Annotated in this window: 80 protein-coding genes and 2 pseudogenes (2 of these 82 running past the window's edge); 41 read left to right on the plus strand and 41 right to left on the minus strand. The window is 65.7% G+C overall.

Features of this window, described 5'->3' with window-relative positions:
* Together EO174_RS05480 and EO174_RS05485 are read right to left on the minus strand one after the other, a co-directional pair.
* Positions 1–126 carry the beginning of a YbaN family protein gene (locus tag EO174_RS05480; protein WP_104583749.1) on the minus strand. The gene continues 273 nt to the left of window position 1, outside the view, so the window shows 126 of its 399 coding nt (coding positions 1–126); it begins with the start codon at positions 124–126; the stop codon falls past the left edge of the window.
* Between the two features lie 109 nt (positions 127–235).
* Positions 236–2,350 (minus strand): S9 family peptidase, encoded by a 2,115-nt coding sequence (locus EO174_RS05485; protein WP_164740094.1) that lies wholly within the window; start codon positions 2,348–2,350, stop codon positions 236–238.
* A 150-nt stretch (positions 2,351–2,500) separates the two neighbouring features.
* Between EO174_RS05485 and EO174_RS05495 the strand changes: the two genes are divergently transcribed.
* On the plus strand, positions 2,501–3,685 hold the full coding sequence (locus tag EO174_RS05495) for a pyridoxal phosphate-dependent aminotransferase (RefSeq protein ID WP_126942893.1): 1,185 nt from the start codon (positions 2,501–2,503) through the stop codon (positions 3,683–3,685).
* 351 nt (positions 3,686–4,036) lie between these two features.
* On the opposite strand, the gene EO174_RS05500 is transcribed toward EO174_RS05495, so the two are convergent.
* On the minus strand, positions 4,037–6,130 hold the full coding sequence (locus tag EO174_RS05500) for a prolyl oligopeptidase family serine peptidase (protein ID WP_104649244.1): 2,094 nt from the start codon (positions 6,128–6,130) through the stop codon (positions 4,037–4,039).
* Positions 6,131–6,197: 67 nt separating this feature from the next.
* Positions 6,198–6,509 carry a hypothetical protein gene (locus EO174_RS05505; protein WP_126942896.1) on the minus strand — a complete coding sequence of 104 codons (312 nt, stop codon included), beginning with the start codon at positions 6,507–6,509 and terminating at the stop codon, positions 6,198–6,200.
* Positions 6,510–6,818: 309 nt separating this feature from the next.
* Between EO174_RS05505 and EO174_RS05510 the strand changes: the two genes are divergently transcribed.
* Complete coding sequence (locus tag EO174_RS05510) at positions 6,819–7,388, plus strand: lipocalin family protein (RefSeq protein ID WP_104596512.1); 570 nt, start codon at positions 6,819–6,821, stop codon at positions 7,386–7,388.
* A 24-nt stretch (positions 7,389–7,412) separates the two neighbouring features.
* Here EO174_RS05510 and EO174_RS05515 read toward each other — a convergent pair whose 3' ends face one another.
* A complete protein-coding gene (locus EO174_RS05515; protein WP_024940221.1) occupies positions 7,413–8,378 on the minus strand; it encodes a YafY family protein in 966 nt (321 codons plus the stop codon).
* 296 nt (positions 8,379–8,674) lie between these two features.
* Between EO174_RS05515 and EO174_RS05520 the strand changes: the two genes are divergently transcribed.
* Positions 8,675–9,475 carry a DUF481 domain-containing protein gene (locus EO174_RS05520; RefSeq protein WP_126942899.1) on the plus strand — a complete coding sequence of 267 codons (801 nt, stop codon included), beginning with the start codon at positions 8,675–8,677 and terminating at the stop codon, positions 9,473–9,475.
* Positions 9,476–9,983: 508 nt separating this feature from the next.
* Here EO174_RS05520 and hemC read toward each other — a convergent pair.
* The 8 genes from hemC to EO174_RS05565 form a co-directional block, all read right to left on the minus strand.
* Positions 9,984–10,898, minus strand: coding sequence for a hydroxymethylbilane synthase (gene hemC / locus EO174_RS05525; protein ID WP_104583745.1), 915 nt, complete (start codon positions 10,896–10,898; stop codon positions 9,984–9,986).
* 113 nt (positions 10,899–11,011) lie between these two features.
* The gene (locus EO174_RS05530; RefSeq protein ID WP_164740095.1) at positions 11,012–11,740 is read right to left on the minus strand and encodes a LytTR family DNA-binding domain-containing protein; all 729 of its coding nucleotides are present in this window, start codon (positions 11,738–11,740) and stop codon (positions 11,012–11,014) included.
* Between the two features lie 32 nt (positions 11,741–11,772).
* Entirely contained in the window at positions 11,773–12,825 is a 1,053-nt protein-coding gene (locus EO174_RS05535) for a sensor histidine kinase (protein WP_104583743.1), read from the minus strand.
* Between the two features lie 4 nt (positions 12,826–12,829).
* Entirely contained in the window at positions 12,830–13,498 is a 669-nt protein-coding gene (locus EO174_RS05540) for an alpha/beta hydrolase (RefSeq protein ID WP_119130566.1), read from the minus strand.
* Between the two features lie 170 nt (positions 13,499–13,668).
* Positions 13,669–15,606, minus strand: a complete 1,938-nt coding sequence (gene mdoH, locus EO174_RS05545; protein ID WP_126942905.1) for a glucans biosynthesis glucosyltransferase MdoH — start codon at positions 15,604–15,606, stop codon at positions 13,669–13,671.
* Between the two features lie 1,316 nt (positions 15,607–16,922).
* Positions 16,923–18,551: a M28 family metallopeptidase gene (locus tag EO174_RS05555; RefSeq protein WP_126943213.1), complete on the minus strand. Its 1,629-nt coding sequence runs from the start codon at positions 18,549–18,551 to the stop codon at positions 16,923–16,925.
* A 295-nt stretch (positions 18,552–18,846) separates the two neighbouring features.
* Complete coding sequence (locus EO174_RS05560) at positions 18,847–19,827, minus strand: GGDEF domain-containing protein (RefSeq protein WP_164740096.1); 981 nt, start codon at positions 19,825–19,827, stop codon at positions 18,847–18,849.
* Between the two features lie 229 nt (positions 19,828–20,056).
* A complete protein-coding gene (locus tag EO174_RS05565) occupies positions 20,057–21,544 on the minus strand; it encodes a SulP family inorganic anion transporter (RefSeq protein WP_119129544.1) in 1,488 nt (495 codons plus the stop codon).
* A gap of 211 nt (positions 21,545–21,755) precedes the next feature.
* On the opposite strand from EO174_RS05565, the gene EO174_RS05570 reads away from it, so the two are divergent.
* Both EO174_RS05570 and EO174_RS05575 read left to right on the plus strand, forming a co-directional pair.
* A complete protein-coding gene (locus EO174_RS05570) occupies positions 21,756–23,204 on the plus strand; it encodes a glycoside hydrolase family 5 protein (RefSeq protein WP_126942908.1) in 1,449 nt (482 codons plus the stop codon).
* A 238-nt stretch (positions 23,205–23,442) separates the two neighbouring features.
* Complete coding sequence (locus tag EO174_RS05575) at positions 23,443–25,575, plus strand: methyl-accepting chemotaxis protein (RefSeq protein ID WP_206515046.1); 2,133 nt, start codon at positions 23,443–23,445, stop codon at positions 25,573–25,575.
* 716 nt (positions 25,576–26,291) lie between these two features.
* On the opposite strand, the pseudogene EO174_RS05585 reads toward EO174_RS05575, so the two are convergent.
* Positions 26,292–29,024, minus strand: a pseudogene (locus EO174_RS05585) (PAS domain S-box protein).
* 383 nt (positions 29,025–29,407) lie between these two features.
* On the opposite strand from EO174_RS05585, the gene EO174_RS05590 reads away from it, so the two are divergent.
* On the plus strand, positions 29,408–32,287 hold the full coding sequence (locus EO174_RS05590; RefSeq protein ID WP_126942913.1) for a pitrilysin family protein: 2,880 nt from the start codon (positions 29,408–29,410) through the stop codon (positions 32,285–32,287).
* Positions 32,288–32,601: 314 nt separating this feature from the next.
* Positions 32,602–33,549: a GAF domain-containing protein gene (locus EO174_RS05595; RefSeq protein ID WP_126942916.1), complete on the plus strand. Its 948-nt coding sequence runs from the start codon at positions 32,602–32,604 to the stop codon at positions 33,547–33,549.
* 937 nt (positions 33,550–34,486) lie between these two features.
* Here the strand turns inward: EO174_RS05595 and EO174_RS05605 are convergent.
* Both EO174_RS05605 and EO174_RS05610 read right to left on the minus strand, forming a co-directional pair.
* A complete protein-coding gene (locus EO174_RS05605) occupies positions 34,487–35,497 on the minus strand; it encodes a hypothetical protein (RefSeq protein ID WP_164740097.1) in 1,011 nt (336 codons plus the stop codon).
* A 275-nt stretch (positions 35,498–35,772) separates the two neighbouring features.
* Positions 35,773–36,525, minus strand: coding sequence for a DNA-formamidopyrimidine glycosylase family protein (locus EO174_RS05610; RefSeq protein WP_104649252.1), 753 nt, complete (start codon positions 36,523–36,525; stop codon positions 35,773–35,775).
* A gap of 107 nt (positions 36,526–36,632) precedes the next feature.
* Here EO174_RS05610 and EO174_RS05615 point away from each other — a divergent pair, with 107 nt between their 5' ends.
* Positions 36,633–37,415, plus strand: a complete 783-nt coding sequence (locus EO174_RS05615; protein ID WP_126942919.1) for a DUF72 domain-containing protein — start codon at positions 36,633–36,635, stop codon at positions 37,413–37,415.
* A 467-nt stretch (positions 37,416–37,882) separates the two neighbouring features.
* Positions 37,883–39,556: an alpha,alpha-trehalase TreA gene (treA, locus tag EO174_RS05625; protein ID WP_126942922.1), complete on the plus strand. Its 1,674-nt coding sequence runs from the start codon at positions 37,883–37,885 to the stop codon at positions 39,554–39,556.
* Between the two features lie 147 nt (positions 39,557–39,703).
* On the opposite strand, the gene EO174_RS05630 is transcribed toward treA, so the two are convergent.
* Together EO174_RS05630 and EO174_RS05635 are read right to left on the minus strand one after the other, a co-directional pair.
* On the minus strand, positions 39,704–40,663 hold the full coding sequence (locus EO174_RS05630) for an arabinan endo-1,5-alpha-L-arabinosidase (RefSeq protein WP_126942925.1): 960 nt from the start codon (positions 40,661–40,663) through the stop codon (positions 39,704–39,706).
* Between the two features lie 91 nt (positions 40,664–40,754).
* On the minus strand, positions 40,755–40,967 hold the full coding sequence (locus EO174_RS05635; protein WP_126942928.1) for a hypothetical protein: 213 nt from the start codon (positions 40,965–40,967) through the stop codon (positions 40,755–40,757).
* A 230-nt stretch (positions 40,968–41,197) separates the two neighbouring features.
* On the opposite strand from EO174_RS05635, the gene EO174_RS05640 reads away from it, so the two are divergent.
* Positions 41,198–41,893, plus strand: coding sequence for an AIM24 family protein (locus tag EO174_RS05640; protein ID WP_126942931.1), 696 nt, complete (start codon positions 41,198–41,200; stop codon positions 41,891–41,893).
* A 716-nt stretch (positions 41,894–42,609) separates the two neighbouring features.
* Here EO174_RS05640 and EO174_RS05645 read toward each other — a convergent pair.
* The 3 genes from EO174_RS05645 to EO174_RS05655 form a co-directional block, all read right to left on the minus strand.
* Positions 42,610–43,521, minus strand: a complete 912-nt coding sequence (locus EO174_RS05645) for a CorA family divalent cation transporter (RefSeq protein ID WP_119130553.1) — start codon at positions 43,519–43,521, stop codon at positions 42,610–42,612.
* A gap of 186 nt (positions 43,522–43,707) precedes the next feature.
* The gene (gene cycA, locus EO174_RS05650; protein WP_126942934.1) at positions 43,708–45,084 is read right to left on the minus strand and encodes a D-serine/D-alanine/glycine transporter; all 1,377 of its coding nucleotides are present in this window, start codon (positions 45,082–45,084) and stop codon (positions 43,708–43,710) included.
* Between the two features lie 332 nt (positions 45,085–45,416).
* Positions 45,417–45,632 (minus strand): hypothetical protein, encoded by a 216-nt coding sequence (locus EO174_RS05655; RefSeq protein WP_104649258.1) that lies wholly within the window; start codon positions 45,630–45,632, stop codon positions 45,417–45,419.
* A 364-nt stretch (positions 45,633–45,996) separates the two neighbouring features.
* Here EO174_RS05655 and EO174_RS05660 point away from each other — a divergent pair, with 364 nt between their 5' ends.
* Entirely contained in the window at positions 45,997–46,797 is an 801-nt protein-coding gene (locus EO174_RS05660) for a transporter substrate-binding domain-containing protein (protein ID WP_126942937.1), read from the plus strand.
* A gap of 114 nt (positions 46,798–46,911) precedes the next feature.
* On the opposite strand, the gene EO174_RS05665 is transcribed toward EO174_RS05660, so the two are convergent.
* A complete protein-coding gene (locus EO174_RS05665) occupies positions 46,912–47,787 on the minus strand; it encodes a DMT family transporter (protein ID WP_046345616.1) in 876 nt (291 codons plus the stop codon).
* A gap of 314 nt (positions 47,788–48,101) precedes the next feature.
* On the opposite strand from EO174_RS05665, the gene EO174_RS05670 reads away from it, so the two are divergent.
* The gene (locus EO174_RS05670) at positions 48,102–48,953 is read left to right on the plus strand and encodes an SAM-dependent methyltransferase (protein WP_126942940.1); all 852 of its coding nucleotides are present in this window, start codon (positions 48,102–48,104) and stop codon (positions 48,951–48,953) included.
* A 200-nt stretch (positions 48,954–49,153) separates the two neighbouring features.
* Complete coding sequence (locus EO174_RS05675) at positions 49,154–49,708, plus strand: hypothetical protein (protein WP_206515042.1); 555 nt, start codon at positions 49,154–49,156, stop codon at positions 49,706–49,708.
* Between the two features lie 169 nt (positions 49,709–49,877).
* Here the strand turns inward: EO174_RS05675 and EO174_RS05680 are convergent, their stop codons facing one another.
* Positions 49,878–50,090 carry a hypothetical protein gene (locus tag EO174_RS05680; protein WP_126942943.1) on the minus strand — a complete coding sequence of 71 codons (213 nt, stop codon included), beginning with the start codon at positions 50,088–50,090 and terminating at the stop codon, positions 49,878–49,880.
* A gap of 271 nt (positions 50,091–50,361) precedes the next feature.
* Positions 50,362–52,236 carry a diguanylate cyclase gene (locus EO174_RS05685; RefSeq protein ID WP_115675953.1) on the minus strand — a complete coding sequence of 625 codons (1,875 nt, stop codon included), beginning with the start codon at positions 52,234–52,236 and terminating at the stop codon, positions 50,362–50,364.
* A 431-nt stretch (positions 52,237–52,667) separates the two neighbouring features.
* On the opposite strand from EO174_RS05685, the gene EO174_RS05690 reads away from it, so the two are divergent.
* Positions 52,668–53,759 (plus strand): DUF1615 domain-containing protein, encoded by a 1,092-nt coding sequence (locus EO174_RS05690; RefSeq protein ID WP_126942946.1) that lies wholly within the window; start codon positions 52,668–52,670, stop codon positions 53,757–53,759.
* Positions 53,760–53,919: 160 nt separating this feature from the next.
* Positions 53,920–56,244, plus strand: coding sequence for a S9 family peptidase (locus EO174_RS05695; protein ID WP_164740098.1), 2,325 nt, complete (start codon positions 53,920–53,922; stop codon positions 56,242–56,244).
* Between the two features lie 315 nt (positions 56,245–56,559).
* Here EO174_RS05695 and EO174_RS05700 read toward each other — a convergent pair whose 3' ends face one another.
* A complete protein-coding gene (locus tag EO174_RS05700) occupies positions 56,560–58,491 on the minus strand; it encodes a S9 family peptidase (RefSeq protein WP_126943228.1) in 1,932 nt (643 codons plus the stop codon).
* A 193-nt stretch (positions 58,492–58,684) separates the two neighbouring features.
* Positions 58,685–59,020 carry a DUF3817 domain-containing protein gene (locus EO174_RS05705; protein ID WP_164740099.1) on the minus strand — a complete coding sequence of 112 codons (336 nt, stop codon included), beginning with the start codon at positions 59,018–59,020 and terminating at the stop codon, positions 58,685–58,687.
* Positions 59,021–59,170: 150 nt separating this feature from the next.
* On the opposite strand from EO174_RS05705, the gene EO174_RS05710 reads away from it, so the two are divergent.
* The 4 genes from EO174_RS05710 to EO174_RS05725 all read left to right on the plus strand — a co-directional run bounded on the left by EO174_RS05710 (position 59,171) and on the right by EO174_RS05725 (position 62,803).
* The gene (locus EO174_RS05710) at positions 59,171–59,794 is read left to right on the plus strand and encodes a YiiX/YebB-like N1pC/P60 family cysteine hydrolase (protein WP_126942951.1); all 624 of its coding nucleotides are present in this window, start codon (positions 59,171–59,173) and stop codon (positions 59,792–59,794) included.
* A gap of 231 nt (positions 59,795–60,025) precedes the next feature.
* A complete protein-coding gene (locus EO174_RS05715) occupies positions 60,026–61,009 on the plus strand; it encodes an alpha/beta hydrolase-fold protein (RefSeq protein WP_164740100.1) in 984 nt (327 codons plus the stop codon).
* Between the two features lie 107 nt (positions 61,010–61,116).
* Entirely contained in the window at positions 61,117–62,046 is a 930-nt protein-coding gene (locus tag EO174_RS05720) for a CPBP family intramembrane glutamic endopeptidase (RefSeq protein WP_126942954.1), read from the plus strand.
* A 295-nt stretch (positions 62,047–62,341) separates the two neighbouring features.
* Positions 62,342–62,803 (plus strand): DUF4126 family protein, encoded by a 462-nt coding sequence (locus EO174_RS05725; RefSeq protein WP_164738995.1) that lies wholly within the window; start codon positions 62,342–62,344, stop codon positions 62,801–62,803.
* 143 nt (positions 62,804–62,946) lie between these two features.
* Here EO174_RS05725 and EO174_RS05730 read toward each other — a convergent pair whose 3' ends face one another.
* The 3 genes and pseudogenes from EO174_RS05730 to EO174_RS05740 all read right to left on the minus strand — a co-directional run bounded on the left by EO174_RS05730 (position 62,947) and on the right by EO174_RS05740 (position 65,363).
* Positions 62,947–63,342: a VOC family protein gene (locus tag EO174_RS05730; protein WP_104649268.1), complete on the minus strand. Its 396-nt coding sequence runs from the start codon at positions 63,340–63,342 to the stop codon at positions 62,947–62,949.
* Between the two features lie 91 nt (positions 63,343–63,433).
* The gene (locus EO174_RS05735) at positions 63,434–64,408 is read right to left on the minus strand and encodes a glutathione S-transferase family protein (RefSeq protein WP_126942957.1); all 975 of its coding nucleotides are present in this window, start codon (positions 64,406–64,408) and stop codon (positions 63,434–63,436) included.
* Positions 64,409–64,582: 174 nt separating this feature from the next.
* Positions 64,583–65,363, minus strand: a pseudogene (locus EO174_RS05740) (SPFH domain-containing protein).
* 429 nt (positions 65,364–65,792) lie between these two features.
* Between EO174_RS05740 and EO174_RS05745 the strand changes: the two are divergent.
* The 3 genes from EO174_RS05745 to EO174_RS05755 all read left to right on the plus strand — a co-directional run bounded on the left by EO174_RS05745 (position 65,793) and on the right by EO174_RS05755 (position 69,510).
* Positions 65,793–67,379 (plus strand): SDR family oxidoreductase, encoded by a 1,587-nt coding sequence (locus tag EO174_RS05745; RefSeq protein WP_126942960.1) that lies wholly within the window; start codon positions 65,793–65,795, stop codon positions 67,377–67,379.
* 192 nt (positions 67,380–67,571) lie between these two features.
* The gene (locus EO174_RS05750) at positions 67,572–68,597 is read left to right on the plus strand and encodes an alpha/beta hydrolase (RefSeq protein WP_126942963.1); all 1,026 of its coding nucleotides are present in this window, start codon (positions 67,572–67,574) and stop codon (positions 68,595–68,597) included.
* 286 nt (positions 68,598–68,883) lie between these two features.
* Positions 68,884–69,510: a GntR family transcriptional regulator gene (locus EO174_RS05755; protein WP_206515043.1), complete on the plus strand. Its 627-nt coding sequence runs from the start codon at positions 68,884–68,886 to the stop codon at positions 69,508–69,510.
* Positions 69,511–69,553: 43 nt separating this feature from the next.
* On the opposite strand, the gene EO174_RS22875 is transcribed toward EO174_RS05755, so the two are convergent.
* Positions 69,554–69,796: a hypothetical protein gene (locus EO174_RS22875; RefSeq protein WP_164740101.1), complete on the minus strand. Its 243-nt coding sequence runs from the start codon at positions 69,794–69,796 to the stop codon at positions 69,554–69,556.
* A 110-nt stretch (positions 69,797–69,906) separates the two neighbouring features.
* On the opposite strand from EO174_RS22875, the gene EO174_RS05765 reads away from it, so the two are divergent.
* The 4 genes from EO174_RS05765 (at position 69,907) to EO174_RS05780 (ending at position 72,760) form a co-directional block, all read left to right on the plus strand.
* Positions 69,907–70,047, plus strand: coding sequence for a lasso peptide xanthomonin 1 (locus EO174_RS05765; protein ID WP_016903879.1), 141 nt, complete (start codon positions 69,907–69,909; stop codon positions 70,045–70,047).
* A 48-nt stretch (positions 70,048–70,095) separates the two neighbouring features.
* Positions 70,096–70,242: a benenodin family lasso peptide gene (locus EO174_RS05770; protein WP_104573314.1), complete on the plus strand. Its 147-nt coding sequence runs from the start codon at positions 70,096–70,098 to the stop codon at positions 70,240–70,242.
* 110 nt (positions 70,243–70,352) lie between these two features.
* Complete coding sequence (locus EO174_RS05775) at positions 70,353–71,027, plus strand: lasso peptide biosynthesis B2 protein (RefSeq protein WP_126942966.1); 675 nt, start codon at positions 70,353–70,355, stop codon at positions 71,025–71,027.
* Positions 71,027–72,760: a lasso peptide isopeptide bond-forming cyclase gene (locus tag EO174_RS05780; protein ID WP_126942969.1), complete on the plus strand. Its 1,734-nt coding sequence runs from the start codon at positions 71,027–71,029 to the stop codon at positions 72,758–72,760. The genes EO174_RS05775 and EO174_RS05780 overlap by 1 nt, the downstream gene beginning before the upstream one ends.
* 70 nt (positions 72,761–72,830) lie before the next feature.
* Here the strand turns inward: EO174_RS05780 and EO174_RS05785 are convergent, their stop codons facing one another.
* The 9 genes from EO174_RS05785 to EO174_RS05825 all read right to left on the minus strand — a co-directional run bounded on the left by EO174_RS05785 (position 72,831) and on the right by EO174_RS05825 (position 83,993).
* Positions 72,831–74,912, minus strand: a complete 2,082-nt coding sequence (locus EO174_RS05785) for an Atxe2 family lasso peptide isopeptidase (protein ID WP_241239971.1) — start codon at positions 74,910–74,912, stop codon at positions 72,831–72,833.
* Positions 74,913–74,980: 68 nt separating this feature from the next.
* Positions 74,981–77,428: a TonB-dependent receptor gene (locus EO174_RS05790; RefSeq protein WP_126942975.1), complete on the minus strand. Its 2,448-nt coding sequence runs from the start codon at positions 77,426–77,428 to the stop codon at positions 74,981–74,983.
* A gap of 674 nt (positions 77,429–78,102) precedes the next feature.
* Positions 78,103–78,426 (minus strand): DUF4880 domain-containing protein, encoded by a 324-nt coding sequence (locus EO174_RS05795; RefSeq protein WP_126942978.1) that lies wholly within the window; start codon positions 78,424–78,426, stop codon positions 78,103–78,105.
* A gap of 94 nt (positions 78,427–78,520) precedes the next feature.
* Positions 78,521–79,093 carry an RNA polymerase sigma factor gene (locus tag EO174_RS05800; protein WP_241239972.1) on the minus strand — a complete coding sequence of 191 codons (573 nt, stop codon included), beginning with the start codon at positions 79,091–79,093 and terminating at the stop codon, positions 78,521–78,523.
* Positions 79,094–79,793: 700 nt separating this feature from the next.
* Positions 79,794–80,309, minus strand: coding sequence for a hypothetical protein (locus EO174_RS05805; RefSeq protein ID WP_126942984.1), 516 nt, complete (start codon positions 80,307–80,309; stop codon positions 79,794–79,796).
* 172 nt (positions 80,310–80,481) lie between these two features.
* A complete protein-coding gene (locus EO174_RS23125) occupies positions 80,482–82,188 on the minus strand; it encodes an XVIPCD domain-containing protein (protein WP_164740102.1) in 1,707 nt (568 codons plus the stop codon).
* Between the two features lie 29 nt (positions 82,189–82,217).
* On the minus strand, positions 82,218–83,030 hold the full coding sequence (locus EO174_RS05815; protein ID WP_126942987.1) for a hypothetical protein: 813 nt from the start codon (positions 83,028–83,030) through the stop codon (positions 82,218–82,220).
* Positions 83,031–83,235: 205 nt separating this feature from the next.
* Positions 83,236–83,652, minus strand: a complete 417-nt coding sequence (locus tag EO174_RS05820; RefSeq protein ID WP_039531112.1) for a SymE family type I addiction module toxin — start codon at positions 83,650–83,652, stop codon at positions 83,236–83,238.
* Positions 83,649–83,993 (minus strand): hypothetical protein, encoded by a 345-nt coding sequence (locus EO174_RS05825; RefSeq protein ID WP_241239973.1) that lies wholly within the window; start codon positions 83,991–83,993, stop codon positions 83,649–83,651. The genes EO174_RS05820 and EO174_RS05825 overlap by 4 nt, the downstream gene beginning before the upstream one ends.
* 654 nt (positions 83,994–84,647) lie before the next feature.
* Here EO174_RS05825 and EO174_RS05835 point away from each other — a divergent pair.
* Positions 84,648–88,451: a hypothetical protein gene (locus EO174_RS05835; RefSeq protein WP_126943001.1), complete on the plus strand. Its 3,804-nt coding sequence runs from the start codon at positions 84,648–84,650 to the stop codon at positions 88,449–88,451.
* A 325-nt stretch (positions 88,452–88,776) separates the two neighbouring features.
* Here the strand turns inward: EO174_RS05835 and EO174_RS05840 are convergent, their stop codons facing one another.
* Positions 88,777–91,929 carry a TonB-dependent receptor gene (locus tag EO174_RS05840; RefSeq protein ID WP_206515047.1) on the minus strand — a complete coding sequence of 1,051 codons (3,153 nt, stop codon included), beginning with the start codon at positions 91,927–91,929 and terminating at the stop codon, positions 88,777–88,779.
* Between the two features lie 647 nt (positions 91,930–92,576).
* Here EO174_RS05840 and EO174_RS05850 point away from each other — a divergent pair.
* From EO174_RS05850 to EO174_RS05900, 11 genes are all read left to right on the plus strand, one after another.
* Positions 92,577–93,317, plus strand: coding sequence for a flagellar motor protein (locus EO174_RS05850; RefSeq protein WP_026064871.1), 741 nt, complete (start codon positions 92,577–92,579; stop codon positions 93,315–93,317).
* Between the two features lie 7 nt (positions 93,318–93,324).
* A complete protein-coding gene (motD, locus tag EO174_RS05855; protein ID WP_104585116.1) occupies positions 93,325–94,299 on the plus strand; it encodes a flagellar motor protein MotD in 975 nt (324 codons plus the stop codon).
* 1 nt (position 94,300) lies between these two features.
* The gene (locus EO174_RS05860; RefSeq protein ID WP_016904758.1) at positions 94,301–95,083 is read left to right on the plus strand and encodes a ParA family protein; all 783 of its coding nucleotides are present in this window, start codon (positions 94,301–94,303) and stop codon (positions 95,081–95,083) included.
* On the plus strand, positions 95,080–96,414 hold the full coding sequence (locus EO174_RS05865; RefSeq protein ID WP_126943004.1) for a chemotaxis protein CheW: 1,335 nt from the start codon (positions 95,080–95,082) through the stop codon (positions 96,412–96,414). The genes EO174_RS05860 and EO174_RS05865 overlap by 4 nt, the downstream gene beginning before the upstream one ends.
* A 103-nt stretch (positions 96,415–96,517) precedes the next feature.
* Positions 96,518–96,826 (plus strand): STAS domain-containing protein, encoded by a 309-nt coding sequence (locus tag EO174_RS05870; RefSeq protein WP_026064926.1) that lies wholly within the window; start codon positions 96,518–96,520, stop codon positions 96,824–96,826.
* Positions 96,823–97,188 (plus strand): response regulator, encoded by a 366-nt coding sequence (locus EO174_RS05875; protein ID WP_002806565.1) that lies wholly within the window; start codon positions 96,823–96,825, stop codon positions 97,186–97,188. The genes EO174_RS05870 and EO174_RS05875 overlap by 4 nt, the downstream gene beginning before the upstream one ends.
* A gap of 32 nt (positions 97,189–97,220) precedes the next feature.
* Positions 97,221–99,224 carry a chemotaxis protein CheA gene (locus EO174_RS05880; RefSeq protein WP_126943007.1) on the plus strand — a complete coding sequence of 668 codons (2,004 nt, stop codon included), beginning with the start codon at positions 97,221–97,223 and terminating at the stop codon, positions 99,222–99,224.
* 454 nt (positions 99,225–99,678) lie between these two features.
* Positions 99,679–100,206, plus strand: a complete 528-nt coding sequence (locus tag EO174_RS05885) for a hypothetical protein (protein ID WP_047125429.1) — start codon at positions 99,679–99,681, stop codon at positions 100,204–100,206.
* Between the two features lie 354 nt (positions 100,207–100,560).
* The gene (locus EO174_RS05890) at positions 100,561–102,738 is read left to right on the plus strand and encodes a methyl-accepting chemotaxis protein (RefSeq protein WP_126943010.1); all 2,178 of its coding nucleotides are present in this window, start codon (positions 100,561–100,563) and stop codon (positions 102,736–102,738) included.
* Between the two features lie 51 nt (positions 102,739–102,789).
* On the plus strand, positions 102,790–105,579 hold the full coding sequence (locus tag EO174_RS05895) for a methyl-accepting chemotaxis protein (protein ID WP_164740105.1): 2,790 nt from the start codon (positions 102,790–102,792) through the stop codon (positions 105,577–105,579).
* Between the two features lie 211 nt (positions 105,580–105,790).
* A complete protein-coding gene (locus EO174_RS05900) occupies positions 105,791–108,046 on the plus strand; it encodes a methyl-accepting chemotaxis protein (protein WP_126943013.1) in 2,256 nt (751 codons plus the stop codon).
* A 210-nt stretch (positions 108,047–108,256) separates the two neighbouring features.
* On the opposite strand, the gene EO174_RS05905 is transcribed toward EO174_RS05900, so the two are convergent.
* Complete coding sequence (locus EO174_RS05905) at positions 108,257–108,442, minus strand: hypothetical protein (RefSeq protein WP_126943016.1); 186 nt, start codon at positions 108,440–108,442, stop codon at positions 108,257–108,259.
* Here EO174_RS05905 and EO174_RS05910 point away from each other — a divergent pair.
* The 3 genes from EO174_RS05910 to EO174_RS05920 form a co-directional block, all read left to right on the plus strand.
* Complete coding sequence (locus tag EO174_RS05910) at positions 108,441–110,693, plus strand: methyl-accepting chemotaxis protein (RefSeq protein ID WP_126943019.1); 2,253 nt, start codon at positions 108,441–108,443, stop codon at positions 110,691–110,693. The genes EO174_RS05905 and EO174_RS05910 overlap by 2 nt on opposite strands.
* A 107-nt stretch (positions 110,694–110,800) precedes the next feature.
* Positions 110,801–113,275 carry a methyl-accepting chemotaxis protein gene (locus EO174_RS05915; RefSeq protein ID WP_126943022.1) on the plus strand — a complete coding sequence of 825 codons (2,475 nt, stop codon included), beginning with the start codon at positions 110,801–110,803 and terminating at the stop codon, positions 113,273–113,275.
* Between the two features lie 704 nt (positions 113,276–113,979).
* Positions 113,980–115,343 carry the 5' portion of a methyl-accepting chemotaxis protein gene (locus tag EO174_RS05920; RefSeq protein WP_126943025.1) on the plus strand. 895 nt of this gene lie beyond the right edge of the window, so 1,364 of the gene's 2,259 nt are visible here — the first part of the coding sequence; it begins with the start codon at positions 113,980–113,982; the stop codon falls past the right edge of the window.

A 115,343-nucleotide genomic window follows, 5' to 3' on the forward strand; every position in this document is an offset into this window, starting at 1 on the left:
CCAGGCGGAAATCAGGATGAACACGGTCGTCGGCAGGCCGGGCACGAAGATACCGACGATGCCGGTCGCCAGGCTGGCGTAGGCCAGCAACCACCAGGCCCAGCGGAATCGAGTCGGTCGCGTCATGGGTAAATGATACGGCCAGCCGGCGTTGAGGTGGCCTGGCGTCGGCATTGAACCCAACCACCTGCTCTTACCAATCCCCAATCCCGACTCCCCGATCCCCGCCCCGCAGCTACCTGACCCCAAGCTGCTCCAGCACAAATGCATACGACTCGGCGAGTTCGCGGTAGCGGCGGAAACGGCCGGACTTGCCGCCATGGCCCGCTTCCATGTTGGTGCGGAAGACGATCGGCTGGGTGCCGGTGTTGTCGTCGCGCAGCTTGGCCACCCACTTGGCGGGCTCCCAGTACTGCACCTGCGAATCCCACAGGCCGGTGCCGACGAACAGGGCCGGATAGGCCTGCCTGGTCACGTTGTCGTACGGGGAGTAGGACAGCATGTAGTCGTAATAGGCCTTCTTTTCCGGGTTGCCCCATTCGTCGTATTCGTTGGTGGTCAGCGGGATGCTGGCATCGAGCATGGTGGTGACCACGTCGACGAACGGTACCTGCGCAACCATCACGCGGTAGTCCTGCGGGGCCATGTTGGCCACCGCGCCCATCAGCAACCCACCGGCGCTGCCGCCGGAGGCGGCGACGCGATCCTTGGCGGCGTAGCCCTGTGCCACCAGGCCACGGGTGACGTCGATGAAGTCGGTGAAGGTGTTCTTCTTGTGCAGCAGCTTGCCGTCGTCGTACCACTGGCGGCCCATTTCCTGGCCGCCGCGGATGTGCGCGATGGCGTACACCACGCCACGGTCCAGCAGGCTGATCGCCGGCAGGTTGAATGCAGGGTCCATCGACATGCCGTAGCTGCCGTAGGCGTACTGGAACAACGCGGCACTGCCGTCCTTCTTGAAGCCCTGCTTGTACACCAGCGACACCGGCACCTTGACGCCGTCGCGCGCGGTCACCCAGACGCGCTCGGTGACGTACTTGCCAGCGTCATAACCGATCACCGGCTGCTGCTTGAGCAACTTGCGCTCGCCGGTCTGCGTATTGAGTTCGTACGTCGTGGCCGGCGTGGTCAGCGAGGTGTAGCTGTAACGCAACCATGCGGTGTCCGGCTCGGAATTGATCGCCAGGCCCATCGAATATGCAGGCTCATCGGCCTTGACGTACTCCTGGCTGCCGTCGCGCTTGAGCAGGCGCACGCGTTCCAGGCCGCCGGAGCGCTCCTCGACCGCGGTGAAGCCATCGAACAGCTCGAAATTCTCGATATAGACCTTGTCATCGTGCGCCACCCAGTCGGTCCACTGCTTGCGCGTGGTCGCGTCGGTGGGTGCGGTCACCAGCTTGAAATTCTTGGCACCATCGGCATTGGTGCGGATCACCCAGCGGCCGTCGAAATGCTCGGGGTGATATTCGACATCGCGCTGGCGCTTGGCCAGCAGCGTGAACCGCTCCGGATTGTCGGCCGGCGCGTAACGCGTCTCCGACGACACCGTGCTTTCAACGCCGATGGTGATGTACTTGTCGTCGCGGGTACGGCCGATGCCCATGTAGAAACTGTCGTCCTTCTCCTCGTAGACCAGCACGTCGTCCTTGGCGGGCGTGCCCAGCACGTGTTTCTTCACGCGCACGGTGAGCAGCGTTTCCGGATCGTTTTCGACATAGAACAGGGTCTTGTTGTCGTCGGCCCAGACCACGTTGGGCGACACGCCTTCCACCGTGTCCGGATAGATCTCGCCGGTGTCCAGGTTCTTGAAGCGGATCGTGTACTGGCGGCGGCCCACCGCATCGTCGGCCCAGGCCAGGATGCGATTGTCCTGGCTGACCTCCGCATCGCCGACGCTGAAGTACCCCTTGCCCTGCGCCATCTGGTTGACGTCGAGCAGGATCTGTTCCGGCGCCTCCATGCTGCCCTTGCGACGCGCCTGGATCGGATAGTCCTTGCCGGCCTCGAAGCGCGTGTAATACCAGTAGCCACGCTCGCGATACGGCACGCTGGCGTCGTCCTGCTTGATGCGCCCGACGATCTCGGTATACAGCGTGTCTTCCAGCGGCTTGAGCGGCGCCATCACCGTGTCGGTGTAGGCGTTCTCGGCATTGAGATAGGCCAGCATCGCCTTGTCCTCACGCTTGTCGTCGCGCAACCAGTAATAGTCGTCATCACGGGTGGCACCGAACGGGGCCTTGACCACATGCGGACGCTTGGCCACGTCCGGCGGCGATGGCAGAGCTGCGAGGGCGGAAGGAACAGATGTGGTCATCAGGCTGGCGATCAGAAAAGAGAGGACAGGCTTCATCAGATTGGGGTCCGTTGGATGAACGCAATGCCATCCCAGCGCCCGAGTGTAGAAGAGACCGGCGCGCAGCGTCATGTGCCAGGGGGGCCGGTAGCGCGCTTTCCCGTGCAGTAACAAATCCCGCGCCGCCGCTGGTCTACCATCATGGCGATGGATACCACGCCTCCGCACTTCTCCGGTTACAGCCGCCGTAGCCAGGACATCGCCCCGTTTCATGTGATGGCGCTGCTGGCGCGCGCCAATGCGCTGGAACAGGCCGGCCACGATGTGATCCACCTGGAAATCGGCGAGCCGGATTTCACCACCGCCGCACCGATCGTCGCGGCCGGACAGGCCGCACTGGCGGCGGGACACACCCGCTACACCGCCGCACGCGGCCTGCCCGCGCTGCGTGCCGCCATCGCCGGCTTCTATGCGCAGCGTTATGGCTGTGATCTCGACCCGGAACGGATCCTGGTCACGCCGGGCGGCTCCGGTGCATTGCTTCTGGCCAGCAGCCTGCTGGTCGACCCGGACAAACACTGGCTGCTCGCCGACCCCGGCTATCCGTGCAACCGGCACTTCCTGCGCCTGGTCGAAGGCGCCGCGCAATTGGTGCCGGTCGGCGCAGACACCGATTACCAACTGACGCCTGGCCTGGTCGAGGCCTGCTGGAACGCCGGCAGCGTCGGCGCACTGGTCGCCTCGCCCGCAAACCCCACCGGCAGCGTGCTGTCGCGCGCGCAACTGGCCGGCCTGTCGCAAGCGCTGCATGCACGTGGCGGGCATCTGGTGGTGGACGAGATCTACCACGGCCTGACCTATGGCATGGACGCGCATAGCGTGCTGGAAGTGGACGACAGCGCCTTCGTGCTGAACAGTTTCTCCAAGTACTTCGGCATGACCGGCTGGCGCCTGGGCTGGTTGATCGCCCCTCCGGCGGCGGTGCCCGAGCTGGAAAAACTCGCGCAGAACCTCTACATCAGCGCCTCCACCATCGCCCAGCACGCCGCGCTTGCCTGCTTCACGCCCGAGAGCATCGCCATCTTCGAAGCCCGCCGCGCCGAGTTCCGGCAACGCCGCGACTATCTGCTGCCGGCGCTACGCCAGCTCGGCTTCAACATCGCCGTCGAACCGCAGGGCGCGTTCTACCTCTACGCCGACATCAGCGCATTTTCTGACGATGCCCAGGCCTTCTGCGCGCATTTCCTGGAAACCGAGCATGTCGCCTTCACCCCCGGCATCGACTTCGGCGTCCACCGCGCCAACCAGCACGTGCGCATCGCCTACACGCAAAGCCTGCCGCGGCTGGAACAGGCGGTGGAGCGCATCGCGCGTGGGTTACAAGGCCTTTGATCAGACGGCCGGCAGTGCGCACGGCTCCTCTCTCCGGGTAGCGCCTGGCCCTAGCCGCAGGTTCACTGCGCCGATGGAAACAGCCGTGACTGCTGCTGGCCGCTGTTTTTGCACTGCTGTTTGCGGGCAGGCCTCGCGCTGAAGCGAGGCCTGCACCGCAGCCGCGCCTGGCAGTACGTGCGCCCCGTCCCGGCGTCGCCGGTTGCGTGCGCATGTACCCTCATCCGCCCTTCGGGCACCTTCTCCCGGCGGAGAAGGAAAAAAAAGCCCTGGCCATTTGGCCCAGGGCTTCTTCAAGGCACCGCATGAGCAACGCAATCGCGTTACCGACTGCGTTCGATCAACGCCTGATCAATCGGCCAGTCGCTCCCACAGGAAGCTGTAGGCCAGCGCCGCCATGTGCGCTGCCTGCGCGTTGTTGGCCGCGCCGCCGTGGCCGCCTTCGATGTTTTCGTAGTAGGTCACGTCCTTGCCGGCCTCGATCATCTTGGCGGCCATCTTGCGCGCGTGGCCCGGATGCACGCGGTCGTCGCGGGTGGAGGTGAGGAAGATCACCGGCGGATAGGTCTTCTTCGGATCGAACAGGTGATACGGCGAGAAGGTCTGGATGAATTTCCAGTCGTCGGTGTCCGGGTTGCCGTATTCGGCCATCCACGAGGCACCGGCCAGCAGATGGCTGTAGCGCTTCATGTCCAGCAGCGGCACCTGCACCACCACCGCGCCAAACAGCTCCGGATACTGGGTCAGCATGTTGCCGGTCATCAGGCCGCCATTGCTGCCGCCCTGCACGCCCAGGTGCCTGGTGGAGGTGATCTTGCGCGTGACCAGATCCTTTGCCACCGCGGCCATGTCTTCATAGGCCTTGTGGCGGTTCTGCTTGAGCGCGGCCTGGTGCCAGCGCGGACCGTATTCGCCACCGCCGCGGATGTTGGCCACCACGTAGACGCCGCCCTTTTCCAGCCAGGCGCGGCCCAGTCCGCCGGAGTAATTCGGCGTCATCGAAATCTCGAAACCGCCGTAGCCGTACAGCAGGGTCGGCGCGCTGCCATCGAGCGTCAACGCCTTGGGCCGCACCAGGAAATACGGCACGCGGGTGCCGTCCTTGCTGGTGGCGAAGTGCTGCTCGATGCTGTCCTTGCCGGCATCGAAGAACGCCGGCATGGACTTGAGCGGCTGCGGCGCGCTGCCCACCTCCACCCACGACAAGGTGGTCGGGGTCAGGTAGTCGGTGACGGTCAACCACAGCGCGTCGCTGTCGTCGCTGTCCACCGCGCCGACATCGACGGTACCGAATGCCGGCGCACCGACGAAGGCGCTCTTCTTCCAGCCATCCTGCGTGGGCGTGATCACGCTCAGGCGGTTCTTGACGTCTTCCAGCACGTTCAATACCAGGTGCGACTTCGTCCACGCCGTGCCAGCCAGCGACGTGCTGTCGGTGGGCTCGAACAGCACATCGAAGCTGCGCTTGCCGGCCATGAAGTCGTCAAACCGCGTCGCCAGCAACGAGCCGGCCTTGTAGGTCTTGCCGCCCACGGTCCACGGGTCGCGCAGCTCCAGGGTCAGCCATTGCCGCTTGACCGACTTGCTGGCCGAGTTGGGTGCGTCCACCTTGACCAGCTTGCCGTCGGCACCCTTGAGGTACAGCTCCTCGTTGTAGAAGGCCAGCGTGCGGCTGACGAAATCACGCTCGAAGCCGGGCGTGTCGTCATGCATCGCGGCGATGTACATGTCGGTGGGCTTGCCCTCGTACACCACCGTGGCGGCGCTGAGCGGGGTGCCGCGCTTCCATTGCTTGGCGATGCGTGGATAGCCGGAGCTGGTCATGCTGCCGGCACCGAAATCGGTGAACACGTAGACGGTGTCCTGGTCGATCCAGCCCAGCCCGCCCTTGGATTCGGGACGGAAGAAGCCGTCCTTGACCCACTGCTTGCCGGCCAGGTCGAACTCGCGGGTGACATCGGCATCGGCGCCGCCGCGCGACAGCGCGATCAGGCAGCGCTGGTAATCCGGGCGCAGGCAGTCGGCGCCGTGCCAGACCCAGTTCTCGCCTTCGGCCTTGTTGAGCGCATCCAGGTCCAGCACCGTTTCCCACTTGGGCGCCGGCTTGCGGTATTCGTCCAGCGTGGTGCGCCGCCACAGGCCGCGCTCGTGCTGCTTGTCCTTCCAGAAGTTGTAGTAGTACTCGCCGATCTTCTGCACGCCCGGGATCTTGGCATCCGAATCCAGCACCTCGCGGATGCTGGTTTCCATCTGCTTGAAGGCCGGCGTGGCGGCCAGGCGCGCCTCGGTCTTGGCGTTCTGGGCCTTGACCCAGTCCAGCGACTTGGCACCGGAGACATCTTCCAGCCAGGCGTAGGGATCGTTGGACACGGCGGTTTCCTCTGCAGAGACGGCGCCAGCGGTGATCAGACCGGCAACCAGGCAGATCGAGGCGAGTTTGGACATGAATGTTTCCGGGAGAACGAACGCCGGGAACGTAGCATAGCCCTCCGCCGCCCGACCCTGCCGAAGGTCAGGCCGCGCGCACCTGTGTCGCCGCATGCGACGTGCTGCGTCGGCGTTGCGCCTGCGGCCCGCGCCGACGTGGCGCGCCGCGTCGCGCACCGGGCCGCGCCAGGGTCGGCAGCGCGAACCGATGCAGGCTCCACCAGGCCAGCATCGGCATGCCGACCAGCCACAGCGGCAGCCAGCCGATCCATTCGCTGTGGCCGCGCGCGGCCGGCCATACCAGCACCAGGGCCAGGCCGGCCAGGGCGATCTGCCGGACCGGGCGCAGCACGCGCGGGTCGGGACGTTCGGAACGACGGGAAGGACGAATCGACATGGCGGCACTCCGTGGCAGGAAGGATCGGAACAGGCCGGCAGGATTGCCTGCGCCCATCTCACCGGCTGCGACCTGGCCGCGAAACCAGCAAAAGCTCCGGTACCAAGGCGCTCCGGCACGGCAGCGGCAGCGCTCCAGGAGACGCGACCAGCAACGCCAGGCCGCCAACGGCACCCTCTTCCGTACCCAGACCCAGTCCCCCGGCTGCCGCGTCTGAGACAGCCGCGTGCGCCAGACCCGACCGTTGACGCGAACTTGCCCCCTGCATGCGGTAGTGTGCTGCTCCAACTGCCCCTTTGTGATGTTGCGATGCGCCTGACCGTTACGATCGCCCTCGCTTTTCTGTTCGTCCTCGGCCTGCCCGTGGCATCCGCCAAGGACACGCCTGCCAGCGAGCCGGCAGTCGATCTGTCCAAGATCATGGGCACCTGGTACGTGATTGCGCGTATGCCCAATCCGGTGGAGCGTGGCCACGTCACCAGCCGCGACGAGTACACCCTGGTCGAAGACGGCAAGGTGGCGGTGCGCTATCTGTACCGCGAGGGCTTCGGCGAGCCGGAAAAGGAGGTCAACGCGCGCGCCTCGGTGGACGCCGAGAGCGGCAACCGTGATTGGCGGGTGTGGTTCTACAAGGTCATTCCGGCCAAGCAGCGCATCCTGGAAATCGCACCGGACGGCTCATGGATGCTGATTTCCTACCCCGGCCGCGACCTGGCCTGGATCTTCGCGCGCAAGCCGGATATGAGCCGCGACCAGTACCGCAAGCTGGTCGACAAGATGCGCGACGACTATTCCATCTACACCGACAAGCTCAAGCGCGTGCCGCAGTTGCGCGAGCAGGTGGATCGCCTGGGTTTTGAAGTGCCGAACAAGCGCTGAAGCACGCTCAGTCGTGAAGCACGCTCAGTCGTAATTGCTCAATGCCAGCGACAGCAGCGCCTTGGCCTGCTCGCGCAGCGAGACCGGCTCGACGATCTCCGCATCCGAGCCGTAATGCAGCACGTCCATCAGCAGCTCGCGCGAGTTGCTGTAGGGCACCTTGAGCTCATAACGGCCATCGGCCAGAAAGCGGCCCTGCTGCTTGGAGTGCCAATGCTCGTCGGCAACCCAGCGCGCGGCCTTGGCACTGAACACGATGGTGGCCCAGCCCTTGGGCGCGCCGGAAAAGATGCCGTAGCTGGCCGCCAGCTGCTCGTCCAGCTCGCTGTCGGGCACATCGCGCGGCACGCTCTCGAGCAGCCGCGCGTGATTGATGCGGTCCACCGCAAAGCTGCGCACGCCATCGCGGCCGTGGTCCCAGGCGTCCAGGTACCAGTTGTCGCGGTAGTGGGTGATGCGCTGCGGAGACACGGTGCGCTTGGTCGATTCGTCGGTGGAACGGGCGCGATAGTCGAAGCTCAGCTGCTTGCGCTCCAGTACACCCGAGGCGACGGTGCGGAAGCTGGCCTCGTCCAGCTTGCGGCCGCGGTGCGGAATCACCCGCACCCGGTCCACCGGCCACTGCGACACACCGGCCTGGGCGGCCAGCAGTCCTTCGATGCGTTGCTGCAGCGGCGCCAGCATCGAGGACAACACCCCGCCGCCGGTGCGCGCCAGCAATTGCTGGGACGCCAGCAGCGCGTGCAGCTCCTCCGAACTCAGCCACAGGCCAGGCAGCTCGAAGCGATCGCTTTCGCCAGAGAGATAACGGAATCCCGATTCGCCGTCGCCTTCCACCGGCGCCATCAGCGCATCGCGCAGAAACGCAAGATCGCGGTACACGGTTGCGCGGGAACAGCTCAGCTCATCCTGCAGCCGCGCCACCGTGACCGGGTAGCGTGCCGACTTGAGCAAGCGATGCAGGGAATTGATGCGTTCGTAGCGGTCCATGCGTCGATTATGTCCGAGTCTTTGCGTGGCGGGGTGAGCGTCGCTGTCTATCGGCAATCATGCCCGCATCGACGCCGCCGCGGCGGTGCCCCCGTGGCCGGCGCGTTCGCCTGTGCTGCGCGCGGGCCGGATCTGCCTGCGAGGTGCGCGACCGGGCCAGTCGCTGCCGTTTCGGAGCCGGCGCCCCAACCTCTTCTGAAGCGTAGCGTTCACTCGCTCATGACGCAGCCGCTCAGTCCGTTATCATGAAATCGCTTCCACCCTTCTTCGCCCCTGTCCTCCAAAGCGAGCCGCCCATGTCCCGCCGTGCCCCGTTGTCTGCCATGCTGCCACTGTTGTTGATCACGCCCACCGTCTGGGCCCAGGCAGTCGCACCGGCACCGGCGGACCCCGCTGCCGCCGTGATGCCGTCGCCGTGGAGCGGGAGCAGTGGCGAGCTCGGCTACGCCGCCGCCCATGGCAACAGCACCACCGACAGCCTCAACGGCCGGGTCCGCTTGCGCTACACCGACGGCGACTGGATCCACAGCCTGGATGCCACCGCACTGCGCTCCAGCTCCGAGTACACCAATACCAACGACGACGGCAGCACCTCGCGCGAACGCCAGACCACGGCCGAGCGTTACACCGGCAGCGCCGGCAGCGCGCTGCAGCTGGGCGAACACCGCCAGCTCACCGCCACCGGCCGTTACGAACACGACGACTTCGCCACCTACGACCGCCTGGCCACCTTCGGTATCGGTTACGGCACGCGCCTGATCGATGCCGAGCGCTTCTATCTGGATGCACAGATCGGCCCGGGTATCCGGCGCGCGCACAACAGCGACGAAGACCGCAACGAGACCGGCCTGATCGGGCGCGGGCTGTTCGACCTCAAGTACACCGTCACCGACAACACCGACCTGATCAACACGCTGCTGGTGGAATCGGGCGAATACAACACCTACGCGCAGAACGATTTCGGCGTGCAGGTCAGCATGAACTCGCACTTCGCGCTCAAGGCCGCCTGGCAGATGCGCCACAACAGCGAGGTCAGCGACGGCGACAAGAAGACCGACACGCTGACCACCGTGAACCTGGTCTACACGTTCAAATAAGCAACCGCGCCCTGTAGGAGCGGACCTGGCCGCGAGGAGCCTTCCCGGTAAAGCCTCTCGCGGCCGGGGCCGCTCCTACGAAGAGCCGCCCCTACGAAGAGCGGTGACTTTGGCGGACAGGCCGCGACGCGGCGGTCGATCGCCCCACGTTCGAATACGCAGCCGCGCCCTGTAGGAGAGGACCTGGCCGCGAAGGGCTTTCCCGGTAGAGCCTCTCGCGGCCGGGGCCGCTCCTACGAAGAGCCGCTCCTACGAAGAGCGGTGCCTTTGGCGGACAGGCCGCGACGCGGCGGTCGATCGCCCCACGTTCGAATCCGCAACCGCTCCTGTAGGAGCGGACCTGGCCGCGAAGGGCTTTCCCGGTAGAGCCCCTCGCGGCCGGGGCCGCTCCTACGAGAGCGGGCGTTGCGTGAGGCGGTATTGCCTGCTTGGCGGCGAGGGCTGGACTTGCACCTGCCGCCATCTCGATGCCGACTGCGTTACAGGTACAGGTGACGCGGCGGCGTGTTTACAGCTCGGCCAGCAGCTGCGCGGCGCCCTTGTCGAACAGGCCTTGTGCGACCAGGCGGCCCAGTGCCTCGGTGTCGTCGGCGCTGCCGTGCGCCTCGGCGTGGATCAGGCGTCCGTCGCTGGCGCTGCCGACCATGCCCTGCAGGAACAGGCCCTGCCCCTCCCAACGCGCGAACGCCGCCACCGGTACGTGGCAGCTGCCGTGCAGCGCGCGATTCATTGCCCGCTCCGCTTCCACGCAGGCGCGCGTGCGGCCGGCATCCAGCACCGCCAGCAGGCCGTGGATGCGCGCATCGTCACCACGGCATTCCACCGCCACCGCGCCCTGGGCCGGCGCCGGCAACCAGTCGGGGACGTCCAGGCGCGCGGTGATGCGTGCATCCAGGCCCAGCCGCTGCAGGCCGGCGCAGGCCAGCACGATGGCGTCGTAACCGCCGTTGTCGAGCTTGGCCAGGCGGGTGTTGACGTTGCCACGCAGGTCGATCAATTCCAGATCCGGGCGCGCGGCGCGCAACTGCGCCTGACGCCGCAGGGAGGACGTACCCACGCGCGCGCCCAGCGGCAGCGCCTGCAAGCTGGCGTAGAGGTTGGACACCAGCGCATCGGCCGCATCGCCGCGCTCCATGATCGCCGGCAGCACGAAGGGCGCGTCCAGCTCCATCGGCACGTCCTTGAGCGAATGCACCGCGCAATCGGCCTCGCCGCGCAGCATCGCCAGCTCCAGCTCCTTCAGGAACAGGCCCTTGCCGCCGATCGCGGCCAGCGAGCGGTCCAGCACTTCATCGCCACGGGTGCTCATCGGCACCAGCGCGACCTCCAGCCCCGGGTGGTGCTGGCGCAGCGCAGTGGCGACGTGTTCGCTCTGCCAAAGGGCGAGCGGGCTCTTACGGGTAGCGATGCGGAGCGTGGTCATCGGGCCATTATCACGGACCGGGCGCGGAACTCCTACCTGGGCCGCACGCCGGCGCCCGCAACACCGCGCCGCCGACCGGCCAATGCACCCGGCCACACCCGGCATGCCGCGCGCTAGCGCAACTGCTCGCGCAGGCTGGCCACGCAGCGGCGGCTCACTTCCAGGGGGTGCGGCACGTTGCGCAGCACCGCATGCACCTGGCCATCGCCGCTGCGGCGCAGCTCCACCAGTTCGTCGCGCGCGACCAGGCAGTTGCGGTGGATGCGTACCAGGCGATCGGCAAACTCGTCTTCCAGCGATTTGAGCGACTCTTCGATCAGGTCCTCGCCACGGCTGTGGTGGACGATGACGTATTTTTCCTCGGCCTGCAGGTAGCGGATATCGCCGATGGCGATCAGCCGCAGGCTGCCGCGCAGGCGTGCGCACAGGTGTGTGCGCGGCGGCGGCGCGGCGCTGGGCGCGCGCCCGGCCAGAAAGGTGGCCACCTTTTCCAGCGCGGCGGCCAGGCGTTCGGGGCGCACCGGTTTCATCAGGTAATCCAGCGCGGCGGCATCGAAGGCCGACAGCGCATGCTGGTCGTAGGCGGTGCAGAACACCACCGCCGGCTGCGGCTGGTTCTGGCGCAGCAGGCGCGCGGTTTCCAGGCCGTCGACGCCGGGCATGGCGATGTCCAGCAGCACCAGATCCGGATGCAGGTGATGGCACTGCTGCAGCACCTGCTGGCCGTTTTCGGCCTCGCCGATCACCTCGACGTGCGGATGTTCACCCAGCAGCATGCGCAGGCGCTCGCGCGCCAGTGGCTCGTCATCGGCGATCAGCACCCGCACTTGCGTGGCCGTCATGGACATCCCCCTTCGCTGCAGCGACTCCCCCGTCACGGCAGCGGCAATGTGATCTCACACGCATAGTAGCCCTCGGCCCAGCTGGCCGCCATCCGTGCCCCGGCACCGAACTGGAATGCCAGCCGGTGCGAGATGCTGGCCTGGGCGTGGCCGGCACCGGCCACCAGCGGCAACTGGGTGCCCGGCTGCGGGGCGGGATTGACGATACGGATCTGCAACTGGTTGTCGCGCTGGCGCAGTGACAGGTACAGCGTGCCGCCCTCGGGCATGCGCGAAACGCCATGCAGCACGGCGTTCTCCACCAGCGGCTGCAGCACCAGGCGCGGCATCGGCAGCTCCCATGGCAACGGCTCCTGCCGATGCCAGCGCACCTGCAGGCGCTCGCCCAGGCGCAGTGATTCGATCGCCAGATAGCGCTCGGCCAGTTCGCATTCGGCGCGCAAGCTGGACACGCCTTCGCCGGCACCGAGCGCGGCACGGAACAGGTCCGACAGATCCAGCACCGCCTGCTCGGCCACCACCGGGTCGCGGCGCAACAGGCTGGCGATGAGATTCATGCTGTTGAACAGGAAATGCGGGCGGATGCGCGCCTGCAAGGCATCGGCCTGGGCACGCGCATTGGCCTGCACCTGTGCTTCCCAACGGTCGCTGACGTAGAAGTAGCGCAGCGCCAGCGCGGTGATCAGCACCACGGTCGCCGCACTGCCCAGGGTGAAGCGCCAGAAGCCGACCAGGGGGCCAAGCGGGGCCTGGTCGAGCGCCGCATACAGGGCATGCACGATGCCGGCACCGAGCATGGCCACCACCGCAGCGATCGACAGCGCGGCCAGCGCGCCCACGCGTGGCGGCAGCCGCGACAATGAAGGCCGCAGCACGCACAGCAGCACGCTGACCGCCAGCGCCAGCCACAGCGCCAGGCCGCTGGCCGAGACAAAACGCGACACGGTGATAGTGCGCGCCGCACCGGCGTCGGGCACCAGGGTCACCACCAGCACCACCAGTTCGGCCAGGCCCAGCATGGCGCCCAACCGTGGCAGCCGGCACAGGTCCGGCATCCAGGCGATCTGGGGCGCGTGCTGGGCCATGGCCTCAGGCGGCGGTGAAGCGCGCCTGCATCCAGTTGCGCAAGGCCTCGATCTCTTCCAGGCAGACCTGGTGGCCCATCGGGTAGGTGTGCCAGTCCAGTTCGAACCCGAGCGTGCGCAGGGTCTGCATGCTGGCCTGGCCGGCGCCGAACGGCACCACCGGATCGGCCGTGCCGTGGGCCATGAACACCGGTTGGCGGGCGGCAGCCGGCTGCAGCTGGCTGGCGGCCGCCGCCGGGTCTGGCAGGTAGGTGGACAGGGCGATCAACCCGGCCAGCGGCACGCGGCGCTGCAGCCCGACCGCCAGGGTCACCGCGCCGCCTTGCGAGAACCCGGCCAGCAACAGGCGCTCGGGGGCAATGCCGCGGGATTGCTCGTGGGCGATCAACGCCTCGACCTGGGCCACCGATTCGGCGATGCCGGCCTTGTCGGCACGCGTGGCGAAATCCATGCCGACGATGTCGTACCAGCCGCGCATGCGCACGCCGTTGTTGATGGTGATCGGGCGGACCGGCGCATGCGGAAACACGAAGCGCAGCGCCGGCCACTGCGGGCGCACCAGCTCCGGGACCATCGGGGCGAAGTCGCTGCCATCGGCGCCCAGGCCGTGCAGCCACAGCACGGTCCATTGCGGGTTCGGTCCGGTCTCGCGTTCGATCACTTCCAGCATCATCCAGCTCCGCTTGCGGGCTGGGCATTATGCCTTGCACCATCGGCCGGGCCGCTCACGGAGCGGCCAAGCGACATGCGCGTGACCCGGGTCGCCACTGTCGCGGCCTGCCTGGCAGGACAGGCGGGTAGCTCACGCTGCGCATGGCCATACCGCCATGCGCCTGGCAGCGCTCAGATCAGCGACGGCTCCAGCGCGGCGGCGCGGCGCAGCTCGGCCGCTCGCACCAGCACCTTGGGCGGATCGAGCTCTTCGGGAATGCAGAAGATGCCGGCGCGGCGCAGGCCCAGGCCGGTGCGACGCAACGAGGTCAACGCCACCACCGGGATCGACACCACCATGCCCACGATCACCGGCGCCATCCAGGCCGCCAGCGACGGCGACACCGTATAGGCCACCGCCCCCATGAACAGGCCGAACACGGTCAGCCCGCCGTAGCTGCGCAACAGCGCCGGCCACGACAGCTTGCCGTCGTCGCGCACCTGCGCGTCCCACCCCGAATCCTTGCCGGCCAGCACTTCGAACACGCCGCGCGACTGCAGGTACATCACCACCGGCGCCATCAGGGCCGCCAGTACGGTTTCCAGCAGGATGCTCAGCAGCGCGCGGATCGCGCCGCCGCAGGCACGCAGCTCGCGCGGGTTGAGCAGCAATGCGATGTAGCCGAGCAACTTGGGCGCCAACAGCACGAACATGGTGCAGACAAAGATCCAGATCGCATTGCCCTGGCTGCTGCCATGCCAGTAGCGGGCAGGCGAGAACGGCAGGTCGCCGGCCAGGTCGATGCCGCCACCGGCCAGCGGAATGCCGATGCCGATCAGCATCAGCAGGCCCCACATCGGCGCGGTGAAGTAATGCCCGATGCCGATCAGCATGTGCATGCGGCTGATCCAGTGCAGGCCCTTGGCGCCGACCACCTTGGCATGCTGCAGGTTGCCCTGGCACCAGCGGCGGTCGCGGATCAACAGGTCGGTCAGCGTGGGCGGGCCTTCTTCGTAGCTGCCCTGCAGGTAGGGCACCATGTGCATGGCCCAGCCGCCGCGCCGCATCAGCGCCGCTTCGACGAAATCGTGGCTGAGCACATGGCCGCCGAACGGCTTGCGCCCGCGCAGCGACGGCAGGCCGGCGTGGTCGGCAAAGGCCTGGGTGCGGATGATGGCGTTGTGGCCCCAGTAATTGCTCTCGGCACCGTGCCACCAGGCCACGCCGAAGGCGATGATCGGCCCGTACACGCGCCCGCCGAACTGCTGCATGCGGGCAAACAGGGTCTGCCCGTTGACCACCGCCGGCAGGGTCTGGATCAGGCCCACGTCCGGATTGTTTTCCATGCCGGCGACCAGCCGCACGATGGTGTCGCCGGTCATCACGCTGTCCGCGTCCAGGATCAGCATCTGCGGGTAGTTGCCGCCGAAACGGCGCACCCAGTCGGCGACATTGCCGGCCTTGCGCGCGGCATTGTCGGCGCGGCGGCGGTAGAAGATGCGCCCGTGTCCGCCGACGCGATCGCACAGCTCGTTGTAGACCATTTCCTCGGCAGCGCCGATGTGTTCGCGGGTGGTGTCGCTGAGCACGAAGAAGTCGAAATGCTCCAGCTGGCCGGTCTCGGCCACCGATTCGTAGATCGCCTGCAGGCCGGCGAGCAGCCGGCGCGGGTCTTCGTTATAGGTCGGCATCAGCAACGCGGTGCGCGTGTGCAAGGTCGGCAGCGGAGCGTCCGGGTCGATGCCGAGCTTGCGTCCGGCGCGCGCCACCACGGTGACGAAGCCGGCCACCGCGCTGGCGAAGGACATCGCGATCCAGGCAAACAGCAGCACGAACAGGCCGAGCAGGCAGCCTTCCAGCACGCTCAGGCCATCGGGCCACAGCACGCTCAGCATCACCCAGACCGCCACCGCAGTGGTGGCGACGGTGCCGCCAATCAGATAGAAACGCCGCAGGCCGATGCCGACCGGCGCGGTGCGCTGATGCGGCACCTGCAGGCGACCTTCGCGCAGGGATTGCTCGGGCATGGCCAGCGGCGCTTCCGGTGGCAGCGTGGGCTGACCGGCGTCGAGGGCGGAAACGGGGGGAAGATCGGTTGGTGCGGGGGAAAGAGTCACTGTGCCGTCCATCAAGGCTGCCCGCCGCACGATCGCGGCAGTGTGGGCTGAAGCGGAAGATCCCTACCCGCTACGCGTGGCGCCGTCGTCGCATGCACCCTGGTCCGGGCAGGCCCGGCGGTGCGCGACCACGTCGCAGAATTAGCAGCTCTAAGACCACTCCGATGCACAAGCTCTCCTGGCTGCGACGATGACGCCGCGGCTCATCTTAAAGAATCGACCGTTAAAGGAAACGAAGGCCGCGCTGCAGTCTTCGCCCCACCTGACGAGGACCGCGCGGCAGACTACGCCGCAGCGACCGAACGCTACCCCAACAGATTGCAGTCTGGCACGCGTGCCGTCACGGGCGTCAAACCACGCTGTCGTGTCAGACAAATGCAATAGATGTGCCAGGAGGCGCAATCGGTTGTAGCGACAGCCTGCCGGCGCTGGCGCTCGCGGCGATGACGCTGACCGGATTGCGACGGCAGGCGCGCACCATGGGATCCCGAAATCAGCGTTATAGGCCCCGCGCCGACCTTGGTTTTGGTCAGGGACGATGCGTTCCGCACCCTGTAACCGCTTCAAGACAACCGGGATTCTCGCGTCGGTGCTGCATCTAGATGCAGTCAGAAAGCCAGGTCAAACGCCTGGCGCGTCGAGGGCGCGGCGCCCTCACCGCTCGCGGGACACGCCGTGAACCCATCCCTGGGGGCTCGGTGGCGGCCTCCATGCCGCCACACGGTCCCGCAAACGGCGAGGACACCGCACCAGGCAGTTGGTCGGCTGTTTTCTTGAAAGCGTGTTGCTCGACATGCGGTGAGCAGACGAGACATTTGCAGGTTGCGTGTTGGAAGCCTGTCTGCCGCTCGGCTTGCACGGGGCACTGATCGGACGCAACGTGATTCGAACAACGCACGCCATGCCCTGCTTGCACCACGCACACCGCCATCTCGACTGGTCCTTGCCCGCCCACCGTCGCTGGACCTTGAGCGGCATGGATGCCGCGCCAGAGCCTACACGGACGTACTTGCGGCGTGTCCTGCGATGGTGGGCGGGCAAGGGCCCTGCAGCCAACCCGCGGCTCCGCCGCTCTGGCGCCCTCGCAGCACGCCGATGCGCTGGCATTGGCTTGAGAGCCGGGCCTCTCATCAACCGCTCTGCAAACGACGCATGCGTGGCACCGAGCCTGCCTGGACAACCGCAGGCTCACCGCCTTGAAGCAACTGACAAGATCCCCGAGCATCGGGCACGTGGCTTGAGCCGGATGGCGGCATGCACACGGGGCACATGCCGCATCGGGCAACAGCGACGCCGCTGACGGAAGCGCCGTCGCCGCATCAGTCGTCCTACTTGCGCGCCGCCTCGCTGGCATCGCGGGTGGCGCGGAACTCCGAATCGTTGCTCCAGTTCGGCCACTGGCGCGAATCGGCCAGCTGCTGGCCCAGCGCGTACAGCACGCCCAGGTCACGCGCGGCACCGGCGAAGGTCCAGTCCGGCTTCCACTCATCGCCCTGCTGGTGATAGCGCTTGGCGGTGTAGTCGTCGGAGGCGGCCTTGCCTGCGGCCACGCCGCCCACTTCCCAATCCTGCCCGGCCGCATACGACAGCGCCGGCACGCCACGCTTGGCAAAGGAGAAATGATCCGAGCGGAAGAAGTACCCTGCCTGCGGCTTGGGATCGGGCGTGTAGCGCAGCTTCCACTGGCCGGCGGCGGTCTTGAGCTGATCGAGCAACTGGAGTTTTGCGGTGCCGTAGATGCCGAAATCGCGCGACGGCACGAACGGGCTCATACCGTCCATGTTGATCACCGCCACCGTGGTGTCCAGCGGGTACAGCGGCTTGGAGGCGTAGAACTCCGAGCCCAGCAGGCCCTTTTCTTCGGCGGTGACAGCCAGGAACACCACCGAGCGCTGCGGCTTGGGGCCGGCGGCAAAGCCGCGCGCCAGTTCCAGCAGTGCGGCCGTGCCGCTGGCGTTGTCCAGCGCGCCGTTGAAGATGGTGTCGCCGCGTGCGTCCGGCTTGCCCACGCCGATGTGGTCCCAATGCGCGCTGTAGATCAGCGTTTCATCCGGATGCGTGCTGCCATCCAGCCGCGCCACCACGTTGTGCGAGGTGATCACATCGGATTTGACCTGGTAGCTTGCGCTCAGCCCCTGGCCCTTGAGTTCCACCGGCTTGAAGCCGCGCGTCTGCGCCTGCTTCTTCAAGGCATCGAAATCCAGCCCGGCCTGCTTGAACAGGTCGGCGGCCATGTCGCGCTGGATCCAGCCTTCCAGGGTGGGATGCGCGGCGCGCGGGTTGTCGCGCACCACATCGAACATGGTGTTGGTGTTGGAGCTGGCCACCGTGTCCCAGCCGTAGGAGGCGGGCGCGGTTTCGTGCACCACCAGCACGCCGAGCGCGCCCTGGCGTGCGCCTTCTTCGTACTTGTAGGTCCAGCGGCCGTAGTAGGTCATGCCGGCGCCGTCGAAGGCGCCCTTGCCGGTTTCGAAATCCGGGTCGTTGATCAGCACCACCGCGATCTTGCCTTTCAGGTCCACGCCCTTGAAGTCGTCCCAGTCGCGCTCCGGCGCCTTGACGCCGTAGCCGACGAACACCAGCGGTGCGTTGGCGATGTCGACCTTGGACGAGCCGTCCAGCGCGGCGCGGATGGCGATCTGCTTGCCCTGGGTCAGCGCCTGCGGCTTGCCGGCATGCTGCAGGGCGATGGTCGGGGTGCCGACGATATCGGCGCGGCGCAGCGGCACCGCCTGGGTCCAGGCGCGCTTGCCGTCGCGCAGATCGCCGCCCGGTTGCAGGCCGGCAGCGGCGAACTGCTTGCTCAGGTAGGCGATGGTCTTTTCTTCGCCGGCAGTGGCCGGGCCGCGGCCTTCGTAGGCATCGGAGGCCAGCTCCTTGACGTCGCGCGAGATGCGCGCGCCATCGAAGGTCGGCGTGGCCGCCATCAGTGCGGTCGAGACCGCCATCGCCAACATTCCCATTGCAACGCGTTTGGTAACAACTCGCTTCACTGCAGCACCCAGGTAGTGTCCGAACAGCCCTGGAGTGTAGCCACTGCGGCGTTCGATCGGGTGTGCACAGCGGACACCGATACGCGCGGCGACGTGCAGTGGCAGCGACGCAGCACTGATCGACATGGCCATGCGACGATGCTGCCACCGACGCACGGCCTGCGCTGTGCGGGCGTGTCATGGCGCCGGGTGGCGTCCAGCCGCCGCATGCCGCGGCGGCCAACACTGCAGCGCTACCGCCGGCGAACGCCGATGCGTCTCAGAACAGGTCGACGCTGCCGACCTGCTGGGCAACCTGGCGCATCTGCCCGCTGGCCACCAGTTCGGCGTAGACCTCGGCGCGGTTGCGGCCATGCTGCTTTGCCCAGTACAGCGCCTTGTCGGCCTCGTCGAGCAACTGGCTGATCAGCCGGCCGTCGGTCAGCTCGACGATGCCGGCGCTGAGCGTGACCTTGCCGACCTGCGGAAATACATGCTCGGCCACCGCCACGCGGAAGCGCTCGAACAACGCCACCGCCGTGTCGCGATCCACTCCGCGCAACACGATCACGAACTCTTCGCCACCGAAGCGGAACAGCAGGTCGTCCTGACGGAAGCAGCGCTGCATCAACTGGGCCACCAGCAGCAGCACCTCGTCGCCATACAGATGGCCGAAGCCGTCGTTGACGCGCTTGAAGTGGTCGATATCCACGATCCCCAGCCACACGCCTTCGCTGGCCGCTGCATCCGCGCCACCGGAGAACAGGCGCAGGATCACATCGTCGAAGGTCTTGCGATTGCGCAGGCCGGTCAACGCATCGCGCTGGGCATCGTCGAGCAGGCTGCGGTAATTCTGGAAGAAACGTGCGAAGCCCTGCAGCATCACCTGCTCGGCGGCGCCGGGTGCGCGCGTGCCGCCCACGCGCAGGCAGGTGCGGATCCCGCGTGCTTCCATCATCGGATACACCAGCAACGCGCGGCCGTCCTGCTGCAACTGCACCACATCGCCCGGCCCGTGCATGTCGGCCAACTGCGTGCGCAGGTGCGCGTCGTGGATGTCGGCCACCGTCAGCGACAGCCGGCCATCCTCGCGCAGCCGCGTCTCGGCCATGGTGCGGCCATCCGGGGCGATGCGCAGCAACGACAGCTCCTCGGACGCGCAGACCTCGCGCATGGTGCGCAACAGGCTCAGATCGAGCAGATCGGCGTCGCGGATGGCGGTCAGGTCCACCATGCGCTCCAGCAACGGTGCCGTGGTCATTGCCGCACCATCCCGCGGGCGGACGCAGGCCCGCAGCGCCGGTCACGGCACGCGGGCACACCTCTCGGACTGGAACGCACTGGCATCACGGCGGGTTACCGGCAATCTCGATGCCGGTTCATCGGCGCTGCGCGCGCGAACTTGAGTCTGCCCGCCGGCCACCGCCGCGCACGGCCAGCCGGCGTACACGGATGTGCAGGCGCGCGACAGGCCTGCATCCCTGCGCCGCTTAGGGCAATGCGGACTCCAGCGCATCGTCGCCCAGCGCGTGCGCCTGCATCAGCCGCCGGCTGCCGGCATTCAGGCCTTTGACCTGGACCTCCAGCCCATGGTGGCGCAGCCGCTGTACCACCTTGTCCAGCGCCGCCACCGCGGTGATGTCCCAGAAATGCGCGCGGCTGACATCGATCACCACCGCACGACCAGGCACCTGGCGCGCGTCGAAGGCGTCGATGAACACGTCGGCCGAGGCGAAGAACACCTGCCCGCGCACGTGGTAGGTGCGCACGCCATCGTCGCCGTCGCTGTGCGTGATCTGCAGCAGCCCGGCCACCTTGAAGGTGAAGAACACACCGCTCAGCACCACACCCACCGCCACGCCGGCGGCCAGGTTGCGGGTGGCCAGGGTCACCGCCACGGTGGCCAGCATCACCACGCTGGAGGTGCGCGGATGGGTGACCACGGTGCGCAGCGAACGCCAGTCGAAGGTCTCGGCCGAGACCATCACCATGATCGCCACCAAGGCGATCACCGGTACCTGCGAGACCCATGGCTTGAGCAGCACCATCAGGATCAGCAGGAACACGCCGGCGAACAGGGTCGAAAGACGGCCGCGCCCGCCGTACTTCACGTTGCCCACGGTCTGCCCGATCATGCCGCAGCCGGCGATGCCGCCGAACAGACTGGCAGCGGTGTTGGCCAGGCCCAGCCCGGTGCACTCGCGGTTCTTGTTGCTCGGAGTGTCGGTGAGTTCGTCCACCACGCGTGCGGTCATCAGCGATTCGAGCAGCCCCACCATCGCGATGGCCAGCGCCGGCAAGGCGATGATGCGCAAGGTCTCCAGCGTCAGCGGCACCGCCGGCCATTGCAGGAATGGCAGCGCGTCGGGCAGCTTGCCCAGGTCGGCCACCGTCTCCAGCGGCAGATGCAGGGCCGAGCCCAGCAGCGTCAGCACCAGGATGCACAGCAACGGCGACGGAATCGCCGACACGCCCGGCAGCGGCAGCCGTGGCAGGCCGTAGATGATGAGCAGGCCCAACGCCAACATGCCCCAGGTGGCCAGGTTGGCGTGCTGCAGATGTGGCAGCTGCGCTGCAAAGATCAGCACCGCCAACGCATTGACGAAGCCGGTGCGCACCGAGCTGCTGACAAAGCGCATCAGCACGCCCAGCCGCAACAGGCCGAACAGGATCTGCACCGCACCGGCCAGCAGCCCGGCCGCCAGCAGATAGGGCAAGCCGTGTGCGGCCACCAGCGGTGCGGCCACCAGGGCCACCGACCCGGCCGCGGCGGAAATCATCGCCGGGCGTCCGCCAAAAAACGCGATGACGATCCCGATCACGAACGACGCGAACAGCCCCACCTGCGGGTCGACACCGGCCACGAACGCAAAGGCGATCACTTCGGGAATCAGCGCAAAGGTGGCGACCGCACCGGCCATCAGTTCGCGCGCAGGCGAGGCGCGCCATTGCGCCAGTTCGGCACGCAGGAAAGACATTGGAAGACACTCCGGGGACAGAAAGGACAGCCTGCGGACAGGCCACAACGGCGATAGTGTGCGCGAAAGCGAACCGGCCCGCAGCCGGCGTGTGATCGGTGCGGCAATGCGCCTTTCTGTGGGCCGGATCACGCCAAACGGCGCAGCCGCGGACCAAGATGCCCCCCTCACCGGGTTCGGGTGTCGAGCCGGGTTCGCTAGGGAGACCACCATGTCCATCTTCAGGACTGCACGTACGCTCGCACTGGCCACGGCGCTGGCGCTCGCCGCCGCACCGGCCTTCAGCTACTCCATCAGCAACAACAAGATCGTCGACGACAGCGGCAAGGTGGTCCAGCTCAAGGGCGTCAACGTGTTCGGCTTCGAGACCGGCAACCATGTCATGCATGGCCTGTGGGCACGCAACTGGAAGGACATGATCAACCAGATGCAGGGCCTGGGCTTCAACGCCGTGCGTCTGCCGTTCTGCCCGGCCACCCTGCGCAGCAGCACGATGCCGACCAGCATCGATTACAGCCTCAATGCCGATCTGCAGGGCCTGAGCTCGCTGCAGATCCTGGACAAGGTGATCAACGAATTCAACGCACGCGGCATGTACGTGTTGCTGGATCACCACACCCCCGACTGCGCTGCCATCTCCGAGCTCTGGTACACCGGCTCGTATTCCGAAGCGCAGTGGCTGGACGATCTGCGCTTTGTCGCCAACCGCTACAAGAACGTGCCCAGCGTGATCGGCCTGGACCTGAAGAACGAGCCGCACGGTGCCGCGACCTGGGGCACCGGCAACGCGGCCACCGACTGGAACAAGGCCGCCGAGCGCGGTTCGGCCGCGGTATTGGCGGTGGCGCCCAAATGGATCATCGCGGTGGAAGGCATCACCGACAATCCGGTCTGCTCGACCAATGGCGGCATCTTCTGGGGCGGCAATCTGCAGCCGCTGGCCTGCACCCCGTTGAACATTCCGGCCAACCGGCTGCTGCTGGCACCGCATGTGTACGGGCCGGACGTGTACGCGCAGGCGTACTTCAACGACAGCACGTTCCCCAACAACATGCCTGCGATCTGGGACCGTCACTTCGGCCAGTTCGCTGGCACGTATGCGCTGCTGCTAGGCGAATTCGGCGGCAAGTACGGCGAAGGCGATGCACGCGACAAGGTCTGGCAGGACGCGCTGGTGCAGTACCTGCGCAGCAAGGGCATCAACGAAGGCTTCTACTGGTCGTGGAATCCCAACAGCGGCGACACCGGCGGCATCCTGCGCGACGACTGGACCAGCGTGCGCGAAGACAAGATGGCGCTGCTGCGGACGCTGTGGGGCACGCTGAGCAGCACCACGCCGACGCCCGCACCTACTCCCACTCCGACTCCGACCCCCACGCCAACACCGACACCGACGCCGACACCCAGCGGCAGCTTCAGCACCAAGGTGAGCGTGGACAGCCAGTGGAACGGCGGCTACTGCAATCGCGTGCAGGTCACCAATACCGGCACCGCCAGCGGCACCTGGGCGATCTCGCTGCCGGTCACCGGCACCGTCAACAATGCCTGGAACGTCACCTGGTCGCAGAGCGGCAGCACGCTCAAGGCCAGCGGCGTGGACTTCAACCGCACCCTGGCGGCCGGTGCGACGGCCGAGTTCGGCTTCTGCGCGGCAGGCTGATGCAATAAGGCGGGCACGCAGTGCGTGTCCGCCGCTGCTTGCACGCTGCCGACAGTCTGCAAGTCACCAATGTCGCGTCACCCATCGATCGCTGGATCGATGCCCATGACCTTGTAGCAGCTGTCGCAAGCGAACGCTGCCGCAATTAGCATTCAACCCGCATGTGAATCAGCCGCTATCCATGACATAGCGCCCTGCGCGCGTTCTGGATCTCGTTGCCATGCCTGTCGTGTCCCTGTTGCGTCGTCACGTTGCCAATCTCCCGCTCACCCGCAAGTTCGTCCTGCTGTGCAGCTTGTTGACGGTGGGCGTCATCCTGCTGGCAGTGGCCGCGGCACGCCTGCAGTATCTGGACCTGATCGAGGCGCGCAAGCTCAGCGTCAAGACCGAGGTGGAGATGGGCCTGACCGTGATGCAGCACTATGCCGACAAGGCCAAGGCCGGCGAACTGACGGTCGAACAGGCCAAGGAAGCTGCGCGCACCACGCTGGCGGACATGCGTACCAACGACGGCGTGGACTACTTCTTCATCGTCGACCCGCAGATGCGCATCCTGATGCATCCCAAGCGCGCTGTCGGCACCGACATGAGCGACTACAAGAGCGATGCCGGGCAGTACGTCTATCGTGACATCAAGACCGCGATCGAGCGCGGCGACGGCTTCAGTTACTACGATGCGCCCAAGCCGGGCAAGCAGGAACAGCTGCCCAAGATCAGCTATGCCAAGACCTTTCCGGCCTGGAACTGGGTGCTGGTGATGGGCGTGTACGCCGAGGACATCCAGGTGCAGGCCTGGGGCTTCACCCGCACCCTGACCTTGATCGGCGGCGCCCTGGTGGCCATGGTGATCGGCCTGTGCTGGTTGATCGCCTCGGCGATGGCCGCACCGCTGCGCGCAGCATCGCGCACCGCCGAGGCGATTGCCTCGGGCCACTTCGACAACGCCATCCAGGTTGAATCGCGCGACGAGACCGGCCAGCTGATGCACAGCATGCAGCAGATGCAGACCCAGTTGCAGCGCTTCAACGGCGAGATGCAGACCATGATCCGGCTGCAGCAGGGCGAGAACATCGCGCACCGCATTCCGGAGGATTTCCCCGGTGATTACGGCACCCTGGCGCACGGCGTGAACACGGTGGTATTCGAGCATCTGGATGCCATCAACGAGGCGATGGACCTGATGGGCGAGTATGGCCGTGGCGATCTGCGCCGCGACATGCGCCGCCTGCCCGGCCAGCGCGCGGCGCTGCATGAGGCGCTGGATACGGTGAAGGGCAATCTGTCGGCGATCAACAGCGACATCGCACGCCTGGCCGATGCGGCCGCGCGCGGCGACTTCTCCGCACGCGGCGAGCAGGCACGCTACCAGTTCGCGTTCGCCGAGATGGTGCAGGCCTTGAACCGGCTGATGCAGCAGGCCGATGCAGGCCTGGACGATGTCGGCCGCATCATGGCCGCGATTGCCGATGGCGACCTGTCGCAGCGGGTGGAATCGCATTACGAGGGCGCATTCGGCCGCCTGGCCAATGCGGCCAACCGCACCGCGATCCAGCTGACCACCATCGTGCAGGGCATCCAGCACTCGGCCGAGATGATCAACACCGCCGCCGGCGAGATCGCCAGCGGCAATGCCGACCTGTCCACGCGTACCGAGCATCAGGCCGCGAACCTGGAAGAAACCGCCGCGTCGATGGAAGAACTCACCTCCACCGTGCGCCAGAACGCCGACAACGCGCGCCAGGCCAATCAGCTGGTCAAGGGCACCGGCGAGGTGGCCGAGAGCGGTGGGCGCGTGGTGCAGGAAGTGGTCACCACCATGCAGGCGATCACGCAATCGTCGGCGCGCATCTCCGACATCATAGGGGTGATCGACGGCATCGCGTTCCAGACCAATATCCTGGCCCTGAATGCGGCGGTGGAAGCGGCACGCGCTGGTGAGCAGGGCCGCGGATTTGCGGTGGTGGCCACCGAAGTGCGCGCACTGGCGCAGCGTTCGGCCGGCGCCGCCAAGGAGATCAAGCAGCTGATCTCCGATTCGGTGGAAAAAGTGGCGCAGGGCTCGGACCTGGTGCAGCAGGCCGGCAGCACGATGACCGAGGTGGTCAGCTCGGTGAAGCGGGTGACCGACATCATGGCCGAGATCACCGCCGCCAGCACCGAGCAAAGCGCCGGCATCGAGCAGGTCAGCACCACGGTGATGCAGCTGGATGAAATGACCCAGCAGAACGCGGCGCTGGTGGAAGAAGCCACCGCCGCGGCACGTAGCATGGAAGATCAGGCGGCGGATCTGACGCGCGCCGTGGCAGTGTTCCGCCTGGTGCCGCAACAGGCTGCGCTGCCGCAACGGCGCTCGGTCGTGCAGGCGGCTTGATCGATGGGGTGATCGCCCGCGTTTTTGCGCGGCGGGAAGAAACGGCAGGCACGCCACTGGTGCGCCTGCCTGGGAGCAGCGGATCGGGGGCGGCGGATCGGGGGGCGCGGTGATCCGGACAACGCACGCCCCTGTCCTGCTCGTAACCATGCGCACCGACCCTTCTGACGGGTCCTTGCCTGCCCACGGTCGCGGGAGCTTACGCGGCATGGATGCCGCCTAGGAGCTGACAGGGACGTACTTGCAGCGTGTCCCCGCGATGGTGGGCGGGCAAGGGACCTGCAGCCAGGCCGCAGATCAGCCGCTGTGCAATCGACGCTTCCATACGGTTATCGCCTCTAAACACGACAGGGATCTAGAGCTTCAACGCCGCGGACAGTGACCATCGATCGATGCGATTGCATTGCCAGCGCCACATCGATCCGTGCAACGCGCACTTCTGACTGACGCGACTTTATGGGCAGGGCATGCCCTCATCCGCCCTTCGGGCACCTTCTCCCAGAGGGAGAAGGGAGTGTTCGTGGTTGATGCAGCTTTGCGGGTGGGCAGTGCCCTCATCCGCCCTGCGGGCACTGTCTCCCGGAGGGAGAAGGGAGTGTTCGTGGTTGATGCAGCTTTGCGGGTCGACCGTGCCCTCATCCGCCCTGCGGGCACTGTCTCCCGGAGGGAGAAGGGAGTGTTCGTGGTTGATGCAGCTTTGCGAGTCGGCCGTGCCCTCATCCGCTCTTCGGGCACCTTCTCTCAGGGGGAGAAGGGAGTGGTGCTGGATGCGTTGCGTCAGCGCGAGGCGTCGCGTCCGGTGGGGTGGTGGCGTTGCCGCAGCGGGCGCGTTTGGCGGCGTACATCGCTTCGTCTGCCGCATGCATCAGGCTGGCAGCGTCGGCGTGTTGGCCGCGTTGCCAGGCGACGCCGATGCTTGGGTGGATCGGCAGATGCTGCTCCCCGAACACGGCGCCCGCTGCGGCCGCGGTGCGAATCCGTTCTGCCATTGCGGCGCATTCGGTCTGCGGATCCTGCAGGTCGTCCAGCAACACCACGAACTCGTCGCCGGCCAGGCGTGCCACCAGATAGCGGCTGCCTGCGGCCTGCTGCAGGCAGCGGCCGAAGGCGACCAGCACCGCGTCGCCGGCACGGTGGCCATGGACGTCGTTGATGCGTTTGAAGCCGTCCAGGTCCAGGAACATCACCGCGACCGCGCACTGCTGCTGTTGCGCCTGGGTCACCGCGACCTGCAGCGCCTCGGACCAGGCGTGGCGATTCGGCAGGCCGGTCAGGGCATCGCGGGTGGCGCGTTCGTGCATCAGCCGGTGCAGGGACTTGTGCGCAGTGACATCGTGCGCCATCAGGAAGAATCCCTGTGCCTGCGTCGCCGTGCCCTGCACTTCCGGCACCAGGGTGATTTCCACATCGCGCGGTGTCGCACCGCCACGCAGGACGTGTTCGAAGCTGGCCCGTTGCCCGGTGCTCACCTGCGCCAGCGCAGCGCGCGCGTCCGCACCGAGGTCCTCGCCCAGCACCTGGGTGATCGTGGAGCCGACCAGGCTGGCCGGCTCCACGCCGAGCCAGTCGCGATGCGCCTGGTTGGCGAACAGGCAGCGCTGGGCGGCATCGTAGTGCCCCACCAGGGTGGGCGTGGCATCGCTGATCGCACGCAGCCGCGCTTCGCTTTCGGCCAGGCGTTCGGCGGCGACATGGCGTTCGGTGACGTCCTGGATCTGCGAGACGAAATGCACCGGCGCGCCGCTGCTGTCGCGCACCAGCGACACCGACAGCTGCGCCCAGATCAGCGCGCCCTGCTGGCTGATGTAGCGCTTGGCCAGGCTGTAGTTGTCGCGTTTGCCGTCGATCAGCTCTTCCACCAGGCGCAGGTCCACATCCAGGTCGTCCGGATGCGTAATGGTCTGGAAGGTGGTGCGCAACAACTGCTCGCGCGGATATCCCAGGATGCTGCACAGTGACGGGTTGACGTCGCGCCAGGCGCCGTCCAGCGAGACGATCGCCATGCCCTGCGGGGCGGTTTCGAACGCCCCCCTGAAGTGTTCCGCCGCCAGCTGCGCGGCGGCCTGCGCCTGCAGCTCGGCGGTGACGTCGATGGCCATGGCCAGGTAGCCGGACACCCCCTGCTGCGCGTCGTGGATGATGTTGAAGCACAGCCGTACGCGCCGCAGTCCGCCGTCTTTTCGCACCAGGGTCCAGATTTCTTCTTCCAGCTGATCGCCGGCGGCGGCGGCGGCCAGCTTGAGGTAGGACGGCGGCGACAACGCCAGCGTGGCCATGTGCCGCTCCAGCTCGGCCGGCAGATGGAACTGCGCCGGGCAGCTGCCCACCACCTCGTCCGCCGCGTAGCCCAGCAGGCGCTCGGCACCGGGATTGAACAATTCGATGCGCCCGTTCGGATCGAACGCGATGATCGCCACATCCTGCGAAGCGTCCACCAGCGACTGCAGGCGTGCGCGCTCGCCCGCCAACGCAGCCGAGGCATCGCGCAGTTGGGTGATGTCATGCATCACGCACACCGCACCCAGGGCAACGCCCTGGTCGCTGACCACCGGATCGGCATTGCACAGCACGCTGCGTGCCGGCTGGCCGGTGGAGCGGATCACCATCTCGGCATTGCGCACGTGCTCGCCGGCCCAGGCGCGTACCAGCGGAATGGCCTCGGTGGGCAGCAGCGCACTGCCGTCGGCAGTGTAGAGGTCGAAGTGCTGCGCCCATTGCGATGGCGGCAACAGGCGCGGATCGGTGCCGTGCCATTGCCGCGCGGCGTGGTTGAACTCATGCAGCAGCCCGTCGCTGTCGCAGGACACCACGCCATCGGGCATGGCTTCCAGCAGGCGGCTCAGGGTCTGCCGCTGCGCTTGCGCGGCCAGCCGGTCGCGGCGCGCCTCCAGTTGGCTGACCGCCTGACGCGCCAGACGGATCAGGCCTTGCTTCTGGCTCTCGTCGAGCAGGCGCGACTGGGTGCTGAGCGTACACAGGGTGCCGTAGGCATAACCTTCGCGACCGATCAGCGGCACGCCCACATACGAACGTACCCCTGGCGCGGCGGTGACCAGCGGGTTGCGCGCAAAACGCGCATCGGCCACGGCATCGGGCACTTCCAGCAGCTCGGTCCCCATCACCGTATAGGAACAGAACGACATGGCGCGCGGGGTGCCTTCCAGATCGGTGCCGCAGCGTGCCTTGAACCACTGGCGGTCGGCGTCCAGCAGCGACACCAGCGCCATCGGGGCGCCGGTGATGTGTGCAGCCAGCCAGGCGATATCGTCGAACTCGGCCTCCGGCTCTGTGTCCAGCACCCCCAACCGACGTACCGCCTCCACGCGCAAGGCGTCGTCGGCGGGAACGGGCACGGGCGGCAACAGGACGGTCATGGCGTGGTCGGCAGGTCAGGTCTGGGCAAGGTAGGTCGCCCCAGGTAACGGCGAAGCGACGGGCAACTTGAGCATGTGCGGCCGGGCCTGCTTGATGGCTGGTCAGCGCGCGGTCGCCGTGCCCGCCGGCCGATCCGCTGGCATCTGAATGTCGCAAGGCTTCGCTGCTCGGCCCGGTGCACTTGCCGTGCCTGCGCAATCGACCGCACCCGGCGGGGGAGCGAATGACCCAGGCCACCTGCACCCGCCTTGCCGTCAGGCCCGGTGAGGGATCGGGGGCCGCTCCGGCACGCCCGTAAGTGCCCGGTCCGACCGCCGTGCCCTGGCCGACGCCCGAGCCGGCCTCGCTCACCTGCCGCCCTGCCGGCACCCGCACATGCCCCCCCTGCCGGACAGCATTTGCGACGCCGCCAGCCAGCCACTACCCTCGGCCGATTGTCTTGCCCCTGGAGTGTCACATGCTGCGTCCGCTGTCCCTGTTGATCGCCGGTCTGCTCGGCGCCGCTGCCGGTCCCGTTGCCCCCGCCGTCGCGGCCGCCCCGGCCAGCCTGTCCAAGCCTGCGGCCAGCAGTGCCATCCCCGAGATCGGCTACACCCGCTTCACCCTGCCCAACGGCCTGACCGTGGTGGTGCACGAAGACCACAAGGCGCCGGTGGTGGCGGTGAGCATCTGGTACCACATCGGTTCCGGTGACGAGCCGGCCGGCAAGACCGGCTTTGCGCACCTGTTCGAGCACCTGATGTTCTCCGGCTCGGAAAACAACAAGGGCAGCTTCTTTGCGCCGCTGGAAAAGGTCGGCACCACCGACATGAACGGCACCACCTGGTTCGACCGCACCAACTACTTCGAGACCGTGCCGACCACTGCGCTGGACACCGCGCTGTGGCTGGAATCGGACCGCATGGGCCACCTGCTTGGCGCGATCGGCCAGGAAGAACTCGACACCCAGCGCGGCGTGGTGCAGAACGAGAAGCGCCAGGGCGAGAACCGCCCCTACGGCCGCGTGGACCAGAACATCCTGTCCAACCTGTTCCCGGCCAACCATCCGTACCAGCACGACACCATCGGCTCGATGGAAGACCTGGACGCGGCCTCGCTGGCCGACGTCAAACAGTGGTTCAACGACAACTATGGCGCCGCCAACACCACCCTGGTGCTGGCCGGCGACATCACCGTGGCGCAGGCACGCGCCAAGGCGCTGCAGTACTTCGGCGACATTCCGTCCGGCAAGCCGGTGGCACGCCAGCAGCCGTGGGTGACCCCGCTGGCCGCGCAGAAGCGTGGCGTGCAGCACGACCACGTCTCGCAGCCGCGCATCTATCGCACCTGGGTGGCGCCGCAACTGGGCAGCGATGCGGCGATCCAGCTGGATCTGGCCACCACCGTGCTCGGCGGCGGCAAGACCTCGCGGCTGTATCAGCGCCTGGTCTATCAGGACAATCTGGTCGATGACGTGTCGGCGGCGATCCAGCCGTTCGCGCTGTCCAGCCAGGTGCAGATCCAGGCCGACGTGAAGGACGGCGTGGACCCGGCCAAGGTGGAGGCGATCATCGACGAGGAACTCAGGAAGTTCATCGCCCAGGGCCCGACCGCCGACGAACTGCAGCGCGCGCAGGTGGCCTACCGCGCCGGCTTCGTGCGCGGGCTGGAAAAGGTCGGCGGCTTCGGTGGCAAGGCGGTGATCCTGGCCGAGGGCCAGGTCTATCGCGGCGACCCGGGCGCCTACAAGCAGGATCTGCAGCGCGGCCAGGCCGCCACCGTGGACAGCGTCAAGCAGACCGCCGCCACCTGGTTCGGCAAGGGCGACTACCTGCTCACAGTGCTGCCGGCCGGCAAGGGCTTCGACCCCGCCGCCGAAGACAAGGCGGTGGTCGCCCGTGGCGCCGAACCCGGCAAGCCGGCGCCCAAGCTGCCGGCCGCCGGCAAGTACAACGTCACCGCCTCCACGCTGGACCGCAGCAAGGGCGTGCCGCAGACCAGCCAGTTCCCCGACCTGAGCTTCCCGCAATTGCAGCGCGGCAAGTTGAAGAACGGCATCGAGGTGATCCTGGCCGAGCGCCACACCATCCCGGTCACCCAGGTGGAGCTGCTGTTCGATGCCGGTTATGCGGCCGACCAGGGCAACAAGCTCGGTACCGCCAGCTTCAGCGCCGCGCTGATGAACGAGAGCACCGCGGCGCTGGATTCGGTGGAAGTGGCGCAGCGTCGCCAGCGCCTGGGCGCGATCACCGCGGTCGGCTGCGACCTGGACAGCTGCAGCGCCTCGCTGGATGCGCTCAACGACCAGCTGCAGCCGTCGCTGCAATTGTTCGCCGACATCGTGCGCAACCCGGCCTTCAAGGCTGCCGACATCGAGCGCATCCGCGGCCAATGGCTGGCCGGCATTGCGCAGGAAAAGACCCAGCCCAACAGCCTGGCGTTGCGTGCGCTGCCGCCGTTGCTGTTCGGCCAGAACCACCCCTACGGCATCCCGCTCACCGGCAGCGGCACCGAGGCGGCGATCAAGAGCCTCAACGCCCAGGACCTGCAGGCCTTCCACCGCCAGTGGCTGCGTCCGGACAACCTGCGCATCCTGGTGGCCGGCGACACCACGCTGGCGCAGATCATCCCGCAGCTCGATGCCGCCTTCGGCGACTGGAAGGCGCCGGCAACGCCCCTGCCGAAGAAGAACCTGGTCAACGTCGCCGCGCAGCCCAAGCCGCGCGTGTACCTGATCAACCGGCCGGATGCGCCGCAGTCGGTGATCCTGGCCGGCCTGCTCGCACCGTCCACCAAGGCGCCGGACAACCTGGCGATCGGCGTGGCCAACGGCGCCTTCGGCGGCACCTTCACCTCGCGCCTGAACATGAACCTGCGCGAGAACAAGCGCTGGGCCTACGGCGCCGGCACCCGCATGCTGGATGCGCAGGGCCAGCGGCCGTACATGTTCTCCGCGCCGGTGCAGACCGACAAGACCGCCGAGTCGGCCAACGAGATCCTCAAGGAAGCCAGCGCGGTCATCGGCGACAAGCCGCTGACCTCCGACGAGATCGAGAAGATCAAGAACCAGCGCATCCGCGCCCTGCCCGGCAGCTTCGAAACCACCGGCGCGGTGCTGGGTGCGATCGAGGGCATCGTGCAGTTCGACCGCCCCGACGATTACGTGCAGACGCTCAAGCCGCGCCTGGAAGCGATCGACCAGCCGGCCGCGCAGGCCGCCATCAAGGAAATCATCGCCCCCAATGCGATGACCTGGGTGATCGTGGGCGACCTGAAGAAGATCGAGGCCCCGGTGCGGGCGCTCAAGCTGGGTGAGGTGCAGGTGCTGGACGTGGACGGCAAGCCGGTCAAGCGCTGAGGCTGGTCAGTCGCACACCGACGGCGCGGCCTGCGAGCCGCGCCGTGGCAAGGTGCGCGGTACGCAATGGCGTGTGTGCGTCTCAGTACCCGGCTCCTGCGCGCAAGACGCAGGCATCCCACGCGGGCTGGCAGGCTGGCCCCCGGCGCTTCAGCCCGCCGGTTCCTGCTTCCTCGCCTGCGCAGTGCGACATGGATGCGGATGCCGATCCGCCCGTGAGGTCACGCCAGGGCGCGTGGCCGATATCCACGCCGCGTTATCGGCAGCGCCGGTATCGTGGCATCTTTCTCGTTCGCGCTTGCCCGGCTTATTCGATGAAGCACATGCCCCCGGCTGACGAAGCCTCTCGCCAACAGGTCCTGGACGGCTATCGCATCGTCGACAGCCTGCCCGAGGACACCTACCAAGACATCGTGCAGGTGGCGGCCTCGCTGTGTGACACACCGATCGCCCTGATGTCGTTGGTCGACCGCGACCGCCAATGGTTCAAGGCCCAGCTCGGCCTGGGCATGCAGCAGACCGACCGCAGCCAGGCGGTGTGCGATCACGCCATCCGCAGCCCCGAGCAACTGATGGAAGTGCCCGACCTCACCCAGGACAGCCGCTTTGCGCACGTCTCGGTCGTCACCGGCGAGACCGGTGCGCGCTTCTATGCCGGCATGCCCCTGGTCACCTCCGACGGCGTTGCCTTGGGTACGGTCTGCGTGCTCGACACCGAGCCGCGCACGCTCACCGACATGCAACGCACCGGGCTGCAGGCATTGGCACGCGTCACCATGCGCCTGCTGGACGAGCGCAAGCGCGAGTTGCAGCTCGAGCGCGAAGCGATCCTGCAGCCGGTGGCACCGGTTGCCATCGCGGCGGCCGCCGACACTGGCTATTACCTGGTGATCCTGGAAGTGCAGGAACTGGCCGCGCTGGCCGAAAAACAAAGCGAGCGGCTGCTGGGCCGCGCCTTGCAACAGCTCGACCAGGCCCTGGCAGCGCAGGCACAAGCCGACGGCGACAGCGTGGACCGGGTGACCGACAGTGCAGAATTCATCGCCGTGCTGCGCGGCGCAGATGCCGAACAGAAGCTGCAGCGCCTGCGCGATATCGCCCACCAACAGCATGCCCACGGCCTGACGGTGCTGATCGGCCAGGCGCAGGCAACCCGCGGCGACGAGCCGATCGGCCAGGTGTTTTTGCGAGCGGAAGTCGCGCTGAGCGCGGAAAAGGACCGTTACCGCCAGAGCCTGGCGCAGGACGGACTCATCGCCTGATGTAGCGCGGGCGACAGTCCGGCTGCCGGCTGATCCGCCGTTTCATAGACGTGCCCTCACACCTTCCGCTGCGCGCCTCCAACCGCGCTTGCGGCGCGGGCGTTCCAAGGCACACGCGCCCTCGCCGCGAAAGCCGTGCCTTCTCGCCCCGGCGGGGGGGGTCTAGTTGCGATATCTGACGAAGACTGCCTACTTCTTCAATTACTGCCTTACTGCTTCAATTCCTGTCGGGACGCTTCCCTTCTCCCACCGGGAGAAGGTGGCGCGCAGCGCCGGATGAGGGTGCGGTTGCTACGCGCTCGTGCGGCGCGCTTGGCGTGCAAGCTTTCATAGCTCCTGGCTGTCTCCGACCACACCACCTTCCTCACTCGTCCACTTCCACTTCGCGCGGCGACCAGGTGATTGAGCGGTGTGGGTGAGTCGGGTGCAGAGCCGCGGAGCTGCGGTTTGGCTGCAGGGCCCTTGCCCGCCCACCATCGCAGGACACGCCGCAAGTACGTCCGTGTAGGCTCTTACGCGGCATCCATGCCGCGTAAGGTCCCGCGACGGTAGGCGGGCAAGGACCTGTCGGGATGGTCGGTGTGCATGGAGGAGCGGTGCCGGATGCGTCTTGTTCGATCATCGAAGCATCGGCTTCAGGTCTGATGCACACCGCACGACAGACAGCTTTTCAGATGAGCGCCGACCAACTGTCTGGTGCGGTGCCCTCGCCGGTTGCAGAGCCGTGTGGCGGCATGGATGACGCCACCGAGCCCCCCAGGGACGGGTTCACGGCGTGTCCCGCAAGCGGTGAGGGCGCCGCGCACGCGACTTACCGAGCTGTTGACTACACCCAGATACCGCGACGCCCTGACATTCAGTCGTCTTGTCAGCAGCGTTCTAAAGGTGCTGTCAGCCACCTACAGCGCAGCGCAGGCAAACGCGCTCACCGAACCACTCACCCGATCGCGCACTGCTTCAACTGGCGGTCCGCATACCACAGCGCGCGGCGGGCCAGGTCGTAGGCGCTATCGGCCTGGCGCGGCAGCATCTGCGCGGCCATCACCGGGTCGGCGCCGTTGCTCAAGGCGTGCTCGGCGCGTTCCAGGTCGCCCAGATGCGTACGCACCGGCGACAACAGGGATTTGCGCTTGGACGCATCGCAGCGCGCGCTGCGTTGTTCCAGCGCTGCCAGCGCCTCGCGGATACGGCGGCTGGCTTCGCCCTTGAGGTCGGGCGGCGTCTCGTGCGCGATCGGCGCGGCCTTGTAGGCGTCACCGGTCGCTTCGCTGCCCATCTCGGCCTGGTTGCCGGCCAACGCGGGGTTAAAGCGCACATCCGGCGGTGGCCGCGCCTTGGCCACCTGCGTCTGCGGCCCGTTGAGCATGTCGTTGAACTTCTTCATGCCGCGATTCATTTCCTGCATCGCCACATCGCCCAGCGTGCCGTCGCTCTTCCAGTCCTTGGCAAAGCGCGTGTCCTGGTACTGCACCGGATTGACCCGTTCCATCACGTTGCGCGCCTTGGCCTGCGCGCGTTCGTCGGTCATGCCCGGCGGCGCTGCACCGGGCTGCGCCATCGGGTCGACCTGCGCGTCACGCGGCATGCGCAAGCGGCCTTGCCCGGTGTAGAGCTGGGCCGCCATCGACTCGCCAGCCGGCGCATTGGCGGCCGCCACCTGCCGCTGCGGCGGCGGGGTGCGTGTCGGTGGTGGCGCAGTGCGGGCGGATGAGGCCGCGGCCGGCGCAGCGCGCGGTGTGGGGTCGCGTTGCGGCGGCGGCGTCACCGGCGCCGGCAGCGTCAATTGCGGACGCGGCACGAAATACACCTGCAAACTGTCGTCGCGTCGCACCGGGTCGCGCGGCGGCGGCATGTAGAGCAACAGACAGGCAAGAAAGAACAGGATGGCGCCCGTGCATGCGACAGCAGCGACATGCGGGACAAGCGTTTCCTTCCTGCGGGTAATCACAATGCGGGAGACCGATGAGATGGGGGATGCGTGCGCGCACCGTGAACCCGGTGCAGGATGCGCAAATCTAGCGGGCGCGGCGCCAGCGCGCGTTTGAAATTCGTTGTTTGGGCGGCAAACGCCAGCCGCCATTCACATTGGCAAGCACGACGGGTCGTTACGGCGCCTGCCAACGGCCTCAGCCACTGCCCCAACGGTATGCATCCTTCCTGCCGTGCACCGGGCGCACACCCATCGCGACCGACCACGCACGCCGGGCGCAGGACGTACCCGCCTCAGCCGTCCTCCGAGCGGTAGAGTCGTTGGCAGACCTCGCAGAAGAATGCCCGCCGCCCGGCCTTGCCCAGGTGCTTGCGATACTGCAACGGCGCGCCATCGCGCGGGCAGCTGGTTTTGGTATGCACCTGGTAATGCTTCTTCAAAACGAAGGCTTTTTTCCAGGTGTAGAAATCGAAACTGTACGCGCGCGCCTGGGTGACCAGCTCGCCAAGCTTGCGCGCCGGCAACGCGCCCACCGGGCTTTCCGGGTGCACACGGATGCGATGCAGCACTTCGTTCTTGATGATGTTGCCGACGCCGGCAAAGATGTCCTGGTCCAGCAATGCATCGGCGGCGAGCATGCCGGGCGCGGCGCGCAACTTGCGCCGTGCCTGCGCGCCATCCCAGTGCGGGTTCATGACATCGGCCGTCCAGTCGTAGACCTCATCCAGCGGGCGCTCGATGAACTGCACCGAGCAGGCGTAGAAATTCAGGCGCTGGCCCTTGGAAAATTCCAGACACAGGCGCGGCACCGCATTCGGCTTGTCTTCGTCGATGCGATAACTGCCGAACAACAGGAAGTGGATCCGCACGCTGAACTGCGCGCACTCGATCAGGAAGTGCTTGCCCCAGCTGCGTAACGCCAGCACCTTCTGCTGCCCCAGCCGCGCGATGTCCTGCTTGCTGTTGCCGGACACGCGCAGGATCTTGCGACCGACAAACGCCTCGGTCTGTTCGCGCAGGATGACAAGGGAGGGGCCTTCTGGCATGTGCCCAGTATCGAAGTCGTCGGTGAGTCGCCCGTGAGCGCGGTGCACACGCGGCGCTGACGCGCGCGCATGCATAGAGTGCTGCCCACTGGCCTTGCGCACACCCTATGCAAGCTCGTGCATCCGTCGCCCTGCCGCGCGTGCGCTGTGGCTGCGCGGGCTGGTCGATTCCGGCCGCCGACCGCGCCGCATTCGGCGATGGCACCAGCGTCTTGCAGCGCTATGCCACACGTTTTGATGCGGTGGAAATCAACTCCTCGTTCCATCGCCCGCACCGTGCCGGGACCTATGCACGCTGGGCCGACAGCGTGCCGGAGGATTTCCGCTTTTCAGTCAAGCTGCCGCGCAGCATCAGCCACGATGCACGCCTGCAGGGCACCGGCCCATTGCTGGATACATTCCTCGCCCAGGCCGGCGCGCTGGGCACGCGACTGGGCTGCCTGCTGCTGCAACTGCCGCCCAGCGCCGTCTTCGATGCGGCAGTGGCGGCCAGGTTTTTCGCAATGCTGCGGCGGCGCTGGGACGGCGGCGTGGTCTGCGAACCGCGCCATGCCAGCTGGTTCCTGCCGCAGGCACAGGCGCTGCTGGCGCGCCACCGCATCGCACGCTGCGCCGCCGACCCGGCACCGGTGCCGGACGCCGCCACACCGGGGACGACAGCCCACCCGCAGTACTGGCGCTGGCATGGCGCACCACGCATTTACTACAGCAGCTACGACGACAGTGCGCTGCAGGCACTGGCCGACGCGGTGCGCAACCCGGCGCACGACGCGGCGCATCCACAGGCAGAACGCTGGGTGATCTTCGACAACACTGCCGCCGGACTGGCGGTGCCCAACGCGCTGCAGCTGCAACGTTTGCTGCAGACCGATCGCCGGCGCCCACGCTGACGCAAGGACACTAAGGTGCGCCTGGACCACACGAAGACGGCAGGCCTGGCGTGGCCCGGCCTGCCGCCGGTGCAGCCCGGTGCGTCCACGCCGCCGCCATTCGTCGGGCGCGCCCGGCCGGCCTGACGCCCGCCATTGCCCACGTGCACCGGCTGCCGTGCACGGGCAGCGCCGCCCCGCCCGTCGCTCACTCCGCTGCGCACCCGCCGCACGCTGTGGCGCGCATCTTGCAGCAATGTCGGCAATCCGACGCGGCCTGGATGCGGCTCAAGCTGCCTCGATCCGGGCCGATAGGCCTGAATCGGCAAGGCAACCGGCGCAACCACCTGCAGTCCCGCGCCCGATCGCCTTGCTGAATCCTGTCGTCTCCGTGCGAAGTCTGTCGGCCTGCCGACCCCCTCGTCCGGCCCCGCCCGCCACTTCGGTCGTTTACCATGCCGCACGTCACTGCCCGTTCTGGAGATGCCATGAGTTCTGCCGCGCCCCCGTGCTGCACGTCGCTGCTTGGCCTGTCGCTGAGCATGTTCGTGGCGCCCTGCACGCTGACCGCCGCGCCGATGGACACTCCGGTCGTCAACGCCCCGGCGGCCACCCCGCCCACACCCGACCTGGCCTACCCGGAACTGTTCCAGGCGGTGCAGCGCGGCGAACTGTTCGACGACCAGAAGCACTTCGTCGACTTTCTGCCGCTGCGCGACCCGGCGCTGATCAACGCCGACTATCTGGCGCAGCACGATCACCCCGGCTTTGACCTGCGCAAGTTCGTGGATGCCAATTTCGAAGAGTCGCCGCCGGTGCAGACCGACGCGATCCGCCAGGACACCGCGCTGCGCGAACACATCGACGAACTGTGGCCCAAGCTGGTGCGCAGCCAGACCCACGTGCCGCCGTACAGCAGCCTGCTGGCGCTGCCATATCCGTACGTGGTGCCGGGCGGGCGTTTCCGCGAGGTGTACTACTGGGATTCCTACTTCACCATGCTCGGCCTGGTGAAGAGCGGGCAGACCGCGCTCAGCCGCCAGATGCTGGACAACTTCGCCTACCTGATCGACACCTACGGGCATATCCCCAACGGCAACCGCAGCTATTACCTGAGCCGTTCGCAGCCGCCGTTCTTCTCCTACATGGTGGAACTGCAAGCCGGCGTGGAAGGCGAAGCGGTCTACCAGCGCTACCTGCCGCAGCTGCAGAAGGAATACGCCTACTGGATGCAGGGCAGCGACGGCCTGCAGCCCGGCCAGGCCGCGCGCCATGTGGTGCGCCTGGCCGACGGCAGCCTGCTCAACCGCTACTGGGACGAGCGCGACACCCCACGCCCGGAAGCCTGGCTGCACGACACCCGCACCGCCGCCGAGGCCGGCGACCGCCCGGCCGCCGAGGTTTACCGCGACCTGCGCGCCGGTGCCGAGAGCGGCTGGGACTACACCAGCCGCTGGCTGGCCGATGGGCAGAACCTGCGCACCATCCGCACCACCGCGATCGTGCCGATCGACCTGAACAGCCTGCTGTATCACCTGGAGCGCACGCTGGCCCAGGCCTGTGCGCAGCCCGGCGCCGAATGCACGCAGGACTACGCGGCGCTGGCACTGCAACGCAAGCAGGCCATCGATGCGCATCTGTGGAACGCGGCCGGCTACTACGCCGATTACGACTGGCAGGCGCGCAAGCTCAGCGACCAGGTCACCGCTGCGGCGCTGTATCCGCTATTCACCGGCCTGGCGACCGACGCGCATGCCAAACGCACCGCCAGCACCGTGCGTGCGCGCCTGCTGCGCCCCGGTGGCCTGGCCACCACCGCAGTGAAGACCGGCCAGCAATGGGACGAGCCCAATGGCTGGGCGCCGCTGCAATGGGTGGCGGTGGACGGCCTGCGCCGTTATGGCGAAGACGCGCTGGCGCGCACCATCGGCGAGCGCTTCCTCACCCAGGTGCAGGCGCTGTTCGCGCGCGAGCACAAGCTGGTCGAAAAATACGGCCTGGAAGCCGATGCGGCCGGCGGTGGCGGTGGCGAATACGCGCTGCAGGACGGCTTCGGCTGGACCAACGGGGTCACCTTGATGCTGTTGAACCTGTATCCGGACACGGCGACCAAGCCGGCGCCTGTCAAACGCGTGCGCAAGCCCGAAGCGGCCACGCGCTGAATGTGCACCAGCGCTGCCGGGCACTGCCCGGCAGCCGCCGGCGGCCTTGCGGTTCTGGCAGTCGGCAACGCTGGCGGATCGCTGCATCAGGCATCGCCTGATCGCTGCGCCATTGCATAGCGCAGCAGCGTGTTCGATTGGTTGCTGCTACTGCACCACCGGCCATGCGCTGCCGTCATAACCAAGCCGGTTGATACCCAGGCGCGCATCGCCGCGGTCGTCGTAGTAGTGGTAGACCAGGATGTCGCCGTCGCCATCGCGGAACACCGATTGCCCGCCCGGCCCATGCATGCTGCCCAACCCGGACTGGATCACCGTGCCGCCGCCGTTGCGCATGTCCACCCCGGCGCGATCCAGATACGGCCCGGTCACCGAGCGCGCGCGCCCCACCGCAATCTTGTAGGTGCTGCTGGCGCCCTTGCAGCACGCATCGAACGACACGAACAGGTAGTACCAGCCATTGGCCTGCTGGATGAAAGGCGCCTCCACCGCGCCCGGGGACGGCCGGCTTGCCAGGCTGTAGCGCGTCGTGTTGCCGGACAGCTGCTTGCCGGTGCCGGGATCGAGCTGGATCAGCTTGATGCCCGACCAGAACGAGCCAAACGCCAGCCACCACTTGCCATTGCCATCCACCACCAGATTGCCGTCGATGGCGTTGTAGTCGTCGCTGCTCTTGGAGGTATAGACGATGCCTTGATCCTTCCACGAGCCAGGCTTGCCGGTGCTGCTGCTGGCAAGCGCAATCGCCGAGGTATTGGTGGCGAATCTTGAGGCGGTGTAATACATCAGATACTTGCCGCCATGGAAGGACACATCCGGCGCCCACAGCTGGTTGTCCGGGTTGTAGCTGCGCACCCAGCTCGGCATGCTGCTGAAGATCGCGCCCGCATTGCTGAACTTGGTCCGGTCGGTACTGGTGACCACGCCGGTGGTGGCATAGATGTAGTACCGCCCGTCGCTCAGCTTGAGCACCGACGGATCGTGCACGATGGTGTCGCCGCTCACCACACCCGGCCCCACGGCCGCGTGCGCGGGTGCGCTGTGCAAGCCAGCGGCAGCAGCGGCCAGGGCCAACAACGACGCGATCGCGCCACCACGCAGCGACATTCCAGACCAGCCCCCTTCCACTCGACTACCACCAACAACGCGCATCGCCCCACTCCTTGAACAACGTAACGACGTTTTCTGCAGGAGCAATCTAGCCCGGCAGCAATGCCACGAATCCGACGCCGATCTCAGAAGCACCGCGCAGGCCGAGCAGTTGTTTTATTTGCGACGTGCCTTCGTGCCGAACTGTGTAACGCAGCCGAGATTGCATACGCCGGAGCGTGGCGCGCACAGTGTCACTGCACCAGTGGCGTATCGGCGTTATCTCTTCATCGTCGTGCAGTGCGTCGATGACAACCCGCATCCATGACGCTGCAAAAAGCTACAGCACCTCCTCGCCATGACGCACAGATCCTGATGGATGGTCGCCAGCTTGTGGCTGTCATCGCGCGCGACGCGCTGACTGCGCGCCATGTGCGCCGCAACATCAGCGCGCCATCTGTGCAGACGCAAAGCGACTCGCACACCAGTACGCTTCGAAGACACCAGCCTGCCGCGTATCATGCGCACTCTTTCACGCATCGGGATGGACCCATGGCCGTACGCACGCTCAACGAATTTCTCGCCCATTCCAAGGAAAAGGACGTCAGCCCCGATCCGTTCGAACTGGAAAACCCGCACCTGCTGGAAGTGCGCCTCGACGGCATAGTGTGGTCCAAGGCCGGCGCCATGGTCGCGCGTACCGGCAACGTCAAGTTCACCCGCGAGGGACTGCTGGAACAGGGCCTGGGCAATCTGCTGAAGAAGGCCGTCAGCGGCGAAGGCATGCAGCTGATGAAGGCCGAAGGCCAGGGCCGGGTGTATCTGGCCGACCTCGGCAAGCTGGTGACCTTGCTGCGCTTGAATGGCGAGGCGATCTTCGTCAACGGCAACGACGTGCTGGCCTTCGAATCCGGTGTCGAACACAAGATCACGATGATGCGCAAGGTGGCCGGCATGCTGTCCGGCGGCCTGTTCAACGTGCGCCTGAGCGGCCACGGCATCGTGGCGATCACCTCGCACTACGAGCCGCTGACCCTGCCGGTCACCGCCGCCAGCGGCCCGGTGTTCACCGACCCCAATGCCACCGTGGCCTGGTCGGGCACGCTGAGCCCGGAGCTGGTGACCGACGTGTCGATCGGCACGCTGTTCGGCCGCGGCTCGGGCGAGAGCCTGCAGATGCGCTTTGCCGGCGAAGGCTGGGTGGTGGTGCAGCCATACGAAGAGGCCAGCTTCCAGGCCAAGGGCTGATCCAGCCCGCCCCGTAGCAATCAGCAAGGCGCATCGCCTGGTCACACGCTACGCAGCTAGGCAGTTTTCCAGTCACGATACAGGTGCGCAGTGACAGGCTGCGCACCCCAGCCCTTTGTAGGAGCGCACCTGGGCGCGAGAGACTTACCGGTAACGCCACGTCGCGCCCAGGTGCGCTCCTACGGGTTTCCGGTAGTTTGGCGCGCGCTGCGCAGCTACCGAATTGCACTGGCTTGGCGGTGTGTAGTGGCTAAATCGTGCACACCAGATGATGCGCTGGCGGCACGTCGTAGGAGCGCACCCGGGCGCGAGGGACTTACCGGTAACGCCATGTCGCGCCCGGGTGCGCTCCTACGGGTTTCCGGTAGTTTGGCGCGCGCTGCGCAGCTACCGAATTGCACTGGCTTGGCAGTGCGTGGTCGCGAGTCGTGCACACCAGATGATGCGCTGGCGGCACGTCGTAGGAGCGCACCCGGGCGCGAGGGCCTTACCGGTAACGCCACGTCGCGGCCGGGTGCGCTCCTACGGGTTTCCGGTAGTTTGGCGCGCGCGGCACAGCTACCGAATTGCGCTGGCTTGGCAGTGCGTGGTCGCGAGTCGTGCGCACCAGATGATGCGCTGGCGGCACGTCGTAGGAGCGCACCCGGGCGCGAGGGCCTTACTGGTAACGCCATGTCGCGCCCGGGTGCGCTCCTACGGGTTATGGCCCTGATGCGTTACACCCAGCCACGTTTGCGAAACCACGCCAGCGGAACCACCATGCTCAGCACGATCACGCCCAGCGCCCAGTAGTAGGCATCGTGCCATTTGAGCTCGGGCATGTAGGCGAAGTTCATGCCCCAGATGCCGACCAGCACCGTTGGCGGAATGCCGACCACCGACGCCACCGCCATCACCTTCATCACGTTGTTCTGGTCCATGTTGATCATGCCCAGCACGCTGTCGAGCAGGAACTCGATGCGGTCGTCCATGTGCTGCTGGAACTCGCTCAGGGTGGTCAGGTCCTTGTGCAGCAAGCCGATGCGTTTGGCCGCATCGTTGCCGAACCAGTCCGGCGCAGTGCCGTCCAGATAGGTGACCAGGCGCAGCAGTCCCTGCCCGGCATTGTGCAGCCCGCCCAGACGCCGCCCCATGCCACCGACCTGATGCAGCATGCGCTCCAGGTCCTTGGTCTTGTGCGGGTTGTCGAACACCTGGCGGGTGGTGTCGGTGACCTCGGCTTCCAGCGATTCCAGCCGGTCTGCCAGCCGCCCCACCAGCTGGTCGAAGATGCGCAGCAGCAGATCGTCGGCGCTATGGCAGGGGTCATGTTGCAGCTGCGCCGCCACTGCATCCAGCGAACCCATGTGCTGCTCGCGCAGGGTCACCAGCATGGTCGGCGACAGCGCAAAGCCCAGCGGCGCGGTCGGGCCATCGTCGTCCTGAAAGCGCGGCACGTTGAGAAACAGCACCTCGCCCTGGCGCCGCACCCGGCTGGAGAATTCGATCTCGCCGATCGCCGCGCGATCCGGCAGCGCAAACCCCACCGTGTCTGCGGCCTGCGCCAGCTCCTGCGCGCTGGCCTGGCACAGGTCGACCCAGCACCCTTGCGTGTGCTGCGTTGTGGCGATCGGGTGCGTGGTGATCATGCGATGGGCCGTGGCGATGGATGGCGGCGAGCATCCCGTTCCATCCGATCCACGTCAACGTCACGCGCACAACGCGCTTAGCTGCCAGTGGCCTTTATCTCGGCGCCGTGCAGCCACACACGCCAAGGCCCCGCAATGCGGGGCCTTGAGGATGTCTCGGTAGATGTGTTCGGCCCGTGCGAGCGCTCAGCCGCTGCGCGCCTGCTGCCGCTTCACCGCATAGCCGATCGCCAGGATCAGGAACCACACCGGGCTGGCCAGCAGCGCCTGGCGCGTATCGGCCTGCAAGGTCAGCAGCACGATGACGAAGGCGAAGAACGCCAGGCACACGTAGCACATCAACACGCCACCGGGCATCTTGAACGCCGAGGCCGCGTGCTGCTCGGGCCGCTTGCGCCGGTACGCGATGTACGCGCACAGGATCAACGACCACACGAACATGAAGAGCACCGCCGACAAGGTGGTGACCAGCGTGAACGCGGTGACCAGGTTGGGGATCAGATACACCAGCATCGCGCCCAGCAACAGGCACAGGCAGGAGAACAGCAGGCCACGTGCCGGCACCGCCGCACGCGAGAGCTTGGCAAAACCCTTGGGCGCGTGCTGCTCCTCGGCCAGGCCGTAGAGCATGCGGCTGGTGGAGAAGATGCCGCTATTGGCCGAAGAGGTGGCCGAGGTCAGCACCACGAAGTTGATCAGGCTCGCGGCCGCCGGCACCCCGGCCAGCACGAACAGCTCCACGAACGGGCTCTTGTCGGCCACCACTTGCCGCCACGGCGTCACCGCCATGATCGCGACCAGCGCCAGCACATAGAAGATCAAGATGCGCACCGGGATCGAGTTGATCGCCTTGGGCAGGTTGCGGCGCGGGTCTGCGGTTTCCGCAGCAGTGGTGCCGACCAGCTCGATGCCGACGAAGGCGAAGACCGCGATCTGGAACCCGGCAAAGAATCCGCCAATGCCCATCGGGAACATGCCGCCGTCGTTCCACAGGTTCGACAGCGAGGCCACGTTGCCCGACGGCGAATGGAAGCCCCAGGCCACCAGCCCGGCGCCGGTGATGATCAGCGCGCAGATGGCGATGATCTTGATCAGCGCAAACCAGAACTCCATCTCGCCGAACAACTTGACCGTCACCAGGTTCAGGCTCAGCAGCAACAGCACGCAGAGAATGGCGGGGATCCACGGCGCCAGGCCCGGAAACCAGAACTGCGCATAGGCGGCGATCGCAATGACATCGGCGATGGCGGTGATGATCCAGCAGAACCAGTACGTCCACCCGCAGAAGAACCCGGCCCACGGCCCGAGCAGGTCGGTGGAGAAGTCGATGAACGACTTGTACTCCAGGTTGGACAGCAGCAGTTCGCCCATCGCGCGCATCACGAAGAACAGCATCGCGCCGATGATCAGATACACGAACAGGATCGACGGGCCGGCCAGGCTGATCGTCTTGCCCGAGCCCATGAACAGCCCGGTGCCGATCGCGCCACCGATGGCGATCAGCTGCAGGTGGCGATTGGAGAGACTACGTTGCAGATGATCGGGCGCGGACGGATCGGACATGGGGCACGGCACCGGCAAGTGAACAAGCCGTCAAAAATACGAGATCGCGGCAGCGCACACCAGCGGTTTGCGTCGCCGTGCCGGGTAGGCCACAGCGCGCGCCGGCGCAGGTGGCCGGCTTGCCCCACCCTGGTGCGCCAGATATCCGCGCGTCCGACACTGCTCTCATCGAGGAATCGCAGCCCCGTCGATGCGCGCACCCCACCGCCCCGAGCGTCATCGCCATCTATCTGGCACCTGCGCATTGCAACGACCGACGCTGAAAGAATGCCGGTACCGGCCGCGCACCAGGTGACTGATCGAGCTTGGTTAGGCGCGATTACCCACCCGTATTACCCACCCGCAAGCCCACCGCCAGCTCGGCCTGGCAAGGCCTGGTCGTCATCTTCTTCCAGGTCGCCCACCTCCTCGCGCAAACCGCCTTGCTGCGGCGTCTGCTCTTCCAGCGGGATCTCGTCTTCATTGGTATCCGGGTCGGGCGTGCCGTGTGCCGACAGACCGGCATTGGCGATGGTCATCGGACGCGCAGTGCGTGGATTGAGCTGCATGGAGTGGCTCCGGTGGGTTCGAATGGAGCCCCGACAGTGCGCATCGCAGCGCTACCGCACCGTGATCCCGGGAGGGATCGTACTGACATACCGTTGACGCCGGCAGGCTGACGCGTGTCGACACGGCTCACCCACTTGGCACCTGGCGCCCGCACCTGGCACTTGCACCTGGCACTTTGCGACCAAAAGACAAAGGGCGATGTCTATCGCCAAGGCAGTCTGCGTGCCAGCGCCGCTGCGTCCTCGCCGTCCTGAACAGCAAGCGTTTGCGCATCCGCCTGAAATCGGCCTGTCCGCCTGAGCCGTACTCGACCACGCCGTGCCGACCGCGACTATCATGGCCGCACTCCTTCGAGGCCACGCCATGCGCCATCGCATCTGCCGTGTAGTGCTGCTGAGCTGCGGCATCGCGCACGCGGCCGAGCCCGAGCCTGCCTCGCGCCTGGATGCGGTGCTGCAGTCCGGCGTGCTGCGGGTCTGCACCACCGGCGACTATCGTCCTTACTCGCTGCTGCGCGCCGACGGGCAGTTCGAAGGCAGCGATATCGCCCTGGCGCAGTCGCTGGCTGGCAGCCTGGACGCGCGCGTGGAGTTCGTCCGCACCAGCTGGCCGCAACTGATGCCCGACCTGCTCGCCAATCGCTGCGACATCGCCGTCGGCGGCATTTCTGTTACCTTGCAACGGCAGCGCCAAGCCAGTTTCAGCACGGCGCTGGATGTGGACGGCAAGATTCCGCTGGTGCGCTGCGTCGACCAGGCGCGCTACCGCAGCATCGCGCAACTCAATCGACCCGAGGTGCGCGTGATCGAACCGCCCGGCGGCACCAACGAGGCCTTCGCACGTCACCAGTTGCCGCGCGCAAGCCTGCGCCTGTTCGCCGACAACACCACCATCTTCCAGGAGCTGCTGGCGCAGCGCGCGGACGTGATGATCACCGACGCCTCCGAAGCGCTCCACCAGCAGGCACGCCTGCCCGGCCTGTGCGCGATCGCACCGGAGCAGCCACTGCAATACGGTGAAAAGGCCTTCCTGCTACCGCGCAACGATCACGCCTGGAAAGCCTATGTCGATCAGTGGCTGCACCTGAGCAAGGCCAGCGGCGAGTACGCGCGCATCGTCGAAACCTGGCGTGCACCGCGCAAGGAATCCACGACGGCGCCGTGACGGGAATCGGGAATCGGGAATCGCAACAGCATCAAGCGCATCGCGACATTTCGATATAGCGCCCTCCGATTCCCCATTCCCCATTCCCGATTCCCGCGGCGCACAGCGCCGCCCTCAGACAATCTTGGTCCGCCGCCACCACCGCGAGACCTGCTCTTCGCGGATCAGCGTGAACAGCCCGGCGCCCAGAATCAGCGCGATGCCGACCGCCATCGGCCAGTCCAGGTGGTCGTGAAACAGCAGGTAGCCGAAGGCGATCGCCCACAGCATCTGGCTGTATTGCGTTGGCGCAACCACACTCACCGGCGCCATGCGCGTGGCATACATCAGGCAGATCGCCGCCAGGCCGGCAAGCAGGCCATAGCCCGCCAACAGGCCCCACTGAGACAGCGTGGGCCAGACAAAGGTCGGCAACATCATGATCCCGCCCATCACCAACGGGCCGATCACCCCGGCGCCGTACAGGGTCAGGCGTTTTTCGCTGTGGCCGGCCATGCGCAGGGTGATGACCGAGATGGCGCCGACCAGGCCGCACACGATCGCGGCCACATGCCCATGGGTGAGATGGCGAAAGCCCGGGCGCAGCACGATCAACACGCCGATGAAACCCACGATCACCGCCGACCAGCGCCGCCAGTGCACCTCTTCCTTGAGAAACACCACCGACAGCACGGTGACGAAGATCGGCATCAGGAAGATCAGCGCAAATGCCTCGGCCATCGGCAAGGTGGTGAACGCAATCACCGAGGTCAGATTGCCGATGGCGCCGGTAAGCGCACGCAACAGCCACAGGCTGGGTTGCTTGGCCATCACCAGTTCGCGCAACCGGTCGTCCGGCTTCTTCAGGAATGGCACGGCCACCAGCATCAGCAAAGCGCCGAGAAACAGCACTTCGTAGACCGGCAGCGTGCCTTCCAGCAGCTTCACGAACGCATCGCTGATCGAATAGGCCGCATAGCAGGCAAACCCCAACAACACACCCTTCAGCATTGCCGATCCTCCATTGCCGATCCTCCACGGTTGGCGCCAATCGGACACCATGTCGACGGGGCAGTGCGCAGTATGCGGCGCGGCGTGCGCCAGAGGAATCGGCGCAGGTCTCCGGGCACGGGCGCTCATGCACTGCCACCGGCACCGTCGCACACGGCCGGGCTGGCCACCGCGTTGCAGAACGGCCGCTGCGCCGCCCCGCCGGCGTGCAGGTCATGCATTGGATGCCCATGCGCGGTGGGTCGGTTACGATGCCGGTCCATCCCTTGTAATGGCGACGCGCGTCACGCGCGCCGACCCCAGACCAGCGACCCGTGCCCCACTACTCCGGCCCACTCCTCACCTGCTCCGATGCCCAGGCACTGCTTGCCGCGCGCGGCAGTGGCCTGATCCAATGGACCGGCTCGCTGGACCTGGGCCGCAGCACCGGCATCGCGCAGCTGGACGCGCAGACCTGGCAGTGGCGTGGCCGGGGTTACCCGTATCCGGGCAAGCTCAAGGAGCGCACGCTGTACTTCTGGGACGGCGACGACTTCGCCCCGATCTCGCGCTTCGGCGGCGCGTTGATCAAGCTGGTTCCCACCGAATGGGGCGCACCGACCTTCGAGATCGATGGCATCAAGATGCTGCCCTCGGCGCAGCTGTCGCCGTTCGAGGATGCGCGGCGCAAGGTGGCGCTGGTCGATCCGCGCGGCAAGGTCGTGCTGGATACCTGTGGCGGGCTGGGCTACTTCGCCGCCTGCTGCCTGGAGGCCGGGGTGGCGCAGCTGCAGTCGTTCGAGAAGAATGCCGACGTGCTGTGGCTGCGCACACTCAATCCGTGGTCGCCGGATCCGGACGATGCCGCCCACGGCGGGCGTCTGCAGCTGACCCAGGCGGATATCTCGCAGCACATCGCCACGCTGGCTGACGGTGCGTTCGACGCCATCCTGCATGACCCGCCGCGTTTCGGCATCGCCGGCGAGCTGTACTCGCAGCTGTTCTACGATCAGCTGGCGCGGGTGTTGCGGCGTGGCGGGCGCCTGTTCCATTACACCGGCGCGCCCAACCGGCTCACCAGCGGGCGCGATGTGCCCAACGAGGTAAGCAAACGCTTGAGCAAGGCCGGTTTCAGCACGCAGCTGGCGCTGGATGGCGTGCTGGCGACGCTGCCGGCGCGGCGCTGATCGCACGCGTCTTGCGGCAACTGAAACGCGCGGTCAACAGCAGCCAGCCATCCGGCGATGCTGTGCGCCAACCTGCGTTACAGCAGACACAGGCCGCGTCGAGTATCGGCCAGCCATGCGCGGAGCGCATCGCGTCTGTCACCGGCATCAGGCCTGCAAATGGATCTGCGATACTGCACTGCCCACGACAAGGACGTTGCATGCGCCTCCACCTTACGACCTGGTTGTTGACCGCGCTGGTGGTGATGACCGGCGCGCCGGCACACGCGCAGACCGCGCCGCAAACACCGTCACCGTCGCAACCCATGTCCGACGTCACCGCCCGCCATCCGGTCACCACCGCCATCCTGGCCGGGCGCACGATTCGCCTGGGCGAACACGCCGGCAAGTGCGCGCTGCTGCGCGATGATGAAGTGCTCCCGCTGGACATCGGCGCGCCGTGCTACTTCAGCATCAATCGCGAACATGGCGCCCAGGTGCATCACTTCAACGGCAGCGATATCGTGCTCGTGCAACACGCCCACCCCCGGGCGGAGCCGGGCTGGGACATCAAGCTGTACGGGCCGATCTGCGCATTCGAAGCGCAGGCCGTGCGCGAGGTGGATGGCGTGCTGGAACCGGGCAGCGTCGCCAATTCCTGGCACTGCGACCCCACCGTGGGCGCCGATCAGAAGCAGTTCGTCTACAGCTACGACACCTGGCCCAAGCGCGAGACGCGAACGCCATCGCGCAAGCAAAAGCAAACGCAGCCCTGATTGCCGCATGACGCGCAGGTGTCGATCGGCGCAGGCGGTGCCACCGCCTTGCGGCCCGTTTGCTGATCAACACCGTGTACTGACCAGCGGCTCGCCGCACGCCTGCGCAGCCGCGTCGTCGTCGACAGTGCGGCACCGCAGTTGCGCATGCCGTGGAGCACCGCGCAGGTCATCGCCGGCCGCGTCTGTGCGCCGTCCAGGCAATGTAGGCGAACCAGGCGATGACCGCCAACGGCACACTGGTCAGTAACGCATCCCAGCCGATGGCGATCCAGAACCGCTGCGGGTCTGCATCCGCATGGAAGATCCTGGTCGGCCGGCCGCGGATGACGCTGATATAGCGCCCCGTGACGATCGCCTCCAGCAACAGCCACAGCCGCATGCAACAGGCGATCGCCACGACAACGGCCCCCCCGCCGATGATCCATTCATGGATCCGGGACGCTGCGGGCGCTGGCGCAGGTGGCGGTGATTTGGGCCGCTTTTTTTTCACGCAGGCATCGGTTCGCTGGAGGCGGCGCAGTGTACGCCCATGGGTGTCGGGCGGTCGCGGGCAGAGCCTGGTGACCGCTGCCACGCACCACCGCGCGCACTGCACTCGGTGCATCAGCGAGCGCTGCGGCAGCCAGGCCGCAGGCGCCTTCATCCACGCGTCAACATACCGCCCACTGATCGCGCCCGGCGGTCTTGGCGGCGTACAGGGCAAGATCGGCCTGCCCCAGCAGCACATCCAGGCCGGTTCCTGCAGTCACGCTCACCGCGCCCATGCAGAAGCGCACCGGCTGGTCGGTGGGCAGGCCGGCGATCTCGATCGCGGCCACTGCATTACGCAGCCGCGTAAACACGGCAGGAATCTCTTCTGCGCTGCAGCCCGGCAGCACCAGCAGGAATTCCTCCCCGCCCAGCCGGCCCAGGCGGTCCTGCGTCCGCAGCGCCAGCCTGGAGGCGCAGGCAAGCGCCTTGAGCACGGCATCGCCGGCAGCATGCCCGTGCACGTCGTTGATCAGCTTGAAGTGGTCCAGGTCGATCAATGCCAGCATGCACGGCACCTGCGAGCGCACCGATTGCTCGACCTGCTGCTGCGCCTCGGCGCGAATGGCGCGGCGGTTGGGCAGGCCGGTGAGCTCGTCGCGCATCGCCAGCCGCGAGAGTTGCCGCCGATGGCACGCACCGAAGGCCAGCACCACCAACGCACCCAGCAACAACAGGCAGGCCGCACATAGGGCGATCCACAGGGCGCGTTGACCGGCTTCGCGGGCCTGCAAGGCCAGTTGCGCGGTCTCGCTGCGCCGGCGCAGCTCGGCAGTTTCGGCGCCACGGCGCGCGTCTTCGTAACGCGCCTGCAGGCGCAGCATCACGGTGTCGCGCTGGCGATCCAGGCTCTGCGCACGCAGCGTGTTGGCGCGTTGCAGTTCCTGGTATGCCTCGGCATGGCGCCCCTCCGCCGCCAGTGCCTGGGCAATGGCATCGAGCAGCTTCGCGCGCCGTCCCAGCGACAGGTGGGGGTCGTCCGCCGCCTTGGCCGCGACGATCTCCACGCCGAGGCTGCCGGACTTGAGCGCGGTCAATGCCTGCAGCAACACCGCATGGCAGGCGGCCACCCGGCCGACATTGCCCTGGCGTTGCATCAACGGCAGTGCCTCGCGCGCCATTGCCAATGCCGCGCTGGCATCGCCGGCTTCGATCAGGACCTCGCTGCCGCTGGTCAATGCCGCGGCCACGCCGGCCTGATCGCCCAGCTCGCGACTGAGCGCCAGCGCGCGCTTGAAATGCAGCAACGCCGCGTCCGGCTGCTGCGCTGCCAGCGACGTGCCGTACTCGTATTCGATCAGGCTGCGCTGAAAGCGTGCCGGCTGGCCGCGCAGGCGCTCCAGGGCGCGCTGCAGGTAGTCTTCGGCGTCGTTGTCCTCGGTCGAGCGGCCACCCACGCGGCTGGCCAGCGAGCCGAGCTGGGTCAAGGCATCCAGCTCCAGGCCCAGGCTGTGTTCGCGCACTGCGCACTGGTAGCTGGCCTGTGCGGCGTTCCAGGCCTCGTCGCTGCTGCCGGAGGCGAGCATGCTCCACATGTCGACCGCCTCGACCTCGCACAGCAGATCGTTGCGCCCCAGCGCACGCGCCTGCTGACGCAGCGCTTCCAGCCGCGCCAGCATGCCGCGGTTGGGACTCTCGCGCACATCGCTGAGCGCCTGCACGATCGCCAGCCACAGCTGCGCCTGCGCCGTGTTGCCACGCACGTTCGTCAACATCGCACGCGCCTGGGCCAGGGCCGCCTGACGGCGCTCGCTCTCTTCCAGGGAAATCAGCACGCGCGCCTGCGCCAGCAAGGCCCAGAACTGCGCGTCGGCATCGCCATCGCTGCGGGCACGCTGCAACGCGGCCTGGGCGACCTGCAGGGCGGCCCTGGGGTCGTCGATCGTGGCGGTTTCGATGCGCTTCCATGGCTGCGGCTGCGCCCACAGCGTCGCACTGCACAGCATCGCGGCCATCGCAACGACCATGCGCCGCCAGCGCGGCGTCGCGCCGCTCATCGGGCCCTCACGGCGACGACAAGCCACACCGCATGGCTGCCGTGGACGGGACATGCCGCCCGCCCCGTATCGGGTTTGCTGGTTGCTGCAGCACTAAAGCTCTCCCGTGGCTGGCTGGCTGGCGGTGGAATCGGAGCGACGTCGGCGTCTGCCTGACGCCGCGATGCAAACACACGGTCATGATGACTGGCGAGCGCGGCAGGTCATGTGATCGCCACGCATTGCGCCAGGATCGTTAGCGGCCTGCGGGCTGCGGGCTTGAATCGGCCTGCAGCTCGTGCCGGTGGCGACCGGCAACCGGCGGCCGCGCGCGTTGCGAAACGCCTGCGACCCGGCAGGCTTGCCGCAGCCGCCCTGCTGCACATCGCCGGATGCGGCCCGGCGACAGCCACGTAAACTGCCGCACCGCCCCCACCGATCCTGGAGACGCCGTGACATCCCGCCTGCCCCGCCTGCTCACGCTGCTTGCCGTCGTCTTGCTGTCGGCCTGCGCCACCCAGGCGCCGCGCGCGCCACAGCGCTCGCCGGACGCGGTCAAGGCCGACATCGCCCGGCGCCTGCCGACCACGCTGACCGATCGCGCCGGCTGGGCCGACGATGTGTACGTGGCGCTGTCCTCGCAGGGGCTGGACACCAGCGCCGAGGACATCTGCGCGGTGCTGGCGGTGACCGAGCAGGAGTCGACCTACCAGGCCAACCCGGTCGTGCCCAATCTCGGCAGGATTTCGCGCGCGGAGATCGACCGCCGTGCCGGCGCGCATCACATCCCAGGCTTCATGGTCGATGCCGCCTTGCGCATCGCCTCGCCCGATGGCCGCAGCTATGCCACGCGCATTGCCAGCGCGCGCACCGAACAGGAGCTGAGCCGCATCTTCGAAGACTTCACCGGCAGCGTGCCGCTGGGCGCGCGCCTGTTCGACGGGCTCAATCCGGTGCATACCGCCGGGCCGATGCAGGTCAGCATCGCGTTTGCCGAGCAGCACGCCGAGCGCTATCCGTATCCGCCTGGCGACTCGATCCGCCACGAGGTCTTCAGCCGTCGCGGCGGGGTGTGGTTCGGCACCCGGCACCTGCTCGGCTACCCGGCCAGTTACGACGCGCTGCTGTACCGCTTTGCCGACTTCAACGCCGGCTGGTACGCCAGCCGCAATGCCGCGTTCCAGGCAGCATTGAGCAAGGCCAGCGGGATCGCATTGACCCTGGACGGCGACCTGCTGACGCCCGGCGCCAGCCTGGATGCGCCCGGCGCCACCGAACGCGCCGCACGCGCCCTGGGCAGCCAGCTGGCGATGAGTGACCGTCAGCTCCGCCGTGCCCTGGAGGCCGGCAACTCCATCGATTTCCAGGACACCGAGCTGTATCGCCAGGTGTTCGCGCTGGCCGAGCGTAGCGCCGGCAAACCGCTGCCACGGGCGGTACTGCCCGGCATCACCCTGGACAGCCCCAAGATCACCCGCACCCTCACCACCGCCTGGTTCGCGCAGCGGGTCAACGCGCGCTGGAAGCGGTGTATGGGCAAGTAGTCGCCGGTGCCGCAGGGCGAGCGGCACCTGGGGCGCCACGCCTGGCATCTTCGTTCCACGGCAAGGCACGACGTTTGGCAGGGTCGCATGCCCCGCCCGCACACGTAGCATGCGAGGTTGCACCGCCGTTGTCGGCGCGCACCCTTTTGATGAGGTCCACATGCCCACACCGTTGCCGTTGCGCCACCTGCTCGCTGCCCTGATGACCGCCCTGCTGCCCGCGGTGGCCAGCGCGCAGGCACCGAGCGTGACCGAGGCCGACTACGCCCGTGCCGAGCGCCTGATCTACTACGCCGCGCAGCCCCTGGTCGACCATGCGGCCACGCGCGTGACCTGGCTGGATGCCACCCGTATGGTCTACGTCGACCACGATGCCAAGGGCGACCGCCTGCTGCAGCTGGACACCGCCACCGGCAAGACCGCGCCGCTGTTCAAGCCCGCGGCGCTGGCCACCGCGCTCAACACCCTGCTCAAGACCGGTGACAAGCCGCTCAAGGCCGCCACCCTGGCGCCCAAGGTCAGCCTTGGCGCCGATGGCCGCTACCGCCTCAACGTGCGCGACACCGCGGTGGTCTGCGACGCCCGTGCGCGCTGCAGCAAGCTGTATGCGAAGGACAAGCCCGAACCGGGCGTGCTGTCGCCGGACAAGCGCAGCGAAGCGTTCATCCGCAACTGGAACCTGTGGGTGCGTGATCTGGCCAGCGGCCAGGAAACCCAGCTCACCCGCGATGGCGTGGAAAACTTCGGCTACGCCACCGACAACGCCGGCTGGCAGCACAGCGACAACGCCATCGTGGCGTGGTCGCCGGACTCGCGCAAGATCGCCACCTTCCAGCAGGACCAGCGCAAGACCGGCGACATGTACCTGGTCAGCACCAAGCTTGGGCATCCGGAACTGCAGTCGTGGAAGTACCCGCTGGCCGGAGACAAGGACGTGACCACGATCGAGCGCGTGATCATCGACGTGCCCAGTGCCAGCGTGGTGCGGCTGAAGATGCCAGCGGACCAGCACCGCTCCACGCTGTGCGACGACGTCAGCTGCTCGCCGGGCCTGTGGGATGACGTGAAATGGGCGCCGGACAGCAAGACCCTGGCGTTCGCCTCGACCTCGCGCTTCCACAAGCAGGTCTGGCTGCGCATCGCCGATGCCGGCACCGGCGCCGTGCGCACCGCCTTCGACGAAACCGCCAAGACCTATTACGAAAGCGGCCAGGTCGCCGCCAACTGGGCCTACCTGCCCGGCAGCAACGAGGCAGTGTGGTTCTCCGAGCGCAGCGACTGGGGCCAGCTGTATCTCTACGACCTGGCCACCGGCAAACCCAAGCGCGCGATCACCAGCGGCGAAGGCAACGTCACCGAACTGCTGCGCGTGGACCCGGTGACGCGCACAGCATGGTTTGTCGGCGTGGGCCGCACGCCGGGCGTGGACCCGTATTACCAGCAGCTGTGGAAGGTGAGCCTGGACGGCGGCGAGCCGGTGCTGCTCACGCCCGAGGTCGCCGACCACAGCATCGCGCTGTCGCCCGATGGCAAGCGCTTCGTCGACACCTATTCCACCTCGGTCACGCCGCCGGTGAGCGTGCTGCGCGATGCCGCCGACGGGCGCACGCTCGGCACCATCGCCACCGCCGACATCAGCCGCCTCAAGGCCGCCGGCTGGGTGCCGCCGGAGCCGATCACGGTCAAGGCGCGCGATGGCAAGACCACGCTGTATGGCCTGATGTTCAAGCCGACGAACTTCGATCCCGCGCGCAAGTACCCGGTGATCGACTACGTCTACCCCGGCCCGCAGACCGGCTCGGTGCGCGGCCGCAGCTTCCTGGCCGGCCATGGCGACAACCAGTCGCTGGCCGAACTGGGCTTCATCGTGATCGCCATCGATGGCATGGGCACGCCGTGGCGCTCCAAGACCTTCCACGACACCTGGTACGCCAACATGGGCGACAACACCCTGCCCGACCAGGTGGCCGCGGTGAAGGAACTCGGCCAGCGCTACCCGTGGTTCGACACCAGCCGCGTCGGCATCTGGGGGCATTCGGGCGGCGGCAATGCGTCCACCGCCGCGATGCTGCGCTACCCGGAACTGTTCAAGGTGGCCTGGTCGGAAAGCGGCAACCACGACAACCGCGGCTACGAGGACGACTGGGCCGAGAAGTATCACGGCGAGCACATCGTCAACAAGGACGGCACCTCCAACTACGACGACCAGGCCAACGCCACCCGCGCCAGCAAGCTCAAGGGCAAGCTGATGCTGGTGCACGGCACGCTGGACGACAACGTGCCGCCGTATCTGACCTTGCTGGTCGCCGATGCGCTGATCAAGGCCAACAAGGACTTCGACATGCTGATGCTGCCCAACGCCAAACACGGCTACGGCGAGCTCACCCCCTACGTCGCCCGCCGCCGCTGGGACTACTTCGTGCAGCACCTGCTCGGCGCCACCCCGCCGGCGCAGTATCAGATGAAGCCGATGCCGGAGAAGTAGGCGACGCTGGACGCGGCATCGTCGGCCATCGACGGTGCCGCGCTATCGCGCAGTTGAACCGGGAGTGCAGAGAAAGCGGCGACGCAGCCAGCCTGCGCCGTCGTGCAGCATCGGCCCTAGCGCAACACCACGCCCCCCAAGAACCGTAGGAGCGGACCCGGCCGCGACGCCCTACCCGCAAACGCAAACGCCGCAACACAGCACCGCAAAGGAATGCAGGCGCACACGGTACAGCTGCCACATCAAACCGCATGCACCACCACCGGCACGCGAGATCATGCGCCCCCTCAGGCAACACCTGATGGAACGCCCCTCTTACTTCGCGGTCCCACCACCCAGCTGCTTGCTCAAGAACGCCAGCAAGCGCGTGTAGTACTCGCGTCGGTGCGCCTCGGTGTAGAAGCCGTGGCCCTCGTTGGGGAAGTACAGCGACTCCACCGGCACCCCCGCACCCTTCAACGCGCGTTCCATGGCCTTGGTATGTTCGATCGGCGCGCGCTCGTCCTTGCCGCCGGCCGCCAGAAACACCGGCACCTTGATCTGCTTGGCCAGCACCACCGGCGAGCGCGTGGCCAGGGTGTCACGTGCACCCAGCCAGTCGCCGGTCCAGTTCTTTGCCCAACGCGCGGAGCGCGCGGTGTCGCGGGCCATCATGTCCAGATCGTAGACGCCAACATAGCCAGCGGCGCAGCGGTACACCGCCGGCTCCTTGGCAACCCCCATCAGCGCAGCGTAACCACCGTAGCTGGCACCGTAGAGACAGATGCGCGAGGCATCGGCCACTCCCTGCGCGATAGCCCAGCGGGTGGCATCGGTGAGATCGTCCTGCATGCGCCCACCCCACTCCCTGGCGCCGGCCTGGGTGAAGGCACGTCCGTAATTGGCCGAGCCGCGGTAATTGACGCGCAGCACCGCGTAACCGGCTGCGGCCAGCAGTTGGGTGTCGTCGTCGAACTCCCATTTGTCGAAGATCCCGAACGGGCCACCATGCGGCATCACGATCAACGGCAACGGCTTGCCTGCCTCGGCGTGCAGCGGCTGGGTCAGATAGCCGTGCAACTCCAGGCCATCGCGCGCCTTGAAGCTCACCTGCCTGCTCGCCGGCACGCCATCGGGCGGAAACCACTCGCGGCGGCTGAACACCCGGTCGGCCTTCTTGCTGACCGTGTCGAACAAATAATAATCGCCGTTGTTGCGATCGCTCCACACATACACCAGCACCAGGCGACGGTCGCGGGTGGCCGAGGTGATGTAGACCGCATTGCCGTCGAAGGCTTTTTCCAGGCTGCGGTAGAGCCTTGCCGTCGGCGACTTCTCGTCGAAGAAGCGGTTGCGCACCCGGTCGCTCATGTAGGACGCACCGATCGGCGTGGTGCCATCCAGGTCGCGCAGGATCCGGTAGGGGTCGACGGTGTCGTCGTGCAACAACGGCGTGGACTTTCCGCTGGCCGGGTCCCATCCCACCAGCACATCGGTGCCGGTCGCCTGCTCCACTTGCAGGTAGGCCTGGCTGCCATCGGCCGCAAAGCCGAGCGGAAACGCACGATGCCCGCTGCTGGCGGCATCGTTGACCAACCGCCACGGCGCAGCATCGTCGTCGCGGTAATACAGCTTGCTGACGTTGGTGACATCGGCGCCGTTGGCAAAGCGGATGCGCCCCTGCTGGTCGGTCACGAAGTTCGCACGACGCACCGGCGATGTCGCCACGGTACTGCGCCGGCCGGTCAGGATATCCAGCTTGTCGATGCGGATGCTCGGGTCGCCGACGAACGGGATCGTGGACACCAGGATGTTGCGCGGATCACCGGGCAAGGTATCGAGCATGAACGTGCCAGGCTCCAGGTCCATCTTCAACTGCACGCCGTTGATCTCCGGATTGGTGCCATAGGGGCTGGCCAACAGACGGCCATTCTTGCCATCGGCGTCGATGGCATGCAGTTGCCCGATCGCCATCGGCTCGTCACGCGAGCCCAGCCGCTGCGCCATCGACACCACGATGCGGTCGTCGCTGGCCCACCAGAAATCGTCCACCACGCTGTTGGCGCCACCGGTGACTTTCGCGGTGGCCACCTTGTCCTGGCGCCGCACGATGCCCAGCACGGTGCGATCTTCCAGCGGCATGGTGAGCGCGAAATAGTCGCCCGTTGGCGAGATCTTGATCCGCTCGAACTGGTCGCTTTTGAGATAGGGCGTCAGATCCACCGGTTGCGGCGGCGTCTGCGCGCAAACCGATCCGGTGATTGCCATCGCCACCGCCAGTGCGGCAGTCGCCTTCCTCATCCAGTAATGCATTGCGACACTCCGCCTCTTCCTTGGTCCACCTATGGTGGCAAAGGCGGTAGGCGGCGTCCATCCTCTGGCGTGACGTTGGATGCGTTCACAGCGAGATGCCGCGTACCACGCACGGCCGCCTGGCAATGCCTGGCCTGCCCTGATGTGCTCAGACACCGCTCCGTATGCGCACACCCAGCAAGCCGATGCGCCGGAACCACATCTCCAGCGGCACCGTCACCAGCGGCGGCAACGCGGCCAGCAGGCTCAGGGCCCACGCCCACCACGGCCAGCGCAGCCGCAACGCGGCAAGCACGCTGACCACCACGTAAAACAGGAAGGCGCCGCCGTGCAGGCGACCGAACAGCCACACCACCGCCTCGGTGGTGTGGGTGCCGTACTTGAGCACCATGCCGACCAACAGCCCGGCCCAGGTCAGCCCTTCGAAAAAGGCGGCGGCGGCAAACAGCCGGCCGATCGGCGACAACGCAGAAGAAGCACGCATGCAACACTCCAGACGGACAGGGATTGCCGCGACGCGATGGCGGCGGCGACGCCCGCTGGCCACCGCATTCTACAGAGCGCATCGCGCACCAGCCGCCCGCCGTCGTTCCTGGCGATAATGGGCGCCCTTTGCATCACCTGCCGGCCTCCCATGCGCATCCTCCTCCTGCTCGCCGTGCTCGCACTGGCACTGCTGCCCGCAACGTCCATCGCAGTCCAGCTTCAGGACGGCGACCTGTTGTTCGTCACCGCCGCCCGCACCGGCCTGAGTGGCGCCATCGACGATGCCACCGCCAAACAGGACGCACCCAGCTTCGATCACGTGGCGCTACTCGCCCATGACGGCACGGAACAGGTGCTGCTGCATGCAGACGAACAAGGCTCGCGGCAGCAGCCCCTGCAGGCATTCGTCGAAGACGCCAATACCAGGCACCGGCAGATCCATGTGTACCGGCTGACGGAAGAACAGCGCAGCGCGATCCCCGGCGCCATCGCGCAGGCACGGCGCATGCTCGGCAAGCCTTACAACCAGACCTACGTGCAGGACGACAACAGTTATTACTGCTCGGACTTCATCGAGCGCGCCTTCCGCGCACATCACGTGTTTGCGCTGCAACCGATGAACTTCAGGAACCCGCAGACCGGTCAGGTGTCGCCGTACTGGACCGACTTCTATCGCAGCAAGGGCATGGCCGTGCCGCAGGGCCTGCCCGGCACCAATCCGAACGATATGGCCAAGTCGGCGGCATTGCGCGTGGTTGGTCGTCTGCACTGAGCACGGGTGCTCCCGGGTTCTCGATGATTCCGCGGGCGCTTGGGTTCTTCGAGCATCGAGAACCTGGCAGCGGCCCGTGTTATACGTTGCCATGCCAGTCGCGTCTTCCGGCATTGCTGGCATCGTCGATGTCGGTACGCACCCAAGGCGACAGAACCGGCACGCGCGGTCCGCCACGTATCGACAGCCAGCTCTCGTCTGCACCGCTGCAACGGCACCACGCTTCACCACATGCAGGAGGCTGTATTGAACAAGCTGTTATGGGCTGGATTGGCAGTGTTGCTACTGACTGGCTGCGGCAAGGCACCACCGCCAGCACCCACACCCATTGCCAAAGCGACACCAGCAGCCACAGAGGATACGCCCGCTCACGCGCCTGCTAGCCAGCGTGGCGGTGGGCAACCGTATGAACTGGCCGATACGCAGGTCTGGGACGTGCCCGATCCGGCGACAGGCCGCACCTACCAGGTCTTCGTCGCGCTGCCACGCGGCTATGCGGACAATCCGCAGCGTCGTTACCCGGTGTTGTATGCCACCGATGGCGACTATGCGTTCCCGCTGGTCAAGCAGATCGCGCGGCGCTTGAACGGCGAAGGGCCAGCCATCTCCGATTTCATTCTGGTCGGGCTGTCCTACGCAGTCGGCGACGAGCCCATGCCGAGCCGCAGACGCGATTACACGCCCACCCCGGAAGATGGCCCGACCGCAGCGCCGGTTGCCACCCACGGCAAGAGCGCCGACTACATCCGCTACCTGCGCGATCGCGTGCTGCCGTTCGTCGCCAACCGCTACCGGACCGACGAACAGCGGCGCCTGTATCTGGGGCACTCGTACGGCGGCCTGCTGGGCACGCAGATCCTGTTGAGCACACCGGAGATGTTCGCCGGCTACATCCTGGGCAGCCCCTCGTACTGGTATGGCGAGCACGCGATGGTGGCGCAGGAAAACAGCTTTGCCGCGTCGCATACCGACCTGCCGGCGCAGGTGTACATGTACGTCGGCGAATACGAGCAGGTGCGCCACCACCAGAATTACGACATGGTCATCGACGCACAGAAGATGGCGCAGGCGCTGCGCGCGCGACACTATCCATCGTTGCATCTCGCGCTGGAGGTTCTCGATGACGAAGACCACTTGAGCGTCGCACCGCGCGGCATCACGCACGGGCTCAAGTCCTTGTTGCGCAGCAGCTCCTCACCGGGTGACACGCGCTGATCGACCCGGCAGTGCAACAGCGCGCATTCGCCAGCCGTATCGCAGTCGTGGCAGACGCCTCGTCCCGTTCAACCACCCGCTAGCAACCACCCACAGGCCCCCAACCCATGCACGCACCAACGCCGGCGGTTTCCAATAGCGCACTGACCACACACGGCCACGCGTCCCACCGCATTGCGCTGGGCGAGCGCAACTTCCTGCAGCCCGGCCGCCTACGCTGGCTGCGGGCGATCGGCTGGGCAGTCCTGCTGCTGGCGGCGGTCGCCACGCTGGCGCCCATGGCCGGCAGGGCCGTCGGCAGCCTGCTGCCCAAGGACTCCGGGCCGCTGCAACTGATTGCCAGCCTGGTCGGTATCGCGGTGGGCTTGGCGGTCTACGTGGTGGCGGTGCGCCTGGCCGAAGGACGGCGCGCCAGCGAGCTCGCACTACGCCCGATGTTGCCGCAGCTGAGCATTGGACTGTTGATCGGCGCGGCCATGTTCGCCGCGGTCATGGGCATCATGGCGCTGTTCGGGCTGTACGACATCCAGGCGCTTGGCCCGGCGCCGGCCTGGACGGCGGTGCGCAAGGCCTTGCAGGCCGGGGTGATCGAAGAGCTGTTGTTCCGCGCCATCTTTCTGCGCCTGGTATGGCGCGCGTTCGGCCCGTGGGTGGCGTTTATCGCCTCTGCCGCGCTGTTCGGTTTCGGCCATATCGCCAACCCGCATGCAACGGCGTTTGCGGCGATTTGCATCGCACTGGAAGCAGGCATCCTGCTGGGCGCGTTCTATGCCTTGACCGGCCGCATCTGGATGTCGATCGGCGTGCATATCGCCTGGAACTTCACCCAGGGCTATCTGTTCGGCGCGGCGGTCTCCGGGACCGACATGGGCCCGGCCATTGCCCGCAGCACGGCAACGCCCGGATTTCCGCAATGGCTCACCGGCGGGGCCTTCGGCCCGGAAGCCTCGCTGCCCGGCGTGCTCATCTGCCTGGCGGTGGGTCTGTCGGTATTGTGGCTGGCGTGGCGCGCGGGCAGCTTTGCAAAGCAGCCCTGACCGGCCCTGGCGATGGCAACGCGCTGCCGCGCCCGCATGGCCAGGCAGCGCGCCGACACGGGCATGGCCTTGCCGGCTGCTGCCGCACGCCCGCACCACTACCCCGGCATGGATCGACCTGCACCTTCCCCCACGCGTCAGGCAACACCGCCCTCCCGCCAGGCAGGCACATCGCACTGGCACCGCCTTGCCATCGCGCAGACATCCGGCCTCCTAGGCTCTGGGCATCGACAACCCGACGCATGCCTGCCGGCTCCACATTGGCGCCAGGCAGCATGCTCCTGCAGAGGTGCACATGGCTTTGATCCACTCCCTCCTGATGAGCGCCGTCGCCGGCATGCGCTCGATGACCCCGCTGGCCGCAGTGGCCAACGCTGCGCGCACCGGCAAGCTCCCCGCCGACAACGGCGCGCCGGCACTGCTCGCCAATCCCCTCGCATCGGCCGGCATGCTGGCGCTGGCCGGTGGTGAGCTGGCCGGCGACAAGATGAAAACCGCTCCCGACCGCATCGTGTTGCCCGGCATGATTGCCCGCATCGCCACCGGCGTCATCGTCGGCACCGCGCTGGCACCGCGCCATCAGCGCGGCGTGGCTGCCGTGCTGGGCGCGACCACCGCAGTGGCGGCCGCCTACCTTACCTTCAACGTGCGCATGCGCGCGATCGAACGCTATGGCCAGACCAGCACCGGTGTGGTCGAGGACGCGATCACGGTGGGCGCTGCGACGCTGATCATGCGCGACGCGGCAAAGCACTAGCCCAACACCCGGTGCCTGGGTCCGTCACCTGACGCAACTGCGTGCCGCGCCGCGGCGACGGTCACCCCACCGTCGCCCTGGCGCAGCAACAGCACGATGCCCGACAGCGCTGCGGCATGTCGCCGCAGCGCAGGTATCCGGGTCTAGACGGGCCGGTAGATCGCACAGAGCTTGTTGCCATCCGGGTCGCGCACGTAGGCCAGCCAGACCGCTCCCATGCGGCTCTCACGCTCGCCCGGCGGATCCTCGATGGACACCCCGCCTGCAGCCACGGCCGCGTCGTGGAAGGCCTGCACCTGCTCTGGCGAACTGCAGGTGAAACCGACGGTGGCGCCGTTGCCGCTGGTCGCCGGTGCATCGTTGATCGGCTCGCTGACGGCGAAGGTGCTGCCGGCATGGCGATAGAACAGCCGCACATGGCCGGAGCCGGCAGTGTTGACCAGCGGCGCGGGAGCGCCGAAGACGCCGCCGAGCACCGCATCGTAGAACTGCCTGGATCGCGCAATATCGTTCGATCCCACCATCACATGATTCAGCACTGACCGCTCCTGTTGGTCACCAAGGCGCACAGCTTAGTGCACGCCATGCGGCAGTGCGCCCGAGCGCTGCGCCGTGCAGCCGCCGGTTGCATCAGCCACCACGCCCATGCGGCGCCTGCAGATCCAGCACCGGCCCCAGCGGCACGATGCCGGTGGGGTTGATCAGGTCGTGGCTCTGGTAGTAATGGCCTTTGATGTGCTGGAAATTCACCGTCTCTGCGATCCCCGGCATCTGGTACAGCTCACGCAGGTAGCCGGAGAGCTGCGGATAGTCGGCAATGCGCCGCAGGTTGCATTTGAAGTGGCCCACGTACACCGCGTCGAATCGCACCAGCGTTGTGAACAGGCGCCAGTCCGCTTCGGTGAGCTGGTCGCCGCACAGATAGCGGTGCTCGCCCAGGCGCGCCTCCAGCCAGTCCAGTGTCTCGAAGAGCGGCACCACGGCTTCTTCGTAGGCGGCCTGCGTGGTGGCAAAGCCCGCCTTGTAGACGCCGTTGTTGACGGTGTCGTAGATACGCGTATTGAGCGCATCGATCTGCTCGCGCAACGGGGCCGGATAAAAGTCACCGTCGGCCGCACCAACGGCATCGAAGGCGCTGTTGAACATGCGGATGATGTCGGCCGATTCGTTGCTCACCACCGTGTTGCGCTCGCGGTCCCACAACACCGGCACGGTCACGCGCCCGGAGTAGCGCGGATCGGCGTTGAGATACACCTCATACAATCGCTTGGCATGGTGAACCGGATCGGCGATAACGCCCGGACCAGGATCGAACGTCCAGCCCTGGTCGCGCATCAACCAGTTCACGACCGATACGTCGATCAACGACTCCAACCGCTTGAGGCGGCGAAAGATCAAGGTGCGATGCGCCCACGGGCAGGCCAGCGACACGTACAGGTGATAGCGGCCGGGAGCAGCCTGAAAGCCACCCTCCCCGTGCGGACCAGGGCTGCCATCGCGCGTCACCCAATTGCGGAACTGCGATTGCGAGCGCTCGAAACGTCCGCCGCTCTTGTTGGTGTCGTACCAACTGTCCTGCCACTTGCCGTCGACCAACAGGCCCATGCTGCATTCTCCGCTACACCAGTAGGCCGCAACCCTAGCCCAGCCGATTTGGAGAGTGCGTGAGTGGGCCTGCTGGCATGAGCAACCGCGACCAGCCATCTGCGCTGCAAGACCGGAGATCAACGACTGCAAGGCAATCGCGGCCCCTGCACCGCATGCGGCCGGCAACGCGCGCTATCTGGCAATCACCGACGTGCCGGAAGGCACCATATAGCAGGCCTGCGCCTTCTTGCAGGTATCGGCGTTGAGCTCGGCGATCTGGCTGGCCAGGTACTGCTCGGGCGTCAGACCCATGCGATTGCGGTACGCATTGTCGGCATCGGCCTTGGCCACCTGCTCCTGTTCACGCTGCCGCTCAGCCGTGGTGGCCTCGACCAGCGTCTTGACCCGCTGCTGCTGTGCAGCGGTCAGGTTCATCTGCTGCAGGACATCCGGGTTGGGACGTGCGCGGCCCAAGGTGATGTTCTGGATCTCGATCGGCAACTGCTGCTCCTTGACCAGCGCACGCACGTTCTGGGTCACCGAATCGTCGATCTGTCTGGCGGTATCGGGATCGCTCATCATCCTGGTCATGTCGTAGCGCTTGACCTGGTCGCGCACGATGGACGCATATTGGCTGGCGACATTGGTTCTTGAACCAACCCTGCCCGAACCTGGACAACAACAACGCCGGCGCGGTGATGCGATATTGAATCTGGGTGGAGAAGTCCAACAGGATATTGTCGCTGGACGAGAAATCGTCAAAAGCCACCTGCACCGTCTGTGGCGTCACATCCACATAGGTGACCGACGTGGTCAACCACGCATACGTCCGACCTGGCTCACGCACATCGTCCAGGCGAACGCCACCCTTGCCGAAGAACATCGGTTTATCCACCAACACGGCCTTCTGGCCCGGATCGGGCGAGACAACGGTACAGGCACAGAGCAAGCTGGCCAGCGCAGCGGCCAGCACGAACGTCTTCATCGATTTCCCCCTTGAGCGGTCGGGCGTCACTGCCGTTCCGGTGTGTTGCGAAGGTTACCTAAACTCCCGCGCATTGGCACCGGGGCCGCCCTCGCTCGAGGCTTCAACCACTGGCAGAACGCCAACTGCCTGCCATGACTGCGACGGTTCCCTCGCCACCTGCCGCGAGCGGCCGATCCAGCTGCGACACGACAGCGCACCCAAGTCCCGATCAAAACGTCCCTTGGCCGCCCTCCCCTCCGCCCCTCTCCATTGGCGCCAACCCATCACAATCGGCGAAAATAGCGGACGGCCGCACCACCGGCCAGCGGCGTGCCGTCCTCGTCCGCTGTACAAAGGCTCACCGTCCATTGCGCTCTCCTGTCGGCTGCCCGCCGCACTCGTCACGGCTTGCTGCCGCTCACTCCCGGATCCATCTTGAACACCAACGCCCCACTCCCGCCCGCCGACGACCTGCCCCTGACCGACCGCCTGCGCGCGGCGCTGGACCTGCTGGAGGCCATCGAGGCCGACCGCAGCGTGCTCGACACCCTGCCCGAGGCCGACCGCGTGCGCCTGCACCAGGTGGTGGCCAGGGTCTACCACCCCGAGCCCAAGGCGCGGCGGCAGCTGCTCAAGCAGCGCGAGCGCGAGCGGCACCAGGAGAAGGTGCGCAAGGCCGAGGCGCTGCTGGAGCAGCGCGGCATCCGCGCACTGCGGCGCAAACCGGTGTTCAGCACGCCGAACTTCTTCCCGCCGCATGCCGCCGGCCTGCACGATGCGCACAACGGCGAAAACGCCACTGCCGCACCGGAGCCCACGCATTCGCCGGAGCTGCGCCACTGCTACGTGTGCAAGCAGAAGTTCACCCAGCTGCATCACTTCTACGACCAGATGTGCCCGACCTGCGCCGAGCTGAACTACTTCAAGCGCACCGAAACCGCCGACCTGCGCGGACGCGTGGCGCTGCTGACCGGCGGCCGGGTCAAGATCGGCTACCAGGCCGGCCTGAAACTGCTGCGCGCCGGTGCGGAACTGATCGTGACCACGCGTTTCCCGCGCGATTCGGCCGCCCGCTATGCGCAGGAGCCGGACTTCAACGAGTGGGGCCATCGCCTGCAGGTGTTCGGCCTGGATCTGCGCCATACCCCCAGCGTGGAAGCGTTCTGCAGCCAGCTGCTGGCCACCCGCGACAGGCTGGACTTCATCATCAACAATGCCTGCCAGACCGTGCGCCGCCCGCCGCAGTTCTACGCGCACATGATGGCCGGCGAAACCGCCGCGCTGCATGAGTTGCCGGACACCGTGCGCAACCTGGTCGGCCATTACGAAGGCCTGCGCACGCCCGAACCACTGCGCGATGCCTCGGCGATGGCGCTGCCGGCGGTGCATGGCCGCGGCCTGGACGGCGCCGATGGCCTCACCCGCGCCGCCGAGCTGTCGCAGGTGGCGTTGCTGGACGACGAACTGGTTGGCCAGCAGCACTTGTTCCCGGAAGGACGGCTGGACCAGGACCTGCAACAGGTGGACCTGCGCGGGCGCAACTCCTGGCGCCTGCTGATGGACGAAGTGCCCTCGGTGGAGCTGCTGGAGACCCAGCTGGTCAACGCCATCGCGCCCTTCATCATCAATGCGCGGTTGAAGCCGCTGATGCTGCGCACGCCCGAGCGCGACAAGCACATCGTCAACGTCTCGGCGATGGAAGGGCAGTTCTACCGCAACTTCAAGACCACCCGGCATCCGCATACCAACATGGCCAAGGCCGCGTTGAACATGATGACGCGCACCTCGGCGGCCGATTACCAGAACGACGGCATCCACATGAACAGCGTCGACACCGGCTGGGTCACCGACGAGGATCCGGCCGACATCGCCGCGCTCAAGGTCCAGCAGGAACGCTTTCACCCGCCGCTGGACATCGTCGACGGCGCCGCCCGCATCGTCGACCCGATCATCCACGGCGCCAACACCGGCGAGCATGTGTGGGGGCAGTTCCTCAAGGACTATGCGCCCACCGATTGGTGAGCGCTGTCTGCAGCCGGGGCTTCGCGTGATGCCGCCAGCGGCACGAAGCACGCGCCGCTGCGATCTCGCAACAGCGATTGCAAGCGGCGTCCGCCGCAGATGTTGCGGCCATGTGCATAACGGCCGAGCTCCCTTTTCACCCCATTGACTGTGCCACCGCTAGCGTCAGGGTCAACCAACCGAGACGCACACATGACAGAGCACGGCAAGCCCAACCCGATCATCGACACCCTCTCCAACGTCATCGGCGCCATCCGTGCCGACGACGACATGCACGACCTGGCCCAGGCCCACGATGCGCTCGAACCCAAGGCCATCGAAAAGCTCACGCCGGCCGAAGCCCGGCAGCAGCCAACCATCGCCGATGCGGTCAAGAAGCTGCTGCAGGACCAGGGCAAGACCGCCGACCCCGAGGTGCTGGTACCCGGCGTCAAGCGCACCTCCCACACCCTGGAAACGCCTTCCGGCAATCTTTCTGCCTTCGTCTACACCCCGCAGGGCGGCACCGCACTGCCGGTCATCGTCTATTTCCACGGTGGTGGCTGGGTGATCGCCAATGCCGAGGTCTATGACGGCGGCGCGCGCGGGCTGGCCAAGGAAACCGGCGCCATCGTGGTCTCGGTCGACTATCGCCAGGCGCCCGAACACAAGTTCCCCGCCGCCTGGGACGACGCGCTCGCCGCCTACGAATGGGTGCTGGCAAACGCGGGCAGCATCGGCGGCAATCCGCAGCGCGTTGCCCTTGCAGGCGAAAGCGCCGGCGGCAACCTGGCCATCGCCACGGCCGTGGCCGCACGCGACAAGGGGCTGCAGGCACCGACGCATATCCTGGCGGTGTACCCGGTCGGCCAGACCGGCAGCCTGCACACCGAGTCCTACATCGAAAACGCCATCGCCAAGCCCTTGAACAAGGCCATGATCGAGTGGTTCGTGGGGCACCTGATCCGTAACGACGCGGACAAGGCAGATACGCGCCTGGACCTGGTCAACGCCAACCTGCGCGGCCTGGCACCGGTGACGATCATCAACGCCACCATCGACCCGCTGCGCAGCGACGGCGCCAAGCTGGAAGACGCCCTCAAGGAGGCCAATGTACCGGTCGAGCGCGAGGTCTACACCGGCGTGACACACGAGTTCTTCGGGTGTGCCGCAGTCGTTGCCAAGGCAAAGGCTGCGCAGGAATATGCGGGCAAGCGGCTGCGTGAGTCGTTTCGCTAAGCAAGCCACGGTGTTTGGCACGCTGGTCGTGCCACGCGACAGCAGGAACAGATAATGTTCAAACGAGGGCCGCCCTGGCAAACCAGGCGGCCCTCTTTTAGTGGCCTCAGTTTGGGCGTTATAAAAACTCTTACTGTCGGGGCAGCGTATTGGCTCGCAGCCTGACTCGTACGCGGCACGATGTGACAAGCCCGGGACCAAAAGGACTACTGCGGCAACTCCTGCCGCAGCCATTGCATGTACGATCCAGCCAGGGGAGGCGTCGCGGTCAGACAAGGAGTTCGTCATGAGTGAAATCCACTCCAAACGTGCAGTTGCCTATGCGCAGGTCAGGCGCGCACTGCAGTCCGGGCGGTATCCGCCCGGTCAGCGCATCGACCCGGCAAAGCTGGCCACCGAGTTGAAGATCAGCTCTACGCCAGTTCGCTTTGCGCTGTATCGCCTGGTCGGCGAAGGCCTGCTCATCGATCACGCACGCTATGGCTTTCAGGTGCCGCTGCTCACCGAGGTCGCGTTGCGGGACCTGTACGACTGGATGGAGCGCCTGTTGCGGATGGCCTGCGATATCGGCGTTGCATTGGTGCCGCATGCCCCTGGCGAGCCGGAATCCACCAGTGCAGCGACAGACGTGGTCAAGCAGACCTGGAAGCTCTTCGATGCCATCGCCCGTGCCACCGCACACTGGTCGCTGCACCACGCAGTCAGGCAGACCAATGACAAGTTGGCCCCGGTGCGACGTGCCAAACACGGCCTGCTCGACGGGCTCGAGGAAGAACTGGCAGAGCTCACGCTGCACTGGCAGCAGCGCGACCTTGCGGCGCTGCAAACAGCGTTGCATGCCTATCACGTACGCCGCATCCAGGCCGTGCCGCGCATCGTGGCGGTCATGCATGAGCGCAGCCGTCAGGTTTGATAGCGCGGCCACGCTGCTGCCAGTGCAGCGTGACCCTGCGGCGCTAAGTGCTGTGCTGCATGCCTACCATGCGCGTCGCATCCAGGCCGTGTCGCGGATCGTGGCGGTCATGCGTGAGCGCGGCCGTCAGGTTTGACAGCTCGGCGCTGACTGTCGCCAGCGCTACGCCTCGCAAGATCCACATTCTGTGCTGGCGCACCGCCGGCAGCGTGCGCCTGATGTGGAATGAATGGCGCGATGCGACGCCACCGGCCAGGCTTGCACGGTCATCTTCGATGGCGGTCACACAGTGCATTTAATCATGACGGTGTTACGACTTAATCATTTGAAAATCAATACACCCGTTTTCTAACGTGTCTGCGTCATGGATCCCCATGGCACAACCAGGAGACAGCGATGAACATCAATGACACCACCCACAGCGATGCATCCAGCGAGATCACGGTGCTTGGCGTTGCCAGCACCGACACCAAGGGCGGCCCGCTCGCTGGCGAAGAAATCGGCGGTTTCAATGTGCCGGGCATTTCCGAAGAGTGAACCCGAGGCGTGCCTGAGCGCACGCCTCTTCCACCAGGAGTAGAGACCATGGATACCAGCAACAACGACGCGCATACCACGACGTCTGGCCAGGATCTCATCGTACTTGGCATCGCAAGCCTGGACACGCAGGGCGGGCCATTGGCAGGCGAAGAAATGGGCGGCATCACCACGCTGGGCATCAGCCAGGACTAAGCACTGCCAACGCGCGGCAGTCGCCACTCGGCCGTACATGCCGGTGAGCCACTTCCCAGGCCACGGGGCGCACTGCAACGGTGCGCCCCTTCTCTCTCAAGGACAGCGCCATGCAACGCTACACATTGCGCGACGACCTAGCGTTCTGCCGCATTGGCGAGCGCCTGGTGTTCCTGGATATCGGTAATGACCGCTACTTCCGTCTGCCCGAGGCACTGGAGCACTCCCTGCTCACCTATCTGGCGCAAGACCCGGTGTCAGACCTGGAGATCAACGACCTTGTCGAACGGGGACTGCTGGTGGAACGGTCGCAAGCGACCGTAGGCCCGCAGCCTTCCGTCATACCTGTTGCGCGTAGCGCGATGGAAATGCCCGTGCCGGCGCGACGACCACAGCTGCTTGAAAAACTCGAGGTGCTGGCACTTGTGCTGTCCACACGCCTGGCATTGAAGCGCAACCCGCTTGGCAGGGTCCTTGGCAGCCTCTCCGCTGCAGCACAGGGTCGGGGGATGCAGCAACGCCCGCTCGCCGAACTCGAGCAACGGCTCACCGATGCGGCATCCGTCTTCCGGCGCGCACGCGTGTGGGTGCCGCTCGAGATGCGCTGCCTGCTCGATTCAGTCGCATTGGCAAGATTCCTGCGCCGGCGCCAGCTCGGCGCCCAGGTTGTCTTCGGCGTCGCACTCGATCCGTTTTCGGCCCATTGCTGGGTCCAGACAGGCGATCTGGTCTTGAACGACACGGTCGGCAACGTCCACGCGCATACCCCCATCCGGGTGGTGTGATGTACCGCTACATCGCCTTGTTCAACCATGCGCAGGCACACCGCGATGGCGACCGCGCCGCTGTCGATGCGTCGCTGCGACAGATCGGGTTACAGCTACGGCAACGCGCTGGGCACATCGACCTGTATGCATCAGACGACACGCCCGTGCTCGACCTGCCTGGTGGTGGCGCACTGATCGGCCATGTCTTTTCGCAGCGCGACAACGCCCCCTTGGTCGACGGCGCATGGCTGCATGCGTTGTCCGCAGCGCAGCGGACGCGGCACCTGATCGATGCGCACTGGGGCGAGTACCTGCTGTTGCATGCACCGCACGCGGACCCGAGCGCCATCACCGTGATGCGCGAGCCTTCCGGCGGCGTGGCATGCGTCTACGCGCTACAGCATGGCTTTATCACTTCAGACATCTCGATCGCCACGCATGCGGGTGTGTACACGCGTGAGATCAACTGGGACGCCATCGCCCATCATCTGCACTACCCGCACCTCAAGACCGAGCGCACCGGGCTTGTTGGCGTACGCGAATTGCTGCCGGGCAGCCAGCTGTGTCTGCAGCCCGACCGCAGCAGTCTCGAACACGTCTGGAACCCGTGGGATTTCGTCGCAGCCTCTCGGCGCCGGCACGACCCACTTGACGCACAGGCACAGGTGCGTCAGGCGGTGGCCTCCAGCGTCACCTGTTGGGCGCAGACCGATGCGTCCGTGCTGCTGGAGCTCTCTGGCGGCCTGGACTCTTCCATCCTCGCCGCATGCCTGAAAGACACCGCCGCGCGCGTGGCGTGCTGCAATCTGGTCACGCCGGTTCCTGGCGCCGACGAGCGGCACTATGCCCGGCAGATGAGCGATCTGTTGGGCACCGAGCTGATCGTGCGCACCCTGGGACTCGACGCTGCACCGGTCGATTTCGCACCGCCGGCACACGCGGTCGGGCCCAGCACCTGGTTTCTGCAGCATGCCTCCAATGCGCTGAAAGAAGCGATCGGCACGCAGCTGGCCATCACCAGTTTCTTTTCCGGCGGCGGTGGCGACACCGTGTTCTGCAACACCAGAACCGCCGCGCCCGCCGCAGATGCCTTCCGTGCAGGCGGCCTGCGCGCCGGCGTCAGCGCAGTCCATGCGCTTGCCGAACTGCACCAGTGCACGCTCTGGAAAGCAGGCAGGTTGACGATCAGGAAACTCCGCGCCAAGGCCGGGCCGCCGCGCACGCCAGAGCGATCGTTCCTGCCAGGCACGCAGGCTGCGGTTCCGTTGCAATCGCATCCCTGGTTCGATGCCCCACCCGACAGCCTGCCCGGCGACCGCGAACGTATCTTTGATCTGGCCGGCACCCAAGTGTTCCGCGATGGACTGGCGCGCAGTGCGTCGTGGCACCTGCGCATGCCGCTGCTGTCGCAACCGGTGGTGGAAGCCTGCCTGACGGTGCCGAGCTGGATGTGGATCGCTGGCGGCCGCAATCGCGCCGTGGCACGCGATGCGTTTGCGGATGTGCTGCCTGCACAGATCCTGCATCGCCGCAGCAAAGGCACCTTCATGAACTACTCCGGCGCGGTCTATCGTCGGGGCAGGCAGCAGATCCGCGATTATCTGCTGCAGGGTCGGCTTGCAGGCCAGGGCCTGCTGGATGCCGATGCCCTGCGCCACCATTTCGACCATACATTGGCCGACGGCGACCACAGCGTCATGCGCATCTTCGACCTGTGTGCGGTCGAGAACTGGGTCCGTCATCAGCGCTGACATTGCCTGCGCTGCGTAGATGCGTGCCGCCCGCATGCCAGCGGACCACGCGTCAGCCGCACCACGCACGCTAGTTGCCACGCGCCGGCAGTGCCGCCTTGATTGCACGCCAGCGCGCGTACTGGGCGGCCTTTTCCGGTGCAGGGTCCTGGTAATCCTGCAACCAGAAGCGGAACCAGTCGACGTTGCGCGCATACACGGCCAACTTGTGCCGGGGCTGGAACTTCTGGTGCGGCTCGTTTGCAAACACGTACAACTCGGCGCGTTCCGCACGCAGCAATGGAATCAGGTAGTCCAGCGCGTACAGATACTCCTGCTCGGAATGCTGGAACAGGATGGGCGCGCGAATCCGCTCCAGCTTGAACGCCGGCGACAGTGCCTTCCACCGCTCGGGTGTCTGCTCCGGTGCACCCAGGCCCCACATCTCGCGCAGCCCCTTGAGGAAGGGCTCGCCCTTCATGCTGCCGAACAGGTAGTACGACGGCGACACCACCGGGTTGGCCACCGAAGCCGCAGCCAGCAGGTTCGACTCGGTCGCCGTCCACAGGGTCACCGCACCGCCGAAGCTCAGCCCGCCCATGCCCACCCGCCTGCGATCGATGCCCGCCTGCGACGACAGCAAGGCCACCGCGCTTTCCACCGCCGCCAGTCCTTCGCCGTGGCGTTCCACCGCATCCATGGTGTAGCCGGGCAGCTGGTTGATGCACAGCGCTGCGATGCCCACCTGCGCCAACGCGGCCAGCGGCCACTCATCGCCCACGCCACCGCGCACGAAGCCCGGGCAGCTGTAGTAGGTGACAAACATCGGCACCTGGCCGTCGCCGTGGCCGTGTGCCGCAAAGAACTGCCCGCTGTAGTGCCGTCCGCGGGTATCGGCCCACTGCAACAGGCGCGCCGGCGTCGCGTTTGCCATGTCCACCGCCAACGCCGCATTGGGGTCGAACAGGACGCCGCGCGTGCCGCTGTCCAGCGCGATGCGTTCCAGACGTGGCGGGCGGTCGGCATCGGCCGTCACACAGACCAGTGCCGTGGCTGATGCCCCACAGTGTGCCGATGGATCGCGCCCGCCATTGATCAACCCGCCGCCCTGCACTACCAGCTGCACCTGGCCGCTGGCCGGGTCCCAGCGGTGGATGGATTGCGCAAGCCCCAAGGCAGGATCGGTGATGGTGAACAACACCTCCGCACTGCCCGGGCGCCACTGCACTGCAGTGATTGCCTTTCCCACGCAGGCCGCTGCCATACAGCGCACGGCCTTGCGCGCATGTGCACCGGGCAATACTGACAGCGCCACGTCCGGCCGGGACAGCTGCCCACTGCCGTCGCCCACGCGCGACAACACCGCTACCGCACCGCCTTGTGGCGCGCGCGCAGATTTCCACACATCGCCGACCAGGCCGCGCAGCGCGCTGACGTCGGGCTCTGCGTCAGGTCGCTGCGCATCGGCAAGCACCTGTGTGGCCCCAGTCGCCAGTTCCAGTGCCATCCACCGCGCCGGCACCCCGGCCGACAGCCCGGTACGATCGAACCACACCGAGCCGAAGCGCTGCGTGGCCAGGCGCCCGTCGACATTGCCGGAACGGAACAGGCCCTGCCCGAGCGGCACCGTCTCGTCGATCCGGATGCCCTGCGCATACTCGTCCTGCTCTGCCGACAGCACCTGCGCGCGCGTCGCACCGATGCGGTAACGCAGAACGCGCCCGTCCGCATCCAGCGCGAACTCCTGCACATCCGCCGCATCGTGCGTCACCGGCTCCGCCCCGGAACCGTCCGCCGCCGCGCGCCAGACCGCGATGACGCCATCGATCAACGCGCGGTAGTACAGCCAACGGCCATCCGGCGACCACAGCACCTTTGCAGGCAAGGACCCGCCTGCCGAATCGCGCAGCGGCACACCGCCATCGGCAATGCGTCTGGGCGCGGCATCCTGCAGGCCCTGCACATACCAGACGCTGTCGTAGGTATTGCGCTGCACCGCTGCCTGCTCGGTGCGAAAGGCCACACTGCGGCCATCCGGCGACAGCGTGGGGCTGCCGATATCCACCACCTCCAGCAAGCGCTGGGGCGATACCGTTTGGGCGTGGCACACGCACGCACCTGCCGTCATCAGCACGCCTGCAAGCAGCAGGCGCCAGGTTTCTTGATTCCTCACGCACACACTCCTCTCAGCAACGCTCAAGGGCCATGCCTGTACATCGGCGGCGGCAGGCAGCCGACGCATCACCAGCGCTTGGACACCGAAACGCTCACGAAGCGGCCGATCGCCGAATAGTTGGTGGAGTCGTACGGGGCCACGTACAGCGGCGAGGTCACCCGGTACAACGGCGGATCGCGATCGAAGGCGTTGTCCACCGATACCCCGAACTCCAGCCCCGCCCATGCATCGCGGCGTGCGCCGGTGGCGTAGCGCAACGCCATGTCGAATGTGGTGAACGATGCCGACTCCACTCCATCGGCGCAGTTGCGCACCCCGCCGCGGTAGTTGCCGAACAGCGAGGCAGTGAGCCCGCCCTGCTTCCATACCGCGCCCACGCGGCTGCTTAGCCTGGGCGGGTTGAACAGCGTGCCGGACAGATCGAACGCCGGTTGCGTGGGCAACGTCTGCTGCGTGCTGTCCAGCCAGCTCGCCGCCCCGCGCAAGGTCAGCGTGCCGCGCGCCAACGCCACCTGGTAGCTACCGCTCAGGTCCAGCCCCTCGATATCCTGCTGCGCCACGTTGGCGTACTGCGTGTAGATGATTGCCGCCACCCGGCTCGGGTCGTAGGCGACGCCGGCAAAGTTGGAGAACCGGCTGGCGAGCGCAATCACATCGGCCTGCGCCTGCGGCGTCGGCATACGGTCCACGAAGGGCGCGTAGATCGGATTGCGCAAGGCCTGGCTGGCATTTGCGATCGGCTGCAGCACGCGGTTGCTGTAGTCCACCCCGAACCAGGTCAGCTCCGCCTCCAGGCCATCCAGCGCCTCGGGGTGCCAGGCCAGCGAGACCGAGCGGGTGATGGCGCGCTCCGGCTGCAGATCCTGGTTGCCGCCATCGGCCACCAGCACCGTCGTCCCGGCGGGAAAGCCCACCCCGCCGAACGCACCCGGCTGGAACAGCCATGCCTCCTGCGCGTAATTGCGCTCGAACAGCGTCGGCGCCTTGAACGACTTGCCCCACGAGGCCTTGAGCGTTACATCGCTGCCAGGCGCATACAGCACACCGAACTTGGGCGTAGTCACCCCGCCAAAGCTGCTGTAGTCCTCCCCGCGCACCGCCGCGGTCAGCGTCAGTCGCTGCACACCGGGCACGCCCTGTGCCGGGTCCACCACTGGCAGGCTCACCTCCGCATAGGCAAAGCGCGCGCTTTCGCTGCCGTCGATCGTCTCCACGCCGTTGACGTGGTTGACATTGCGGAACGTGTTGCTGCGATACCCCACCCCGGCGGCAAGGCGCGCATCGCCTGCCGGCAATGCGAACAGCGGCCCTTCGGCACCCAGCTCGTAGCTGCGGCTGTCGTTGCAGTAGCACAGGTCGGTCACGCTCACCGCACCGCTGGCCAGCGCCGTTTCCTGGCGGTATTGATCGTGCTTGCTGTTGCCGTCGGTGGCACCCAGCGTCAGCGTCCAGTCGTTGGGCAACCACACCGCAAGGCTCGGCGACAGCAGCAGGCTGGTGGTGGTCGGCGTGACCCGGCTGTTGCGGCCACTGACAGCATAAAAGTGCAGCTGGTCGCGTTCAGTGCGTAACGCATCCAGGCGCAGCTCGGCGTTGTCGCCCAGCGCCTGGTAGGCACTCAGCAGCCCGCTGCGCAGGTCGCTGCCCGGATACAGCGTGGACGGGTCCACCAGCTGTGTGGTGTAACTGCGCTGACGGCTGTAGATCGGGTCTGCCGAGCCGTCCTGGTAGGTTGCGATCACGCCACCGCTGCGCCAGGTGGTGCCGGCGGTGACGCTGTATTGCCGCGAGGTGAGCCCGCCCTGCGTGGCCCGCCCGAAGCGCGTACCGACGTTCACTCCGTCGTAGTCGCGCTTGAGGATCACGTTGCCCACGCCACCCACCGCGTCCGACCCATAGATTGCCGACGCGCCGTCGGCCACGATCTCCAGCCGCTCCACTGCCTCCACCGGGATCGCGCTGAGGTCCACCGCCTGGGTGAATCCGCCATAGGCAAGCCGGCGCCCATTGAGCAGGGTGAGCGTGGCATCGGCGCCCAGGCCGCGCAGGTTGAGGCTCGCGCCACCGGTCATGTTCTGGTTCGCATTGCCGGCCCCGGCCAGATTGCCGCTCAGCACCCCCGGGTTCTGCCCGCCGGAGAAGTTCTGCGGCACGCTGCGGATCACCTCGCCCAGATCGCTGAAATCCTCTTCCTGGATCCGCGCCGCGCTGATCGAAATCACCGGCGACGGAACTGCACCGCCCTTGATGCGCGTGCCGGTGACTTCGATGGACTCCAACTCGGTCGCGGCGGTTTGCGCCGGCGGTGCCGCCGCAATCGCCGGCCCCGGCGAGCCGGGCCTGGGCGGCGCGTCTGCGTTCGTTGCCACGGCTGCCAGCGTTTTCTGCGCTGCTGCCTGAGCTTCCGTCGCCACCTCCGCCGTCGCCGCCTGTGCCCCCACCGCACCTGCCGCCCCGCTCGCCATGGCGAACAGGGCGATGGAAATGGCGTTGCGTAACGTACGTGTCTTCATGCTGCGTCCTTTGGCTTGCCTGGGTTGGCCCGCCGACGGCGCACTCCGGTCGGCCCGGTGCGCATCGCCAGCTGAGCAAGATCGGTCCTGCACCTGACTGCTGAAACACCGGCCCCCGCAACGAGGCGAACAGTGATCAGAATCGCTAACTGTTTGGGTTGCGAGCAATCGTCGCGCACGCAAAGTGCCTCGGCACCCATCCGGGCCCCGACACGTCAATCGCTGTGTGCGCTATTGCCCTCCCCCACCACCTGCTGCACGTTCGACGCGCTATGCACGCATCGCCATCGCCAGTGCACGCCTTGCGACGGCAACGTTGCCAGGCGCATCAACGCGCTGCGTGTCGGCTTCCACTGCAGGTACCGGCACGCGTTGCGCGGAAGCGTGTTGCTGCGCCCCATGGCCGTGCAGCGACAGCAGCGCCATCCCCGCCACTGCCAGCCTGCTGCGTGCATGATCAAAACCGACACCGCTCCCCGTTACTGCCCGTCGTGCGTGCATGTGCATCCTTCGCGTCCTGGGCGCGGCACCATCGCCATTGCGTCCCCCGACAACAAGTGATGCTGCGCAAGCGCAATGCCCTACCAGCAACGTGTGCAAGATGCAGGCAGCGCTGCAGCAAAGCGCACATTCAACGGTCCATGAAACGCGCCGTGCAGAGTGCCGAGTGCGCACTACTGCCTCAGCAGGTGATGCACCGCATAGCCGATCGCGGCAATCAGCATTGCTGCCAGCACCAGCCAGGGCCAGCGACGACGTCGACCGGAGGGTGGCATCAGCAGCTCCAGATCGCGTGCAGTGACGGCCTGCAACTCGGGATCATCCAGCACCGCCGACGCGTGTGCGTCCACCTCGAGCAGCTGCTGGTAGGCCGCATGGTGGCGCGGGTCGGCAGCCAGCCATGCCTCACGTGCGGCGCGCTCGGCCGCGTTCTCGCGCCCGTGTCGCACGAGATAGGCGGCCGCCTGCGCATGGATGCGCTCGGACTCTGCACGCATGGCTGGTGACTCCTGGCGGGCGGTCTCCCTGCGCCCTCGCGCACGATGCTACCAGCAACTTCCGGCGGCGCCAGCCAGCGGCCTTGCAGGCCGGCTACTGCGGCAACTCCCCCACGGCCGCACGACATGCCTGCAGCGCACGGCTGATGTGCTTCTCCACCATCTTGATGGAGATGCCCATTTTCGCGGCGATCTGCGGATAGGTGAGCCCGTCGAACCGACTCAGCTTGAACGCAAGCCGGCACTTTGGCGGCAGCTCGAGCAAGGTGCGCCTGAGCAGCACATCGAGCGTCTGGCGCGCCTCGGCAATCTCGTCCACGCCGGCCTCGTCGGCCCTGATCGGCGCCACCTGATCCAGCGACACGTGCTGCGCCGCCAGCCGCCGCTGACGCGAGCGCCGCAGCTCGATCACCAGATTGTGCGCAATGCGATACATCAGCAGCCGGCGGTCGCCGATGTTGGGCGCATCGCGGTACACCATCATCCGCGAGAAGGTCTCCTGCGCCAGGTCTGCAGCGGTCTCGGCATCGCGCGTACGGCGGCGCAGGTACACCAACAGCTCAGGATGCAGTGCGGCCAGCGCCTGGTCGAACTCGGCACGCAGGCGCTCCCTTTCCCCAAGCGACAGCTGGCCGCGCGCCGCAGGCGGCCCGTCACGCGAGCTCATCGTGATCGCCGCGCCTTCGGCCAAGTGCCGCTGCCCACCAACGCCCCCACGCATCTTGCGACACGACGCACCAGCGCCATGCGCGCGCAAGGGCCGTGCAGATGGATCTGAACATGAGCAGTGCAGCCAAAAGAGGGAGAATGGGTGGTGGGCACCGCACCCCGAACCGCAGCCCCACCTCTTCCTCTATGACGGCAAGCGATGCTAACCCCCTACGTTTTGCGCGCTAGTCAGCCTGGAGCATGACCACCACGCGCTCGACACTAGATCGCTGCACGCGCAGCGGAGCGCGGCATCGCCCGGTTGCCACGCTTTTTCCGCGCGCTCTATGCAAACAGCGAGGCGGCACGCTTTAGCAGTTGCAGATAACGGCTACGCCGCTTGCTACGAAGCGTGAACTAGACCAATGCGTGTGCTCACCTCACGAATGCGCATGCGTCTCTGCAATGTCGACCACTACTCAGCTTCTGTGTGCCGCCTTTTGAAACTCGACGGGCCCGTAAGCGCCCGGATACTTCTTCTTGATCAAGATGCGATCGGACGGCGTGACGCAGCTGTCCTCCCGTGAATTGACCACATACGCCTCATCCATCCTGCAGACAACCTGACTGCACCGGTTGAATCAAGTCTTGCTGACGGTGATGTAACTCACGTGCAGCTGGTCTTCGGTTAGACCAATGACAACTCGCGTCGTACCGACCTACAGCAGCCTGTAAGCCCTGGAGCCGGGCGCATCTGGGTGAGGCGGATACGGGAGGGCGTCTGACCAGGCCGCATCATCGAAAAGAACGCGGGACGGCCAGACCTCTATCACCAGAGTTGTTCGTGATCGATCTTCTTGCGCACCCCGAAGCTCGATATTACGCACGGCGATGCCTGCCAACAGACCATTGCTACCGACGCGTACAGCCATCCCATCTCGTGACTGGATGGGGCCGAGTCTTGTCGTCAGTAAAGAATCAAGCGCCGCAATATCCTTGAAGTCCGTGATGAGCAAGCGGTCGATGTCTTGCCTAAGTCGCCTCATTACATCGGGCGATTCCGGCTGCGCACTGCTTCCGGATGCTACAACAGCTTGCTGAAAGACCGGAGTGCCGGAAACAGGCGCCGCAAGAATCAGACAGACCGCCATCGACGCTAACAGGCTCACCGCGCATCCCCTACCGCATGCTGTGCCGCTCGCCGGGTCAGTCACATGCGCCGAGAAAAAGATCATGTCCCCGTCCTTCAGTCTGGATGTACGCCTACAACCGGCAACCTGATCGAAATGCATATGACCAGAACGGTGGTTAGGGCAGCGACCACTTTCGCCCTGCCAATCATGCGAGATGCCCACCACAAATCCGACTACCCGAAAGGAACATCCCAGACCACCAGACCCGTAGTCCTTACACCATCCGTTGCTGCGGAGCGATCGATTGCTCGCGCTGCTGCTCCTGCTGCTGGGAATGTTGCTGGCGCTGCGTCTCGCCCAAAGCCTGGAGCTGCGCGAGAGACTGCTCGACCGGCTGTGCAATGGCGTCGTTGGTCTTCATATACGCCATCTTGTGAGCGGGGTCGTTCAACGCGCCTTCCACCACGAAGACGTTCTCGCCCTGTCGCACGCACTTGGTGTTCTCGCTCAGTACGACATGATCGATCCGCGCCAGCCCGTTTTCCTTGGCTAGATACGCGCTGCTTGCTGCAAGGCGGGCGCTGTTGTTGTCGTACTCCCTGCCGAGGCCTTGCTCCAGGCGGCGCACGGCATCTTCGGCCTGGCGATGTAAGGGATCTTGCGATGGACTGAGCGAGCCATGCGTCGGCCCTACAGGCTGCGCTTCATGCCGCTCAGGGTGCCCGACCTCACCTCGTACACGCAATGGACTTGCATGCGGATCAACATGGAGCAGGCGTTCGTGTGAGCCATCCGAGTTAACGCGATTGATATCAGTCGTTCCGTCCTGGTGCCGCTCACGGTTCAGACTACCGCGTAAAGCATCCGACCACACACCACCAACAACTGCATGGCCCTGACCGTCACGATTCCATACGACAACATCGTTGCCAGAAGAGTAGAGGCCTGCGGTTGGACCGCTCTTTCCCTCAGCTTGTGGGCGCCCCCATGCGTGACTTGCGCCTTGATCCACTGAGTGGATAAAAGCTGGGGCTTCGCCGTTTTGCAAGAAGAGGGTTTTAACCACACCATAGTGATGAGATACATCAGCAGCGCCGTGGCCATTGCGTGCATCAGTTGGATTGATGAGTGGATCGGCCACCACGCTACCGTACGCAGTAGAGAGTGGGCTTGCTTGGTTTGCCTCACGCAACGCGTTGAAGACAGCGGTACCCTTAAGTGCATGCTCTACACCGCTTTCGATGTAGTCCGCCTGCTCGTGACCTTTGACGATCTTGTTGGGAAGCATGCCGTCGATTCTCGTCTTTACATCGTCGACACTCTGCAACGTCCCGTCGTTGATACCCTGTAGCACGCCAGGGTAGCGACCACGTCCAGCCTGGTTTTCGAGCTTCATGATCATCGTTGCCAACTTTGCTTGATCATTCAGACCTGAATCTGCATATAGATCCGTCTTGCGTAGCTGCTGCACTGCGCTGCCCAGATCTTTTGCGCCATCGCCCGTTCGCATCAGCTGCTCGACCTGAGTTCGGTCGTGCTCATGTACAAAAGCGACTCCCGCGTCAGAAGCAAGAAAGCGATCAATGTTTGATTTGACCGTCCCATCAAGTGCTCTTCCATTCTCCGCCTTGATGGCATGACCATCCCGCTGTAAGTCGTGGATGGTTTGCGTGCGCTGCTGCTCTGAAAGAGCTACGGCCGGTGTTTGTTGCCTAGCCCATCCCTGATAGGCGTCAACTAGACCAGTTGCGACATCTGGATGTTGCCCGAGATCGGTTTGTAGTGTCCCGATTGAAAATCCACTATTGCCGATGGGAGTCATCACACCATCATTGATGGACCCCGCAAATGAAAGCTGGTAGGCAACGTTTTTGCCTGCCATGCTTCCCTCTGATGCGACGCCGATCGCAAAATAAGCAAGTGTTTTGAGTTCGTTGTCACTCAGCTGCGGCCGCGCTGGTTGTCCTGTTTCTTGTGGCATTTCCTTCTCCTTGGCTGACAATCAATCAACTAACGGCTGCAAAGCGCTATGTTCGTGCGGGCAGCGTGGATGACGGTCAAATACTCATCAACGACCGCTGGCGCCATCCCTTCGGAAATCTGGTCATCCGTGCGAGCAGCATCTTGCTTGTATTTGGATAAAGCCGACAGGCAACCTGGCTTGTCTTTCAACTTGTAGAGCGTGAGCGCGTAATCGTTCCGTAGTGTGCCCTCATCGGCAAAACTCATAGTCGGAACGCAGCTCTGATAAATGGGCGCAAGCACACCCTTGGCTTCGACATATTTCTTTTTATCGTAGAAGGATTTGAAGTCGTGACGCGCCTTCTCGATCGCATCGGTGGCACAGCTTGAAGACACACGCTTATAGATTCCCTCGAAGCTGCCGTTGCTTCCGCAGTAGGCCTGGCACTGCTCTTTGGTCGAAGTGCTGATGGCTACACCATTCGCCTCCATCTTTAGAACAAGCGAGCATTGACTTGCCTCTGCACCTTCATAAACAACCGCGTGGCCGCTTTTATCCAACTGACCAGAAAGCGTACATCCGCTGTCGACATTCTCTGTGTCCAACGAGAACTTCGAAAGTTCTTGGCCCTTGGGTGCATCAATGATCAGGCGCCCCCACCCACCTTCGGTGACATAGGTGCCGATCCCAACCTGGGCAGGTCGCGGTGGATCGACATCTATGGTTGGAGTAGAAGCAGGCGTCGCAGCGGTGGCCGCCGCTTGCTGGCTACCAGGTTCCGGCTGTGCTTGACCGCACCCAGGCAGCAGAAGGACTCCGGCAAAGATTAGTGCGTAACAACTACTCCCAATGCCTTTCATGGCCGTGTACCTTTAAATGTGTCCAGGCTGGACAAGTTACATCACGCAACCAGTTCGGGCACGTTCCGGCCAATACAGTGGCCGCGGATCTCTTCGCTTCATAGGCTAGCAACGGAATACGCTGGGGAACAAAACTCACGTAGGTGAAGGGTTTTCCCGCGCCTCTGGCCAAGTCTGGTGCCAGCTCAGGCCGTCGGCCCCCAGCCTAGCGCCGCGCCCTGCTTGTCGCTACCGGCACCTCCACCGGCGGCAACACCTCCATCAGTAGCTGCCCTTCGCTGGCGGTGATGCGCAGCTTGGTGCCGATGGCAAAGCCCAGTTGTTCCAGCCATAGGCCGCTGAGGCGGACGTGGGGCACGTGCTGGTCGCCGGCGTGGTCGTGGGCGCCGGGGTAATGGGTGTAGCTGACGGTGCATTGGCGCGGGCGGCGGGCGCGGCGGGGTGCGCGTAGCGTGCCGGGGCCTTGCGGGGAGGCGTCCGGGTCGGGCGGCAGCATCGGTGGCAGCTTGGTGCGGTCGGGTTCCACAACAACCCACTGCACCCGCTTGGGCGGCGTGGGGCGCGTACGCGTGCGGGTGGGCCGTGCGCTGGCAGATGCCGTGGGTGGGCGGCGGCGTGTCATGGCACCTCCTGGTGGTGGCGGGTGATGGTTGCAGTGACGCACTGCTGCAACCCCACGGCACTACGTGCGGACCGGTAACCCGAGGTGTGCGGCAATACAGCGAGCTGGAGCCTCAGCAGATGCGCGGGATGGTCGATCGCCTGCTCAACGGCCGTGCGTGCGACGAGCCGGCGCAGCACTCCGGCCACATCCCACCGCAGGCGGTGAGCGGAGGCTGGCAACAGATCAACCGGCACAGATGCCGGCATGGATGGTGCGGTAGACATGGCAATGCCCTCCTGGAACAACCCAAGAACCGCCGCCAACGGCGACGGGATGTCGGGAGGTTCGAAACCGCTCATAGCCGGCGGGCGTATTCCCCTTGCGGGTGTTGTATTAGCCGCCCTCCCGACACAGGCATTGCGTCGGCTTGCACCTGCAGGACGCAGGCACAAAAAACCCACCGGTTTGACGGAGGTGGGTACCGCTATGAGAGGAGTTTCGACGCTCCTTGGGGCTAGATTGCAAGTACGCGGTCTCGCGTGTCAATACACGCTGGCAGGTCTCCCGCGCCTGTGTCCGCCGCTGGCGCAGTTCCATACGGGCCACGCAAGCCGAGCACCGTCGCTTGATAAGTGCACATGACCCCATCATGGTCCATTCGGGACCGTTATTTCTCGCGGATCTCAAGAAAGACGTGGCTTAAGAATTCCAAACAGGCTTTGGTCCGTTCCCGCTAGAATGATCGCCGACTTCAGACCCTGCGACTCCAGGATGGCGCGTTCAACATGGCAGATTTTTACCTAGCACGGTCACTCTTAGTTGGGGAGCAAGTGCTTACCGAGGACGCCCTCTTGAGCAATGGAGGCGTAATCCTGGTTTTAGCCGAGCCTGGCGCCGGAAAAACAGAGTTATTGAATTCGCTTTCAGAAAAACTTAGCACGGTTCGTATGCGAGCTAGCATATTTCGACACGCTACCTCTCCCGGCCCTCGATCGTCACTAGTTATTGATGCAATGGACGAAGTGACAAGGCTGAACAAGCTTGCTAGCCAGGAAATAATAGCTAAGGCTAGCCAAGTTTCAGCACAATTGACAATTTTTGCGGGAAGGTCGAGTGAGTGGGATGAAGGACTCACCGAATTTGCCGCGCAGTGTTTTGGGGTATCTCCAATTGTAGCGCGCCTACGCCCGTTCGATAGCGAGGACCAAGCTGTTCTGTTCGCGCACAGATTTCCCGCACATAGTTTCATGGATTTCCAACGACAGGTGTACAAATTTGAGCTGGCGCCTCTGTTAGGCAATCCGCAATTTTTTCAGCTCCTTGGCAGCGCGTATTCGTATGGAGAAAGCGCTTTCAGTTCCAAGCGCGAGATTTTTTATAGCTCTGTTAGGCAGCTCGCTTACGAGGGAAACTCCGACGTGAAGTGGTCTGAGCCACGTCCACCTCAGAGTGAAATTGTCGACTTGGCAGGCCGCATATTCGCCAAAATCTTGCTTTCAGGCGCATCTGGTGCTGCGCTATCCGAACGCTCAAGTGACCTTGATTTTCCATATTTGTATAGTTTAATAGAAGGCGGGGATAACGCCTTATTTTTGTTGGATACTCAGTTAGTAAAGCCAACAAGTGAATCGGATAGAATAGAGCCAGTCCACAGGATCGTCGCGGAGTATTGTGCAGCGGCTTACTTGACAGCAAAGATAGAAGACCCCGCAGATAAGCTGACTGCTGGAAGGGTTTTCGCGGTGATTGCTCCAAACTCAGTCACCCGGAGTGAGCTCCGAGGTCTGCTCGGGTGGCTCGCGGCGCTTGGAAGTGCCGACATGCAGCTGCGCGCCATTGAGATAGATCCTTACGCTGTAATGGCTAATGGGGATCCTGGGCAGCTAGAGCTAAAATCAAAAAAACACCTTATCCAATGCTTGCGCAAGCTTGCGTTGATTGATCCCTATTTTAGGCGGAGTGATTTGTGGAGAAAATTTAATGTAGGAAATTTTTTCAATGACGGGATAGCTGATGATGTGAGGGCGGCACTCAAGGAGTCGAACTCTCTTCGCACTCTCTTGCTGGAATTATTGGCTGACAGCCAGATGGCTGACGATGTTGTTGCTGAGGTTGCAGCTATTGTTGAAAATCAGTCCGAGGATTTTAGCTCGAGGATGCTTGCCCTGACGGTAATCCCGGACCATAAGTCGGTTGACCTTCTTCATGTAGCGTCTGAACTCCTTTGCGAAGCTACTCCTAGCTCCTATGAGCTCGCTGCTATAGCGGCAAAAAAAGTCGGAATTTCTGCATTTGGTATGTCGAGGCTAACTGAGTTATTAGGTGGAGCCGCCATGTTCTATCCGGATGACTATTCAAGCAAAAGAATTCGCGTGCCCAGGTATAATGTTAGTATCTTGATCAGATCGTTAGGGCGCGACGAGATAAAGCCTGCACTGGATAGTCTTGCGGGCCAAATTACCTGCAAATGTGGTGCCGGAGAAAACAAAGTGTGCACCTGCCGTAACGGCATTAGTCGAATTATTGGCTTGGTGCTGGATCAACTTTTTAATGTTGTTTTACCTGGTGAGGTCGACGCTAAAGAGCTTTATCATTGGGTAAAAGATTTGTGCTATTCAAATTATAACTCTCGGCCCGGGAAATGCGTTTCTTTTCTTCTTGAAAATCACGATTTTAGGCGTTCCGTACAGCAGCTCTATCTAGAGCGCGCTATGAGCCAAGCTGACGCATATCGCTTAGTGGGGCGCTTGTATCAGGGAACAACTCATCACGGGATACTGGTTCAACTGGGTGATATTGAGGCGCTAGTTCAATTTTCATTTGAACGCGGATTGAATTATGTATGGAAAGCTCTTCACGTGCGTCATACGGTGCACAGGCAGCCACAAGGGCCAAATGCCATCAGAGCATTGCAAAGAAGGCATAGTGGTCAATCTGGTGAATTACTGCGCCTTTGGGCATCTTGTGAAAGAGATTGGCGGCAAAGCAATCGTCAAAGTCTAAGGTGGAAAAGAAGGAGGACGAAAGCTAGTCTTTCGAGCGAAGTTGTTTCTGATGAAATTAAATATATTAGAGATAACATTGAATTGATCGAGGCAGGACGCCATTGGAGTATTCTGCGTGCAATTGCCTCGGACTACATGTACTGCGAAGTACATATTTTAAGCAATTTTGACGATTCGGAAACACCGATACGCGCGCTAAAAAATTGCTTTACGTATCTCGCGCCTCATGTGCCAGATCTTTCAGATTTCACAATTCGCTCGGGAAACGACGTTGCTTTGGTTCTAACCGCAGGATGCTTGGCTAAGTTCAGGAGTAAAGAATCCTTGGAAGATCTTCCTCCGAAAATTCTTCAAGTTGTGCGGGCCGCACTTCACTCGTTTCCGACTTATGCGGATGGCGAGCAAGCCAACTTAGTCGAAGAAATTGATGGATTGATCTTTAAGTCAGATGCCGACGTGGAGGCTTTTCTTACAAAATTTATTGTGCCTCAACTGCTTTCAATTAAGCCAGGTCATGTTCCTGTAGAGTGGTTAGAGGAAGAAAAGATTTTTTCACAAAACAACACGGCTTTTGCTTTAAAGTGGCTCAGTGATTTCCCATTTGCACGACCGGTTAGCGTTGAATCGTTGTTCAAGATGGTTGTAAATACATCGAACCATGATGAGATCTTCCCTATAATCGAAGCTCGAATTGCTGATTTGCCACCAAAAAAGTTTCCTTTTGAGGGCTTAAGTGACGCCAAAGCCTGGGAATCCAGGATGTTGTTTTGGAGAATTAGTGCATTCCTATATCGGACCCCGTCATGGAAGTCAGCTTGGCAGATTATTGCGCAGGATCACACGTCAATAGTTGCTCTGAGTCATCGACTAGGCAACTTGTATCGTGAAATTAAAGATCCGGTGGTGATGCGGGCCGAGCAGGTTCATATGATACTCGCTGATTTCATCGATAAGTGGCCTAAGGTCTATCTTCCGAATAGTTACGGCACCGGTAGCCCGATTGAGGAGGCTTCCTATCGATTTCTCACAGAGGTAATTTGGCGGATTGAAGAAGATATTCCTGAGCGGCGCATTCCTGTTCTGGACGCGATTCTTGACGATCCGAGACTCGCGGACTTCAATAGCGTTGCACTGAATATGAAAGCTACGGCTCTTAGAGAACGGGCGCACGAGGAATTTCGTGCCCCAAAGCCTGCTGAGATCAGTGGAATGTTGGATTCCAGTCGCCCGGCCTCTGTGGAGGATCTTCGCGCTTTGCTGTTGGATGAGCTTGGCGAGCTGCAATTATGGTTAAGGGGTGCGGAAACTGATCCGTTAGAGACTTATTACATAAATGGGCGTCGGGTCGACGAAAACTCTGCTAGAAATAGGATAGTTGATAGATTAGCGGGTCGTATGCAGGCGCGCGGAGTGTCCATAAATATAGAGCAGCATATGGCGGGCTCGAATAGGTGCGATATCGCTGTGATGATTACTCTAGCCGGTCAACGTCATATGTTGGTTGTTGAGGTGAAGGGTCAGTGGCACAAGGAGCTTTATACGGCGGCTGCAGAGCAGTTGAATGCTAGATATTCAGGCCATCCGGATGCTGCGAACCAAGGGATATATCTAGTTTTATGGTTCGGTCGTGGTGAGAAAGTGGCGGGCAAAAAAAACCTGGAAATACAGTCCCCAGAGCAGTTAAGAGACTCGTTGCTAGCTAAAATGCCTGAAGCCTTGCGGAGCAGGATAGATATTTTTGTCCTAGATCTCGCTCTGCCGTCGCGGTTTCCAGAGAACCGGACAAAGGTTGTCAAAACTGTGGAGAGTTAGGTGTTTATGTGCCGCAGCATACTCGGCTACCACTTTGCTTGCCGTTAACAGGCTTAAGCGGCCTGAACAAGCTCTGCTCATCTGTCACAGCTTAGAAAGGCGACCAGACGGCGGATGCACGGTCCAGCGGCGGCTCGGACTCGAGAGCTGTTGCGTCTAGACATTGAATGAAAATAATTGGTTAGCGGCGAGGTGCCGCGATCAGCAAGCCCGCCATCGTGCGCGCCAATAACGGTTCCGGGTTCACTTCCACTGCAGCCCGGCCGTCGCCAAACCATCGCGCCCACACCGCCACGCGGCAGGCATGGGCGCGACACGCCGGCGCCTAGAACTTGTAAGTCAGCCCCAGGTACGCCAGCCGGCCTGCGTATCCGCCGGTGTAGAAGCGGGCGCGGGTGTCCTCGCCCAGGTGCGCGCGGGACTCCTGCTTGGTCAGGTTCAGCACCGAGGCAGTGAGGCTGAGCGCCGGGGTGATGTTGTAGGCCGCGTTGACATCGATCTGGTAGTACGGCTCCTCAAAGACGTTCAAGCCGTTGACCAGGCCCTGCACCAGTTCACCGCGACGGTTGTACGAGGCGCGCAGCAGCAGACTGTCGGTTTCGTAGAACATGGTGAGGTTGGTCTGGTTCCTGGCGCTGCCCGGCATGGACGTCTTGCCGGCCTCGGTGCCGTCCTCCAACCGCACCGCCGCCTTGCTGGCATCGTTGTAGGTGTAGTTGAACTGCACACCGAGGCCAAACGGCAGCGTGTGCTGCGCGTACAGCTCCACACCCTGCGACACCGCGTCCTGGCCGCCGGCCTGGGTACTGTAGTTCTGCACGGTGACCGGTTGCCCGTCGACCATCATGTTGACGTCGCTGATCACGTCGACCGCGAAGTTCTCCACGTTCTTGCGGAACAGCCCCACACCTGCCACCGAACCCGGGTGGAAATACCATTCCAGCCCCAGGTCGAACTGGTTGGCCTTGTACGGCTCCAGGTTCTTGTTGCTGCCCGAGCCGTACCAGCCCTGCTCGCTGGCACCACCGGTCAGGCGCCGGTCGGCCACGTACTCGGGGCTGTAAAACTCCAGGCTGCCAGGCGCGGCGATGTCGTTGTAGCTGGGCCGCGCAATCACCTTCGACGCCGCCGCGCGCAGCAGCAGGTCTTCGGTCAGGTCGTAGGCCAGGTTGAAACTCGGCAGCACGTCGGTGTAGTTGCGGTCCAGCCCGCTGACCACGAACGACTCGGTGCGTTGCACGCTGTCGGCCAAACGCCAGTAGCCTTCGGTGCCGCAATAGGTGTCGGCCGGGGCGCCGCCGGGCATGGCGGCGCCCTGCTGGCAGGCCAGCGGATTGCCGTCGGCGCCATCGAAGAAGTAGTCGTTGTAGGCGCTCACCTTGTCGGTGGACTCGGCACGCTGGCCGGTACGCGCCACCCGCACGCCGACGTTGCCACGCAGCCGCTCGGTGTGGAAGTTGAGCTGCAGGTAGCTGGAATAGATCTCTTCGTCCACGTTGTAGACGAAGTTGTCTTCGTTGCGGGTCTGCATCGCGCCGTAGGTTTGGTTCAAGTAGCCGATGTAGCCCGGGAAGTTGATCGCCGGGAACGCGCTGGCGTTGACGCCGCCGGCCAGGTTGTCCTGCGCGAACAGCAGGCCCGGGGAGAACTGCGTGGCGATGGCATTGCAGCGCCCGTTCCAGTAGCGGTTGTCGTAGTCGCCCGGGTCGGTGCCCGGGCACACCCAGTAGTTGTTGCCGGTACTGCGGTGGATGCCGCCGTCGCGACGTTTGATGCCGAACTGCAGCGAGTCGAAGACCTCGCCGTCGAAATGCCAGGTGGTATCGATCTGCGCGTACTGCTGCTGGTTGGTGTTGCGGGTCCAGGACGAGCCGGTCGAGCCCAGGTCGACCTGCAGGATGCCGTCGCGCAGGTTCTGCATCAGCTCCGGCGAGAACGTCATGGACGGCGTGCCGGTCAGGTCCCAGGCGCTGGCGAAGTTGGCGTTGGTCCAGCTGCCGTCGGCGTTCTGCAGGCGCGGCTTGATCGGCAGGGAAAACTGCAGCTCCGGCCCGCCCTTGGCCCAGGTGCGGCCGGCCTTGAACGCCACGTCCACCTGCTCGCCACGCCATTCGCCGCCCAGGTCCACGGTCTGCGACAGCGATTTTTCGATGTTGTAGCTGCCGGTGATCTGGGGCGTGGGCACCGTGCAGTCGTCCGAGCCCCAGCCGCCCGGCGGCAGGCCGGCCGCAGCGGCCTGCGCCTCGTTGCAATAGTAGGTCTTGCCCGGGCGCAGGCTGTAGGCGGCGCCAGTGACGATCGTGCCGCTGGGATCGAACTGCAGCCGGTCGAGCAGACGCCCGCCGCGCCAGTTGCCGTCGCCGTTGTAACGGGCAATGTTCCACTCGGGAATCTTGATGGTATTGGTCTGCGAGTCCTGCGACAGGTCGAAGCGGAAGTAGTTCGCGGTCAGCGTCAGGTCGTCGGTTGGCTTGAACTGCAAGGTCAGCTGCCCACCCTTGCGCTCGCGCTCCTCGCGTTTGGCGCCCAGGCTCACCGCCGTCGGCATCATGAAACCGGTGGCGTAATCGCCGTCCTGGGTCCAGAAACCGGTCCCGCCCCACCAGTTGGCATTGAAGTCCGACGGATTACCGTTCACGTCGACCGCCGGGCCGACTTCGTCGCGCCCGTACCATTGCCAGCTCTCGGTGCTGGCATCGAGTGTACGTGCGGTGCGCTTTTGCTGCGTGTAGCCGACGAAGACACCGAAGCGGTTGTCCTTGTCGTGCCACGAATACGAACCGGAGAACTGGCCGTCGGTCTTCTTGCTGGTATCGGACCAGGTGCCCTCGGCGGACACGAAGCCCGAATGTGGCTCCAGTTCCAGCGGGCGCCGCGTCTGCAGGATCACCGTGCCGCCGATGCCGCCTTCGTCGATGCGCGCTTCCGGGGTCTTGTACAACTCTGCGCTGCCCAGCAGGTTCGACGGCAGCAGCGTGTAGTTGAACGAGCGCGTCGGGTCGCCGTTGGACTCGGCGGTGGCGATGTAGTTGCCGTTCAATTCGGTCAGCACCAGCTCCGAGGACAGGCCACGCACGCTGACGTTCTTGCCCTCGCCGCCGTCGCGGCTGATGACCACGCCGGGCACGCGCTGCAGCGCATCGGCCACGTTCTTGTCGGGGAACTTGCCCACGTCCTCGGCGGTGATCACATCGACCACGGCGTTGGCGTTGCGCTTCTGCTCCAGGCTTTTTTCGATCGCGTAGCGGTAGCCGGTCACCGTCACTGCGTCCAGGTCCGTGGCCTGCACCTCGGCCTGGCCCGTGGGCGCCGGCGTGCCGTCGGCCTGCTGGGCGGCGGCGGTGGAGGCGGCACTCGCGAACAAGGCGATGGCGATACCGGCGGACAGCGTGCTGCGGTGGCGTGCGAATGGCATGCAGTTCATTTCGATCATGCTCTCCCAAAGGTGATTGGCTTCGGCGGATTTCTGTCGATCCAGCGATCGGCCAAGAACGCTGCGCGAAGTGACACAAAAACGATCCGTCGCCATTGCGGCAACCTGCCCCCTCCTCTTGCGTCCGCTTCCACGCAGATGCGATTAGATCGTTCTAATGCCGTGGAAAGCTAAGTAGCACAGCCCACGCGGCAGCGCATTCTGCCGCGCAACAGACCAGCGGCGTTGCGAGGCATCCACAATGGGCAGCCGGCCCGCCACGCGTGCACGCGGCACGGCACAGCCGACCGCGTCGCGGCTGCAGCAGCGTGATCGCTGCAAGCAACACACCCTCGCCCGCAACCGGACGCAAGCGGTTTGCCGAAGCGCCAGCACACACCTTGTTTAAAACCGAGCTCAGCAAGAGACTGGATGGAGCTGAGGGCATCGCCCACCACACGCCGCGTGGCGGCCATCGCCAACGCGATCGCCACACCGAACATGCGCGCGCTTGTTGCCTGCGTGCACGCGCAAGGGGGGGCGGGCCTGATGCGGCATTGATGACACGCCCTGGTCGGGAGCGCATGCGCCGATGACCTGTCCCCCTGCATCGACGCAGAGTCGAAGCGGCCCATGCCGCAAAACGACAACTTTCTGGCGCTCTCGACCATCTGCTCTATCAAGTCCGCCGCGCTCGCGCCGATATCGCCTCCATGGACAGACTCAGCATCATCGGACTGGTGCTCGCGATCGTGGCGATCGTGGGCGGCAGCGTGTTGAAAGGCGCCGGCATTTCGTCGCTGTGGTCGCCGGCTGCCTTCGTGATCGTGATCGTCGGCACCGTGGCGGCAATCCTGCTGCACACCTCGCCGGCGGTTTTCCGGCGCGCCTTCAAGATCCTGCGCTGGGTGATCCAGCCGCCGGCCAGCGACCGCCCGCAGTTGCTGGCGCGCATCGTCGAGTGGAGCAACATCGCCCGCCGCCAGGGCCTGCTGGGCCTGGAAGACCAGCTCCCGCGCCAGGACGACGCGTTCCTGCGCAAGGGCCTGCAGATGCTGGTCGATGGCGTGGAGCCCGAATCCATGCGGCATATGCTCGAGATCGAAATGGACAACCAGGAGCGGCAGGACCTTGCCGCGGCCAAGGTGTTCGAAGGCATGGGCATCTACGCGCCCACGCTGGGCATCATCGGTGCGGTGCTCGGGCTGATGGCGGTGATGAAGAACCTGGCCGACCCGGCCATGCTCGGCCACGGCATCGCCGCGGCCTTCACCGCCACCATCTACGGCATCGCCTCGGCCAACCTGCTGTTCCTGCCGGTCGCCGCCAAGCTCAAGAGCGTCATCCATTGCAGCACCAACGAGCGCGAAATGGCGATCGAAGGCTTGATCGCGATCGCCCAGGGCGAGAACCCGCGTAACATCGAGTCGAAACTGGCAGGCTACTTGCATTAGTCCCGTCATGGCCCGCCGTCGCAAACACCACGAAGACCATGGCAACCACGAAGCGTGGGCGATTCCGTATGCCGATCTGATGACGCTGCTGCTGGCGTTCTTCGTGGTGATGTATGCAATCTCCTCGCTCAACGAGGGCAAGTACAAGGTCATGGCGCAAGCGCTGACCACCGCCTTCGGTGGCGCGTCCACCGCCGCCAGCCCGGTGCAGGTCGGCAGGACCCAGACCCTGGGTGCCGATTACGACCGCCCGTCGGTGATCAAGGCCGGCGCGCCGATGGCCGCGTCCAGAGGGCCGACCGACCCCACCCTGCTGCCGTCGATGGCCGCGCAGATGCGCATGCCGGTGTCGCTGCGCAACCAGGCGCAGCTGGCGCGTGCGCAGCGGCAGATGGACGCGGTGGCCCAGCAGTTGGGCAAGACGCTGGCGCCGCTGATCGACCAGAAACTCATCACCATCCGCCGCAACGATCTGTGGATCGAGGTGGAGATCAACAGCGACATCCTGTTCGGTACCGGCTCGGCGGCATTGGCCGGCAGCGCCCGCGGCACCCTGTCGGCGCTGGCCGCGGTGCTGCGCGATGCGCCCAACGGCGTGCGCGTGGAGGGCTATACCGACAACCAGCCGATCGCCACCGCACAGTTCCCCTCCAACTGGGAGCTGTCGGCCGCGCGCGCCGCCAGCGTGGTGCACCTGTTTGCCGACGACGGCATCGCCCCGCAGCGATTGGCGATGGTGGGCTATGGAGAATTCCGCGCACGTGCCGATAACAGCACTGAGGCGGGACGGAATGCGAACCGGCGTGTGGTGTTGATCATCCTCGCTGACTCGGCTGGCTCACTCGCACCCGATCCGCCATCGCAGCTGCATGCGACCGCCGCCGGGGCGCCCAAGCTTCCCAAGTCTGACGGCGGCCAAACGGCCGTCACCACCGAAAGCGGCACAAGTTCCGTTCCCGCCGTAATTCAAGGAGTGCAGTGAGATGCGTATCTGGGCAATCGCCAACCAGAAGGGCGGCGTCGGCAAGACCACCACGACGCTGGCATTGGGTCGTGGCCTGGCCGCGCTCGGCCACCGGGTATTGTTGATCGACCTCGATCCGCACTCCTCACTCACCCGCGCGTTCGGCGTGGCGATCGACCCGCCGCCGCGCGGGGTGCTGGACCTGTTCGGCACCCCGCCGAGCGACCTGGCCAGCCTGGCCCACGAAAGCGCCATCCCCGGCCTGTCCTATGTCTGCGCGCAAGCCGCATTGGCCACGCTGGAACGCCGCAGCGCCAACCAGCCCGGGCTGGGCCTGGCCCTGCAGAACGCGATGACCCGGCATGCCGGCCAGCACGACTACATCCTGCTCGACTGCCCGCCCACGCTCGGCCTGCTGATGATCAACGCGCTGGCCGCCTGCGACCGCGTGGTGGTGCCGACCCAGGCCGAGCCGCTGGCGCTGCATGGCCTGGCCAGCATGGTGCGTACCGCCGACATGGTGCAGCGTTCACGTCGCCGCGCACTGCCGGTGTCGATCCTGCCGACCCTGTTCGACCGCCGCACCCGCGCCGGCACCGAGACACTCAAGGAGATGCAGGACACCTACGGCGCTGTCGTCTGGGAAGACGCGGTGCCGGTGGATACCCGAATCTGCAATGCCGCCGCGTTGACCGTCCCCGCCACCGGCGGCGACTACCAGGGCCGCGGCCTGTCCGCCTATCGCCGCGCGCTGGAATGGGTGCTGGCCGATGACGCGGTGCGTATGGAGCAAGCCGCATGAGCAACCACACCGCCAACGGTGAGCTGGACGATTATCTGGAAGGCCTGCTGCACGATGCCGGCGTCGAGCCCCCTGCCCCGGCTGCCACTGCCACCGTCGCGGCGGCACCGGCAATTGCCGAGGCAGACGTCACGCTGGCTGAAGCGCCGGTGCAGGCTGCCGCGGCCCCCGAAGCCGCCGCTGTCTCCGAAGCGGCCACTTCCAACGCGATCTCCGCGGTGCTCAGCGCCGATGCGATCGCCGCCGATTTCCTTGCCGAAATGGATGCCGACCCGGCCTTCGGCCCGCCAGTGGTCGCTGCGCCCAGCGCCGCGGACATCGCCGCCGATTTCCTTGCCGAAATGGATGCCGACCCGGCCTTCGGCCCGCCGGTGGTCGCTGCGCCCAGCGCCGCGGACATCGCCGCCGATTTCCTCGCCGAAATGGATGCCGACCCGGCCTTCGGCCCGCCGGTGGTCGCCGCGCCCAGCGCCGCGGACATCGCTGCCGATTTCCTCGCCGAAATGGATGCCGACCCGGCGTTCGGCCCGCCGGTGGTTGCCGCGCCCAGCGCTGCAGATATCGCTGCCGATTTCCTCGCCGAAATGGATGCCGACCCGGCGTTCGCCACGGCGGCGCCCAGCCCGTTCATGAGCACTGCCGACCTGATGGCCGAGATGGACGCGGACCCGGCCTTCGCCAGCGCTGCCTCCGGCGCGGACCTGCTGGCCGCCGATCTGCTGTCGGAGATGGATGCCGACCCGGCCTTTGCCTATGCCGCACCCGCCGCGCCGGCACCTGCGCGGCCTGCGCCGGCACCGATGCAGGCACCGCACCGCGCGCCGCCGTCGCCGATCTATCCGCAAGGCCTGCAGGCACTGCTGGCCCCCGGCCAGGCCGAGCACATCCAGGCCGAGCGGCGCGCGGCCGAACGCAGCACGCGCTGGCTGCGCCTGCGCTGCGGCGAACAGACCTATGCGCTCGAATTGCTCAAGGTGCAGGAGGTGGTACTGCCGGTGCCGCTGCTGCCACTGCGCGGCACCGCCAGCGCGATGCTCGGCATCATGAACCTGCGTGGCCAGGTGGTGCCGGTGATCGACCTGGGCATGCATCTGGGCTCGGCGCCGATCAACATGGATCTGCAGACGCGCGTGGTGGTGCTGGAGGAAAACGGCGAGACCATGGGCCTGCGCGTGTCGGCGGTGGAAGATGTCACCAGCCTGACCGATCAGCAGATCGAACCACCGGACAACGCACGCCTGTGCCGCATTTCCAACAACCTGTTCCGCGGCGTCGCGCGGCTGGGCCATCAGCCGATGATCCTGCTCGATGCCAGCCATTTGCTGCATTGATCCGGCACGCAGCTGACGCGCACCTGCACGCGCAACGATTCACCGTTAAAGCTTTCCCGCCGCCCGCCGTTAGTACGCATAGAACCATCCGTTCGGAGCAACAATGAGCACAGTGACATTGGGTGAGGATCTCGGCATCGAGACCAGCGCCGACCTCAAGCAGAAGCTTGCCGCGTTCCTGGCCCAGGACGGCGAAGTGGTGCTCAATGCCGGCGACGTCCGGCGTATCCATACCGCCAGCGTGCAGTTGCTCTGTGCCTTTGTGCAGACCCGCCGCCAGGCGGGGTTGCATACCGAATTCGATGGCTGCAACGACACTTTTAGAGATGCGGCCCGTCTGCTCGGCGTCACCGACGCGCTCGGACTTTCCGCATCCAATGACAACCTGAAATCTGTGGAGAACGCCGCATGAGCGCACGTATCTTGGTGGTGGACGATTCGGCGTCAATGCGCCAGATGGTCTCTTTCGCCCTCACCTCTGCCGGCTTTGCCGTCGAAGAAGCCGAGGACGGCGCCGTGGCGCTGGGCCGCGCGAAGGGCCAACGCTTCAACGCGGTGGTGACCGACGTGAACATGCCCAACATGGACGGCATCTCGCTGATCCGTGAGCTGCGCCAGCTGCCGGACTACAAGTTCACCCCGATGCTGATGCTCACCACCGAGTCGGCGGCCGACAAGAAGTCCGAAGGCAAGGCCGCCGGTGCCACCGGCTGGCTGGTCAAGCCGTTCAACCCGGAACAGCTGATCGCCACCGTCCAGAAAGTTCTGGGTTAATTCCACTTGCCTCACCATCGGATGTCACGCCCATGAGCATGGACCTGCAACGTTTCCACGCCACCTTTTTCGAGGAAAGCCGCGAAGGGCTGGACGCGATGGAGGCCGGGCTGTTGTCCCTTGAAGAGGGCAACCGCGACCCGGAAATCATCAATTCGGTGTTCCGCGCCGCGCACTCGATCAAGGGCGGCGCCGCCACCTTCGGTTTCGAAGCGGTCGCCGGCCTGACCCACGTGCTGGAGACGCTGCTGGACGAGTTGCGCTCCAACAAGCGCCAGCTCGAGCCCAATGCGGTCGATGCCATGCTCGGCTCGGTCGACGTGCTGCGCGCGCTGCTGCGCGAAGCCGAACACGGCACCCCGGCCGACCCGGCCGCGGTCAAGGCCGTGCATACCCGTTTGAACGCGGTGCTGGCCGGCGAAGCGCCGACCGCCGCGGCGGTGGCCAAGCCGAAGGAAGAAGAACCCGAAGCCTGGCATATCGGCTTCACCCCGGCGCCGTCGCTGTTCATGAGCGGCAACGACCCGCTGCGCATCATCCGCGAGCTCGAGCACCTGGGCCCGCTGCAGATTGCCGCGCGCCTGGAGCGCATGCCGGGCTTCGAGAACATCGACCCGCTGGAAGCCTACCTGGCCTGGGATCTGGGCCTGATCGGCAAGATTCCGCGCAGCAAGATCGAAGACACCTTCGCCTGGGTGGTGGACGATTGCGAGCTGGACATCCGCCCGATGACGGTGCCCGGCCCGCCGCCGAGCCTGGCCGTCGAAACCGCCGCTGCGCCTGTCGCCGTCGCTGCGGCACCTGCCACCGCTGCCGAACCTGCCGCCGCCGCTGCCACGCCGGCCAAGGCCGCCGCAGCCGAAGCGGAAACCTCGATCCGCGTCAGCGTCGACAAGGTCGATGCCCTGATCAATCTGGTCGGCGAGCTGGTCATCACCCAGGCCATGCTCAAGCAGGTTTCCACCGGCCTGGATCCGGCGCACGCCGAACAGCTGTTCGCCGGCCTGGATCTGCTCGAACGCAATACCCGCGACCTGCAGGAAGCGGTCATCGGCGTGCGCATGCTGCCGGTGGACGCGGTGTTCCGTCGCTTCCCGCGCCTGGTCCGCGACCTCTCCAGCCGCCTCGGCAAGCAGGTGCGCCTGCGCACCATCGGCGAAGGCACGGAACTGGACAAGGGCCTGATCGAAAAGATTGCCGATCCGTTGGTGCACCTGGTGCGTAACTCGATCGACCACGGCCTGGAAATGCCCGATGCGCGTCGCGCCTCCGGCAAGGACGAGACCGGCACGATCACCCTGGCGGCCTCGCACCAGGGCGGCCACATCGTGATCGAAGTCAGCGACGACGGCCGCGGCCTCAATCGCGCCAAGATCCTGGAAAAAGCCGCCGAACGCGGCATCGCCGTGCCGGAAAACCCGACCGACGCGCAGGTGTGGGACCTGATCTTCGCACCGGGTTTCTCCACCGCCGATGCGGTGACCGACCTGTCCGGTCGTGGCGTGGGCATGGACGTGGTCCGCCGCAACATCCAGGGCCTGGGTGGCGAAGTGCAGCTGGAAAGCAACGCCGGCAGCGGTACCCGCGTGCTGATCCGCCTGCCGCTGACCCTGGCCATCCTGGACGGCATGACCGTCTCGGTCGCCGGCGAAACCCTGATCCTGCCGCTGGCCTACGTGCTCGAGGCACTGCAACCGGCACCGGAAGACATCCGCTCGATGGCGGGCGATGGTCGGGTGCTGCGGGTGCGCGGCGAGTACCTGCCGATCCTGTCGCTTACCGACTACTACGGCTTCGGCGGGCAGCAGTCCTCGCAGGAACCGCTGGTGGTGGTGGTCGAAGGCGACGGCCAGAAGATCGCGCTGGAAGTGGATGAGCTGCTCGGCCAGCAACAGGTCGTGGTCAAGAACATCGAGAACAACTACCGCCGTATCCCGGGTGTCTCAGGCGCCACCATCCTGGGCGATGGCCGGGTCTCGCTGATCGTGGACATCGGCGGGCTGGTGCGCTCGCTGCGTGTGCCGCAGGCCGCGTAACACGCCAGGCCACGCACCAAGCGCGGTGTGGCTCCTTCTCCCGCGGGAGAAAAGGCCGCCGACTGTGTGCGGTCACGACAAAGCCCTGGCAGCGATGCCGGGGCTTTTCATTTCTGCCAGGCACCGCAGTGCCCGGCGCAGTCCTGCAATTGCGCACCTGCCCCGCGACGCGTGCCGCATGGCCTGCAGCCGCTGCCCCGGCGTGTCGGAACATGCCCAGCGCAGCGCCTATCCACGCGCGCAGGGCCAACCACGACGACGCTCAACACGCCCCGCTCCTGCCGGGGCGTTCTGCCATCTGGCAGCGACCGACAGACGCACGCCCGTTCGCAATACCCCTGCGTTCCCCCCGCAATCGTGCCGTCCGTCGAAAGGTGATCAAGCGCGCGCCGCGGCGGCCGATACAGGGAGCAATGAGGGCTGCCTGGCCCGCGCCACGTCGAAGGAAGTCCGCATGCCCACCGTCAACTCACCACGCGCTGTCCGCCACCTGCTGGGCTCGGTGTGCGCCGCCGCGCTGCTGGCTGCCAGCATCTCGCTGCCGCCGTCCTTCGCAGCACCGGCCGCGCCGGTGTCGGTCCTGCTGGACAACGTGCCGGTGAACGCGCTGCAGTCCCTCGCCATCGACCTGGTGCAGTTGCGCGACGAGCAGCGGGCGCAGCTTGCCGCAGCGCATGACCCCGCCCGCATCGAGGCCTACGACGAGCGTCTGGGCAACCTGCGTCAACGCATTGCACGGCATGCGGGCTACGTCCAGGCCAGCGCGCCACAGGGCGAGCAGGCGCGCCAGTTTGCGCTGGTGCAGCAGCAACTGGGCCAGTATCTGGCGCAGCAGCGCCAGGCCAACCGCGCCCTGCATGCCGGCGACCTGCAGGCTGCGCAGGCCTTGTCGCTGGACCATGCAGGCGACGCACGGCTGTGGACGCAACTGCACACCCTGCAGCAATCGATGGCCAGCGTGGGCACAACGCAACGCCACTGAGCATTGCACGCCTCGCGATCGCGATGGTCGCAGCGGCGTCGTAGGCTCTCCAGCCAGCCAGCCAGCCCCGCGCTGCGCGACGTGCGCCGAAGCGCCGGCCTGCGCTGCAGGTCCTATCGCCCTCGTGCGCACTGCCTTTGCCAGCGGGTCCACGGGCCGCGTGCCCTGCCCGGCCCGATGCGCGCCGCCGCATCGCCATGGCAACCGTATGACGCCCCCCAAGGTGCGGCTGGCGCACCTGCAAAAACGCACTGAAAAACGCCCTCACGCCGGCTGTCGCGCACTGCTCAACATTTTGGGGATCAGGTCGCTATTCGACTTACCTCGGTCACATTCCTTTGCTGGATACCTGCCATGACCTTCAAGACCACGATTGCAAACACGCTGGCCAACGTACCGCTGAAGCGCAAGTTTCTGGCGCAGACCGCGCTGGTGGCGCTGGGCATCATCGTGCTGGCGGTGATCGCCGCACGCTTGCAATACGTGGATCTCACCGATACGCGCCGCGACGGGCTCAAGAGCCAGATCGAAATGGCCATCGCGGTGGTCAATGGCTATGCCGAGCGCGCCGAAAAGGGCGAGATGGATGTGGACAGCGCCAAGAAGGCCGCGCTGCATACCTTGTCCACTATGCGCGCACGTGGCGGCGTGGATTACATCTACGTCACCGACCAGACGCCGGTGATGCTGATGCACCCCACCCGCCCGGACCTCATCGGCAAGCCGCTCAACGATGTGCTGAGCCCCGACGGCAAGCGCATCTTCCCGGCCTTCGTCAGCGCGGCGCTGGCCGGCGGCGGCTACGTCGATTACGCCTGGGCCAAGCCCGGCGAAAAAGACCCGGTGCAGAAGACCTCCTACGCCTCGCTGTACAAGCCGTGGGGCTGGGTGATCGGCACCGGCGTGTATCTGGACGACACCCAGGCGCAGGCGCTGGTCTTCACCGGCATCGTCACCCTGGCCGGCGGCGTGCTGGTGCTGCTCAACCTGCTGGTGGGCTGGCTGATCGGCAATTCGGTGCTGGAGCCGGTGTCGCGCGCGCTTGCCGCCATCAAGGGCGTGGCGCGTGGCGATCTGAGCGTGCGCACCGCCCAGCATGGCAGCGATGAAATCGGCCAGATGCTCAAGGCCACCGACGACATGGTGCATACGCTGGAGCGCTTCTCCGCGCAGACCAAGGTGATGATGCACATGCACGCCGGCGAAGACGTCAGCCACCGCATGCCCACCGATTTCCCCGGCGTCTACGGCGAGCTGGCCGGCGGCATCAACACGATGATCTTCGAACACCTGGACGCCATCATCGATGCGATCGGCATCCTCAACGAGTACGCGCAAGGCGACCTGTCGCGCGACGCCGCGCGCCTGCCCGGTACCCGGGCGGTGCTGCACGAAGCGATGGATGCGGCCAAGGCCAGCCTGCTGGCGATCAACACCGAGATCAAGCGGCTGGCCCAGGCTGCGGCCAATGGCGACTTCAGCCAGCGCGGCGATGCCACGCGTTTCAGGCACGACTCGGCGCGCATGATCAACGACCTCAACGCGATGATGGACGTCAGCGACCGCAACCTGGGCAAGCTGTCCGAGCTATTGGCCGCGCTGGCCGAGGGCGACCTCACCGCGCGCCTGGACGGTGAGTTCCACGGCGTGTTCGCCCGCATGCGCGATGATGCCAACACCACCGCCACGCAGCTGGCCGGCATCGTCGGGCGCATCCAGCAGGCCGCCGGTGCCATCACCGGGTCGGCCAGCGAGATCGCCGCCGGCAACAACGACCTGTCGCAGCGCACCGAACAACAGGCAGCCAACCTGGAGGAAACCGCCGCCTCGATGGAGGAGCTCACCTCCACGGTCAGGCAGAACGCCGAAAGCGCGCGCCAGGCCAACCAGCTGGCGATCGGCGCGGCATCGGTGGCCTCGCAAGGCGGCCAGGTGGTCAGCCAGGTGGTGGACACCATGTCCGGCATCCAGACCTCGTCGAAGAAGATCGCCGAGATCATCTCGGTCATCGATGGCATCGCCTTCCAGACCAACATCCTGGCCTTGAACGCGGCGGTGGAAGCGGCCCGTGCCGGCGAACAGGGCCGCGGCTTTGCCGTGGTTGCCTCCGAGGTACGCACGCTGGCGCAGCGCTCGGCCGGCGCGGCAAAGGAGATCAAGCACCTGATCGACGACTCGGTCGGCAAGGTGGCGCAGGGCTCGGCGCTGGTGGATCAGGCCGGCAAGACCATGGCCGAGATCGTGTCCTCGGTGCAGCGCGTGACCGACATCATGAGCGAGATCTCTGCCGCCTCGCAGGAGCAATCGGCCGGCATCGAGCAGGTCAATCTCACCGTCACCCAGATGGACGAGAGCACCCAGCAGAACGCCGCGCTGGTGGAAGAAGCCACCGCCGCCGCCAACGCCATGCAGCAGCAGGCGCAGCAGCTCGACGAGGCGGTGTCCAGCTTCCGGGTGACCGCGGCCTCGCCCGTGCAGCGCGGCCCCGGCCGTGGTGCCGCGCGCGCGGAGGCCCTGCGCGTCGCCAGCTGATCGCCACCAGATCGCTCTCCCGTACCACCTCCTCACTTCGAAGCCACGCCCATGCCCTCGCCCCCCACGCAATCCCGCTCCGGCGGCAGTCTGGCGTACCGCCTGATGCTCGGCACCGCGGTCGCTGCATTGCTGTGCTTCGGCCTGACCGCGGCGATCAGCTACTGGCAAAGCAGTCGCGCGCTGATCGCTTCGGCACAGACCACGATGCAGAACGCGGCGCGCTATCAGGCCGAGCAGATCGGCAGCGAGCTGGGGCAGGCATTCACCACCGGCCAGTCGCTCGCCAGCGCCTTGCTGGCGCAGCGTGCGCATGGCGGGGTGAGCCGCGAGGCGGCGGCGGCGATCGTGCACGACGCGTTGCAGAACCATCCCGAATGGGTGGGCATGGGCACCTTGTGGGAGCCGCAGGCCTTCGACGGCAAGGACGGCGACTATGTCGATGCCCAGGGTCACGACAACACCGGCCGTTTCATGACCTACTGGGCCTACAACGGGCAGTCGCTGATCCGCGAGCCGTTGGTCGGCTACGAAAAGCCCGGCGACGGCGACTGGTACCTCAAGCCCCGCGAGCTGGGCCGCCAGATCGTGGCCGGCCCCTACGATTACCAGATCGGCGGCAAGCCGGTGCTGATGACCACCTTGTCCACGCCCATCCTGGACCATGGCAACTATGTGGGCGTGGTGTCGGTGGATTTCGCCCTGGCCGCATTGCAGAAGCGCCTGAGCACCTTGCGTCCGATGGACGATGGCTATGTCGAGCTGATCTCGCCGGCCGGGGTGATTCTGGCCTCGCGCGACGCTGCGCGGATCGGCAAGCCGGCCGACGGTGCCGACTATCGCGCGATACTGGCGGCCACCAGGGCCGGCAAGGACTATCTGGACTTCACGCCGGACGCCGCCGGCACGGTCAGCGCCTATGTGCCGTTGCAGATCGGCCACGCGCAGGAGCGTTTTGCGCTGGGCGTGGTGGTGCCGTATGCGGCGATCATGCAGCAGGCACATCGCCTGTTGTGGACCATCCTGGCGGTCGGCCTGGGCTCGGCGCTGGTGCTCAGCGTTGCGCTGTTCGCACTGTTGCGCCGTCAGGTGGTGGGCCCGCTGGACGCCGCTGCAAAGGTGGCAGGTGCCATTGCCTCCGGCAAGCTGGACAACCAGATCGCCGCGCAGCGCCAGGACGAGGTGGGCCGCCTGATGGGCGCCATGCAGCGCATGCAGACCGACCTGCGCCAGCGCATCGAGCGCGATGCGCAGATCGCCAACGAAAACCTGCGCATCCGCACCGCGCTGGAACATTCGGAGATGGAAGTGCTGCTGGCCGACGAGCAGCACACGGCGGTGTTCATCACCCAGGCGCTGCACAACTCGTTGAAGCGCAGCGAAGCGGCGTTTCATGCCAAGGGCCAGCAGGGCTTCAGCGCCGATGCGGTGGTCGGCAACCCGCTGGACTATGTGTTCGGCACCGATGCCGACGGCAAGGCACGCATGCAGCGCCTGCAGCAACTGCAGTCCACCACATTGGAGCGCTACGCCTTCGGGCCGGTGACGCTGGATCTGAGCATGACCCCGCTGTACGCCGCCGATGGTCATAGCAGCGGCAGCATGCTGCTGTGGCGCAATGTCAGCGCCGAGGTCAGCACGCAGGCAGAGGTCGCCGCGCTGGTGCAGTCGGCCTTGATGGGCGACTTCGGCCAACGCCTGGCGTTGGACGACAAGCACGGCTTCTATCTGGAATTCGGCCGTCAGCTCAACGGCCTGCTGGAAACCACCTCGCAAGGCCTGGAACGTATTTCCCGCCTGCTCAGCGCACTGGCCGAGGGCGACCTCACCGTGCGCATGGACGGACAGTTCCAGGGCGTGTTCGCCCGCATGCGCGACGATGCCAATGCCACCGTGGCGCAACTGACCGGCATCGTGGCGGGCATCCAGACCTCGGCCACGCAGATCAACGCGGCCGCCAGCGAGATTGCCGCCGGCAACAGCGACCTGTCACAGCGCACCGAACAACAGGCCGCCAACCTGGAGGAAACCGCCGCCTCGATGGAGGAGCTCACCTCCACCGTCAAGCAGAACGCCGAGCACGCGCGCCAGGCCAACCAGCTGGCGATCGGCGCGGCCGATGTCGCCTCGCATGGCGGCGCGGTGGTGGCGCAGGTGGTCACCACCATGTCCGGCATCGAAGTTTCCTCGAAGAAGATTGCCGAGATCATCTCGGTCATCGACGGTATCGCCTTCCAGACCAATATCCTGGCCTTGAACGCGGCGGTGGAAGCGGCGCGTGCCGGTGAACAGGGCCGTGGTTTCGCCGTGGTCGCCACCGAAGTGCGCACGTTGGCGCAGCGCTCGGCCGGCGCGGCCAAGGAGATCAAGCACCTGATCGACGACTCGGTCGACAAGGTGGCGCAGGGCTCGGCGCTGGTGCAGCAGGCCGGCACCACCATGGCCGAGATCGTGGCCAGCGTGCAGCGCGTGACCGACATCATGGGCGAGATCTCCGCCGCCTCGCAGGAGCAGTCCAGCGGCATCGAGCAGGTCAACCTCACCGTCACCCAGATGGACGAAGCCACCCAGCAGAACGCGGCACTGGTGGAAGAAGCCACCGCCGCTGCACGCGCGATGGAAGAACAGGCCGGCCAGCTGACCGATGCGGTGGCGGTGTTCAAGCTCAGCCACGTTGGCAGGCCGGCGGCGATTGCCGCCGCCACACCCGGCGTCAGCCCGGTTGCGCCCTCCACACGGGCACCGACCGGCAACAAGCGCGCTGCCATGCCGCCGCGTCCCCCTACCCGCAAGTCGCCCGGCAGTGCCGCCGGCAACGACAGCCAGTGGCAGGATTTCTGAGTGCAGCGGCGCAGCCCTGACCGGGGCGGCTCCCGTGCACCTTCAGCGCCACCGGCGGGCGCACCCTGCCCGCCACGGCCGCGTTGCCGGCGGCTGATCGCCGCACACGCCGGCCGGCGGCCCTACCGTTCGTCCTTCAAAAATAAAGAATCATCCCGGGCGGCCGTTAGCGTGCTGGAGAGCGTCCCTGCGCAATGTCCCGGAGTCACTGATGAACAAGTTCAACGATTGGCCGATCCGCCGCAAACTGATGGTTGCCTTCTGCCTGAGCGCCGTGCTCACCGCCTTGCTGGGCGGCCTGGGCTATTCACGCATGCGGCAGATGCAGCAGCAGGCAGTGCTGATCAATGAGGATGTCGTCCCGATCCTGAGCAAACTCTCGGAGCTGCGTGCCTTCGGTGGCGAATTCCGTATCTACGAATCCGGTCAGTTCGTCAATCTCGAGGATCCGGAGCGCTATGCCTACTTTCTCACCCGCATGGATGATATCCAGGGCAAGTACGCGCAGACACAAAAGGCGCTGGCAGCGAAGATCGACGCTGCGTCGCCGCTCAAGGCCGCGTACACCAAGCTTGCCGAACAAAGCGCGAGCTACTTTCAAGCCAACAAGACGCTGCGTACGCTCTACAAGCAGCCCGACTATGCGGCGGCAGTGCTTGCAAACAAGCAATCCGGTGACATTCGCAAGGAATTGTTCGAGACGATCGACAAAATGTATGCCGAGCAGTCGACCGCGCTGGCCAACATGGTTGCCGCCAGCAGCGCCTCGTTCAAGCTGACCAGCGCGGTGTTGCTGCTCGGCACGCTGCTGATGGCGGCACTGTCGGTAACCTTTGGCTGGCTGATCGCACGCAGCATCACCAATCCGCTGGCCAAGGCGCTGGGCGCCATCAAGGCGGTCTCGCGCGGCGACCTGAGCGTGCAGGTCCACAAGACCAGCAACGACGAGATCGGCCAGATGCTCGAGGCCACCAGCGGCATGACGCAGATGCTGCGCCGCTTCAGCGACGAGACCGCGCGCATGTCACACCTGCATGCAGCCGAAGACATCACCCACCGCATGCCGGAGGATTTCCCCGGCGTGTACGGCACGCTGGCCGGCGGCATCAACACGATGATCTTCGAGCATCTGGATGCCATCACCGACGCGGTGCGCATCCTCAACCAGTACGCACAGGGCGACCTGACCCAGGACGCACGCCGCCTGCCGGCCAGCCGCGCGATCCTGCATGAAGCGATGGATGCGGCCAAGGCCAGCCTGTTGTCGATCAATACCGAGATCAAGCAGCTGGCGCAGGCCGCAGCCGCCGGCGACTTCAGCGCACGTGGCGATGCGGCGCGCTTCAAGTACGACTTCGCGGTGATGGTGGCGGATCTGAACTCGATGATGGAGGTCAGCGACCGCAATCTGGGCAAGCTGTCGCAGCTGCTCGGCGCAGTGGCCGAAGGCGACCTGACCGCACGCATGGACGGGCAGTTCCACGGCGTGTTCGCGCGCCTGCGTGACGATGCCAATGCCACCACCCAGCGCCTGACCGATATCGTCGGCCGCATCAAGCACTCCACGCTGGCCATCAACACCGCTGCCGGCGAAATCGCCGCCGGCAACAACGACTTGTCGCAGCGCACCGAGCAGCAGGCCGCCAACCTTGAAGAAACCGCCGCCTCGATGGAAGAGCTCACCTCCACGGTGAAGCAGAACGCCGAGCATGCGCGCCAGGCCAACCAGCTCGCCATTGGTGCGGCCGACGTGGCCTCGCACGGCGGCGCCGTGGTCAGCCAGGTGGTGGACACCATGTCCGGCATCCAGACCTCGTCCAGGAAGATCGCCGAGATCATCTCGGTCATCGACGGCATCGCCTTCCAGACCAATATCCTGGCCTTGAACGCGGCGGTGGAAGCGGCGCGGGCCGGCGAACAGGGCCGTGGCTTTGCCGTGGTCGCCTCCGAGGTGCGCACGTTGGCACAGCGTTCGGCCGGCGCCGCCAAGGAAATCAAGAGCCTGATCGACGATTCGGTCAGCAAGGTGGCCGAAGGCTCGGCGCTGGTGAACCAGGCCGGCAGCACCATGAGCGAGATCGTCTCCTCGGTGCAGCGCGTCACCGACATCATGAGCGAGATCTCCGCCGCCTCGCAGGAACAGTCGGCCGGCATCGAGCAGGTCAACCAGACCGTCACCCAGATGGACGAGGCAACCCAGCAGAACGCCGCACTGGTGGAAGAAGCCACCGCCGCCGCACGGTCGATGGAAGAACAGGCGCAACAGCTCACCGAGGCGGTCGCCTTGTTCCGCCTGTCAGCCGAACTCGAAGCAGTGACCCGCGCCACGCCGGTGGTGCGCCAACTCGCTGCCAAGCGGCCTGCCGCGGCCAGCGCACCGGCGCCTAGGCCGCAGGTCGCCAGGCCGGCGGCACGTGCTGCCGTGGCGTTGGCTCCGTCCAACGAATCGGACTGGGCCGAGTTCTAGGCCACGCCGCAGCGGCCGCACACTGGCCGCCGTCAAACGCAAGCCGCGCTCTCCAGAGCGCGGCTTTTTTTATGCCGCGCCACGCTTTTTAAAAGGCGCATCAACCCGATAAAGAATAAAACAGCATTCGAATAACTTTTTATTTATGTAGCAATACGATTATTGTCGAGTTCGGCGTCATCCCCCGCCGATAACGATTACACAATCCGATCAATTCCATTCTCGCGATTTATTATTTTTCACAAGCCTGACCGCGTTATATATTTTTTTGATATCGAGGTATTCAGCGATGCTGTCTCGCGCCGTTACTGCGCATAGCGACATGTGACGCAGACACTGTTCGGCGTCACCTGATCGCTCCCATCCATTGCGCACCGCCTGCCGGGAATTGATCATGACTGCATTTCTTCAACGCTATAACGTCGGCCCCCGACTGGCGGCGGCATTTGCCGTGCTGATCGTTCTCTCCGCCCTCATTGCCATTATCGGCTATCGCGGGCTGAGCTCGGCACGCACCCTGGTCGACGATCTGGTGCACCAGAACATGGTGAAGATTCGCCTGTCCAACGACATGATGAATGCCAACTACATTATTGCGATGCAGATCCGCAATGTGGTTTTGCCAACCAGCAGCGAAGATAATCTCAAGTTTATCGAGACCATCCAGGCTGCGCGCGCCGACTATTCCAAGGCACGCGAAGCACTGTATGCGATTCCACCGTCTGACCAGGGCCGGGAGATCCGCGCAGAAATCGATCGCCGCCGCGCCGTGGTCAAGGTACTCAACGACCAGGTCATGGACCTGGTCCAGACCGGCCATAGCGATGAGGCCCTGCCCTTGCTGCTGACCAAGGCCGCACCGGCGATGCAGCAGTGGCAGGACAAGATCGCCGAGAACATCGCACTGCAGAACACGCTGTCGGCCGAGGCCTCCGCCGTTGCGCTGCAATCGATGGACGACTCGCGCAAGCTGCTGATCGCCGGCTCGCTGCTGGTGGTGCTGCTGAGCGGCGTGCTGGGCCTGCTGATCACCCGCAGCCTGACCCAGCCGCTGAGCCGGGCCACCCGCGCGGCCGAATCGATTGCCGGCGGCAAGCTGGACAACGACGTCGACACCCAGTTCAACGACGAAAGCGGCCGCCTGCTCAAGGCGATGAGCAAGATGCAGCTGCAGTTGCGCAACCTGCTCGCCGCCCAGACCGACATGGCCCGGCGCCACGACGATGGCCAGATCAGCTTCCGTATCGATGCCGACGCCTTCCCCGGCGAGTACGGCCGCATGGCACATGACACCAATACGTTGGTCGGCTCGCACATCGCGGTGAAGCTGCGTCTGGCGCAGATCATGGGCCGCTACGCGATCGGCGACCTGTCCGAGGACATGGAGAAACTGCCCGGCGAAAAGGCCGTGCTCAGCGAGACCATGGCGCAGGTCAAGGTCAATCTCGGCGCAATGAACACCGAGATCAAGCACCTGGCCGTGTCGGCGGCCAACGGCGACTTCAGTGCCCGCGGCGATGCCGAGCGCTTCCAGTACGACTTCCGCCTGATGGTGGAAAGCCTCAACAACCTGATGTCCACCGCCGACGGCAATCTGCAGTCGCTGTCCAGCCTGCTGCAGTCCATCGCCGCCGGCGACCTCACCGCGCGCATGAGCGGCGACTTCCGCGGCGTGTTCGCGCAGATGCGCGACGATGCCAACGCCACGGCCACGCAGCTGGCCGAGATCGTCAGCGGCATCAAGGCCTCGGCGGTGTCGATCAAGGGCGCCGCCAGCGAGATCGCGGCCGGCAACCAGGATCTGTCGCAGCGCACCGAACAGCAGGCCGCCAACCTGGAGGAAACCGCTGCCTCGATGGAAGAGCTCACCTCCACCGTCAAGCAGAACGCCGAGAGCGCACGTCAGGCCAACCAGCTCGCCATCGGCGCGGCCGGTGTGGCCTCGCAGGGCGGCGAGATCGTCAGCAGGGTGGTCGAGACCATGAGCGGGATCGAAGCCTCCTCCAAGAAGATCGCCGACATCATCTCGGTCATCGACGGCATCTCGTTCCAGACCAACATCCTGGCCTTGAACGCGGCGGTGGAAGCGGCGCGTGCCGGCGAACAGGGGCGCGGGTTTGCCGTGGTCGCCTCGGAAGTGCGGACGCTGGCGCAACGCTCGTCGGCGGCCGCCAGGGAGATCAAGGGGCTGATCGACGACTCGGTGCAGCGTGTCTCCGAGGGGTCGGTGCTGGTGCACAGCGCCGGCAAGACCATGGGCGAGATCGTGTCCAGCGTGCAGCGGGTCACCGACATCATGGGCGAGATCTCCGCCGCCTCGCAGGAGCAATCCTCGGGCATCGAGCAGGTCAACCAGACCGTCACCCAGATGGACGAGACCACCCAGCAGAACGCCGCGCTGGTGGAGGAAGCCACTGCCGCCGCACGGGCGCTGGAAGACCAGGCCACCCAGCTCACCGACGCCGTTGCGGTATTCAAGACCGATGCCCATGCCTATGCCAAGGCTCCGGTGCGCACCGTGCCGCCGCGCCCGGTGGTGACTCCCGCGCTGAAGGCCAAGGTGGCAGCGGCCGGACGCACCGCCGCGGGCAGGCCGCGCATGGTCGTCACCGCGCCCAGCAACGACACCAGCTGGCAGGAGTTCTGAGCCAAGCGGGCACAACAGTCTGAATGGAGCCGGCCGGCGCGACACCGGCCGGCTCAAGGCACAACGGTGATCGGCCGATAGGCTGCGTACGCCTATGAGACGCATCCATGATCACCTCGCCCGTGCCGTCGCCACCGACCGCCCCACGTTCTGCGCATCGCTGGAGCAGCCGCTGGGATGATCTGGCGATCGCCAGGAAGCTTGGTGTGATCGGGATGCTGGCGCTGGCCGGCCTGGTCATTCCGGTGCTGCTGTACAGCGGCAAGCTCAATGAAAGTGTGGCCATCAGCAGCAACGAGTTGCGCAGCTATGCGCCGCTCGAACAGATGCTGGGGCTGATCACCGATCTGCACGCGGCCCACGTGGACAGCGGCAGCACCGCCCGCGCCGCGGCCGAGCGCGCCGAGCGCGATCTGCAGCGCCTGCTGGCCACCACGGCAACCATGCCGGGCTTCGAGCGCAGCCAGAAGGCCCTGCTGGGCCTGCAGCAACGCCACGTCGCCGCTGCCGCTGCAAACGGCTACGCCGCCGTCAGCGAACAGGCGTTTGCCGCACTCGACGCCCTGCGCGACGACAGCCAGCTGGTCTACACCCCGTATATCGAGAGCTACCACCTGGTGGTGGCCACGCTGATCTACAGCCCCGATGCCACCGAGTCGCTGACCCGGCTGGATGCGGCCAGCGACCCGTCGCAGGCGGCCGGCAGCCGCGCCATGCTGCGCGAACAGCTCAACCAGCTGGCCCGCAGCCACCGGCGTTTCCGCCACGAGCTGGACAAGGCGATCGGCCTGCTGGAACAGCCCGACCCCGCGCTGGCCGATGCCGCCAAGGCCGAAACCGCGCGTGCGAACGCGGCGCTGGCCGCACTCGGCACCGCGCTGGACGGCAACGACGCCAGCGCCGATCTCCAGTGGAACGCTGCGCTGGACGCGCTCGGCCAGGCCATGCAAGCGCTCGGCAGCGTCTCGCTGCAGGCCTTGCAGCGCCAGTCCGAACGTCACCTGGCCGATGCCCGCAACGCGATGTGGCAGGCCATTGCCGGATTGTCGCTGCTGGCCGCGCTGATCGCGGCGCTGGGCTGGTCCACCCTGTCCAGACTGACCCGCAATGTGCGCCGCGCCGCTGCGGTGGCGGCCAATATCGCCCAAGGCCAGCTCGGCGAGCCTATCGCCGCGCCCAGCCGCGATGAAACCGGCCAGCTGCTCGACAACATGCGCCGGATGCAGGAGCAGCTGCAGCGCGTGCTGGCCGCGCAGAGCGAGATGGCGCAACGCCACGATGCCGGCCAGATCAGTTACCGCATGGACGCCGATGCCTTTCCGGGCGCCTACGCCAGCATGGTGCACGACACCAACGCCCTGATTGGCTCGCATATCGCAGTGAAGATGAAACTCGCCCAGATCATGTCGCGCTATGCGATCGGCGACCTGAGCCAGGACATGGACCGCCTGCCCGGCGAGAAAGCCGTGTTCAGCGACACCATGGATGCAGTCAAGGCCAACCTGTCGGCAATGAACAACGAGATCAAGCTGCTGGCGCAGGCCGCCGCCAACGGCGATTTCAGCGTGCGTGGCGATACGCAGCGCTTCCAGCACGACTTCCTGGCCATGGTCGACAGCCTCAACCAGCTGATGGCCACCGCTGACGGCAATCTGGGGGCGTTGTCCGGCGTGCTGCAGGCCATCGCGGCAGGCGACCTCACCACCCGCATGCAGGGCGACTTCCACGGCGTGTTCGCGCAGATGCGTGACGATGCCAATGCCACCGTGGCGCAGCTGGCCGATATTGTCGGACGCATCCAGCGCTCCACCGACGCCATCAACGCTGCTGCCAGCGAGATCGCCGCCGGCAACCAGGAGCTGTCGCAGCGTACCGAGCAGCAGGCCGCCAACCTGGAGGAAACCGCCGCTGCGATGGAAGAGCTCACCTCCACCGTGCGCAGCAACGCCGCGCACGCGCGGCGCGCCAGCGAGCTGGTGACCGGCGCCGCCGCGGTGGCCTCGCAAGGTGGCACGGTGGTGGGCGACGTGGTCGGCACCATGGCCGGCATCCAGGCCGCGTCCCGAAAGATCGCCGACATCATCTCGGTCATCGACGGCATCGCGTTCCAGACCAATATCCTGGCCTTGAACGCGGCAGTGGAAGCGGCCCGCGCCGGCGAACAGGGGCGCGGCTTTGCGGTGGTCGCCTCGGAAGTGCGCACGCTGGCGCAGCGCTCGGCCGGCGCGGCCAAGCAGATCAAGCAGCTGATCGACGATTCGGTGAGCCGGGTCGAGCAAGGCAATGTGCTGGTCAGCCAGGCAGGTCGCACCATGCAGGACATCGTCGACTCGGTGCGCAGCGTCACCGAGATCATGCACGAGATCAGCGACGCCTCGCAGCAGCAGTCGCAGGGCATCGAACAGGTCGGCCAGACCGTCGCACAGATGGACCAGGCCACCCAGCAGAACGCCGCGCTGGTGGAAGAAGCCAGCGCCGCCGCACGGGCGATGGAACAGCAGGCGCAGCAGTTGCGCGATGCGGTGTCGGTGTTCCAGCTGCACGCCGCCGTGGTGCCGGCCCGACGCGTGCGTGCCGCCTGACGCCCCTGCGTGCGGAGTTGGGTACGCGCGCGGTGGGCGACGCCGCGCGCATGGGGGCAGTCACACCGTGCACTCGTGCTGCGCGGTCACTGGCCGCGGTGTCTGCTACGTGGTCGCCGGCCGCAGTGTGTTGACCGAGGCTGGCTGAGCCACCCCGCCTGCGCCTGCGATCGCGCATTGCATCCGGTCGCAACCGAGGCAGTGGCGCCACCCCGCCGTTGCGGACTCGCTTCAACTGCCTAGCGCAGGTTCGATGCCTGCCGCAGGCAATACTGCCGCAGCCAATAGCACCGCCTGCGCATACGGCGCCAGGCTCACCAGGCTGCTGCATCGCTCCAGCAGCCGGTGCCGTCCGCCCGTCTGTCCTCGCAACCGCAACGTCGCATCACGCTCGAACGAGTGAGCCAGATGTGAATCGGCCGGTCGATGCAACTGCGTCGATGGCACGCACATCGACGTTTCCGGTCCGTTTCTGCACATGCGCGTCACTTCGGTGACGGCCGCCCATACGCAGCGCGGCTGACCAGTTCAGTCGCCCAACCACTGGCCGTTACCTTCCACGGCACGCTTACCAGCCTTGTCATCGCCGGGGTCTCCCGCTGTTGCCCGCGCGATGGATCGGCTGGATGCCTGCCTTGCCGCACCCCACGCGTCCGCGCCGACGCGTTTTGTCCTTTCTTGCCCCACTGCCTCGAGACCCCCAAATGATCGCTCTTCTTCAACGGTACAACGTCGGCAAGCGCCTGAGCTTCGCCTTCGGCACGCTGATCCTGTTGTCGTGCGCACTGGTCGCTGCCGGCCTCTACACGCTGGCGCAGGCCCGCGACCGCATGGACACGGTGGTCAACCGCAACATCACGATCATGCAATACGCACAGGACATGACCAACGCCACTTCGGTCATTGCCGTGCAGCTGCGCAATATCGTGTTGCCCACCTCGCAAGAAGACAATCTGCGCTTCTACGCCGTCATCAAGGACCAGCTGAAGGACTACGAGGAGACCCGCCGCAAGCTGTACGCGTTTTCTGCCTCGCCCCAGGCCACCCAGATCCGCGACCGCATCGACCTGGCCAGCGAACAGGCCCGCAAGACCAACGACGCGGTCGCGCAGCTGGGCCTGACCGGCAAGCCTGACGAAGCACTCAAACTGCTGCTGGAGAAGGCCGCACCGGGTACGCAGCATTGGCAGAACGCGTTGACGGAGTATTCGGACCTGCAGCGCCAGCGCACCCGCGAAGCCTATGTCGCCACCACGGAGGAAATGGCACGTGGCCGTGCGATGTTGATCGGCGGCGGGCTGGCGGTGGTGCTGTTCAGCGCCCTGCTCGGCTTCCTGATCACCCGCAGCCTGGTACGCCCGCTGACCCAGGCCACCCGCGCCGCCGAAGCGATCGCCAACGGCAATCTCGACAACGATGTGCGCACGCAGTCCAACGACGAAACCGGCCGTCTGTTGCAGGCCATGGATCGCATGCAGGGCCAGGTACGCAACCTCATCACCGCCCAGCTGGACATGGCTAAGCGCCACGACGAGGGCCAGATCAGCTTCCGCATGGATGCCGGTGCCTTCCCCGGCGACTTCGGCCGCATGGCCAAGGACACCAATGCCCTGGTCGGCTCGCATCTGGCGGTGAAGATGCGCCTGGCGCATATCATGGGCCGCTATGCGGTCGGCGACCTGTCCGAGGACATGGAAAAGCTGCCCGGCGAAAAGGCCTTGCTCAGCGACACCATGGCGCAGGTCAAGGTCAATCTGAGCGCAATGAATACCGAGATCAAGCACCTGGCGGTGTCGGCGGCCAACGGCGACTTCAGCGCCCGCGGCGATGCCGAGCGCTTCCAGTACGACTTCCGCGTGATGGTGGAAAGCCTCAACAACCTGATGGCGACCGCCGACGGCAATCTGCAGTCGCTGTCCGGCCTGTTGCAGTCGATCGCCGCCGGCGATCTCACCGCACGCATGAGCGGCCAGTACCAGGGTGTGTTTGCGCAGATGCGCGACGACGCCAACGCCACCGCCGCACAGCTGGCCGGCATCGTGGGCCGCATCCAGAGCGCTGCTGACGC

Source organism: Xanthomonas sp. BRIP62418 (assembly GCF_003993495.1).
Taxonomy (GTDB): domain Bacteria; phylum Pseudomonadota; class Gammaproteobacteria; order Xanthomonadales; family Xanthomonadaceae; genus Xanthomonas; species Xanthomonas euroxanthea.

Bases quoted from the DNA above. Each gene is read 5' to 3' on its own strand.
- mdoH (WP_126942905.1), bottom strand. From the start codon at position 15,606: ATGGACGGCACAGTGACTCTTTCCCCCGCACCAACCGATCTTCCCCCC.
- EO174_RS05775 (WP_126942966.1), top strand. From the start codon at position 70,353: ATGCAACGCTACACATTGCGCGACGACCTAGCGTTCTGCCGCATTGGC.
- EO174_RS05565 (WP_119129544.1), bottom strand. From the start codon at position 21,544: ATGTCTTTCCTGCGTGCCGAACTGGCGCAATGGCGCGCCTCGCCTGCG.
- EO174_RS05645 (WP_119130553.1), bottom strand. From the start codon at position 43,521: ATGATCACCACGCACCCGATCGCCACAACGCAGCACACGCAAGGGTGC.
- EO174_RS05660 (WP_126942937.1), top strand. From the start codon at position 45,997: ATGCGCCATCGCATCTGCCGTGTAGTGCTGCTGAGCTGCGGCATCGCG.
- EO174_RS05895 (WP_164740105.1), top strand. From the start codon at position 102,790: ATGCCCTCGCCCCCCACGCAATCCCGCTCCGGCGGCAGTCTGGCGTAC.
- EO174_RS05495 (WP_126942893.1), top strand. From the start codon at position 2,501: ATGGATACCACGCCTCCGCACTTCTCCGGTTACAGCCGCCGTAGCCAG.
- EO174_RS05905 (WP_126943016.1), bottom strand. From the start codon at position 108,442: ATGATCAATTCCCGGCAGGCGGTGCGCAATGGATGGGAGCGATCAGGT.
- EO174_RS05505 (WP_126942896.1), bottom strand. From the start codon at position 6,509: ATGTCGATTCGTCCTTCCCGTCGTTCCGAACGTCCCGACCCGCGCGTG.
- EO174_RS05800 (WP_241239972.1), bottom strand. From the start codon at position 79,093: ATGAGCTCGCGTGACGGGCCGCCTGCGGCGCGCGGCCAGCTGTCGCTT.
- EO174_RS23125 (WP_164740102.1), bottom strand. From the start codon at position 82,188: ATGCCACAAGAAACAGGACAACCAGCGCGGCCGCAGCTGAGTGACAAC.
- EO174_RS05915 (WP_126943022.1), top strand. From the start codon at position 110,801: ATGATCACCTCGCCCGTGCCGTCGCCACCGACCGCCCCACGTTCTGCG.
- EO174_RS05805 (WP_126942984.1), bottom strand. From the start codon at position 80,309: ATGATCTTTTTCTCGGCGCATGTGACTGACCCGGCGAGCGGCACAGCA.
- EO174_RS05540 (WP_119130566.1), bottom strand. From the start codon at position 13,498: ATGATGCTGGAAGTGATCGAACGCGAGACCGGACCGAACCCGCAATGG.
- EO174_RS05485 (WP_164740094.1), bottom strand. From the start codon at position 2,350: ATGAAGCCTGTCCTCTCTTTTCTGATCGCCAGCCTGATGACCACATCT.
- EO174_RS05885 (WP_047125429.1), top strand. From the start codon at position 99,679: ATGCCCACCGTCAACTCACCACGCGCTGTCCGCCACCTGCTGGGCTCG.
- EO174_RS05610 (WP_104649252.1), bottom strand. From the start codon at position 36,525: ATGCCAGAAGGCCCCTCCCTTGTCATCCTGCGCGAACAGACCGAGGCG.
- EO174_RS05705 (WP_164740099.1), bottom strand. From the start codon at position 59,020: ATGCGTGCTTCTTCTGCGTTGTCGCCGATCGGCCGGCTGTTTGCCGCC.
- EO174_RS05735 (WP_126942957.1), bottom strand. From the start codon at position 64,408: ATGGGCCTGTTGGTCGACGGCAAGTGGCAGGACAGTTGGTACGACACC.
- EO174_RS05515 (WP_024940221.1), bottom strand. From the start codon at position 8,378: ATGGACCGCTACGAACGCATCAATTCCCTGCATCGCTTGCTCAAGTCG.
- treA (WP_126942922.1), top strand. From the start codon at position 37,883: ATGAGTTCTGCCGCGCCCCCGTGCTGCACGTCGCTGCTTGGCCTGTCG.
- EO174_RS05815 (WP_126942987.1), bottom strand. From the start codon at position 83,030: ATGAAAGGCATTGGGAGTAGTTGTTACGCACTAATCTTTGCCGGAGTC.
- EO174_RS05790 (WP_126942975.1), bottom strand. From the start codon at position 77,428: ATGAAGACACGTACGTTACGCAACGCCATTTCCATCGCCCTGTTCGCC.
- EO174_RS05780 (WP_126942969.1), top strand. From the start codon at position 71,027: ATGTACCGCTACATCGCCTTGTTCAACCATGCGCAGGCACACCGCGAT.
- EO174_RS05500 (WP_104649244.1), bottom strand. From the start codon at position 6,130: ATGTCCAAACTCGCCTCGATCTGCCTGGTTGCCGGTCTGATCACCGCT.
- EO174_RS05860 (WP_016904758.1), top strand. From the start codon at position 94,301: ATGCGTATCTGGGCAATCGCCAACCAGAAGGGCGGCGTCGGCAAGACC.
- motD (WP_104585116.1), top strand. From the start codon at position 93,325: ATGGCCCGCCGTCGCAAACACCACGAAGACCATGGCAACCACGAAGCG.
- EO174_RS05635 (WP_126942928.1), bottom strand. From the start codon at position 40,967: ATGCGGGTTGTCATCGACGCACTGCACGACGATGAAGAGATAACGCCG.
- hemC (WP_104583745.1), bottom strand. From the start codon at position 10,898: ATGACCACGCTCCGCATCGCTACCCGTAAGAGCCCGCTCGCCCTTTGG.
- EO174_RS05530 (WP_164740095.1), bottom strand. From the start codon at position 11,740: ATGACGGCCACGCAAGTGCGGGTGCTGATCGCCGATGACGAGCCACTG.
- EO174_RS05615 (WP_126942919.1), top strand. From the start codon at position 36,633: ATGCAAGCTCGTGCATCCGTCGCCCTGCCGCGCGTGCGCTGTGGCTGC.
- EO174_RS05595 (WP_126942916.1), top strand. From the start codon at position 32,602: ATGAAGCACATGCCCCCGGCTGACGAAGCCTCTCGCCAACAGGTCCTG.
- EO174_RS05870 (WP_026064926.1), top strand. From the start codon at position 96,518: ATGAGCACAGTGACATTGGGTGAGGATCTCGGCATCGAGACCAGCGCC.
- EO174_RS05700 (WP_126943228.1), bottom strand. From the start codon at position 58,491: ATGGCAATCACCGGATCGGTTTGCGCGCAGACGCCGCCGCAACCGGTG.
- EO174_RS05765 (WP_016903879.1), top strand. From the start codon at position 69,907: ATGAACATCAATGACACCACCCACAGCGATGCATCCAGCGAGATCACG.
- EO174_RS05535 (WP_104583743.1), bottom strand. From the start codon at position 12,825: ATGGCCCAGCACGCGCCCCAGATCGCCTGGATGCCGGACCTGTGCCGG.
- EO174_RS05835 (WP_126943001.1), top strand. From the start codon at position 84,648: ATGGACGAAGTGACAAGGCTGAACAAGCTTGCTAGCCAGGAAATAATA.
- EO174_RS05720 (WP_126942954.1), top strand. From the start codon at position 61,117: ATGCACGCACCAACGCCGGCGGTTTCCAATAGCGCACTGACCACACAC.
- EO174_RS05880 (WP_126943007.1), top strand. From the start codon at position 97,221: ATGAGCATGGACCTGCAACGTTTCCACGCCACCTTTTTCGAGGAAAGC.
- EO174_RS05825 (WP_241239973.1), bottom strand. From the start codon at position 83,993: ATGAGCGGTTTCGAACCTCCCGACATCCCGTCGCCGTTGGCGGCGGTT.
- EO174_RS05685 (WP_115675953.1), bottom strand. From the start codon at position 52,236: ATGAGCGGCGCGACGCCGCGCTGGCGGCGCATGGTCGTTGCGATGGCC.
- EO174_RS05655 (WP_104649258.1), bottom strand. From the start codon at position 45,632: ATGCAGCTCAATCCACGCACTGCGCGTCCGATGACCATCGCCAATGCC.
- EO174_RS05560 (WP_164740096.1), bottom strand. From the start codon at position 19,827: ATGACCACGGCACCGTTGCTGGAGCGCATGGTGGACCTGACCGCCATC.
- EO174_RS05710 (WP_126942951.1), top strand. From the start codon at position 59,171: ATGCGCATCCTCCTCCTGCTCGCCGTGCTCGCACTGGCACTGCTGCCC.
- EO174_RS05900 (WP_126943013.1), top strand. From the start codon at position 105,791: ATGAACAAGTTCAACGATTGGCCGATCCGCCGCAAACTGATGGTTGCC.
- EO174_RS05725 (WP_164738995.1), top strand. From the start codon at position 62,342: ATGGCTTTGATCCACTCCCTCCTGATGAGCGCCGTCGCCGGCATGCGC.
- EO174_RS05865 (WP_126943004.1), top strand. From the start codon at position 95,080: ATGAGCAACCACACCGCCAACGGTGAGCTGGACGATTATCTGGAAGGC.
- EO174_RS05675 (WP_206515042.1), top strand. From the start codon at position 49,154: ATGCGCCTCCACCTTACGACCTGGTTGTTGACCGCGCTGGTGGTGATG.
- EO174_RS05715 (WP_164740100.1), top strand. From the start codon at position 60,026: ATGCAGGAGGCTGTATTGAACAAGCTGTTATGGGCTGGATTGGCAGTG.
- EO174_RS05630 (WP_126942925.1), bottom strand. From the start codon at position 40,663: ATGTCGCTGCGTGGTGGCGCGATCGCGTCGTTGTTGGCCCTGGCCGCT.
- EO174_RS05640 (WP_126942931.1), top strand. From the start codon at position 41,198: ATGGCCGTACGCACGCTCAACGAATTTCTCGCCCATTCCAAGGAAAAG.
- EO174_RS05910 (WP_126943019.1), top strand. From the start codon at position 108,441: ATGACTGCATTTCTTCAACGCTATAACGTCGGCCCCCGACTGGCGGCG.
- EO174_RS05570 (WP_126942908.1), top strand. From the start codon at position 21,756: ATGTCCATCTTCAGGACTGCACGTACGCTCGCACTGGCCACGGCGCTG.
- EO174_RS05770 (WP_104573314.1), top strand. From the start codon at position 70,096: ATGGATACCAGCAACAACGACGCGCATACCACGACGTCTGGCCAGGAT.
- EO174_RS05510 (WP_104596512.1), top strand. From the start codon at position 6,819: ATGCGCCTGACCGTTACGATCGCCCTCGCTTTTCTGTTCGTCCTCGGC.
- EO174_RS05875 (WP_002806565.1), top strand. From the start codon at position 96,823: ATGAGCGCACGTATCTTGGTGGTGGACGATTCGGCGTCAATGCGCCAG.
- EO174_RS05795 (WP_126942978.1), bottom strand. From the start codon at position 78,426: ATGCGTGCAGAGTCCGAGCGCATCCATGCGCAGGCGGCCGCCTATCTC.
- EO174_RS05590 (WP_126942913.1), top strand. From the start codon at position 29,408: ATGCTGCGTCCGCTGTCCCTGTTGATCGCCGGTCTGCTCGGCGCCGCT.
- EO174_RS05665 (WP_046345616.1), bottom strand. From the start codon at position 47,787: ATGCTGAAGGGTGTGTTGTTGGGGTTTGCCTGCTATGCGGCCTATTCG.
- EO174_RS05520 (WP_126942899.1), top strand. From the start codon at position 8,675: ATGTCCCGCCGTGCCCCGTTGTCTGCCATGCTGCCACTGTTGTTGATC.
- EO174_RS05695 (WP_164740098.1), top strand. From the start codon at position 53,920: ATGCCCACACCGTTGCCGTTGCGCCACCTGCTCGCTGCCCTGATGACC.
- EO174_RS05750 (WP_126942963.1), top strand. From the start codon at position 67,572: ATGACAGAGCACGGCAAGCCCAACCCGATCATCGACACCCTCTCCAAC.
- EO174_RS05755 (WP_206515043.1), top strand. From the start codon at position 68,884: ATGAGTGAAATCCACTCCAAACGTGCAGTTGCCTATGCGCAGGTCAGG.
- EO174_RS05555 (WP_126943213.1), bottom strand. From the start codon at position 18,551: ATGTTGGCGATGGCGGTCTCGACCGCACTGATGGCGGCCACGCCGACC.
- EO174_RS05890 (WP_126943010.1), top strand. From the start codon at position 100,561: ATGACCTTCAAGACCACGATTGCAAACACGCTGGCCAACGTACCGCTG.
- EO174_RS05820 (WP_039531112.1), bottom strand. From the start codon at position 83,652: ATGACACGCCGCCGCCCACCCACGGCATCTGCCAGCGCACGGCCCACC.
- EO174_RS05850 (WP_026064871.1), top strand. From the start codon at position 92,577: ATGGACAGACTCAGCATCATCGGACTGGTGCTCGCGATCGTGGCGATC.
- EO174_RS05680 (WP_126942943.1), bottom strand. From the start codon at position 50,090: ATGCGGCTGTGGCTGTTGCTGGAGGCGATCGTCACGGGGCGCTATATC.
- cycA (WP_126942934.1), bottom strand. From the start codon at position 45,084: ATGTCCGATCCGTCCGCGCCCGATCATCTGCAACGTAGTCTCTCCAAT.